Below are 84852 nucleotides of genomic sequence, written 5' to 3' on the forward strand. Positions count from 1 at the left end.
TGGATCCAGACGATCGCAGCCTGAGCATTCATGTCTGTCATAGCCCGCAGCGCGAAGTGGAAGTGCTGCACGATCGCTTGCTGTCGATGCTGGAAGAGAATCAAGATCTCTCCCCGCGTGACATCATTGTGATGGTGTCTGACATTGACAGCTATAGCCCGTTTATTCAGGCCGTATTCGGCAGCGCCAGCGGCGATCGCTATGTGCCGTGGGCTATTTCTGACCGTCGGGCGCGCCAATCTCATCCGGCGTTACAGGCATTTATTACTTTGCTTTCGCTGCCTGACAGCCGATTCGTCAGTGAAGATGTTCTCGCCCTGTTGGATGTGCCTGTCCTGGCGGCTCGTTTTAATATCGATGAAGAGGGTCTGCGTTATCTGAGACTGTGGGTAAACGAGTCCGGCGTTCGCTGGGGCATGGACGACGATAACGTCCGTGAATGGGATCTACCCCCGACGGGCCAGCACACTTGGCGCTTTGGCCTGACGCGCATGCTGCTCGGCTACGCCATGGAAAGCAGTCAGGGCGAGTGGCAGTCAATTTTGCCGTATGATGAGTCCAGTGGATTAATCGCCGAACTTGTGGGTCATCTGGCGTCGTTGCTGATGAAACTGAACCAGTGGCGCCTGCGCCTGACGCAAGAGCGGGCTCTTTCTGACTGGTTGCCTGTCTGCCGTGAAATGCTCAACGATTTCTTCTTGCCGGATCCGGATACTGAAGCGGCACTGGCGCTGATTGAACAGCAGTGGCAGGGCATTATCGAGCAGGGTCTGGAATCTCACTATGGTGAAACCGTTCCGCTGTCTCTGCTGCGTGACGAGTTGGCGCAGCGCCTCGATCAGGAGCGTATCAGCCAGCGTTTCCTCGCAGGCCCGGTGAACATCTGTACTTTGATGCCAATGCGTTCTATTCCGTTCAAGGTGGTTTGCTTGCTGGGCATGAACGACGGCATTTATCCACGCGCACTTGCGCCATTGGGCTTTGATTTGATGAGTCAGAAACCGGTACGGGGCGATCGTAGCCGCCGGGATGATGACCGCTATCTGTTCCTGGAAGCGTTGATGTCCGCCGAGCAAAAACTGTATATCAGCTATATCGGCCGGTCTATTCAGGATAACAGCGAGCGCTATCCGTCAGTGCTGGTGCAGGAGCTGGTCGATTATATCGGCCAAAGCCACTGCCTGCCTGGCGACGAAATGCTCAACTGCGATGCAAGCGAGCAGAGGGTGAAAACCCATATTCTCCATCAGCACAGTCGAATGCCGTTTGATGCCGTCAACTTCATGCTGGGCGAGAAGCAAAGCTACGCCCGCGAATGGCTAAAAGCGGCGAGCCTGGAAGGTGAAGCACAAAGCGAATTTATCCAGCCTTTACCGCCAGTGTCTATCGAGACGCTGCCTTTCGAACAGCTCCAGCGTTTCTGGCAGCACCCTGTACGGGCGTTTTTCCAGATGCGCTTGCAGGTGAATTTCCGCATTGAAGAGAACGAAATTCCTGAAACGGAGCCGTTTACCCTCGAAGGTCTGTCACGCTATCAGCTAAATCAGCAACTGGTGAATACGCTGGTGGAAGAGCAGGACGCCGGCCTGATGTTCCGTCGTTTTCGTGCCGGGGGCGAGCTGCCGTACGGTGCTTTTGGTGAAATTGCCTGGGACGATCAGTGCCAGGAGATGCAAGCGCTGGCCGACCGGGTCAGTGCCCAAAGAAAGTCCGGGAAAAGTCTGGAAATTGATCTGCACTGTGACGGGATCAATATCACTGGCTGGCTCCCGCAGGTACAGTCAGACGGCCTGCTGCGCTGGCGTCCGTCCTTACAGAATGTCTCGCAGGGAATGCAACTTTGGCTAGAGCATCTTGTCTACTGCGCCAGTGGCGGAGAAGGTGAAAGCCGCCTGTTGCTGCGTAAAGAAGGTGAGTGGCGCTTCCCTCCGCTGGCCGCGCAGGAGGCAATGCAATATTTATCCGAGCTGGTGGCTGGATACCGTGAAGGTCTGTCTCAGCCACTACTGTTCCTCCCTGAAAGTGGAGGGGCGTGGCTGAAAGCCTGTTATGACAGCGAAAATAATGTCATTTTATGGGATGAACAAATACAACAGAAAGCGCGCAGTAAGTTCATGCAAGCCTGGGAAGGCAGTATGGTGATTCGCGGTGAAGGGGCCGATGTTTGGTACCAGCGCCTGTGGCGAACCCTTGAACCTGAAAGCGTTGAAGCGATTATTACGCAAGCAGAACGTTACCTGCAGCCTGTTTTTCGTTTCCATCAGTCATAGTCGCTGTATAAAAATTGCGCAGATATCGGGATTCCATTATCATGCGCAACGTGTCACGGACTGATGTTTATACTCGTCATACTTCAAGCTGCATGTGCGTTGGCTACACCTGCTCACCCCAGTCACTTACCTGAGTAAGCTCCCGGGGACTCATAGGTTTGCCGTCTTCCTGCAACTTGAATTATTTAGAGTTTACAAGTGAGGCTGCCATTCAGAGCAGCACAGAAGTTTGTTAATGATGAGGTCCGTGAATGCCCCGCAGCACTTGGTTGAATGTCGTATTTATCGTTTTGTTCGCCTTCTGGGCGCCTATGAGTCAGGCCGACAATGGATGGCAACCGATAAAGGAAACCATCCGCAAAAGCGAGAAAGACCCCCGTCAGTATCAAGCGATTAAGCTTGATAACGGGATGGTTGTGCTATTGGTTTCCGACCCACAGGCGGTGAAGTCGCTGTCTGCGCTGGTGGTGCCAATTGGCTCGCTGGAAGATCCGGATTCCCATCCAGGGCTGGCTCATTTCCTCGAACATATGACGCTGATGGGGTCCAAAAAATACCCGCAGCCGGATAGCCTCGCTGAATATCTCAAAATGCACGGCGGCAGCCACAATGCCAGCACCGCACCTTATCGCACCGCGTTTTATCTCGAAGTAGAAAACGATGCGCTGGAAGGCGCGGTCGATCGCCTGGCAGATGCCATTGCCGAACCACTTCTTGATAAGAAATACGCCGACAGAGAACGAAACGCCGTTAACTCTGAGCTGACCATGGCCCGCAGCCGTGACGGTATGCGTATGGCACAGGTGAGCGCCGAAACCATCAACCCGGCGCACCCAGGAGCCCGTTTCTCCGGTGGTAACCTTGAAACTCTGAGCGACAAACCTGGCAGCCCGGTGCTCGATGCGCTGCTGTCGTTCCGCGATAAATACTACTCCGCCAATCTGATGAAAGCGGTTATCTACAGCAATAAGCAGCTGCCAGAACTGGAAAAAATGGCCGCAGAAACCTGGGGCCGCGTACCGAACAAAAACATCACCCGTCCGGAGATTACCGTTCCGGTGGTGACCGATGCGCAGAAAGGCATCATCATTCACTACACGCCAGCGGTGCCTCGCAAGGTGCTGCGCGTCGAATTTCGTATTGATAACAATACTGCGCAATTCCGCAGTAAAACCGATGAGCTCATTACCTATTTGATGGGGAATCGTAGCCCGGGAACGCTGTCCGACTGGCTGCAAAAGCAGGGGCTGGTCGAAGGCATTCGCGCCGATTCAGACCCGGTGGTGAACGGCAACAGTGGCGTACTGGCAATCTCCGCCACCCTGACGGATAAAGGCCTTGCGCATCGTGATCAGGTTGTCGCCGCCATTTTCAGCTACCTCAATCTGTTGCGTGAGAAAGGCGTGGATAAGCATTACTTTGATGAACTGGCTCACGTGCTGGATCTCGATTTCCGCTATCCGTCGATCAACCGTGATATGGATTATGTCGAATGGTTGGCGGACACCATGATCCGCGTGCCGGTCGAGCACACGCTTGATGCGGTCAATATTGCAGACCAGTACGACGCAAAAGCTATCGAGGATCGTCTGGCGATGATGACGCCGCAAAACGCGCGCATCTGGTATATCAGCCCGAACGAGCCGCACAATAAAACCGCCTACTTTGTCGATGCGCCGTATCAGGTCGATAAAATTAGCGGGCAGACCTTCAGTGAATGGCAGCAGGAATCCGCCAAAATTGCGTTGCAGTTACCGACGCTCAATCCGTATATCCCGGACGACTTCACGCTGATTAAGTCTGAGAAGGTCGCCGACAAGCCACAGCTGATTGTCGATGAGCCGGAGCTGCGGGTGGTGTACACCCCGAGCCGCTATTTTGCCAGCGAGCCGAAAGCCGATGTCACCCTGGTGCTGCGTAACCCGAATGCCATGCAAACTGCCCGTAATCAGGTGATTTTCGCTCTGAATGATTATCTGGCGGGTATCGCGCTTGACCAGCTCAGCAACCAGGCCGCAGTGGGTGGCATAAGCTTCTCAACCGGCGCCAATAATGGCCTGATGGTTAACGCCAATGGTTATACCCAGCGTTTGCCGCAGCTGTTTGATGCCCTGTTGCAGGGCTATTTCAGCTATCAGCCAACCGAAGAACAGCTGGAACAGGCCAAATCCTGGTATGCGCAGATGCTGGATTCCGCCGAGAAAGGTAAAGCCTTCGATCAGGCGATTATGCCGGTGCAGATGCTGTCTCAGGTGCCTTACTTCCAGCGCGAAGAGCGCCGTAGTTTGCTGCCGTCCATCACGCTGAAGGACGTGCTGAGCTGGCGTGATGCGCTGAAAGCAGGTGCGCGGCCAGAGTTTCTTATCGTTGGTAACATGACGGCCGATAACTCTGTTTCGCTTGCCCGCGAGGTGCATAAGCAGCTCAACGCACACGGTGCTGAGTGGTGTCGTAACAAAGACATCGTGGTAGAGAAAAAGCAGAACGCCATCTTTGAAAAACCGGGTAGCACCAGTGATTCCGCGCTTGCTGCGGTGTTCACGCCACCAAAAGCGGATGAGTTCAGCAGCTCTGCCGCCAGCGCTATGCTGGGGCAAATTATTCAGCCGTGGTTCTACAACCAACTGCGTACGGAAGAGCAGTTAGGCTACGCGGTGTTTGCTTTCCCGATGAACATCGGCCGTCAATGGGGCGTCGGTTTCCTGTTGCAGAGCAGCGACAAACAGCCCGGCTTCCTGTGGGAGCGTTTCAAAGCCTTCTTCCCGACTGCCGAAGCGAAGCTGCGAGCCATGAAGCCAGAAGAGTTTGCGCAAATCCAGCAGTCGGTGATTGCCCAAATGCAGCAGCCGCCGCAAACGCTGGGTGAAGAGGCTTCAAAGCTCAGCAAAGATTTCGATCGCGGTAATATGAGTTTTGATTCACGTGATAAAGTAGTGGCTCAGATAAAACTGCTGACGCCGCAAAAACTTGCTGACTTCTTCCATCAGACGGTGGTGGAGCCGCAGGGCATGGCGCTTCTTTCTCAGGTCTCCGGTAGCCAGAACGGGAAAACAGAATTTGTTCACCCGAAAGGCTGGAAGGTCTGGAAGAGCGTTAGCGCGTTGCAGCAATCCATGCCGCTGATGAGAGAGAACGAATGACCGAGACCGCCGAGTCCCTAAATCCCCTGCGCTTGCCGTTAACTGGTGAGCGCCTGATTGAAGCCTCAGCGGGCACCGGAAAAACGTATACCATCGCCGCACTCTATCTGCGGCTGTTGCTTGGACTGGGCGGTGAAGCCGCCTTCGTTCGTGCTGTCGATGTCGAAGAGCTGCTGGTGGTGACCTTCACCGAAGCCGCCACTGAAGAATTGCGTGGCCGCATTCGCAGCAACATCCACGAACTGCGCATTGCCTGCCTGCGTAACCGCACCGATAACCCGCTTTATGCCAGCCTGCTTGCCGAAATTCCTGACACTCAACAGGCGGCGGATGTGCTGTTGCTGGCTGAACGACAGATGGACGAAGCAGCGGTGTTTACCATTCACGGTTTCTGTCAGCGCATGTTGAGCCTCAACGCGTTTGAGTCGGGCATGTTGTTCGAACAGCAGCTGATTGAAGATGAATCCCGTTTGCGCTTCCAGGCTTGTGCCGACTTCTGGCGGCGCCACTGTTACCCGCTTCCTCGTGAGGTGGCCGAGGCCATTCATGCCAGCTGGAAAGGGCCGCAGGATCTGCTGAAATCGATCGATCGCTATCTTCAGGGCGAAGCCCCGCAGCTCAAAAAAACGCCATCGGATCAAACACTGATAGCTCGCCATCAGCAGATTGTGGCGCAGCTGAGCGCACTGAAAGCGCAATGGCAGACGGCGGTCGGGGAAATCGCCGATATTATCGAAAATTCCGATATCAACAGAAGCAAGTTCAACCGCGGTAATCAGGGTAGATGGATAGAGAAGATTAGCGCGTGGTCCGAGGCGGAAAATACCGGCTATCAGCTACCCGACTCGCTGGAAAAATTTGCCCAATCGTTCCTGATTTCACGCACCAAACCGGGCGGGAATCCGCCGCTGCATCCGCTGTTCGACACCATTGAAGCGCTGTTGGCGGCACCGCCGTCGCTCAATGATTTGGTCATCTCACGGGCGATGGTTGAAATACGTGAAGCCGTGGCGCGGGAGAAACAGCGTCGCGGCGAGCTGGGCTTTGACGACATGCTGAGCCGGCTGGACGATGCGTTGCAAGGCGAAAGCGGCGACGCGCTGGCGGCCGCTATTCGTCAGCGTTTCCCGGTGGCGATGATCGACGAATTCCAGGATACCGATCCGCAGCAGTACCGCATTTTTCGTCGAATCTGGCGGCAGCAACCTGATACTGCGCTACTGCTGATTGGTGACCCTAAACAGGCAATTTACGCGTTTCGCGGCGCGGATATTTTTACCTACATGCGCGCGCGAGGCGATGTGGCCGCCCATTACACCCTCGACACCAACTGGCGTTCGGCTCCGGGTGTGGTAGAAAGCGTCAATCGTCTTTTTGGCCTGACCGATAACCCCTTCATGTTCCGAGATATTCCCTTTTTACCGGTGAAGCCAGCGCCCAAAAATCAGGGGCTGCGCTTTGAGATGAACGGGGAAGACCAGCCATCAATGAGCTTCTGGCTGATGCCCGGCAACAACGTCAGCGCCGGGGATTATCAGGCGTTTATGGCGCAGATGTGCGCCGGGCAAATACGCGACTGGCTGAGTGCCGGTCAGCGTGGTGATGCGCTGCTGTGGCGCGGCGAAACATCGCGTCCTGTTCAGGCCTCAGACATTACCGTCCTGGTGCGTAACCGACAGGAAGCGGCGCTGGTGCGTGATGCGTTGAATGCGCTGGGCATTCCATCGGTGTATTTATCCAACCGCGACAGCGTATTTGAAACACCGGAAGCACAGGAGCTGTTGTGGCTATTGCAGGCAGTGCTGGCCCCGGAAAGGGAAAGTAGCCTGCGCACCGCGCTTGCCAGCTCACTATTTGGTCTGAATGCGCAGGACATTGAGCGCCTGAATCTAGATGAGCTTGCCTGGGATGCGCTGGTGGAAGAGTTCAGTGAGTATCGCCAGCTCTGGCAAAAGCGGGGCGTGATGGCGATGCTGCGTGCGCTGATGGCGGCGCGTAATATCGCGGAAAATTTACTGGTGACTCATGGCGGTGAACGCCGTCTGACCGATATTCTGCACCTCAGTGAACTGTTGCAGGAAGCCGCCGGGCAACTCGAAAGTGAACATGCGCTGATGCGCTGGTTGGGGCAGCAGATTGGCGGCCCGGACAGCGGATCTTCGAGCCAGCAAATGCGTCTTGAAAGCGACAAACACCTGGTGCAAATCGTCACGGTGCATAAATCGAAAGGGCTGGAGTATTCGCTGGTCTGGTTGCCGTTTATCGCCCGCTATCGCAAACAGGATCAGGCGTTTTACCATGACCGGACTTCCTTTGCGGCGGTGCTCGATTTGCACGATGGTGAGGAGAGCCTGGAACTCGCCGAAGCTGAGCGTCTGGCGGAGGATTTACGCCTGCTGTACGTGGCGCTGACGCGTGCGATTTGGCACTGCAGTTTAGGCATTGCACCGCTCAGCCCGCGTCGCAGCGATAAAGCCACCGACACTGAATTGCACCAAAGTGCGCTGGGCCGCCTGGTTCAAAAAGGTGAAGCCAAAGACGCCGCGGGCCTTGAAGCCTGTCTGCGTGAACTCTGTAACGAACACATTGCCCTGCATACCCCGACGCTCCCGGAAGGGGGACGCTGGCAGGCGATTACGCCTGAAATGCCGGAGCTGCGTGCCAGAGAGATGCAGCGGCGCATCGTCGACGACTGGCGAGTCACCAGCTATTCCGGTCTTCAACAGAGAGGGCACAGCGTGGCGCAGGATCTGCTGCCGCGTCTGGATATCGACGCCGCGGGCGTGGCTGACGTTTCTGACGAACCGGAGCTGACGCCCCATCACTTCCCGCGCGGGGCATCGCCGGGCACCTTCCTGCATAGCCTGTTTGAAGAAATCGATTTTACGCAGCCGGTCGATGAACTGTGGATGCAGGAACAGCTTGAGCGCAACGGCTTTGAGACCAAATGGGCGCCGATATTAACGCATTGGCTGACCACCGTGCTGCAAACGCCGCTCCCCGGCGCAGACATTTCCCTGAACCAGCTCACGGCCAAAAATAAGCAGGTTGAGATGGAGTTCTATCTGCCGATTGAACAACTGCTGATGCCGCAGGAACTGGATGCGTTAATCCGTCAGCATGACCCGCTTTCAGTGGGCTGCCCGCCGCTCGACTTTCGACAGGTGAACGGCATGCTGAAAGGCTTTATCGACTTGGTGTTCCGTCATGATGGACGTTATTACCTACTCGACTACAAATCCAACTGGCTCGGCGAAAACAGCGAGGCTTACACCCAAGCCGCGATGGCGCAGGCGATGCAGTCGCACCGCTACGACCTGCAATATCAACTTTATAGCCTCGCGCTGCACCGTTATCTGCGCCATCGGCTGTCGGATTATGATTTTGACTCTCACTTCGGCGGCGTGATTTATCTGTTCCTGCGCGGCGTGGACGGCGGCGAAGGCGGTCAGGGGATCTTTACTACCCGGCCCGATCGCGCCCTGATCGATGGACTGGATGCGCTGTTTGCGGGCGATGCACAGGAGGTGATGTGATGACCATGGAAGCTCTGTTGATGGAAGCGGCACAGCAAAAACTACTGCGTCATTTGGACGTACAGTTTGCGTTGATGGTCGCTGAGCACGACACGCCGGGCGTGATACTGGCTGCGGCGTTGCTCAGTCGTGATGCCGGAGACGGTCACGTATGCCTGCCGCTTTCGCGTTTCCATGCTGATGAACAGGCCACCGGGCGAGCACAGGCACTCTGGCAGCAGCTGTTTGCTCTGGCTGGTCCCGTGAATGACATTGAAACACAGCTGCTGGCCTCTCCGGCTGTCAGTGATGGCGCGCAAGCGACGCCGTTAGTGCTGTGCGGCGGCCGCCTGTATCTCAATCGCCTGTGGCGCAATGAACTCACGATTGCCCGCTTTTTCAGTCAGACCGAACCGCAAGCGTCCGGAGATGATGCGCTGCTGGGCACCACGCTCGCGGCATTATTTCCCCCAACGGATGAGGTCGACTGGCAGAAAGTCGCCGCGGCTGTGGCGCTGACTCGCCGGATCTCGGTGATCTCTGGCGGCCCCGGCACCGGGAAAACCACCACCGTGGCGAAACTGCTGGCGGCTTTGATCCAGACTAATACCCAACCGAAATGCCGTATCTGCCTGGCCGCCCCAACCGGTAAAGCCGCTGCGCGTCTGACGGAGTCGCTGGGCTCTGCCCTGCGGCAGCTGTCGTTAACCGATGAACAGAAAAAACTGCTACCTGCGGAAGCGGGCACGCTGCATCGCCTGTTAGGCGCGCAGCCGGGCAGCCAGCGCCTGCGTTATCACGCGGGAAACCCGCTGCATTTGGACGTGCTGGTGGTGGATGAAGCGTCGATGATTGACCTGCCAATGATGGCACGGTTAATTGCGGCCCTCCCGGTACACGCCCGAGTGATTTTTCTTGGCGACCGTGACCAGCTGGCGTCGGTGGAAGCCGGCGCCGTGCTGGGTGATATCTGTGCCTGGGTGAACGTCGGGTACACGCCGATGCGCGCGCAAGAGCTGAGTCGACTGACCGGTACCTCTGTACCCGCAGGCGAAGGCACTGAGGCGGGTGCGTTGCGTGACAGCCTGTGCCTACTGCAAAAAAGTTACCGTTTTGGTAGTGATTCCGGCATTGGCCAGCTGGCGCGCGCGGTGAATAACGGCGACGCGAAAGCGATGAAGCAGGTCTTCGCGCAAGACTTTTCTGATATCGCCTTAAAACCGCTGCGCACCACGGAGGAGTACGAATCCATGCTGGATGAGGCTGGCGCGGGTTATGCAGATTATCTGTCGCTGCTAAAAGCGCGCGCGGAGCCTGCTGATATCCTGGCTGCCTTTTCGCAGTATCAGGTTCTCTGTGCGCTCCGTGAAGGGCCGTACGGCGTGAGCGGGGTGAATGAACAGCTTGAACAAATGTTGGCCCGTAAACGGCGCATCCATCTGTCGCGACACTCGCGTTGGTATGAAGGGCGCCCGGTGATGATTGCCCGCAACGACAGTGCGCTGGGGCTTTTCAATGGTGATTTAGGGATTGCGCTCGACCGGGGAACCGGGTTGCGCGTGTGGTTCCCGATGCCGGATGGCAGCATTAAATCCGTGCAGCCGAGCCGTTTGCCGGAGCATGATACCGCGTGGGCCATGACGGTACATAAATCGCAAGGCTCGGAATTCAATCATGCAGCGCTGATTTTACCGTCTCAAAGCGTGCCGTTGGTGACGCGAGAGCTAGTATATACGGCGATCACACGTGCCAAACAGCAGCTTTCACTGTACGCCGACCCGGCACTGCTGGCACAGGCAATCACCGTCAGAATCGAACGACGCAGCGGGCTGGCGGCGCTATTCGCGCAGTTGGGATAAGCTTTTTTATCTATTACCCAAAATACGTCGAGTTACATCAATACGGTCAACAAAGATGCAGCTCGACGTATGAATGGATATCAGGTCAGATCGGCCATTAACACTTTCGATTTGCGCTGATAGTTGTACATTTCTTTTTTACTTTCCGGCAGCAAATCCACTTCCACAGGCATAAACCCGCGTTCCTGGAACCAGTGAATGCTGCGGGTCGTCAGCACAAACAGTTTGCTGAGGCCCATCTGTCTGGCCTGCGCAGCAATGCGCTCTAGCAGCACTTCTCCGCGCGATGAGCTGCGGTAATCCGGATGTACCGCCACGCAGGCCATTTCGCCAATGCGTTCTTCCGGGAATGGATACAGCGCAGCACAGGCGATGGTGGTGTTATCGCGCTGAATCACGGTGAACTTGTCGATTTCCATTTCCAGCTGCTCGCGAGAGCGGCGCACCAGAATCCCCTGTTGTTCCAGCGGCTCGATAAGTTCGAGGATCCCACCGATGTCATTGATGGTGGCGCGGCGAATTTGTTCGGCGCTTTCCATCACGATTTGGGTGCCGATACCGTCGCGGGAGAACAGCTCTTGTAACAGCGCGCCGTTTTCCTGGTAGCTGAGAAGATGGCAACGGCGCACGCCGCTGCGGCAGGCTTTCACTGCGCCACGCAGGAAACGCACGGTGCCAGAGTAATACTCGCCGTCGTTTTCCAGCGTTTCAACACGCGCCTGTGCCTCATTCGGGAACAGCTCGGAAATGATTTCACCCTGGGAATTCAGCACACCCTGTGAAGAGCAGAAGCCAATCATCTTTTCCGCTTTGAGCTTAATGGCGAGTTGGGTGGCAATCTCTTCTGATGTCAGGTTGAAGCTTTCCCCGGTCACGGAGACGGCCACTGGCCCCATCAGCACGATGGCTCCGCTGTCGAGCTGACGGTGAATAGCTTCTTCGTCTATGCGGCGAATGCGACCGCTGTGGCAATAATCAATGCCGTCATCGACGCCCAGCGGCTGCGCGATAATGAAGTTTCCGCTTACCACATTGATGTGCGCGCCCTGTAAAGGCGTGTTATTGAGACTCATCGACAGCCGGGCAGTTATATCGAGTTGTAACATTCCGGCAGCCTGTTTCACCATGTCTAGTGTTTTGGCGTCAGTCACGCGAGTCTTTTTGTGATATATCGGCTCGTGATGATGGTCCGCCAGGTTGGCGTCAATTTGCGGACGCGCGCCATACACCAGCACCAGGCGAATCCCCAGACTGTGAAGAAGGCCTATGTCATTGACGATACTTGAGAAATTCTCATGCTCAATGGCTTCTCCACCGAGCATAATGACAAACGTTTTGCCGCGATGGGCGTTAATGTAGGGAACAGAATGACGAAATCCCTCAACCAGTTCGGTTCTACGTTCCTTCACCACAGTACAACCTCGATGCATGATTATTCGTAATTATTGTATTTTTATTCTGTTTTGCATCTCAGTGCAAGTATCAATTTCAAAGAATGTCCTCAATAAGTCAGTTAGAAATTAGAACGAATCAGGATTGTTTACCCTTTTATAGATGACAGTTTATGCGGGTTTAGTTAAAGTTTTCGGTCAAACCAGCCGTATAAATTGCTAAATTGATTTTTTGCTTGGGAGAGGCATGTCTGGAAGTGAGTCAGGATTAACACGTCGTCGCTTATTAAAAGGGGCAGGGGCAATGTGGTTGCTCAGCGTGAGCCAGGTGGGTCTGGCCGCTGAAAGTCGAGTGGTGGCGGTGCGCGTCTGGCCTTCGTCCACCTATACCCGCGTGACGATAGAATCCAGCCATGAGCTGAAATATAAGCAGTTTGCGCTTAGCAACCCTGAGCGGGTGGTAGTCGATCTCGAAGGCGTGAATCTCAACTCGGTGCTCAAAGGCATGAGTGCGCAGATCCGCGATGACGATCCGTATATCAAATCTGCGCGCGTCGGGCAGTTCGATCCGCAAACCGTGCGCATGGTGTTTGAGCTTAAGCAAAACGTCAAACCTCAACTGTTTGGCCTGGCTGCGGTCGCGGGCTTTAAAGAACGTCTGGTGATGGATCTTTACCCGTCCACGGCGACGGAAGTGCAGGATCCTCTGTTGGCGCTGCTGGAAGATTACAACAAAGGCGACTTGGATAAACAGGTTCCGCCAGCCCAGAGTGGCCCACAGCCGGGTAAAGCAGGGCGCGACAGGCCGATTGTTATTATGCTCGATCCAGGTCATGGCGGTGAAGACTCCGGCGCAGTGGGGAAATATCACACCCGCGAGAAAGACGTGGTGCTGCAAATCGCCCGTCGCCTGAAGGCGCTTATCGAGAAAGAAGGCAACATGAAAGCGTATATGACGCGTAATGAAGACGTGTTCATTCCACTGAAAGTGCGCGTGGCCAAGGCACAGAAACAGCGCGCCGACCTGTTTGTCTCGATTCATGCAGATGCGTTTACCAGTCGCCAGCCGAGCGGTTCATCGGTGTTTGCACTCTCGACCAAAGGGGCCACCAGTACCGCGGCAAAATATCTGGCAAAAACTCAGAACGCCTCGGATCTCATCGGGGGTGTCAGTAAAAGCGGCGATCGCTACGTCGATCACACCATGTTCGACATGGTGCAGTCTCTGACCATTAACGACAGCCTGAAATTTGGTAAAGCGGTACTGGGTAAACTCGGCAAAGTGAACAACTTGCATAAAAATGGGGTTGAGCAGGCCGGGTTTGCCGTACTGAAAGCACCGGATATCCCATCGATTCTGGTTGAGACCGCGTTTATCAGTAATGTCGAAGAAGAGCGTAAGCTTAAAACTGCAACCTTCCAGCAGGAAGTGGCGGAGTCGATTCTGGCTGGGATCAAAGCATACTTTGCTGATGGGGCGACGCTCGCGCGACGTGGGTAAGTTCATCAGGAAAGAAGAGAGTGGCGCCGGAAGGCGTCATTTTTTTAGCTTTTGGGTGGGATTGCTGAATTTTAGAGACAAAAAAACACCCGTTAAGGTGCTTAATATTTCATGAAGTGGTTGCGGGAGCCAGATTTGAACTGACGACCTTCGGGTTATGAGCCCGACGAGCTACCAGGCTGCTCCATCCCGCGTCCGGTTGTTTACCCTCAAATCAGGTAAACCTTCTACTTCATATTATGTGTTGGTTGCGGGAGCCAGATTTGAACTGACGACCTTCGGGTTATGAGCCCGACGAGCTACCAGGCTGCTCCATCCCGCGTCCGATTGTTCACCCTCAAATCAGGTAAACCTTCTACTTCATATTATATGTTGGTTGCGGGAGCCAGATTTGAACTGACGACCTTCGGGTTATGAGCCCGACGAGCTACCAGGCTGCTCCATCCCGCGTCCGATTGTTCACCCTTCCATCAGGTAAACCTTTCTACATACTTTTTATATATCTTAATTGGTTGCGGGAGCCAGATTTGAACTGACGACCTTCGGGTTATGAGCCCGACGAGCTACCAGGCTGCTCCATCCCGCGTCCGTGGAAGCGCACTATACGCTGGTCGCGTTTTGATGCAATCCTTTTTTGCAGAAATCATGAAGAGAGTATAAAAACGCTACAGGTAGCGTATTTTTTGCTCAAAATGGGTCGTGTGGCACGTTATCACATTTCAATAGCCCTGGCGGTTTGTTATCTTCATCACGCATTCAGCAGATGAAAGAAGATGAGAGACCATGAAAGGACGTTGGACAAAAATTCTGGCAACAGGTGCGCTGATGACGATGCTCGCGGCCTGTTCCTCCAAACCGACCGATCGCGGTCAACAATATAAGGACGGAACGTTCAACCAGCCTTTTTCCCTGGTGAACCAGCCGGATGCCGTTGGCGCACCGATTAACGCCGGTGACTTCTCCCAGCAGGTTAACGAGATACGTAATGCATCGCCGCGCCTTTATGGTAGCCAGAGTGGTGTGTTCTCAGCTATTCAGCAATGGCTGCAAGCCGGGGGCGATACCCGCACCCTGAAACAGTATGGTCTGGACACCTGGCAGATGCAGGGCGCAGATAACTACGGCAACGTGCAATTCACCGGCTATTACACGCCAGTCGTAGAAGCACGCCACACGCGTCAGGGTGAGTTCCAGTATCCGATTTACCGGATGCCGCCGAAACGCGGCCGTCTGCCGTCCCGCGCGGAAATCTACGCGGGTGCGCTGAGCGACAACTATATAATCGCCTACAGCAACTCCCTGATGGATAACTTCATCATGGACGTGCAGGGCAGCGGATACATTGATTATGGTGATGGCTCCCCGCTTAACTTCTTTAGCTATTCCGGTAAAAACGGCTGGCCGTATCGCAGCATCGGTAAAGTGCTTATCGACCGCGGTGAAGTGAAGAGAGAAGATATGTCGATGCAGGCCATCCGTCACTGGGGCGAAACCCACAGCGAAGCGGAAGTGCGTTCTTTATTAGAAGCGAACCCGTCGTTCGTATTCTTTAAACCGCAGTCCTTCGCGCCGGTGAAAGGGGCGAGCGCGGTCCCGCTGATCGGCCGCGCGTCCGTCGCATCGGATCGCAGTGTTATCCCACCGGGAACCACCTTGCTCGCCGAAGTGCCACAGCTGGATAATAACGGTAAGTTTAACGGGCACTATGAACTGCGCCTGATGGTGGCGTTGGATGTTGGTGGCGCAATTAAAGGTCAGCACTTCGACATCTATCAGGGTATTGGCGCAGACGCCGGCCATCGTGCTGGCTGGTACAACCATTACGGTCGCGTTTGGGTGCTGCGTGGCGCACCAGGTGCCGGGAACGGTAATGTCTTTAGCGGTTAACAAGTAGTTTGAGGTTTTATGTCAGTGGTTCTTAGCGATGCCTGGCGCCAGCGTTTTGGCGGCACGGCACGTTTATATGGTGAAAAAGCGCTGCAGGTGTTTGCCGAAGCGCACGTGTGCGTCGTTGGTATCGGCGGCGTAGGCTCGTGGGCGGCGGAAGCGCTGGCGCGTACCGGTATCGGCGCGATGACACTGATTGATATGGACGACGTTTGCGTCACCAATACCAATCGGCAGATCCACGCGCTCGGCGGCAACGTCGGGCTCGCTAAAGCCGAGGTGATGGCAGAGCGTATTCGTCAGATCAACCCGGAATGCCGCGTCACCGTCGTCGATGATTTTGTGACGCCGGATAACGTTGCTGAATATATGGGCGTGGGCTTTAGCTACGTGATTGACGCCATCGACAGCGTGCGTCCAAAAGCGGCGCTGATCTCATACTGTCGTCGCTACAAAGTGCCGCTGGTCACAACCGGCGGGGCAGGCGGGCAAATCGATCCGACCCAGATCCAGGTCGCCGATCTGGCGAAAACGATTCAGGATCCGCTGGCTGCAAAACTGCGCGAGCGTCTGAAAAGTGATTTCGGCGTGGTGAAGAACGGCAAGGGCAAGCTGGGCGTAGACTGCGTGTTTTCTACTGAAGCGCTGGTGTATCCGCAATCTGATGGGTCTGTGTGTGCGATGAAAAGTACAGCTGAAGGGCCGAAGAGAATGGATTGCGCCTCCGGCTTTGGTGCGGCGACGATGGTGACCGCAACGTTCGGATTCGTCGCGGTGTCCCATGCGCTGAAGAAAATGTTAGCGAAGGCGGAACGCCAAAGTTAATCCGATCGCGCGGCGTTGAGTACTGCGTCGCGCAGCGCGTTTAGCCCCTGATTGCGGGACGCACTGAGCTGGGCGCGCAGTCCTAGCTCATCGAAAAACGTCAGCGGATCGCACTCCAGCAGTTGATCAACGCTTTTGCCTTCAATGGCCGTCAACAGCACGGCTAATAATCCCCGAACGATCCTGCCTTCGCTGTCGCCATAAAAATGCAGGATGCCCTGCGGCAGACGCGTGTGGCCGAGCCAGACACGGTTTTCACATCCGACAATTTCTTCAGCTGTAGCCTTCAATTCATCCGGCAGAGCAGGAAGCTGTCTCCCGAGCAGGATCAGCTGACGGTATTTGTCTTCCCACTGGTTCAGCGGGACAAAAATCTGACGCAATGTCTCTTGCGTGACGGTTGTGCCGAACGGGTGTCCGGCGAGAGCGGGGTTTGTCATTTAATCCACCAGTAAATCAAGAGCGCGGTCAACGGCGTTCACCAGCGCATGAACATCTTCCTGCGTATTATACGGTGCAAATGAAGCGCGCAGAGTGCCGCTGACGCCTAACGCCGCCAGTAACGGTTGGGCGCAGTGCTGTCCGGCGCGCAGGGCGATGCCGTACTCCGCCAATAATGTCACCATGTCGCTGTGATGCACGCCGTCGAAATCGAACGCCAGTAGGCTGGAATCCTGACAGCGGAATGAGCGAAAGCCGGGGCGGCGCGAGAGTTCTTCTTCGGCAAGCGTCGCCAGCCCGCGACTCCAGCTTTCCGCCTGCACAATATCGATTTCATTCAGCCATTCCAGTGCGGCGCTGAGTCCAATGACGCCAGCGACGTTGGGTGTTCCTGCCTCGAGACGATACGGCACCGGCTGGGTTTTGAATCCGTCGAAAGTGACTTCGGTGATCATTTTGCCGCCGCCGAGCCATGGCGTCATGTCGTCCAGCAATGCCTGTTTACCGTACAGTGCGCCGATGCCGGTCGGGCCATACAGCTTGTGACCGGAAAAAGCATAGAAGTCGATATCCAGCGCCTGAACGTCAGCCGGGAAATGCACCACTCCCTGGGCGCCATCAACCATAACCACCATGCTAGCGGCGTGAGCCAGTTGGATTGCGCGCGCAAGATCCGGACAGCCGCCGGTGACGTTGGACATCTGGCCCAGAGCCAGAATGCGGCTTCGGGAGGTGATTAATGAGGGAAGCTGTTCTACGTCCGGCAGGTGGTCTGCGCCCAGCGGCAGCTTAATGACCTGCGCGCCGGTTTGTTCCGCCACCATCAGCCACGGAACGAGATTCGCATGGTGTTCAGCCTCGCTGACAATAATTTCATCGCCAGGTTTGAGGCGTGGACGGGCGTAACATTGCGCGACCATGTTGATGGCCTCGGTAGTGCCGCGAGTCCAGACAATGTTTTTGCCATCAGGAGCGTTAATCAGCGCGGCGACCTGCGTGCGGGCCTCCTCATAGCGCGCAGTCAGTTTTTGCGCGGCGGCAAACTGGCTACGGTGTACGTTGCCTGCGCTCAGGCTGTAAAACTGCTGGCTGGCGTCAATAACGGTCTGCGGTTTTAGCGCGGTGGCGGCGCTGTCGAGATACACCCCGGCATCGCTCAGTGCCGGAAACTGGGCGCGAAACTGCGCCGGGTTGAATGCGTTCATGGTTTTCCTCATTCCAGTTCTGGGGATCGTCGCGCATATTTCGCGGCAGGGCAAGGACAGGAATAACCCTCGGAATTCTCCGGTATTTGTGGCGAAGTGCTGACAGTGCGTTATGCTGAATTATGTTAGGCGATTGTTTTAGCCTGTTAATTGAAGCTTTGAATCCAGCATTAAACGCTAAAGGAGAAAAACATGAATAAGACTGCCGCAATCATTTCTGCCTGTATGCTGACGTTTGCCCTGAGTGCCTGTTCTGGTCCCAACTATGTGATGCATACCAATGATGGTCGTACCATTATCGCTGATGGTAAGCCGCAAACGGACAATGATACCGGGATGATTTCGTATGAAGATGCGAACGGTAACAAGCAGCAAATCAACCGTACCGACGTGAAAGAAATGGTCGAGATGGATAACTAACGCTTGAATTTAAAGCAAAAAAAAGCACCGCAATATGGCGGTGCTACATTAATCACTATGGACAGACAGGGTAAATGTACAGGAAGTGAAAAGGGGGTAGTCTCGCTACCGAGGTCTGAACTCCAGACCAATTGCAAACACAACAACACAACATCACAACCGTAAGCCAAAAGCCCATCAGAACACGCATTCCGAAAAAAGCTTCTCGTTCCGGCTCAGGAAGTGCCGCCACTATAGGTATTTGCTGGTAGAAGCTCAACGGACAAATTATAATGGCTCAGATAAAAAAAACTAATGGGTTACATGATGTAATCTGATTGTTAAAACTAGTTAACATCTAAGCTAAAACAACCATGTCGAAGCGTTTACCACCTCTGAATGCATTACGTGTATTTGATGCCGCCGCCCGCCATCTCAGCTTCACTCGCGCTGCCGATGAGCTCTTTGTGACTCAGGCCGCAGTAAGCCATCAGATCAAGTCACTCGAGGATTTCCTGGGATTGAAACTCTTTCGCCGCCGCAATCGTTCGCTTTTGCTGACCGAAGAAGGGCAGAGCTATTTCCAGGATATCAAAGAGATCTTTTCGCAATTAACCGAAGCAACGCGTAAACTGCAGGCCCGCAGTGCCAAAGGCGCATTGACGGTCAGTATGTTGCCAAGTTTTGCCATTCAATGGCTGGTGCCGAGACTGGCAAGCTTTAACTCAGCTTATCCGGGAATCGACGTCAGGATCCAGGCTGTGGACCGTCAGGAAGACAAGCTGGCGGACGACGTCGACGTGGCGATTTTTTATGGGCGCGGTAACTGGCCCGGTCTGCGTGTCGAAAAATTGTATGCAGAATACCTGCTCCCCGTCTGTTCGCCGTTGTTACTCACCGGTGAGAAGGCGTTGAAGACGCCTGCGGATCTGGCGCAACATACGCTATTGCATGATGCTTCTCGTCGTGATTGGCAAACGTATACTCGCCAGTTAGGCTTAAATCATATCAACGTTCAACAGGGACCGATTTTCAGCCACAGCGCGATGGTGCTGCAGGCGGCTATCCATGGACAAGGGATCGCACTGGCCAACAATGTGATGGCGCAGTCCGAAATTGAGGCGGGCCGTTTGGTCTGCCCGTTTAATGATGTGCTGGTCAGCAAGAACGCGTTTTACCTGGTTTGCCATGACAGCCAGGCGGAATTGGGTAAAATAGCCGCATTCCGCCAGTGGATACTGGCGAAGGCGGCAAGCGAGCAAGAAAAATTCCGCTTCCGTTACGAACAATAAATGAATTTAGGGTAATGACATGACCAGTCGCTTCATGCTGATTTTTGCCGCTATCAGTGGCTTCGTTTTTGTTGCCTTGGGTGCGTTCGGCGCACATGTTTTAAGTAAATCGCTCGGCGTAGTTGAAATGGGCTGGATCCAGACCGGTCTCGAATATCAGGCGTTCCATACCCTGGCGATTTTCGGTCTGGCGGTCGCTATGCAACGCCGGATCAGTATTTGGTTCTACTGGAGCAGCGTATTTATGGCGCTGGGAACCGTATTTTTCAGCGGCAGCCTGTATTGTCTGGCGCTGTCGCATTTACGCCTGTGGGCATTTGTTACTCCGGTAGGCGGCGTATGCTTCCTCGCCGGTTGGGTGCTGATGCTCATTGGTGCTATTCGTTTAAAGCGTAAAGGTATCGCGCATGAATAAGGTTGTCCTCTACAGCCGTCAGGGTTTTGAGAAAGAGTGCGCAGCAGAGATTTCTGACAAGGCGTCTCGCCTTGGCGTATTTGGTTTTGCCCGAGTTAAAGAGAACTCGGGCTATGTGATTTTTGAGTGCTACCAGCCGGATGATGCGGAGAAATTGATCCGTGAATTGCCGTTCAGCTCACTGATTTTCGCCCGTCAGATGTTTGTGGCCTGCGAACTGCTGACTGACCTTCCGCCGGAGGACCGCATCACTCCGGTGGTCGGGATGCTGATGGGCGTGGTTGAGAAAGGTGGCGATCTGCGTGTTGAAGTTGCTGATACCAACGAAAGCAAAGAGCTGATGAAGTTCTGCCGCAAGTTCACTGTGCCGCTGCGTTCGGCGCTGCGTGAAGTGAACGTGCTTGCGAGCTATGACACGCCTAAGCGCCCGGTGGTGCATGTATTCTTTATCGCGCCGGGCTGCTGCTATGTCGGTTACTCGCTGACGACAAACAACTCCCCGTTCTATATGGGCATTCCGCGTTTGCGTTTTCCTTCCGATGCGCCGAGCCGTTCTACGCTCAAGCTGGAAGAAGCGTTCCACGTCTTCATTCCTGCGGATGAGTGGGAAGAACGACTGGGCAACGGCATGTATGCGGTGGACTTAGGGGCGTGCCCAGGCGGCTGGACCTATCAGCTGGTGAAACGCAATATGTGGGTATCGTCCGTGGATAACGGCCCGATTGCGCAAAGCTTGATGGACACCGGACAGGTGACCTGGCTGCGTGAAGACGGTTTCCGCTATCGCCCAACCCGCAGCAACATTTCGTGGATGGTGTGCGATATGGTTGAGAAACCGGCAAAGGTTGCCGCGCTGATGGCGCAGTGGCTGGTCAATGGCTGGTGTCGTGAAACCATTTTCAACCTGAAGCTGCCGATGAAAAAGCGTTACGAAGAAGTGTCGCAGAACCTGGCATACATTCAGGCTCAGCTCGATGAGCACGGAATCAATGCGCAGATTCAGGCGCGCCAGTTATACCACGACCGCGAAGAAGTGACGGTTCACATACGTCGTCTTTGGGCCTCCGTGGGTGGGCGTCGCGACGAGCGTTAAGATATTCGTTCTATGCTATAACCCTCACCCTAACCCTCTCCCTAAAAGGAGAGGGGACCGATCGATACTGCCATCGGAGCCGGGGTGAGGGGACATTACTTCACCAACCGCAGCTGCTGCAAATTCCCATCTAACTGAATATCCGTCTGTAGCCTTGCAATGTCGCGACAGATAAACGCCATCTCCTGATGTTCACCCAGCTTTTTACGCCACTTCTCCGGCACGTCATCCAGATGCTGATAAATCGCTTCGAGCGTTGGAAATTGTGCCAGCAGTTCGGTGGCGCTTTTCGGGCCAATACCCGCCACGCCCGGCACTTTTGAACTGCTGATCCCGGCGAGCCCCCAATAGTCCGGGAGCTGTTGCGGCGTAACGCCAAACTCCTGGGCAATAAACGGTGCGTCGAGCCAGCGTTTCTGGAAGTAATCACGAATGCGAATGGTGGGCGAAAGTAGCTGGCAGTAGCCTTTGTCCGTTGACACAATGGTGGCCTGATGTCCCGCGCCGGCGACTTTCACGGCAAGCGTCGCGGCGAGATCGTCGGCTTCATTGCCGGCAGAGCCCCAGCACCGCACGCCGTGCTGCTCAAAGACACTGCGAATGTTGTCCATTTCCGCATGCAAATCTTCCGGCATCGGTGAGCGTCCGGCTTTGTAATCCGGCAAACGTTGATGGCGCCAGCTCTGGTTGCGGGCTTCGTCGTCAAACACCGCGACGGCGTGCGTCGGCTGGCTGTGTAGGAGCAACTGCTGCAGCGCATGCAGGCAGGTATCCGCGCAGGGTGAACCCTGAACTGCATGAATACGGCGAATGAGATTCAGTGCGTCGACAATAAGCAGATGAACGGCCACGGTTACCCTCCTTGATAGCAATGCGCGTAGGGTAACACCGTGAAGATAATGAGGCTATGTAACGGCGGGAATTCGGGAAGACGCCTCGCAAAACGAGGCGTCTGATGCGCGTTTAATCGCAGGTAACAATCTTCATCGCCAGACCGCCGCGAGAGGTTTCGCGGTATTTGGCGTTCATGTCTTTACCGGTTTCGTACATGGTTTCGATGACTTTATCGAGGCACACGCGCGGCTCGCTGGTACGGCGCAGCGCCATACGCGCGGCGTTGACCGCTTTCACCGAGGCAATCGCATTACGTTCGATACACGGCACCTGAACCTGACCAGCGACCGGATCGCAGGTTAAACCGAGGTTATGCTCCATGCCGATTTCAGCCGCGATGCACACCTGCGTCGGGCTTCCGCCCAGCAGTTCCGCCAGGCCAGCCGCTGCCATTGAACAGGCCACGCCGACTTCGCCCTGACAGCCCACTTCCGCCCCGGAAATAGAGGCATTCATCTTGTAAAGTGAGCCAATCGCGCTGGTCACCAGCATGTAGCGCGCCAGCGAATTCGCATTCACTTCACGGATAAACTTGTCGTAGTACGCCAGAACCGCCGGAACAATCCCGCAGGCGCCGTTCGTTGGCGCAGTCACGACGCGGCCACCGGCGGCGTTCTCTTCGTTTACCGCCAGCGCAAACATGTTGATCCAGTCCACCACCGCCATTGGGTCACTGGTGGTTTTGTCCTGGCTCACTAACATCCTGCGCAATGCGGCGGCGCGGCGCGGCACGCGCAGTTTACCTGGCAGCACGCCTTCAGTAGTGATACCGCGTTCAATGCCGCTGCGCATTACGTCCCACACCGCATTAAAGTGCTGCTCAAGCTCTTCTTTACTGTGTAGAGCCAGTTCGTTTTGCATCATCAGGCCGGACAGCGACAGGCCGCTTTCCTGGCAATGGCGCTGCAAATCGGCGGCGTTTTTGTAGGGATAAGGAACCGAGACCGGCGCGCTGTTGCTCTGGCCGAAATGGTCTTCATCAACGATAAAACCTCCGCCGATGGAGTAATACGTCTGTTTGTAAACGATATTTTCGCCGCTCAGCGCGGTAATGCGCATACCGTTCTCATGCAGGGAAAGATTGTCAGCATGGAAGTTCATGCACTGGTCTACCGGGAACTCGACTTCGTGTTCACCGTTCGCCAGTAGCAGTCTGCCATGCGTGTTCACATCCTGAATGAATGATGGGATTGCATCGATATCAACGGTGTCCGGTAGGTTACCCGCCAGGCCCATGATAATGGCGATATCGGTGTGGTGGCCCTTCCCGGTCAGGGAGAGCGAACCGTAGACATCCACCACCACGCGGGTGATGTCGGTCAGGATCTCGCGTGAAATGAGGTCATCCGTGAATTGTTTACCCGCTTTCATTGGCCCCACGGTGTGGGAACTGGAAGGACCAATGCCGATTTTGAAAATATCGAATACGCTGATCATGATGCGTCCATTGCTAGAAAGAAAAGCGCCGCCCGTAGGCGGCGCGGGGATTAACCGAACAGGGAGTAGAAAATCGCGGAAATGGCGATGAGGCCGATGATGATTACAAACACATTGCTGACGTGGCCGCTGTATTTGCGCATCGCAGGGACTTTCTGGATAGCGTACATCGGCATCAGGAACAGGATCATCGCGATAATCGGACCGCCCAGGGTCTCAATCATACCAAGGATGCTTGGGTTCAGCGTCGCAACAATCCAGGTCGTGACCAACATGAACACCGCAGTCATCTTGTTCAGACGGCTTACTTCAATGGTTTTACCGCGGCTACGCAGAGATTTAATCACCATGCCGTTAAAGCCTTCACGTGCGCCAAGATAGTGGCCCAGGAAGGATTTGGTGATGGCGATGATGGCGATAATCGGTGCCATCCAGGCAATCAGCGGAGCGTTAAAGTGGTTTGCCAGGTAAGACAGAATCGAGATGTTCTGTTCTTTCGCGGAAGCCAGGTCCACCGGAGACAGGCTCAGCACGCAGCTGAACACGAAGAACATTACGGTCAGAACCATCATGATGTGCGCGAAGGCCAGAATTTTGGAGCACTTCTTCTCAGCATCGTCGCCGTACTCTTCGCGTTTTGCCACAGCAAAAGAAGAGATGATCGGGGAGTGGTTAAAGGAGAACACCATTACCGGGATTGCCAGCCACAGAGTCATCCACAGGCCTTTGCCGGTTGTTTCGCTGCTCAAAGACAGCGTTTCCAGCGCAGCGCCGTTCCATTGTGGGATCAGGTAGCACGCCAGCACCATCAGCGCGATAACAAACGGGAACACCAGAATGCTCATCGCTTTAACGATCATCTGCTCGCCGAAGCGCACGATGGTCATCATGCCAATAATCAGAATCAGAGACAGAATGGCACGCGGTGGCGGCGTCATTCCCAGCTGGTGGGTCATGAAGCTTTCAACAGTGTTAGTGATAGCCACACTGTAAACCAACAGGATTGGGTAGATAGCGAAGAAGTACAGCAAGGTAATCAGTTTACCTGCGCCGATACCAAAGTGTTCTTCAACTACTTCGGTGATGTCTTCGCCAGGGTTTTTACCAGACAACACGAAGCGAGTCAGGCCACGGTGAGCGAAATAGGTCATTGGGAAGGCAAGAATTGCCATGATGATCAACGGGATCATACCGCCGACACCGGCGTTGATCGGCAGGAACAGAACGCCCGCACCGATAGCCGTGCCGTAAAGGCCCAGCATCCACATCGTATCCGTCTTACGCCATCCGGTACGACTTTCTGTCGACACTATGGTGCTGGTTTGAATGGTTTCCATCTATATCTCCTGGAGGAAGCAATTTGTCAGTTTTTAGTCAAATCCAATGAAAAAGTTACTGACGGTAAAATAAATTAGTGTGAAACGGGGTTTTCTTATGATTTTTGCCCGTGATTGTTTGCGGCCGGAAAGATACATTTAAGTTATCAATCTATCAGTGATCTCGATCCCAATTGCAATAAAACACTTCAGTAAAGAAGGTTATTAGACCATCCGGCTGCTTTTTTTAATAAAACGGGGATTTATGGGCGCGAAGGCTATCATTGGCAGTATGAAGCAGGAATATTCAGTATCACTAAAACGTATCTTTTGCTGAAAAAAGTGACGTAAGCAGAGATTTAGCGTGCAATAACATAATTTAAATGAATATCTGTCGGTTGCATTGGGTACGCAATCGTTTGGCATTGGAAGGGAAAGAAGGGCGGTTATGCGCCGCCCTGGTGTCAGGAAGAGGGGATCAGGAACAGATTTCGTAGCAGGGAATGTAGGCTGAGCCTGGTAGTTTCATACGATGCTGCGCGACGAAGCTTTGCAGCAGGTTATCCATCCGGCGCATCATTTCGCCGTCACCGTGGATTTTGTACGGCCCGAACTGTTCAATCGCTCGAATGCCCACTTCTTTCACGTTACCCGCCACAATGCCCGAGAAGGCACGGCGCAGGTCAGCCGCCAGCACTTCTACCGGTTGGTCCGGATAAAGTTTCAGATTCGCCATGTTTTCATGCGTCGGTTCGAACGGCTGTTGCAGATCCGGCGCGATACGGATTGACCAGTTGAAGCTGTATGCATCTCCGGTGTCGCGGCGATTCTCTTTTACTAGCGGCATCGCTTTTTTCATCTGACGTGCCACTTCGGCGGCGTCATCCACAATAATGCGGTAATGGCGGCGGGCCGCTTCACCGAGCGTATGCACAATGAAATCGTCCAGCACGCGGAAGTAGTCCTCACTTTCTTTCGGTCCGGTGAGGATAAGCGGCAGAACCTGATTTTTGTTGGCCGGGTTCATCAGGATCCCCAGTAGGTACAGCAGCTCTTCTGCGGTGCCCACGCCGCCTGGGAAGATGATTATCCCATGGGCAAGACGCACGAATGCTTCCAGACGCTTTTCGATATCCGGCATGATGATCAGTTCGTTCACCAGCGGGTTCGGCGGTTCAGCGGCGATGATCGACGGTTCGGTCATGCCGATAAAGCGGCCTTCTCTGTAACGCTGCTGCGCATGGCCAACGGCGGCGCCTTTCATTGGTGCTTCCATTGCACCCGGGCCGCAGCCGGTACAGATGTTCAGTTCGCGCAGGCCAAGCTGAGTGCCGACGCGGCGAGCATAGAGATATTCGTTTTCATTGATGGAGTGACCGCCCCAGCACACCACCATACTCGGTGCTTCACCGACGTGCAGCGCCCGGGCATTACGCAGGATCGAGAACACCAGATTGGTAATGTGGGTCGAACTTTCCAGGTCGAGGTTCGGGAAGCGGACGGTGTTATGGATTTGTCCGTAAACAAACAGAATATCGCGTAAGACGGCAAACAGGTTCGCCTGCAGGGAGCGGATGATGCGCCCGTCAACGAAGGCATCTTCCGGCGGATTAATCAGTTCCAGTTTTACACCGCGCTCGCGGCGCAGCACGTTGATTTCAAAACTTTCAAAGCGGGACAGCAGTTCTTTGCTGTTGTCGGTCAGACTGCCTGAGTTGAGCACTGCCAGTGAACAGTTGCGGAACAACTGATACAAATCGCTGCTGGCGTTGCTTTTCAGCATATCGACTTCCAGCTGCGACAGCATATCCATTGAGCCAAGCGGGCTAATATGTGTAATCAAGTTAACTCCTTACGGGACGAATGACGTCTTCCCTAATGATTACAATAGCCTTGCCGATTAGATTTTAACAAGGAAAAGCGCGACCGAAGCCGCGCTTTATTTTGAAATTATTTATGTTACTGGCGAACCAGGCGACCGATGGCCGGGGCGAAATCGGTATTGCTACGCCACGGGTTGATGTCGAGTCCGCCGCGACGCGTGTAACGCGCGTATACGCTGAGGGTTTCAGGTTGGCAGAAGCGCTGAATGTCATTGAAGATACGCTCGACGCACTGCTCGTGAAACTCATTGTGATGGCGGAAAGAGACCAGGTAACGCAGCAGATTTTCTCGGTTGATTTGAGGCCCACGATACTGGATTTGCACCGAACCCCAGTCTGGCTGATGGGTAATCAGGCAGTTTGATTTCAGCAGATGGCTGACCAATGTCTCTTCTACCACTTTCCCGCAGGCAGCATCCTGCAGGTAATCGGCGCTGAATTCGTAGCTGTCGATTTCGATGTCCTGTTCGTCAATGCAAGCACCGTGGAAATGGGCAATCGGCTGACCTTCCATTTCATCTATACGGTATAACGCGACGGTCACATCGCCCTGGGCGCAATGGCGCAGGTCGCACTCCAGCGTGGCGCGAACCTCTTCCCAGTTGGCGAATCGGGTCTGGTTGAAGCTATTCAGATACAGCTTAAAGCTTTTGGATTCCACCAGATTGATGCTGGTGTCGCTCAGCTCAACGTGGCCGACGGCAACCTGCGGTAATCCTTTTGCATTCAGCCAGGAAAGCTCGTACAGCGTCCAGATATCGCCACCGTGGAAAGGCAGGTTACCGGCGTGCAGACCGAGCGGATCGCGGTTTAAGCTGCGTGGTACCGGTTGCAGCAGGCTGGCGTCATAAATATCGCGATAATCAGTTGATTTACCGAGCGTCAGGCCAGACAGCGCCTGGTGGTTTTCATAAGAAGACATGTTTCACCGTCACAAAGCAGGTAGACTATGGATTGAGTTTATCCTGGTTGACCTGGAGAGAGAAAGCAGTGGATCAGCAGACCGCGAGAGCCTTACAGGCATTTACCCAACGTTATTGCGACGCATGGCAGCAGCGGCATGGCACGCAGCCGCGAAGCGAAGAGTTGCATGGCGTTCCTTCACCCTGTGTGACGACCACCGATGATGACGCGGTCTTCTGGCAGCCTCAGCCGTTCAACCTTGAACCGACTCTGGAAGCGGTTGAAAGGGCGATGGACATTGTGGTACAACAGCCGCTTCAAACTTATTATACCAGCCAGTTTGCCGGTGACATGCCCGCATTGTTCGGCGAGCGCAAGCTTACGTTGCTGCAGGTCTGGAGTCCGGATGATTTTCAGCGAGTGCAGGAAAACCTGATTGGTCACCTGGTCACGCAGAAACGCCTGAAGCTTCCACCAACGTTGTTTATTGGCACGCTCGACAGCGAACTGGATGTGGTTTCCGTCTGTAATCTCACGGGCGAAGTGGTCCTTGAGACCCTTGGCACCCGTAATCGCACCACGCTTTCTGCGTCTGTCGCGAGTTTCCTCACCCATCTTGAGCCTCTTTTGTAATCCATATGCCTGGTGTCCTTGTGAGACATCTCTTACAAACCTTGTGAGAGATCGCCAGCGTGTAAGCCTGTTATTGCCGTTTCGCATGAATACTTTTCTATTCTTATCAAAGAGTTATCGTGAAGAACCTTAGCTTTCATATGAAAATAGACAGGTGAGTTGTCTTATAAGAGTCTTGTAAGACGAAGCGTAATAGGGGATTCTATGTACGTCGACAGGGAGTCGCTAAACGAAACGAACATCAGGATGATGACGTTTCAGCGGGATACACCAGGATGGTGCTGCAAGGATAGGCTTCTGGATCGAAGCGAAAGGATTACGCAGGATGCGTTAAAGGACACCTCCAGGATGGAGAAAGAGAACCGGTCAGGACGCCCGGCGGATCAAGAAGATCAGGACAAACTTACGGATAAGTCAAATCGCATCGGGGTGGTGCGAGCAGGATGCAATAGTTTATGGATGAACAGGTCAGGAGACCATAGGAAAAGTTTTCACGGATGAGCAGGGAGCAACAAAGGTAGCTGGACTGCTGCGAAACGAACCGGGAGCACTGTGCAAACAGTGCTCCCTTTTTTTATTTCCTCGCCACCGATGATATCCTGCGCCACAGATTTTCATTTCGACGTATTTTCCGAGGTTTCCATGACCCATCACGACCACGTTCGCCAGCGCCTGAATGCGATTGAAGCGCAGCTGCGCGAGCATCAGCACTGGCAGGACACCGCGCCTGACGCCAGCGTTTTCGAAAGTACACAGCCTTTCTGCATGGATACGCTGGAGCCACTGGAGTGGCTGCAATGGGTACTGCTTCCACGCATGCACCAGCTGATTGACAATCAGCAGCCGCTGCCGCAGAGCTTCGCCGTTGCGCCCTATTACGAAATTGCCATGGATGCGAGCCATCCTTTCCGCGGCATCATCCTGCCGGAGCTTGAGCAGCTTGATACCCTATTTGCAGGCGTGGACGACTGATGATCGAGATCCTCTATCAGGACGAATGGCTGGTCGCCGTTAATAAACCGTCAGGGTGGTTAGTTCACCGCAGCTGGCTCGATCGCGATGAAAAAGTGGTGGTTATGCAAACCGTGCGTGACCAGATTGGTCAGCATGTTTTTACCGTTCATCGTCTCGACAGACCAACGTCCGGCGTGCTGCTGATGGGGTTATCGAGTGAGGCGGGACGTCGTCTTTCACAGCAGTTTGAGCAACATCAAATTCAGAAACGCTACCACGCCATCGTGCGCGGCTGGCTGATGGAAGAGGAATTGCTCGACTACCCGCTGGTGGAAGAACTGGACAAAATCGCGGATAAATTTGCCCGTGATGACAAAGAAGCCCAGCCTGCGGTGACGCACTATCGCGGTCTGGCTACGGTTGAAATGCCGGTGTCGACCGGGCGTTACCCGACCACGCGCTACGGTCTGGTTGAGCTGGAACCGAAAACTGGCCGTAAGCATCAGCTGCGTCGCCACATGAGCCATCTGCGTCACCCGATCCTCGGTGACAGTAAGCACGGCGATTTGCGCCAGAACCGAAGTGCGGCGGAAAACTTCGGCTGCGATCGCTTAATGCTGCACGCCAGCGAACTGCACCTCACGCACCCGTTTACCGGCGAGCCTCTGGTTATCCGGGCGAGCCTCGATGATGTCTGGATGCAAGCAATGTCACATTTCGGCTGGCGTGGACTTCTCCCCGACGTTGAAAGGGTTGAGTTTACGCCGGACAACGGTCAGGATGACCTCATAACTGAATGATTCAGGGAGAAAAGTAATGGCGGATGTAGGCATTTTTGTCGGCACCATGTACGGAAACGCGCTGCTGGTGGCGGAAGAAGCCCAGACGATCCTCGCGGCTCAGGGCCACAAAGCACAGGTATTTGAAGATCCTGAAGTCAGCGACTGGGAATCCTACCAAGGGAAATATGCGCTGGTGGTCACTTCTACCACCGGCCAGGGCGACCTGCCGGACAGCATTGTGCCGCTGTATCAGGGCATTCTCGATATGTACCAGCCGCATCTGCGCTACGGTATTATCGCTCTCGGCGACAGTACCTACTCGCATTTCTGCGGCGGCGGCAAACGCTTCGATGCGTTGTTGCAAGATCAGGGCGCACAGCGTATCGGCGAAATGCTGATGATCGACGCCAGTGAAGATCCTGAACCCGAAACGGTCTCCAACCCGTGGGTTGAACACTGGGCGACGCTGCTCAGCTGATCCGTTTGCCCTTCAGCCGAAGGGCAAAACCCTCCTCCCATTCCTGAATCCGTGAACCATCCCCCATTCTCCTGGGCATAAGCCTGAAAACACCTTTTATCCACTCCGGAATGCTGTGTTTATGCACGGTGAACCATCGTTGACGCGTTTTTATACTTCTCCTGTCGGTGAATAAAACGTGGCGTGCCACAGAGCAACGTCGCCATAAAAACAAATGTCATTCTGATTACCCTACAGGTTACGTTGTTCAGAATGAGGGAAGCCTCAGGAGCACAACAATGAGTTCACTAAGTCACGCCACGGCGGCCGCTGAAAAGCGGACCAACGCGCGCTACTGGATTGTGGTGATGCTGTTTATCGTCACCTCGTTCAACTATGGCGACCGCGCTACGCTCTCGATTGCCGGGTCAGAAATGGCCAAAGATATTGGCCTGAATCCGGTGGGTATGGGCTACGTTTTCTCCGCATTTTCATGGGCTTATGTGATTGGACAAATCCCTGGCGGCTGGCTACTCGATCGCTTTGGTTCTAAGCGCGTCTACTTCTGGTCGATCTTCACCTGGTCGATGTTCACCCTGTTACAGGGCTTTGTCGATATCTTCCACGGTTTTGGCATCATCGTCGCGCTGTTCACGTTGCGCTTTATGGTGGGTCTGGCCGAAGCGCCGTCTTTCCCCGGCAACAGTCGCATTGTTGCCGCGTGGTTCCCGGCGCAGGAAAGGGGCACGGCGGTCGCCATATTCAACTCCGCGCAGTACTTTGCAACGGTAATCTTCGCACCAATCATGGGCTGGCTGACGCATGAAGTGGGCTGGTCGCACGTATTCTTCTTCATGGGGGGGCTGGGGATCGTCATCAGCTTCCTGTGGCTGAAAATGATCCACGAACCCAACCAGCATCCTGGCGTGAACCAAAAAGAACTGGATTACATCGCTGAAGGCGGGGCGCTGATCAATATGGATCAGAAGAAGACGGCGAAGCAAGTGCCGATGCGTGAGAAGTGGGCGCAGGTAAAACAACTGGTCGGTTCGCGCATGATGATCGGCGTATACCTTGGGCAGTACTGCATCAATGCGCTGACTTACTTTTTCATCACCTGGTTCCCGGTGTATCTGGTGCAGGCGCGTGGCATGTCGATTCTGAAAGCGGGATTTGTGGCATCCATCCCGGCGGTATGCGGCTTTGTAGGCGGCGTGCTGGGCGGGATCATATCCGACTGGCTGATGCGTAAAACGGGTTCGCTCAACGTGGCACGTAAAACGCCGATCGTACTCGGTATGCTGCTGTCGATGACCATGGTGTTCTGTAACTACGTCGATGCGGAATGGATGATCATCGGCTTTATGGCGATGGCATTCTTCGGCAAAGGCATCGGCGCGTTGGGCTGGGCGGTCATGGCCGATACCGCGCCGAAAGAAATTAGCGGTCTCAGCGGCGGCCTGTTCAACATGTTCGGCAATATCTCCGGCATCGTCACCCCGATTGCCATCGGCTATATCGTGGCAACCACCGGCTCGTTTAACTGGGCGCTGATTTATGTCGGCATTCACGCGCTGATTGCGGTCCTGAGCTATCTGGTACTGGTCGGAGATATCAAACGCATTGAGCTGAAACCGGCAACGGAGCGTGTATCATGAATACTCAGGCAAGCCCTGTCATTACTGACATGAAGGTGATCCCGGTGGCAGCGCAGGACAGTATGCTGCTGAACATTGGCGGCGCGCATCATGCTTACTTCACCCGTAACATCGTGGTGCTGACCGATAACGCCGGGCATACCGGCGTCGGTGAAGCGCCCGGCGGGGAAGTGATTTACCAGACGCTGCTAGATGCCATCCCGCAGGTGGTGGGGCAGGAAGTTGCGCGGATGAATCGTGTGGTACAGCAGGTCCATAAAGGAAATCAGGCCGCCGATTTTGATACCTTCGCGAAAGGTGCCTGGACCTTCGAACTCAAGGTTAATGCGGTGGCGGCGCTTGAAGCGGCGTTACTGGATTTACTTGGCCAGGCGCTGAATGTGCCGGTATGCGAATTACTGGGACCGGGCAAACAGCGCGATGCGGTCACGGTGCTGGGCTATCTGTTCTACGTGGGCGACCGTAACAAAACCGATTTGCCTTACTCTGAAGGGCGGCGAGATGGTCACGACTGGTATCACTTGCGCCATCAGCAGGCGCTTTCCTCGAGTGCCGTGGTCAGGCTGGCTGAGGCCGCACAGGACCGTTACGGTTTCAAAGATTTCAAACTGAAAGGCGGCGTTTTGCCCGGTGAACAGGAAATCGACGCCGCGCGAATGCTGAAGAAACGTTTCCCGGACGCGCGCATCACAGTCGACCCAAATGGCGCATGGCTGCTTGATGAAGCTATCGCCCTGTGCAAAGACCTACAGAATGTACTGACCTACGCGGAAGATCCGTGCGGCGCGGAGCAGGGCTTTTCTGGGCGAGAAGTGATGGCGGAGTTTCGTCGTGCGACTGGCCTGCCAGTTGCGACCAACATGATTGCCACTAACTGGCGCGAAATGGGCCATGCTGTGATGCTCAACGCGGTGGATATCCCGCTGGCTGACCCGCATTTCTGGACGCTCTCCGGCGCGGTGCGCGTGGCGCAGCTCTGTGATGACTGGGGTCTGACCTGGGGCTGCCATTCGAATAACCATTTCGATATTTCACTGGCGATGTTTACCCACGTCGGCGCGGCGGCCCCAGGCAAACCGACGGCCATTGATACACACTGGATCTGGCAGGAAGGCGATGCCAGACTCACCCAAAACCCGTTGCAAATTGAGAACGGAAAAATCACGGTGCCGGAAGCCCCTGGGCTCGGCGTCACGCTCGACTGGGCGCAGATGGAAAAGGCGCATGAAGCTTACAAACGGCTGCCCGGCGGTGCGCGTAATGACGCGGTGCCCATGCAGTACCTGATCCCCGGCTGGACATTCGATCGCAAGCGCCCTGTTTTCGGTCGTACTCAATAAAAGGATTGCACGATGACGATTCAACATTCAACGCCAGTGGTGACCTCCATGCAGGTGATCCCGGTTGCCGGACACGACAGCATGCTGATGAATCTGAGCGGTGCCCACGCGCCGTTCTTCACCCGCAATATTGTGATGATTAAAGACAACGCCGGGCATACCGGCGTGGGCGAAATCCCCGGTGGCGAAAAGATCCGTAAAACCCTGGAAGACGCGGCGGCGCTGGTGGTGGGGAAAACCCTCGGCGAATACAAAAATGTGCTGACTGCGGTGCGTAATGCCTTTGCCGATCGCGATTCAGGCGGCCGTGGTCTGCAAACCTTCGATCTGCGCACCACCATTCACGTGGTGACGGGCATTGAAGCGGCGATGCTCGACTTGCTCGGCCAGCATCTGGGCGTAAACGTTGCCTCGCTGTTGGGCGACGGTCAGCAGCGCGATGAAGTCGAAATGCTGGGCTATCTGTTCTTTGTCGGCGACCGCAAACGCACGCCACTGGCTTATCAGAGCCAGCCGGATGACAAATGTGACTGGTATCGCGTACGCCACGACGAAGCGATGACCCCGGATGCGGTGGTGCGTTTGGCGGAAGCCGCGTATGAAAAATACGGTTTCAACGACTTCAAGCTCAAAGGTGGCGTATTAAGCGGTGAAGACGAAGCAGAAGCGGTGACGGCTCTGGCAAAACGCTTCCCGCAGGCGCGCGTGACGCTTGATCCAAATGGTGCGTGGTCACTGGATGAAGCCATCAACATTGGTAAGCAGCTGCGCAACGTACTGGCGTATGCGGAAGATCCGTGCGGTGCAGAACAGGGATTCTCAGGCCGGGAAGTAATGGCCGAATTTCGTCGCGCTACTGGGCTGCCGACCGCCACCAACATGATTGCCACCGACTGGCGGCAGATGGGCCACACACTATCGTTGCAGTCGGTGGATATTCCGCTGGCGGACCCGCACTTCTGGACCATGCAGGGGTCGGTGCGCGTGGCGCAAATGTGCCACGAATTTGGTCTCACCTGGGGCTCGCACTCCAACAACCATTTCGACATTTCGCTGGCGATGTTCACCCATGTTGCGGCGGCCGCACCGGGCAACGTCACCGCCATTGATACCCACTGGATCTGGCAGGAAGGGAATCAGCGTCTGACGAAGCAGCCGTTTGAAATCATAGGCGGCATGGTGCAGGTGCCGTCGACACCGGGGCTGGGCGTCGAACTGGATATGGACCGCGTGATGCAGGCCCACGAGCTGTATCAGAAGCACGGGCTCGGCGCGCGCGATGACGCGATGGGAATGCAGTATTTGATCCCTGACTGGACGTTTGATAACAAGCGCCCGTGCATGGTGCGATAATAAAACTGATGCCGTCACCCGTAAGGACAGCCTATGAAAATCGTGATTGCCCCTGATTCGTACAAGGAGAGCCTGAACGCGCTGGAGGTTGCCAGTGCGATTGAGACGGGCTTCAGAGAGATTTTCCCTACGGCGGAGTACGTGAAAATTCCGCTCGCTGACGGCGGGGAAGGTACCGTGGAAGCGATGGTGGCGGCCACACAAGGGCGTGTGATTACGGTCAACGTGACCGGCCCGCTGGGTTTTCCGGTGCAAGCGTTCTATGGAATCTCCGGCGATGAACAGTCGGCGTTTATCGAAATGGCGGCCGCCAGCGGTCTGGAAAGCGTACCGGTGGAAAAGCGTAACCCGCTGAAAACGACCTCATGGGGAACCGGAGAACTGATTCGTCATGCGCTGGATGCGGGCGTAACGCAGATAATCATTGGCATTGGCGGCAGCGCCACCAATGACGGCGGTGCAGGCATGGTACAGGCGCTGGGAGCAAAACTGCTAACGCGTGACGAGCAGCAGATCCCGCCCGGTGGAGAAGGCCTGGAGCAGCTTGAGCGGATTGATATCAGCGGTCTGGACCCGCGTCTGGCGAGTTGCAGGATTGAAGTCGCCTGTGACGTAACCAACCCACTGACCGGTAAAGAGGGGGCGACGGCGGTATTTGGTCCGCAAAAAGGGGCGACGGAAGCGATGATCTCGCGTTTGGATGACGCCCTAATGCGTTTCGCCACGCTTATCGAACGTGATTTAGATATTCAGGTACTCAATCTGGAAGGCGGCGGTGCGGCGGGGGGAATGGGCGCGGGGCTGTTCGCTTTTTGTGGGGCGACGTTACGACCGGGAATTGAAATCGTGACCGACGCGCTGCATCTGGCTGAAATATTGAAAGATGCGGATTGGGTTATCACCGGCGAAGGGCGGATCGACAGCCAGACCGTACACGGTAAAGTACCCGTCGGCGTCGCGCGAGTGGCGAAGCGCTTTAATATTCCGGTGATTGCTATTGCCGGGAGTTTGACGGATGACGCAGAAGTTGTGCATCAGCACGGTCTGGATGCGGTGTTCAGCGTTATCTACAGCATTTGTACGCTGGAGGATGCGCTGGCGAACGCACGGGAGAATGTGCGGCGCACGGCGCGCAATGTGGCGGCGGTGTTGGAGATCGGCAGACGGTTTCCCCCCTCACCCTAACTCTCTCCTTCAGGGTGAGGGCATCAGCGTACTCCGTCACCCCAAAATCAATTTCGCTTCCCTTGCCACGTTATCCATTTCATCCAGCAGCTCAAGAAACTCCGGCTCCAGTTCGTCTGGCGGAACGCCATTGCGCAGCTGGCCTTCTATCAAATGGCAAAGATTCTTTAAACGCGGCACGCCGCTATAACCACAGCTGCCATGCAGTTTGTGAATCGCGTCCACCAAATCCTCCGGCTTCTCACCCACCAGCTGTTCTTCCACTTTGTTGCGGATTTCTGGCAGGAAATCGATCAGCATATGCAGCATGTCACGCGCCAGATTTTGCTTATTGGCCGCCTGACGCAGCGCAAGCGACCAGTCGAGGGTGGTATTCAGATTCACCGGCGGGTGTGGCTCGCTCACTTCAGGCTGCGTAATGCTCAGCCCTGGCTTATAGCGCAGCAGCAGGTTTCGCAGTTTGCTCTCTTCGATAGGCTTCGCCAGATAGTCGTTCATCCCGGCACTCAGGAGCTTCTCCTTTTGCCCGGCCATGGCATGGGCAGTCACCGCAATCACGGGTGTTTGCTGCTGATGTGGCAGTTGGTGAATCAGTTCGCAGGCGCGAATACCATCCATATCCGGCATCTGGATATCCATCAGAATCAGGTCGAACTGCATCTGTTTGGCGCGGTTAATCGCCTCCTGACCGCTGTCGCACAGCTCAACGTTTTGCACCTGATCTTCCAGCAGCGCGCCGATTAGCTTTAAATTCGCCGGATTATCATCCACCGCCATTACCGTCATACCCAGTCGCGCGGCCTGATTATTGGGAACAGCCAGGGTCTGATTCACGCGACAGTATTCCGTCAGCGCAGGCAGCAAACGGGTGGAGGTTAGCGGTTTCAGCAGACAAGCCGCCGCACCGTTTTGTTTGAGCTGTTCGGCATTCACCTGCGCGTGGCACGGTAGCGCCAGCAGCAGGAAGTCGGTCATGCGATGGGCCTGTCCGAGTTTGTCTGCGTGCATGCTTAAATCACGCATCGATACCGGCACCGCAATCAGCAGAATATCGTAACGGTCTTCCGGCAGCGCCGAGAAGGTCGGGCTGTACACCACCTCCAGCGGCGTAGTCGCCAGAATATCCAGGGTGCACTGTGCGGCGGAGGCGTTTGCTTCGACATAGGCCAGACGTTTACCCGTCAGGCAGGCGGTTGTCAGGCTTTCGGATACTACGTTCGGATTGAGATCCAGATTGATGTGGAACCAGAAAGTTGAACCGCGATTTGGCTGGCTGTGGAAGGAAATATCGCCACCCATTTCTTTCACTAAACGCTGGGTGATCACCAGGCCCAGGCCGGTCCCACCGTGGCGCCGCGAAATGCTGGCATCCGCTTGCCGGAAAGCCTGGAACAGACGCGACTGATCGCGCTCAGGAATACCGATACCGGTGTCGCGGATCTGCACTTCAATTTGCACTTTGGTGTTGCTCAGCGCGCGTTTTTCTACCAGCACGTCAATGTTGCCGTTTTCGGTAAATTTAATTGCGTTTCCGACCAGATTGGTAATGACTTGTTGCAGTCGCAGCGGGTCACCAATGACGTTATCCGGCACGTCGTTTTTGATGTTCAGCGTCAGCTCAAGCCCTTTATCATGCGCTGAATGGGCGAGCAGCGTCACCACTTCATCCAGCGAATTGCGCAACGGGAACGGAATGCTTTCCAGAACCAGCTTACCGGCTTCCAGTTTAGAGAAGTCCAGCACATCGTTGATGATGGCCAGCAGGTTGTTCGCCGAGCGTTCAATGGTATTGAGGTGGTCGCGCTGGGTCGAATTTAGGTCGGTTTTGAGCGTCAGTCGGGTAAACCCAATCACACCGTTGAGCGGGGTGCGCAGCTCGTGTGACATGTTGGCGAGGAATTCAGATTTAATACGTGCTGCTTCCTGGGCGCGTTTCTTCGCCAAATCCAGCTCGACGTTCTGAATTTCCATCTGCTCAAGGGTTTCCCGTAGATCGGACGTGGCCTGGTCGACGTTGTGCTGCATCTCTTCGTGATAGGCCGCCAGCGACATCGCCATCGAGTTGATGCCGTTCTTGAGCATATCCAGTTCGCCGAGCATGAAGCCTTCGACACGACTGTCGAGCTGGCCACGACGAATGCGGTCAACGGTATTCACCATGTTGCGAATCGGGCCGGTGACGTCGCGCATCAGACGCCAGCCGAAAATCAGCGCAATGCCGATACAAAACAGCATCATTACACTGGAGATGAAAATCTCTTTGTATTGTTGCAGCCGCACGGACCGCAGATCGAGTTCCAGCGCTACGTAGCCGAGCGTATTGACCGGCGTTTTGGCTTCCGAAGTTGGCGATTCATCCAGGGAATAACGTTCGGACACAATTGGCGTACGCAAGATCATCGTATCACCACTGCGCGATACGCTGAGGCGGTTCGGTATCAGTGCGCCTTTCGGCAGCTGCAGCTCACTCGGGTCAAGATGGTAGTTGGACGTGACGAACAGCCTGTTGTGCTCGTCATACACCGAAATTGCCCGCACGATGTCAGAATGGCGGCGATGTAAGACGCTAATGAGCTGTCCTATTGATTCACGGTTTTGTAAGTTCATGCCATATTCACTGGAGACCGCGAGCGGTTCAATGATGCTGGCCCCGGCGTCTTCCAGCTGACGCTGCAGATCATGGTAGCGGTGAACGACAAAGAAGATGCTGAGCAGCAAACCGATCAAGACGGTCGGGGCCAGGATCAGGATCATCATGCGCGCACGCAGGCTGTAGTTGGTCATGGAGGTCCGTTATGGGAGAATCAGGGTTAATATACTTCGTGTGAGAAAAATCTCTGAATGGCGCAATTCTACTCTGCAAAACGCCGCGTGACGACGCGCGAGATCATAACCGTGACGGTGAGCGACCTTGACCCTTTCGGTCAGGGGGTGGCGCACCATAACGGTAAAACGATGTTTATCAATGGCTTGTTGCCTGGTGAGGGTGCAGAAATTCGCATCACCGAAGATAAAAAACAGTATGCGCGCGGACAGGTAAAACGTCGATTGAACGACAGCCCGGAACGCGAAAAGCCGCGCTGTCCGCATTTTGGCGTATGCGGTGGCTGCCAGCAGCAACATGCCAGTGTGGCGCTGCAGCAGCGTAGCAAGCAGGCGGCACTGGCGCGCATGATGAAACATGACGTGGACGACGTACTCTCGGCGACGCCGTGGGGCTATCGCCGTCGTGCACGTCTGAGCGTGAATTATCAACCGAAGAGCCAGCATTTGCAGATGGGTTTTCGTAAGGCAGGCTCGAACGATATCGTCGAGGTCACGCAATGCCCTGTGCTGGTGCCCACTCTTGAGGCACTTCTGCCTGCGGTGCGCGACTGTCTGGCGTCGCTTTCGGGTGTTCGTCATTTAGGGCATGTGGAGCTGGTGCAGGCTGATAACGGTCCGCTGATGGTATTACGCCATACCGCACCACTTTCGGCGGCGGATAACGCAAAACTGGAACAGTTTTCGCATTCACACCAGCTGGCCCTGTGGCTGGCACCACAAAGTGATAGCGTTGAACAAGTTAATGGCGAATTGCCTTGGTACAGTTCAGAAGGGCTACGCTTAACGTTCAGTCCGCGCGATTTTATTCAGGTCAACGACGGCGTGAATCAGCGGATGGTAGAAACGGCGCTGGCGTGGCTTGATGTTCAGCCGCAGGACCGCGTTTTGGATCTGTTTTGCGGGATGGGTAACTTTACGCTGCCGCTGGCAAAACGCGCTGCAAGCGTGGTGGGCGTGGAAGGTGTGCCCGCGCTGGTTGCGAAAGGCCAGCAGAACGCAGAACAGAATAATCTGCACAATGTGACCTTCTTCCACGAAAATCTTGAAGAGGATGTCACTCTGCAGGCCTGGGCGAAAAATGGTTTTGACAAAATTTTACTCGATCCTGCGCGCGCGGGCGCACCGGGCGTGATGCAGCATGTCGTAAAATTAGCCCCCGATCGAGTGGTATATGTATCCTGTAACCCGGCAACGCTGGCGCGTGATAGCGAAGTGTTGCTGGCGGCGGGCTATCAAATTCAGCGTCTGGCAATGCTGGACATGTTCCCGCACACTGGGCACCTGGAGTCGATGGTGCTGTTCGAGCACAAATAATGAATCAAGGCTTGTCGAATCCGACAGGCCCGGTCCGAAGAGCCTATCCCGGTAGGCGTAATTGTTGTAGCCAGTTTGGACACGGGCAGCGCGAAAAAACCTGAGCGTACACGTAGTACGTGAAGATTTTGAGCACTGCTCAGGGCCAAAATGGCAAATAAAATAGCCTAATGGGATAGGCTCTAAAGGAGAGGACAATGGTTGCGGTACGCAGTGCACATCTCAATAAAGCTGGTGAGTTTGATCCGGTTAAATGGATAGCAAGCCTGGGAATATCCAGCCAGCAGTCGTGTGAGCGCTTAGCCGAAACATGGACCTATTGTCGCGAACAAACCCTGGGTCATCCTGACGCCGAACTGCTGCTGTGGCGTGGCGTAGAGATGGTCGAAATCCTCTCCATGCTGAATATGGATATTGATTCACTGCGGGCGGCGCTGTTGTTCCCGCTGGTGGTGAGTGATGTGGTCAGCGAAGAAAAGCTGGAGGAAAGCGCCGGTAAATCTATCGTCACGCTTATCCACGGCGTGCGCGACATGGCCGCTATTCGCCAGCTGAAAGCCACCCACAACGATTCCGTCTCCTCTGAGCAGGTCGATAACGTTCGTCGGATGCTGTTGGCGATGGTCGACGATTTCCGCTGCGTGGTCATCAAGCTCGCCGAGCGTATTGCTCACCTGCGGGAAGTGAAGGATGCGCCGGAAGATGAACGCGTGCTGGCAGCGAAGGAATGTACCAACATCTATGCCCCGCTAGCTAACCGTCTTGGTATTGGTCAGCTTAAGTGGGAGCTGGAAGATTACTGCTTCCGCTATCTGCATCCTGAAGAATACAAACGCATAGCTAAACTGCTGCACGAACGTCGTATCGATCGCGAACACTACATTGACGAGTTTGTCGGTACCTTGCGCACCTCCATCAAGGAGGAGGGCGTGAAGGCCGAAGTGTATGGTCGACCAAAACACATCTACAGCATCTGGCGCAAAATGCAGAAGAAGCAGCTGGCGTTTGATGAGCTGTTCGACGTGCGTGCGGTGCGTATCGTCGCCGAACGTTTGCAGGATTGCTACGCGGCGCTTGGCATCGTCCACACCCATTTCCGTCATTTACCGGACGAATTCGACGATTATGTCGCCAACCCGAAACCGAATGGTTATCAGTCCATTCACACCGTGGTGTTAGGCCCCGGGGGGAAAACGGTTGAGATTCAAATCCGTACGCGCCAGATGCACGAAGAGTCTGAGCTTGGCGTGGCAGCGCACTGGAAATACAAAGAGGGCGCGGCGTCCAGCGGCGCGCGCGGTCACGAAGACCGCATTGCCTGGCTGCGTAAGCTGATTGCGTGGCAGGAAGAAATGGCCGATTCGGGCGAAATGCTCGACGAACTGCGCAGCCAGGTGTTCGACGATCGGGTGTATGTGTTTACCCCGAAAGGTGACGTGGTTGACCTGCCCGCAGGATCTACGCCGCTTGACTTTGCCTACCACATCCACAGCGATGTGGGACACCGCTGCATCGGGGCGAAAATCAGCGGTCGCATCGTGCCATTTACCTATCAGCTGCAAATGGGCGATCAGATTGAAATCATCACCCAGAAGCAACCGAACCCAAGCCGCGATTGGCTGAACCCAAACCTGGGCTACGTCACGACCAGCCGCGGACGTTCAAAAATTCACGCCTGGTTCCGCAAACAGGACCGCGATAAAAACATCCTCGCCGGACGTCAGATCCTCGACGACGAACTGGCGCATCTCGGGATCAGCCTGAAGGAAGCAGAAAAGCAACTGCTGCCGCGCTACAACTTCAACGATCTCGATGAGCTGCTGGCGGCTATTGGCGGCGGCGATATTCGTCTCAACCAGATGGCGAACTTCCTGCAGTCGCAGTTTAACAAGCCGAGTGCCGCCGAACAGGATGCTGCCGCGCTGAAGCAATTGCAGCAGAAAACCTACAACCCGCATAGCCGTAAAAAAGATGATGGCCGCGTAGTGGTAGAAGGCGTCGGCAATCTGATGCATCACATTGCGCGCTGCTGCCAGCCCATTCCTGGCGACGAGATTGTTGGCTTCATCACCCAGGGGCGCGGGATTTCCGTGCACCGCGCCGACTGCGATCAGCTGGTGGAGCTGCAATCCCACGCGCCGGAGCGCATCGTTGATGCGGTCTGGGGGGAAAGCTATTCCTCAGGCTATTCGCTGGTGGTGCGCGTACAGGCGAACGACCGCAGTGGCCTGCTGCGCGATATCACTACCATCCTCGCCAACGAGAAGGTCAACGTACTGGGCGTGGCAAGCCGCAGCGATACCAAACAGCAGCTCGCCACCATCGACATGACCATCGAAATCTACAACCTGCAGGTGCTGGGCCGCGTGCTCGGTAAATTGAACCAGGTGCCGGACGTGATCGACGCGCGTCGTTTGCACGGCGGTTAATTTTCTCCGCAATCTGCGCCGCCGGACATCATACGAAAATGTTCGGCGGCGCATTGCTTGCCGGACCTACTTTTCAAGGACTTACCATGACTCAAATCGACCGCCTGCTCGGCATTATGAAACGTCTGCGTGACCCGGAATCCGGCTGTCCGTGGGACAAAGAGCAGACTTTCGCCACCATCGCGCCTTACACCCTCGAAGAAACCTACGAAGTGCTGGATGCCATCAGCCGTGAAGATTTTGACGATCTGCGCGGTGAGCTCGGCGACCTGCTGTTCCAGGTCGTGTTTTATGCGCAAATGGCACAGGAAGAAGGACGTTTTGATTTCAACGATATCTGTGCGGGAATCAGCGACAAGCTAGAGCGCCGTCATCCACACATTTTTGCGGATGCCACCGCCGCGAACAGCACTGAAGTGCTGACGCGTTGGGAACAAATCAAAACCGCCGAGCGTGCGGAGAAATCGCAGCATTCAGCTCTCGACGACATTCCGCACAGCCTGCCGGCGCTGATGCGTTCCCATAAAATCCAGAAACGTGTATCGACGGTCGGTTTTGACTGGACAACGCTGGGCCCGGTACTCGACAAAGTCTATGAAGAAATCGACGAAGTGATGCATGAAGCTAAACAGGCTGTGGTCGACGAAGCAAAGGTCGAAGAGGAAATGGGCGACCTGCTATTTGCTACGGTCAATTTATCGCGCCATTTAGGGGTCAAAGCCGAAGTTGCGCTGCAAAAAGCGAACCTCAAATTTGAGCGTCGTTTCCGCGAAGTGGAAAGGATTGTTGCCGAGCGAGGCCTTGAAATGACCGGGATCGACCTGGAAGCGATGGAAAGTGTATGGCAAGAGGTAAAACGGCAGGAATCTGATCTCTAACAGTTTTTTGCGAACAAGCACTATTTGTGTGATGTTTAAAATGACAAGCGCTTGATTTACGTCAAAAACATTTACCCAAAAGGGGCTATTTTCTCACTCCTTATGTTTGTCTGAGCCTGGAATGGAGACGGAGAATGAATGTTTGTGGCACTCGCCGTGTTCGGGTATACTACTTTCCCGTCTTGGTTATTCCATCATTCCAACCTAACTTCTCAGGTTCAGCATGACAACGAACTATATTTTTGTGACCGGCGGGGTCGTATCCTCTCTGGGTAAAGGCATTGCAGCCGCATCCCTCGCAGCCATTCTAGAAGCCCGTGGCCTTAACGTGACCATGATGAAACTGGATCCGTATATCAACGTCGATCCAGGGACCATGAGTCCTATCCAACACGGGGAAGTGTTCGTTACTGAAGACGGCGCTGAAACCGACCTGGACCTGGGCCACTACGAGCGTTTCATTCGCACTAAAATGACGCGTCGTAACAACTTCACTACTGGCCGTATTTACTCTGACGTTCTGCGTAAAGAGCGCCGGGGTGATTATCTGGGCGCGACCGTCCAGGTTATCCCGCACATCACCAACGCAATTAAAGAGCGCGTCATCGCCGGGGCCGAAGGCCACGATGTGGTGCTGGTGGAAGTCGGTGGTACCGTAGGTGATATCGAATCACTGCCGTTCCTCGAAGCGATTCGCCAGCTGGCGGTTGAAGTAGGCCGTGAAAACACGCTGTTTATGCACCTGACCCTGGTGCCATACATGGCCGCTGCGGGTGAAGTGAAAACCAAACCAACTCAGCATTCTGTAAAAGAGCTGCTCTCCATCGGTATTCAGCCGGATATTCTGATTTGTCGCTCCGATCGTGCCGTTCCTGCCAACGAACGTGCGAAAATCGCTTTGTTCTGTAACGTTCCAGAAAAGGCTGTTATTTCACTGAAAGACGTCGATTCCATTTATAAAATTCCGGGCCTGTTGAAATCGCAAGGTCTGGACGATTATATTTGTAAACGATTCAGCTTGAACTGTCCGGAAGCTAATCTGTCAGAATGGGAACAGGTTATCTACGAAGAAGCTAACCCGGCAGGCGAAGTGACTATCGGTATGGTCGGCAAGTACATTGAACTGCCTGACGCCTATAAGTCAGTAATCGAAGCGCTGAAACACGGTGGCCTGAAAAACCGCGTGACCGTCAACATTAAGCTTATCGATTCGCAAGATGTTGAAACACGTGGTGTCGAAATTCTGAAAGGCCTTGATGCTATTCTGATCCCAGGCGGCTTCGGCTACCGTGGTGTTGAAGGCAAAATCGCCACCGCACGCTTTGCGCGTGAAAACAATATTCCTTATCTGGGCATTTGCCTGGGTATGCAGGTTGCGTTGATCGAGTTCGCTCGTAACGTAGTCGGGATGGTAAACGCCAACTCAACGGAATTTGTGCCAGACTGTAAGTACCCGGTTGTGGCCCTTATCACCGAATGGCGTGATGAAAACGGGAATGTCGAAGTGCGTACTGAGAAAAGCGATCTCGGCGGCACAATGCGTCTGGGGGCTCAGGCCTGCCAGCTCAGCGACGACAGCCTGGTTCGCAAGATGTACGGCGATGAGACCATCACCGAGCGTCACCGTCACCGCTATGAAGTCAACAATATGCTGTTGAAACAGATTGAAGCTGCGGGCCTGCGTATTGCAGGCCGTTCCGGGGATGATCAGTTGGTCGAGATCATCGAGGTTCCGAACCATCCATGGTTCGTTGCCTGTCAGTTCCATCCGGAGTTTACTTCTACGCCGCGTGATGGGCATCCGCTGTTTGCAGGCTTCGTGAAAGCCGCTAGCGAATACCAGAAGCGTCAGGCGAAGTAAAAAAGTTAGAACGGCAGCGCCCCTGATTTGGGGCGTTGTTTGTCTGGAGTTTTAGTTTAACTTGTACTGAGGAAAACCTAATGTCCAAAATCGTTAAAGTCATCGGTCGTGAAATCATCGACTCCCGTGGTAACCCGACTGTTGAAGCCGAAGTACACCTGGAAGGTGGTTTCGTCGGTATGGCAGCTGCGCCATCAGGTGCATCTACTGGTTCCCGCGAAGCTCTGGAGCTGCGCGATGGCGACAAATCCCGTTACATGGGTAAAGGCGTACTGAAAGCTGTTGGTGCTGTAAACGGCCCAATCGCTCAGGCTATCCTTGGCAAAGATGCCAAAGATCAGGCTGGCATCGACAAGGTCATGATCGATCTGGACGGTACTGAAAACAAATCTAACTTCGGCGCTAACGCGATCCTGGCTGTGTCTCTGGCTAACGCCAAAGCTGCTGCAGCATCTAAAGGTCAGCCGCTGTTCGAACACATCGCTGAGCTGAACGGTACCCCAGGCAAATACTCCATGCCGGTTCCGATGATGAACATCATCAACGGTGGTGAGCACGCAGACAACAACGTTGATATTCAGGAATTCATGATTCAGCCAGTTGGCGCGAAATCCCTGAAAGAAGCCGTTCGTATGGGTTCTGAAGTGTTCCATAACCTGGCTAAAGTACTGAAAGCCAAAGGTATGAGCACTGCAGTGGGTGACGAAGGTGGCTATGCGCCAAACCTGGGTTCCAACGCTGAAGCACTGGCTGTAATCGCTGAAGCAGTTAAAGCAGCGGGCTACGAGCTGGGTAAAGACATCACTCTGGCGATGGACTGTGCTGCTTCTGAATTCTACAAAGACGGTAAATACGTTCTGGCTGGCGAAGGCAACAAAGCTTTCACCTCCGAAGAATTCACCCACTTCCTGGAAGATCTGACCAAGCAGTATCCGATCGTTTCCATCGAAGATGGTCTGGACGAATCTGATTGGGATGGTTTCGCATACCAGACCAAAGTGCTGGGCGACAAAATCCAGCTGGTGGGTGACGATCTGTTCGTAACCAACACCAAGATCCTGAAAGAAGGCATCGACAAAGGTATCGTTAACTCCATCCTGATCAAATTCAACCAGATCGGTTCCCTGACCGAAACTCTGGCTGCAATCAAGATGGCTAAAGACGCTGGCTACACTGCTGTTATCTCTCACCGTTCCGGTGAAACTGAAGATGCAACCATCGCTGACCTGGCGGTAGGTACTGCTGCAGGCCAGATCAAAACCGGTTCTATGAGCCGTTCTGACCGCGTTGCTAAATACAACCAGCTGATTCGTATCGAAGAAGCACTGGGTGAAAAAGCACCGTACAACGGTCTGAAAGAGATCAAAGGTCAGTAAGTCTGACTTTCGCTCTTAATAAAAACCCGCTTCGGCGGGTTTTTTTGTTTTAAGCGGCTGACGTTATTTGAAATCGACCGCCATCTGCTGCGGGATTGTCATTCCCTGCGTGGTCTGGAGGCGGCGGGCGATATAGTCGGTAAAACGCGGTGGCTTAGGCATACCAAGGCTCAGCATAAAGTGCACGTTGAGCATCACAAACGCGCCACGCAGCCGCTTGTCTCGCCCTGATGGCCTAAATCTGCGATACTTATTCTTTACTCCCTTCACAGAGATGACTATGCAGTACCCGATTAACGAAATGTTCCAGACCCTGCAAGGCGAGGGTTACTTCACCGGCGTTCCAGCCATTTTTATTCGACTGCAGGGATGCCCGGTTGGCTGTGCGTGGTGTGATACCAAACATACCTGGGACATGCTGGAAGATCGGGAAGTGTCTCTGTTCAGCATTCTGGCGAAAACCAAAGAGAGCGACAAATGGGGCGCCGGTACGCCGGAAGACTTGCTGACCGCTATCACCCGTCAGGGTTGGACCGCGCGTCACGTGGTGATCACCGGCGGCGAGCCGTGCATTCACGATTTAACGCCGCTGACTTCGCTGCTCGAGCACAATGGCTACAGCTGCCAGATTGAAACCAGCGGCACCCATGAAGTGCGTTGTTCACACGCCACCTGGGTGACCGTGTCGCCGAAGGTGAATATGCGTGGTGGCTATGAAGTGTTGTCGCAGGCGCTGCAACGCGCTGATGAGATTAAACACCCGGTAGGTCGTGTGCGCGACATCGAAGCGCTGGACGATCTGCTGGAGACGCTGAGTGACGACAAGCAGCGCGTTATCGCATTGCAGCCGATCAGCCAAAAAGATGACGCGACGCGTCTGTGCATTGAAACCTGTATTGCCCGCAACTGGCGTTTGTCTATGCAGACGCACAAGTACCTGAACATCGCCTGATAAAAACGCCGGGTTTGCCCGGCGCTTTTTCCTTCCTTACGCGTTCGACCAACTCTGAATAGCATCGACCTTATCCAGCTCGCCATGGAACACTGCGTACGATTTTTTCAGAATAGGATCGGTGTACTGAGTCAGTTCCTTAAAGATGCCTTTATTCATCGCTTCGTAACGTGCGGCGTGCGCGGCTACCGGCGTAAACACATCTTTGACCCGCACCATATTGTCGACCGCCTGCTGATAAGACGAATACAACCCCAGACCCACCGCCGTATTGATAGTCGCTCCGAGGCTGGCGCAGCCGTTAATCACGTTGCGTTTGGTTGGCAGGTTAAAGACGTCAGCAAAAATCTGCATAAACAAATCGCTGTTTGAGCCGCCGCCGGTGATGATCACCTGCTTCGCCACATGCTGGCGTTCGTGACACATATTGTCGTAGTTGTTTTTCAGCGTCAGGGCGATGCTTTCCAGAATCGAGCGGTAAATCCACGCGTAATCCATGGTGGCGTTAAAGCCAATCATGATCCCGCGTTTGTACGGCTCCCACGGGTTGGTCAGCCAGTCGAGCACGGTCATCAGGCCGTCGCAGCCCGGTGGCACGTGGCTGGCTTTTTGATTGAGTAAATCTTCCGGCGAAATACCCTGTGAATGGGCATCCTGAATCAGCGAGTCACCGAGCATGTCGCGCAGCCAGCTCACCGTCCACATCCCTTTGCGAATGCCATAACCCTCATACAGCAGGGTTTCCGGAATCGACGACATAATCGGCCAGTACGCCTGCGGGTCTTTTGGTAGCGCTTTACCGTTCATCATCAGCGCGATATAGGTACCCAATGAAATCACCGCAGTTTCATCATCGAGCAGGCCCGCGCCGAGTGCTTCGACCGCTTTATCGCTGGTGCTGCACACCACCGGAAGACCCTGCGGGAAGCCGGTCAGCCTTGCGGCTTCGGCGGTGATGTGGCCCAGAACCGTACCCGGCATTTGCACGTCAAACAGCATCTCACGTGGGATATTAAATTTCTCAAATACCGCCTTGTCGTCGCTCCAGCCCCAGGTTTTATAATCCACCGGCCACTGGCCAAAGTAGTTGGCGATGTTGTCCTTGCGTTCACCGGTTAAGCGGTGCGAGAGATAGCCGGAAAACGAAGTCACATAGGCCACGTCTTTCTGCGTGTGCTCATAGGGACGCGTTACGCGCGCATCCTGCCAGCTAATCAGCGGGGCGGCTGGCGTGCCATCGGCTTTTAACAACGCGCGACAGCAGCGAATCGAGCCGAGACCAATGCCAACAATCTCTTCGGGCTTACCGGCAAACTGGCGCATCAAATCTTTTCCAGCTGCGCACAGTGAGGTCCAGAGGTCGTCGTCAGGATGCTCGACGGTATTAGCATCCGGAGTAAACATCGGTTGCAGCAGGCCTTTGCCTTCGCACACCACGTTTCCCTTGAGGTCATACATCACCACCTTGGTGCTCTGACTCCCGCCATCAATTCCAATGATGTATTGCTTAGACATTGTCCTTCTCCTTTAACATTGCCACCGTCACTCGCCAGCCATTTCGGTTGCCAGCGACGGTACGTTTTCGGACTCACGACTCACGGCACGGATTTTCCTGAACAACAGGAAAGTGAAGACGATAACCAGACAGACCGCGGTCAGGCCCATCAGCCACATATTACGATAGGCCTCGGCGGCGGGCAGGGTATCCTGCCAATGACCGACGATAGGGTAAACAAAGACGTCCGGCAGGAAGCCGACCACCGAGCAAATTCCGACGGTAGTGCCCATAATGAACGTCGGCGTTTTGGCTTCTCCTGGGCAGGCGAAATAGAGTCCACGCGAGGCGTAACAGGTAAAGGCCAGCAGCAAAATAAGGCCAATTCCGACTGCCACCGACTGCGGATGGGTGTTGGTTGCCAGCAATGCCAGTAGCGTCAGGGCGCTAACCACTGACAGGATCTGGATAACGCGCGTCGGTGATTTCACCCGGCTGTAGGTGGTGATAATCCCGCCCAACGGGCCGCAAAATGCACGGAAGATTTTATTGATGACGATCCCCATATAACTCGCCGCTACCAGTGTCATGCCGTACATTTCGGTGAGGTAGTTGGTGGAGTAGCTGAGGATCGCGTAGATGGTATAGACACCGAAGATTATCATGCTGCAATACCAGGTCGTGCTGATGCGCAGCACGGAAAGGATATCGCTGAGTTGGAAGGCTTTTTTCTGCGTTTCTGTTGCAGAAACTCCCTTTTCCACGCCGTCAGTGACGAAGAACCAGCACAGGATCCCCAGCAGAATATAGACCACGCTGTAAATCAGAATCACCGTCTTCAGGCTGTTTGGGTCATCTGCCGCAAAGCGAGAAAAGGCCCACATCGTGAACACTGCCAGCGACATCACGCCGACGCCGCGCAGGCCTTCCATCCAGCCCATGATCTTGCCTTGTTCACTGCTGTCGCCGAGCATCGACGCGGCTTTGATCGACACCGACCACAGCATCAAAATAGTGGTAATAGCGAACGCTACCTGTATCAGCAGCATCATCCACAGCGGCGGGTAGGTCGCCATCACCAGGCCAAGCAGGCCGGTGATAATCATCGCTGAGGTAATCATTTTTCGGTGTGAAAATTTATCGGCAATAATCCCGCTTGGGGCATAAAGAATAATTGCGGTTATTCCGAAAGTACTCATTATTAGTCCGATTTCTGTATTGCTAAATCCCATGAATTTTGCCATGGGTATTTGATAGATATAGCGTAAATAGGCCAGATCAAAACTTACACCACCGCTAAAACTAATAATGGTAAGCGTTATCCAACGGCGCCAGGATGATTGTTGCATAGCACTCTCTCGTATGATTAAGGCTTGTTAGCTGGATGAAAAAAAGACAAAAAAAAAGAGAAAAGTAAGCCGCCCTTTCAGGTGGATTACTTTTCTCATGGTCTCTAGTAATTGGCATAACAAATAACATGGACACGCCGATGCGAGTGTGAGAATAATCACGCTTCTCACTATTTATTATTTTATCAGGTGAATGCCATCTCTGTGATTTTCGTCACGTTTGTACCTTAAAGGCTGTGCTAAAAATCATCTCCAGTTACCAGAGAATATGAGAAAGGTGACTTCCCTCCAGTCGGGGGGAAGTCACCTTTCTTTTTTTTTGCCTAAAGGATTGTGGAGCCAAATATGTCTATTGAGTCGCTTAACGCATTTTCCATGGATTTCTTCTCCCTGAAGGGAAAAACCGCTATCGTCACCGGCGGCAACAGCGGACTGGGTCAGGCATTCGCCATGGCACTGGCAAAAGCTGGCGCAAATTTGTTTATTCCAAGCTTCATTAAGGACAACGGTGAAACCCGCGAACTGATTGAACAGCAGGGTGTGCAGGTTGAGTTTATGCAGGTGGATATCACCGCTGAAGGCGCACCGCGCAAGATTATCGCCGCCTGTTGCGAACGCTTTGGCACAGTAGACATTCTGGTGAACAATGCCGGGATCTGTAAGCTGAACAAAGTACTGGATTTTGGCCGTGCCGACTGGGACCCGATGATCGACGTCAACCTGACGGCGGCATTTGAATTAAGCCATGAAGCGGCAAAAATCATGATCCCGCAAAAGCACGGGAAAATTATTAATATCTGTTCATTATTTTCTTATTTGGGTGGCCAATGGTCGCCTGCTTATTCTGCAACCAAACATGCGCTGGCGGGCTTCACTAAAGCCTATTGCGATGAATTGGGTCAATACAATATTCAGGTGAACGGTATCGCGCCGGGTTATTACGCCACGGAAATAACGACCGCAACCCGCAGTAATCCCGAAACGAATCAGCGTGTATTAGATCATATTCCTGCCAATCGTTGGGGAGATACCCAGGATTTAATGGGCGCAATGGTTTATCTGTCCAGTCGCGCATCTGATTACGTCAATGGGCATTTATTAGTCGTCGATGGTGGATATCTGGTCCGCTAATTTATCAGCAAAGATTAACGAAATTGTCCTGCTTAATTAGGTGGTTTCTGCTGTTTCTTTACGTTTAAATCAGAAAGGAAATGCTATGTCTTTATCCCGCGAAGCAATTGTTGAACAGGTCAAAGAGATCGTTGGCCCTGAGCGAGTGGTCACCGACGAGAACGTGCTGAAGAAAAACAGCGTCGATCGTTTCAGAAAATATGCCGATATCCACGATGTGTTCACGCTGCCCCTGCCTGCGGCGGTGGTTAAACTGGGTTCAACCCAGCAGGTGTCGCAGGTACTGTCGTTTATGAATCAGCATAAGATCAACGGCGTACCACGCACTGGGGCTTCCGCGACGGAAGGCGGACTGGAAACGGTGGTCAAAAATTCGCTGGTGCTCGACGGTTCCGGGATGAACAAAATCATCGATATTGATATCGAAAACATGCAGGCTACCGCGCAGTGTGGCGTACCGCTGGAAGCGCTGGAAAACGCCCTCCGCGCCAAAGGCTATACCACCGGTCACTCACCGCAATCCAAGCCACTGGCGCAAATGGGCGGCCTGGTGGCGACCCGCAGTATCGGCCAGTTTTCCACGCTATACGGGGCGATTGAAGACATGGTGGTCGGGCTCGAAGCAGTACTGCCGGATGGCACCATCACCCGCATCAAAAACGTGCCGCGCCGTGCAGCCGGGCCAGACATTCGTCACATCATCATCGGGAACGAAGGTGCACTGTGTTACATCACCGAAGTGACGGTGAAAATCTTCAAATTCACGCCAGAAAACAATCTGTTCTACGGTTATATTCTTGATGAGATGAAAACCGGCTTTGAGATCCTCCGCGAAGTGATGGTGGAAGGATATCGTCCGTCGATTGCCCGTCTGTATGACGCCGAGGATGGTACTCAGCATTTCACCCATTTTGCCGAAGGCAAATGCGTGATGATCTTCATGGCCGAAGGTAACCCGCGTATGGCGCACGCGACCGGGGAAGGTATCGCCGAGATTGTGGCCCGCTATCCGCAGTGCACCCGCGTAGACAGTAAACTCATCGAAAACTGGTTCAATCACCTCAACTGGGGTCCGGAGAAAGTCGCCGCTGAACGCCTGCAGATCCTGAAAACCGGCAACATGGGCTTCACCACTGAAGTCTCCGGCGACTGGAGTAGCATCAACCAGATTTACGCACGCGTTATCCAGCGTATCCGCAGCGAGTTCCCGCACGCGGAGGACATCACCATGCTCGGTGGTCACTCGTCTCACAGCTACATCAACGGCACCAACATGTACTTCGTGTACGACTACAACGTGGTGGACTGCAAGCCAGAAGACGAAATCGACAAGTACCACAACCCGCTAAACAAAATCATCTGTGAAGAGACCATCCGCCTTGGCGGTTCGATGGTGCATCATCACGGGATCGGTAAACACCGCGTGCACTGGAGTAAAGCGGAGCACGGCACCGCATGGACACTGCTGGAAGGGCTGAAAAAACAGTTCGATCCGAACGGCATCATGAATACCGGAACTATCTATCCGATTGAAAAATAACGGCTATGACGGCTTCTCCTCTGGGGGAGCCGTTCTTTTCCTGAAGGGGGAGCCATGAGCGCGTCACCCGTACGTATGGACGATCTGCCGCTAACCCGCTTTCACTGGCGTATTGCCGGGCTGACATTTGGGGCTCACCTGACCGACGGCTACGTGCTGGGCGTCATTGGCTACGCGATTATCCCGCTTCAAACACAAATGAATCTGACGCCGCTGCTGGAAGGGCTGATCGGCGGTTCTGCGCTGTTCGGGCTGTTTCTCGGTAGTCTGATCCTCGGTTGGGTTTCCGATCACATTGGCCGCCAGCGGATTTTCACTTTCAGCTTTTTGTTGATCACCCTCGCGTCTTTCCTCCAGTTTTTCGTGACTTCGCCGGAACAGCTGATTTTCCTGCGGGTGCTGATTGGCTTCGGCCTCGGCGGAGACTACTCCGTCGGCCACACCCTACTGGCAGAATTCTCGCCGAAGCGCTATCGCGGCATGCTGCTCGGCGCATTCAGCGTGGTGTGGACCATTGGTTATGTGATGGCGAGCGTGGCGGGTCATGCGTGGATCAACAGCGAACCCGAAGCCTGGCGCTGGTTGTTGGCCTCTGCGGCGTTACCCGCGCTGGCGATAACTTTACTGCGCATGGGCACGCCAGAATCCCCACGCTGGTTGATGCGGCAGGGCCGAATCGGCGAGGCACATGCGGTAGTGCGGCGTTTTCTGGGGGCGAACGTCCTGCCCGGCGATGAAATCGCCAGCGTCACCACTCGTCATATCAGCACGCTTTTTTCTGCGCGCTACTGGCGGCGAACGACGTTTAACAGTCTGTTCTTCATCTGCCTGGTCGTGCCGTGGTTCATGATTTACACCTGGCTACCGACCATCTCCCAGACTATCGGCCTGGAAGATGCGTTAACCGCCAGCCTGATCCTCAACGGTCTGCTGATTGTGGGCGCGCTGTTTGGCCTGGTTCTGACCTGGTTGCTGTCCCGGCGCCAGTTTTTAATCAGCAGTTTCCTGCTGTTGGCGGCCACGTTGACGGCGCTGGCCTTCACTCCCGCCAGTAATACCACGCTGATTTTGTTGTTGTTTGTTCTGTTCAGCACCACGATTTCTGCGGCGAGTAATCTGGTGGGGATTTTGCCCGCCGAAAGTTTTCCGACCGACATCCGTTCGTTGGGCGTCGGGTTTGCCACGGCGATGAGTCGTCTGGGCGCGGCGATTGCGACCGGACTGTTGCCCATGGCGCTGCTTTCCTGGGGAATGCGCCACACACTTCTGGTGCTGGTTGTCGTGCTGTTAGTGGGTTTTGTTGTTTCGCTACTATGGGCGCCAGAAACCAAAAATCTCACGCTGGTGGAGGCGGCCGACCAGCCGTCAAAGCCTCAGGAAGCGGTGAATGAACATTCTGTTGGCGTTTAAAGCGGAGCCAGATTTGTCGATGCTGGCGGAAGCCGACTGGCAGGCTGCGGCCCGTGGCATCCTTGGGCCCGATCCATCGCTGATGCGACTGATCATGGGCAATGACGAACAGGGCGCGGCGGAATTAATGCTGCAGGTGCGGGATGTCAATCCCGCGCTGACGCTGAATGCCGTCACGCTGGGAGATGAACGCGCATTGCCTGCGCTGCGTCATCTGGCGGCCCTCGGGTTTACCCGACAAACGTTGCTGTTCAGTAAAGAGGATGCGCGTTTTAATCCGGCGTTTGTTGCTGCGCAGCTGGCGATGCTGGTCAGAGAGCAAAACGTAAAGCTGGTACTGCTCGGCAGCCAAAGTAGTGAAGGGCAGAACGGGCAGACGGCGTGGTTGCTGGCGGAAATACTTGGCTGGCCGTGTATTTCGTCAGTATGCGGGCTGAATGTCGACGGTGACGGTTGGATGGTCGAAAGTGAAAACGTGCAGCAGCGCAGCCGCTGGCGCGTTCAGCAGCCCGCGGTGCTGCGAGTCCAGAACCGCGGTCAGATGGCGTGGCGGGTACCGGGAATGCGGGCGCGGCTGGCGGCGACCAAAGCGGAAATTGAACAACGCCAATGCGAACCGGGAGTCGCGACGGCGCTTTCCTGTCTGGCGCTGGAACGTAACATTGTCCGTCGCAGCGGTATTATTATTGATGAGGCCACGCCGCAGGCCGCCGTACAGCGTCTGTGGCGTGAATACCTGGCTGAAAGGATGATACCGTGAGTATCGCGCTAGTGTTACTGACGCCAGAAGATGAAGGCGCGATGGCATTTTTTTTGGCGCAAAACGCGCTGTCGGCGCAGGTTATCTGGCGGGTAAAGGGGGCGACGATTTCAGCTGAATCGCTGTTGCCTGCGCTGGCGTCTGCGTTTCACTCTGCACCTGTCGAAACCGTTATCTTCCCGGCTTCTGTTCAGGGCGATGAATTGGCCACCCGGCTGGCATGGCGCCTGGGTGGAAGCGCGGTTTGTCAGGCGATAAGTTGGGACGCTGCAACACGCTGCGTTCAGAAGGCGGTGTACGGCAATGCGCTGACGGCAACTCTGCGCCCTGAAGGTATTCCGGTGTGCTTGTCGCTGTCGCCGGTCCTTACGCGACAAAACGCGATGCTGCCTGCATATCTTCCGATAAACGATATTCTTCCCGTCGCTGTCGAAGGCGGATTACCGCAGCCGGAAATTCTCAATAAACTGGCACACCCGCTTCAGACCGCCAGCGTCGTGCTGGCGACCGGGCAGGGGGCCACGGATGAGGCATGTGCAAAACTGGCCACCGCACTCAACGCCGAGCCGGGTTTTAGCCGTCAGAGGGTGATGGCCGGAGGCTGCGATGAACAACGGATGTTAGGTATTTCTGGGCAACGCGTTGCGCCCAATGTCTGCCTGGTTGCCGGCGCGTCCGGTGCCTCGGCGTTTATGGCAGGCGTGGCGCAAAGTCGGTTTATCGTGGCAATCAATACCGATGCCGCAGCGCCGGTTTTTGCCGCTGCGGATGTCGGGATTGTGGGTGATGCGCAGATCGTTTTGCAGGCGCTGGTGGAATGCGTTAGCCAGGCTTAGTTCAAGGTTTTCGCCAGTTTCCACACGTCGGTATTGGTGGTGGAAAGCGCCAGCACGCCTGCGGCAATCGCATTGCGGGCATCTTCTTCATCGCACACCAGGCCCCCGGCAATCAGCGGCTGGCGCACTTTTTCCGTGACCCAGTTCAGCACTTTGGGCATACAGCCGGGCAGAATTTCGATGCAGTCGGCATTCGACTGTGCCACCTGTTTATCAATGTTGTGGAATGAAATTGAATCGACGATAAACAGGCGATGAATGCAAAAGTAGCCTTCCGCGCGGGCTGCTTTCAGCATATTCGGTTTGGTGCTGATAATGCCATCGGCCTGCGTCACCAGTTTCAGAAACTGAATAACCACTTCTTTATTCGATGCGCCTTCCAGTAAATCGACGTGGATAAACGCCATTTTCCCGGCCTGCTTTATCTTTTGTACGATGCCGGTGATGGTGCAGATGTTGCCGTAAAGCACTGAGATAAACTGGCAGTCGGAGGCGATGGCCAGCTGCAGACTGGCGTTATCTTTGACCGCGGCGATAACCGGGTTTTGTCTCAGCAGGTGAAGTAGTGGCACGCAAAATCCTTAGATGAATTAGCCAAAACGCAGGGTAATGCCAGCGCCCGAAGGTGGATAGCGCCACGATTGCAGAATGTCGCTGCCTGCGATAAGCCGACAGCAGCCACATTCCAGGCAGTTCTCAAAATGCACTTTTACCCTGCCATTTGCGTCGCGTTGAAACAACCCGGCAGGGCAAACTTTTTCCAGCAGCGCAGCCTGCTCATCGCTGAGCAATTGCCGGAGCTCAATATGTGCGTCGTCGGCAGGATGATAGCCATTCCGGGCCAGGCTTTCGTTTACAGGCATCTCAGGCTCCTCATGATATCTGCGCTCAGGCGCGCATAACCGAAGCGTCGCCCATGATGCAGCAAAATGCGCCACAGCGGCGGATTCACGCTGGCCTCGGCCCGTGTAAGATCGGTCATCACCGCATGAACGAATTCAGGCCATTGGTGATACCCACTTTCTCGCTGCAATAGTGCGGGAACGTCGCGGTAGCGCTGAAGCAGCGGCCATAGCGCGTTACGCTGCAGCGCGCTATCGAACAACGTTTGCAGCGGTTTCTCTGGCTGCTGAAAATGTGCGGTCAGGGCCTGGCTTGCCGCCGTCGCGCTAAGGACGGCGGTATCCATACCCCGGACCGTCACGCCGGTATTAATGCAGGTGCGCAGGGCATCACCGACCAGCAACCAGCCTTCTCCGGCCCGCTGCAACGGCACGCTGTTCAGACCGCCTTCCGGAACCAGATGCGCCGCGTACTCCAGCGTTTCAGCACCACGAATCAGCGGGCGAATCATCGGGTGCAGTTTCAGTTTGGCCAGCAGCGAAGAGGCCGTTCCCGGGCCGTTTTGCAGTGAGGCCAGCGGCGCAACAATACCCAACGACAGCGACTGTTGCTGGGTATAAAGGAATGCTCCGGCCGGTCTGGTGCCACACATGTGCCCGCTGAACAGCCAGGCCGCGCCTTCGTCATCTTCAAGATGGAAGCGTTCCTGCAACCGCGATTTGTCGAGCGATAGCGTTTCTTTAATGCCCAGCGCCATGTTTTCCAGAGTCGGGCGCGGAGTGAGATTGTGCTGTTCAGCCAGTAAGCTGTTGGCACCTTCGGCCAGCACCACCACTTTTGCCCGCAACACTTCGCTCTCGCACCGCACGCCTCTGATGTGGCCCTTTTCGCGATGCAAAGCGTCCACCGTGACACCGCAGAGCAGTTGCACACCCGCCGCTTCAGCCTGAGCTGCAAGCCACGGATCGAATCGTGCACGTAATACGCTCCACGACGGGCTCAGCGGATGTTGACTGCTCAAGGTGGTGCCGCTGGTGGCGGTCAATAACGAAAAATGTTCGTGAGTGATGCGCCGCTCAAGCGGAGCCGAAAGATGAAAATCAGGAAGGATATTGTCGAGCGCGTAGCTGTAGAGCCTGCCGCCAGAGAGGTTTTTGCTGCCGGGTTGTTCGCCGCGTTCGACAAGCAGAACCGATAATCCCGCACGCGCACAGAGCAGGGCGCAGGTCGAACCTGCTATCCCTGCGCCAATGATAATAAGATCAAAATCTTCCGCCACCCTGCGCTCCTTTTCCTGAGAACGCATAACCCTAACATGGCGGAATTAAACAGAATCAGACCCCTGCCGCAAAGGCAGAAATCACTCGCCGCGATAGACGCAGCCAGCAGTACAGGTTTCTTTGATGGTGATGGCGCTCAGCAGCGGAACGAGCGGCTTCATCTGATCCCAAATCCACTTGGCCAGCACTTCGCTGGTCGGGTTTTCGAGGCCCGGGATATCGTTCAGATAATAGTGATCGAGGCGATCGTAGGTCGGTTTGAACGCCGCTTTCAGTTCGGAAAAATCCATGATCCAGCCCGTGTGCGGATCCACCTCGCCGGTAATTTCCAGACGGACCATAAAGGAGTGTCCGTGCAGGCGACCGCACTTGTGGCCTTCCGGCACATGCGGCAGGTGGTGAGCAGCTTCAAACATGAAATCTTTAAACAGGGTGGTGGACATCGTTAACTCTCGAAAATGCGGAAAAAACCGGCGAATCTTACAGCAAAGTACCTTTTTTCGCATTAACTAAAACCGCCATTAACGGTGAGGGCGTAAGTGGGGGACGAAGGCCGCTGAAAAACACTTATAAATCATAATATTAATTAACCTGTTTTGCCGATAGTTATGACAACTAAAAGCGGTTAGTCCATTTGGTTATTTATTATTTCCAACCCTTATTTAGTGGTTATTATTGCCACCGTTACCCTTGACCAGAATCGAACTCTCTTTTCTGTTTTTGCATGTAAAACAGCTTTGCTACTGGAACATAACGACGCATGACGACACAGGCCCCACCTTCCGCTTTGCTTCCGCTGAACCCGGAGCAACTGGCACGCCTGCAGGCGGCCACCACCGATCTTTCACCGACCCAGCTTGCCTGGGTTTCTGGTTATTTCTGGGGCATGCTCAATCAGCAGCCGGGCAGCGTGATGACCGCCGCGCCTGCCGCCGTTGAAGCGCCAGCCATTACCCTGATTTCTGCATCGCAAACCGGCAACGCCAGGCGCGTGGCTGAACAGCTGCGTGACGATCTGCTGGCAGCAAAACTGAACGTAAAGCTGGTGAACGCGGGCGACTATAAATTCAAACAAATCGCCCAGGAAAAACTGCTGGTTGTGGTGACGTCCACGCAAGGCGAAGGCGAACCGCCGGAAGAGGCCGTGGCGCTGCACAAATTCCTGTTCTCGAAAAAAGCGCCGAAGCTTAACGGCACCGCCTTTGCGGTATTTGGCCTCGGCGACACATCCTACGAATTCTTCTGCCAGTCGGGTAAAGACGTTGACAGCAAGCTGGCCGAACTGGGTGGTGAACGCCTGCTGGATCGCGTCGATACCGACGTGGAATATCAACCCGCGGCAGCGGAGTGGCGTGAACGCATCGTCGAGGTGCTGAAAGCACGTGCGCCGAAAGAGACGCCAGCCCAGGCTGTCGCTTCGGCAACCGGCGTGGTGAATGACATACACTCCAGCCCGTATACTAAAGAAGCGCCGCTGACCGCGTCTCTTGCCGTAAACCAGAAAATCACCGGTCGTGATTCTGAAAAAGACGTGCGCCATATTGAAATCGATCTGGCAGATTCCGGTCTGCGTTATCAGCCGGGTGATGCGCTCGGTGTCTGGTATCAGAACGATCCGGCGCTGGTGAAAGAGCTGGCAGAGTTGGTGTGGCTGAAAGGTGATGAGCCCGTGACCGTCAACGGCCAGACTTTGCCATTGAGCGAAGCGCTGGAATGGCACACTGAGCTGACGGTAAACACCGCCAATATCGTGGAAAACTACGCCACTCTGACCCGCAGCGAATCACTGCTGCCGCTGGTGGGCGACAAAGCCAAACTGCAGCATTACGCCGCGACCACGCCGATTGTCGATATGGTGCGTTTCTCGCCAGCCCAGCTGGACGCTGACGCCTTAATCGGTCTGCTGCGTCCGCTGACGCCACGTCTGTACTCCATTGCCTCGTCGCAGGCCGAAGTCGAAACCGAAGTGCACATCACCGTCGGTGCCGTGCGCTTTGATATCGAAGGCCGCGCGCGTACCGGTGGCGCATCCGGCTTCCTCGCCGACCGCGTAGAAGAAGACGGGGAAATCCGCGTTTTCATCGAGCATAACGACAATTTCCGCCTGCCCGCGAACCCGGAAACGCCGGTTATCATGATTGGTCCTGGCACTGGCATCGCGCCGTTCCGCGCCTTCATGCAGCAGCGTGCGGTGGACGGTGCGGAAGGTAAAAACTGGCTGTTCTTCGGCAACCCACATTTCACCGACGACTTCCTGTATCAGGTGGAATGGCAACGCTATGTTAAAGAAGGCGTCCTGACTAAAATCGACCTGGCCTGGTCCCGGGATCAAAAAGAAAAAGTCTATGTCCAGGACAAACTGCGCGAACAGGGCGCAGAGCTGTGGCGCTGGATTAATGACGGTGCCCACATTTATGTCTGCGGCGACGCCAATCGCATGGCGAAAGACGTTGAGCAGGCTTTGCTGGAAGTGATTGCCGAGTTCGGTGCGATGGATACCGAAACGGCAGATGAATATTTAAGTGAGCTGCGCGTTGAGCGCCGTTATCAGCGAGATGTCTACTAATGAGCGAAAAACATCCCGGCCCTTTAGTGGTCGAAGGTAAGCTGTCCGACGCCGAGCGTCTGAAGAAAGAGAGCAATTATCTGCGCGGTACCATCGCGGAAGATTTGCATGAAGGCCTGACGGGCGGCTTCAACGGCGATAACTTTCTGCTGATCCGCTTTCACGGCATGTATCAGCAGGATGACCGCGATATTCGTGCCGAACGCGCTGAGCAAAAACTCGAGCCGCGCCATGCGATGATGCTGCGCTGCCGCCTGCCAGGGGGGATTATCACCACCAGACAGTGGCAGTCGATCGACACGTTCGCCGAAAACAACACGATTTACGGCAGCATCCGTTTGACCAACCGCCAGACGTTCCAGTTTCACGGCATTCTGAAAAAGAACGTCAAACCGGCGCACCAGATGCTGCACGAAGTGGGCTTAGACGCGCTGGCGACCGCCAATGACGTTAACCGTAACGTGCTCTGCACCTCGAACCCGATTGAGTCTGAACTGCACGCGGAAGCGTACGAGTGGGCGAAAAAACTGTCAGAACACCTGCTGCCGCGCACCCGTGCGTACGCCGAAATCTGGCACGACCAGGAAAAAGTCGCGACCACTGACGAAGAGCCGATCCTCGGTGAAACGTATCTGCCGCGTAAATTCAAAACCACGGTGGTTATTCCGCCGCAGAATGACGTCGACCTGCACGCCAACGACCTGAACTTTGTCGCAGTGGCAGAAAACGGCAAACTGGTGGGCTTTAACCTGCTGGTGGGCGGTGGATTGTCTATCGATCACGGTAACAAGAAAACCTACGCCCGCACCGCGAGCGAATTTGGTTTCCTGCCGCTTGAGCACACGCTGGCGGTAGCCGAAGCGGTGTTGACAACGCAGCGTGACTGGGGTAACCGTACCGACAGGAAAAACGCCAAAACCAAATACACCCTGGAGCGCGTTGGCGTTGAGGTGTTCAAAGCAGAAGTGGAACGTCGCGCGGGCATGACCTTCGCGCCGATTCGTCCGTACGAATTTACCGGCCGCGGCGACCGCATCGGTTGGGTAAAAGGCATCGACAAGAAATGGCACCTGACGCTGTTTATTGAGAATGGCCGTATTTTGGATTACCCGGACCGTCCGCTGAAAACGGGTCTGCTGGAGATTGCTAAGATCCATAAAGGCGATTTCCGTCTGACCGCCAACCAGAACCTGATTGTGGCGGGCGTACCGGAAAGCGAAAAAGCGAAGATTGAGAAACTCGCGCAGGAACACGGTTTGATGGACGCGGTGAAACCGCAGCGTGAAAACTCTATGGCCTGCGTGTCGTTCCCAACCTGTCCGCTGGCGATGGCCGAAGCCGAACGCTTCCTGCCGTCATTCGTCGACAAAGTGGAAGCAGTGATGGAACGTCACGGTGTAGGCGATGAGCATATCGTCCTGCGAGTTACCGGCTGCCCGAATGGCTGTGGTCGTGCTCTGCTGGCTGAACTGGGTCTGGTGGGTAAAGCGCCTGGACGTTACAACCTGCATCTTGGCGGCAACCGCATGGGGACGCGGATCCCCCGGATGTATCGCGAGAACATCACCGAATCGGAAATTCTCGATTCGATTGATGAGCTGGTAGGGCGCTGGTCCAAAGAACGCGAAGCCGACGAAGGCTTTGGTGATTTCACCGTGCGTGCAGGGATCATCCGTCCGGTTCTCGATCCGGCCCGGGATTTCTGGGAATAACGTTTTAATGCCCGGTGGCACTGTGCTTACCGGGTTTACCGGTTTTGTAGGCCGGGCAAACACAGTGTCGCCCGGCAAAACAGGCAAATGAGGTGTCTATGTCCATACTCAATCTGAATGCGCTTAACGCACTGCCAAAAGTCGAGCGTGTGCTCGCGCTGGCGGAAACCAACGGTCAGCTGGAGAAACTGAGCGCGGAAGAGCGCGTGGCCTGGGCGCTGGAAAATCTGCCGGGTGAATACGTACTCTCGTCGAGCTTTGGTATCCAGGCGGCGGTAAGCCTGCATCTGGTGAATCAGTTGCGCCCGGATATCCCGGTTATCCTCACGGACACCGGTTATCTGTTCCCGGAAACTTACCAGTTTATCGATGAGTTGACCGATAAGCTCAAACTCAACCTCAAGATTTACCGTGCAGAACAAAGCCCGGCGTGGCAGGAAGCTCGCTATGGCAAGCTGTGGGAGCAGGGCGTTGAGGGCATCGAGAAATACAACGAAATCAATAAAGTCGAGCCGATGAATCGTGCTCTGGAAGAGTTGAACGGTCAAACCTGGTTTGCAGGCCTGCGCCGAGAACAGTCCGGCAGTCGGGCAAATTTACCGGTGCTGGCTATTCAGCGTGGGGTGTTTAAAATTCTGCCGATTATCGACTGGGATAACCGCACGGTTTACCAGTACCTGCAAAAACATGGCCTGAAATATCATCCGCTGTGGGATGAGGGCTACCTCTCCGTCGGTGACACCCATACCTCCCGTAAATGGGAGCCGGGCATGGCAGAAGAAGAAACGCGCTTCTTTGGCCTGAAACGGGAATGTGGATTGCACGAAGGGTAATAAAGAACCGATGGCAGCGATGCCACCGGATAATCAGATTACGCTTTGCCTGCTTTCCCCGCCTTCGCCAGTTCCTTCACCAGCGGTAGCAAGATTTTTACGACGTCGCGGCCGCGGCGCTCGATGCGGCCAGGCAGCGCTTTGTCGATGTATTGCAGGTTGTCGAGACGCACGTTATGCCAGCTGGTGCCATCCGGGAAGGAGCGGGATTTCGCCCGCTGCTGAAAACCATCTTTTTTGCCGAGTGACCAGTTGGTAGCTTCGACGGAAAGGACCGGGATCCCCGCGTTATCAAACACCTCTGCGTCGTTACAGCAACCCGTGCCTTTCGGATAGTTGGCGTTCAGACCCGGATTGATAGCCGCCTGAATGCCGTGGTTGCGGGCGATGCTGAGTGCGCGATCTCGGGTCAGTTTACGCACCGAGGCTGGTGTTGATTTTCCACTATTGAAATAGAGTTTGTCGCCCACCACCAGATTATCGAGGTTGATAACCAGAAGCGTGTTTTTCCTTTCTGCGGTACTCATGCGCTGCAGCAGGTTGTCTGCGCCCAGTTTGCCTTCCTCTTCACCGCTGGTGGCGATAAAGCGGATGCTGTACTCGGTAGGAATATTTTTTAAACGTTCCGCCAGTTCCAGCATTACGCCCACGCCCATCGCGTTATCGTCGATGCCTTGCAGCGTCAGGCCGCCGAGATTATTTTCGACATCCGCATCACTGTGCGGCGCGTAAGTGTCGAGATGCGCCATGACGATAATTTGCTGGCTGGCTTTGCCTTCATGCGCGGCGATAACCGTGCTGCCGGTGATTTTGTGCCAGTTTTGGCGCTTATCTTTAGGGGTGTAAAGATAGCGGCTGTTAAAGGTGCGAATATCGCTTTCATAACCCATCTGCGCAAACTGCTGGCGCACGTAATCCGCTGAGAGCATTTCAGCCGGGCTGCCGGTCATGCGACCGGGAAAATAAGTGGCGATATAACGGGCTTGCTGGTTGGCAATGGCGCCGGTGGGCGTCGTTGCGGCAAAGGCAGACGCCGTAAAGCATGCGCCTAACGCCAGAGGAACAAGGCGGCGGCACAAGGCGGAAAACATAGTGTGTCCTTACAATGGGGATCAAATAATCACGGCATAGTATGAAACTGTGACCGGGCTAACACAATTTCAAATCTTCCTAAAGTGGCGAAATATCGCGCGTTAAGCACTTTTTGGCATTTGTATTTTCGGGTTGTTATTCCATTGCGGAACTACTCATTCCTTTTCGTAATTTCATTTGCTCAGAGCCTCCCCCTATAGTCCCCCTATGTTGAATGTGAATGAGTTGTAGCGCCGTGGACTATTTGCCTCTTTTTGCTTCCCTGAAAAACCGTCCGGTTCTGGTTATCGGCGGGGGCGATATTGCTGCCCGAAAAATCCTGCTGTTACGGCGGGCCGAGGCAAATGTGCGCGTCGTCGCGCAACAACTCTCCCCTGAACTGGCCGAACTGGCCAATCAGCAGTCTATTGAATGGCTGGCGACCGAGTTCGACGACGCGCAGATAGACCCGGTGTTTTTGGTGATTGCCGCTACTGATGACAGCGAACTTAACCAGCGAGTCTTTGAGGCGGCGAATGCCCGTCAGCGCCTGGTGAACGTGGTTGATAATCAGCCGCTGTGCTCCTTTGTGTTCCCGTCAATCGTCGATCGCTCTCCACTGTTGGTGGCGATTTCCTCCAGCGGAACGGCGCCTGTGCTGGCGCGTCTGCTGCGCGAAAAAATCGAAGCATTGTTGCCGACTAACCTCGGGCGTATGGCGCAGGCAGCGAGCTACTGGCGACATCATATTCAAACGCGTTTGCACACCACGGCCGAACGCCGTCGTTTTTGGGAACGCGTGTTTACCGGACGTTTTGCCAGCCTGATGGTAGCGGGCAATGAAGCCGCGGCCCAGCAGGCGCTAGAAGATGAGCTGAATCAGCCTGAACGCCAGATCGGTGAAATCGTGCTGGTGGGGGCAGGACCGGGCGATGCTGGCCTGCTGACGCTACGCGGTTTGCAGGTTCTCCAGCAGGCCGACGTGGTGTTTTATGATCATCTGGTCAGTGAAGGCGTGCGTGAGCTGGTGCGCCGCGACGCGGAGTTGATTTGCGTAGGCAAGCGGGCGGGCACCCATAGCGTGCCTCAGCATGAAACCAACCGTTTGTTGGTGGAAGCGGCGCTGGCAGGCAAAAACGTGGTGCGCTTGAAAGGCGGTGACCCGTTTATTTTTGGTCGCGGCGGCGAAGAATTACAGGCCGCAGCTGAAGCGGGCATACCTTTCCAGGTGGTACCGGGCGTGACCGCCGCGGCAGGCGCCACGGCCTACGCGGGTATTCCGCTAACCCATCGCGATTACGCCCAAAGCGTGACCTTTGTTACCGGACATTACAAAGCCGACAGCACCCCGTTTGACTGGGCGCACCTGGCGCAAAGTCGTCAGACCCTGGCGATTTACATGGGCACCATGAAGGCCGCCGAGATAAGCCAACAGCTCATCGCCCACGGTCGTGACAGTCAGACCCCGGTGGCCGTTATCAGCTGCGGTACGCGCGCTGATCAGCAGGTGACCGTCGGCACATTACAACAACTCGAAAGCCTCGCGAAAGACGCCCCGATGCCAGCGCTGCTGGTGGTGGGTGAGGTGGTGCAGTTGCATCATCAGCTCGCCTGGTTTCAACACACAACAGACACTGAGGGGTTTAACTCTTCAGTGGTGAATCTGGCTTAGATCTGGCCTTATAAGGAACGGTTATGGACCATAAACGACTCACTCACCTGCGGCAGCTGGAAGCGGAAAGCATCCACATTATCCGCGAAGTGGCGGCTGAATTTTCCAATCCGGTGATGATGTATTCCATCGGTAAAGATTCCAGCGTGATGCTGCATCTGGCGCGTAAAGCCTTTTATCCGGGCACGCTGCCGTTCCCGCTGCTACACGTGGACACCGGCTGGAAATTCCGTGAGATGTACGAGTTCCGTGACCGGACCGCTAAAGCCTACGGCTGCGAACTGCTGGTGCATAAAAATCCGGAAGGCGTGGCGATGGGCATTAACCCGTTCGTTCACGGCAGCGCTAAACACACCGACATCATGAAAACCGAAGGCCTAAAACAGGCGCTGAACAAATACGGTTTTGACGCCGCGTTCGGTGGGGCCCGTCGTGATGAAGAGAAATCCCGCGCCAAAGAGCGTATTTACTCTTTCCGCGATCGTTTCCACCGCTGGGATCCGAAAAACCAGCGTCCGGAACTGTGGCACAACTACAACGGCCAGATTAATAAAGGCGAAAGTATCCGCGTATTCCCGCTCTCCAACTGGACCGAGCTGGATATCTGGCAGTACATCTATCTGGAAAATATTGAAATCGTTCCGTTGTATCTGGCGGCTCCTCGCCCGGTACTGGAGCGCGATGGCATGCTGATGATGATCGACGACGATCGTATTAATCTTCAGCCTGGCGAAGAGATCAAACAGCAGATGGTGCGTTTCCGTACCCTCGGCTGCTGGCCGCTGACCGGTGCGGTGGAATCGAACGCGCAGACATTACCAGAAATTATTGAAGAGATGCTGGTGTCCACTACCAGTGAACGACAAGGCCGCATGATCGACCGCGACCAGGCAGGCTCCATGGAGCTGAAGAAACGCCAGGGTTATTTCTAAGGAGCCGCCATGAACACAACGATTGCACAACAAATTGCCGACGAAGGCGGCGTGGAAGCGTATCTGCACGCCCAGCAACACAAGAGCCTGCTGCGTTTCCTGACCTGCGGCAGCGTGGATGACGGCAAAAGCACCCTGATTGGTCGCCTGTTGCACGATACCCGCCAGATTTACGAAGATCAGCTGTCTTCACTGCACAATGACAGTAAGCGTCATGGTACGCAGGGTGAGAAACTCGACCTGGCGCTGCTGGTGGATGGCTTGCAGGCCGAGCGTGAGCAGGGCATCACCATTGACGTGGCGTACCGTTATTTCTCCACTGAGAAGCGCAAATTTATTATTGCCGACACGCCGGGCCACGAGCAGTACACCCGCAACATGGCGACCGGTGCATCTACCTGTGATCTGGCGATCCTGCTGATGGACGCGCGAAAAGGCGTGCTCGATCAGACCCGTCGTCATAGCTTTATTGCCACGCTACTGGGCATTAAGCATCTGGTGGTGGCGGTGAACAAAATGGATATCGTCAACTACAGCGAAGAGACGTTTAACGAAATTCGTGAAGCTTATCTGACGTTTGCCGGGCAGTTGCCGGGTGAGCTGGATATCCGTTTTGTGCCATTGTCTGCCCTTGAAGGTGACAACGTTGCCAGCCAGAGTGCAAACATGCCGTGGTACAGCGGCCCAACGCTGCTGGAAGTGCTGGAAACGGTTGAGATCAAGCGCACGGTTGAAAGCCAGCCGCTGCGTTTCCCGGTGCAGTACGTGAACCGACCAAACCTTGATTTCCGTGGCTACGCGGGCACCCTGGCGTCCGGCACGGTCAGCGTCGGTCAGCGCGTGAAAGTTCTGCCATCGGGCGTGGAATCTGCCGTTGCGCGAATTGTGACCTTTGACGGTGACTTGCCGGAAGCCGCTGCGGGTGAAGCCATCACCCTGGTGTTGAAGGATGAAATTGATATCAGCCGCGGTGATCTGCTGGTCGACGTGAACGAAACGCTGCCTGCGGTGCAGAGCGCCAGCGTGGACGTGGTATGGATGGCGGAACAGCCGCTCCAGCCGGGCCAGAGCTATGAAATTAAAATTGCCGGGAAGAAAACGCGTGTGCGTATCAACCGGGTTCAGTATCAGGTGGATATCAACAACTTGACCCAGCGTGAGGTGGAGAATCTGCCGCTGAACGGGATCGGGCTGGTGGATGTCACCTTTGACGAACCGCTGGTGCTCGACAAATATCAGCATAATCCGGTGACGGGCGGGCTTATCTTCATCGATCGTCTGACTAACGTGACCGTCGGTGCAGGTATGGTGCGCGAGCCGCAGCAGGAAACGGCCGTTGCGGGCAGCAGCGATTTTAGTGCCTTTGAACTCGAACTGAATGCGCTGGTGCGCAAACACTTCCCACACTGGGGCGCACGCGACCTGCTGGGAGGCAAGTAATGGCGCAGCATGACGAAAACGTCGTCTGGCACCCGCATCCTGTAACGCAAGAGCAGCGCGAACAACTCCACGGTCACCGTGGGGTTGTGCTGTGGTTTACCGGGCTTTCGGGCTCGGGTAAATCGACGGTAGCGGGCGCTCTGGAAGAGGCGCTGCATCAGCATGGCGTCAGCACCTATTTGCTGGATGGCGATAACGTTCGCCACGGCCTGTGCAGCGATTTGGGCTTCAGCGATGACGAACGCAAAGAGAATATTCGTCGGGTAGGTGAAGTGGCGAACCTGATGGTAGATGCGGGTCTGGTGGTGTTGACGGCCTTTATTTCGCCGCACCGTGCTGAAAGGCAGATGGTGCGTGACAGGGTCGGCGCTGGTCGGTTTGTGGAAGTGTTCGTCGACACGCCGCTGTCGGTGTGTGAAACCCGCGACCCGAAGGGGCTGTATAAAAAAGCCCGCGCGGGTGAACTGCGCAATTTCACCGGTATTGATTCGGTTTACGAAGCGCCGGAAAAGGCCGAAATTCATCTTGATGGCGAACAATTGGTAACAAATTTGGTTAACCAATTATTAGACCTGCTGAGACAGGGCGATATTATCAGATCCTGAGACCAGGCCGGTCTTCCGGCTAGTCAGGAAACAGGATTTGATATGCGCAATACCCAGAACATTACCATTACTCGTACAGAGCCCATGAGTATCGAAACCGAAGAGACCACCTGGTCTTTATCCGGTGCGGTCGTGGGTTTTGTTGCATGGCTATTGGCGCTGGGCATTCCTTTTTTGTTTTACGGCAGCAACACGCTGTTCTTCTTCCTCTACACCTGGCCTTTCTTCCTGGCGCTGCTGCCCGTCTCCGTCGTTATCGGCATTGCGCTGCATTCGCTGATGAACGGCAAACTCCTCTACAGTATTGTGGTGACACTGATAACAGTCGCGGCGCTATTTGGCCTGCTGTTCCTGTGGCTGCTGGGTTAGTCGTGGGCGGAAGTACGTTCGTTTCTATTGAGGCCTACGACTCAACGGGCAAAATGTGGTACATTCCCCGCGATATGCGGCATCGTCCGCAGGCCAGGGTAGAGCACTCCGGCAAGTTATGGGATGATGATGCCGTTTTTCAGGGGGCAGGATGGGTAAATTAACGCTGCTGTTGCTGGCATTGCTGGTCTGGCTACAGTACTCGCTGTGGTTCGGCAAGAACGGTCTTCATGACTACAGTCGCGTCAACGATGACGTGGCGGCTCAGCAGGCAACAAACGGCAAACTTAAAGCGCGCAACGATCAGCTTTTCGCCGAAATTGACGATCTCAACGGCGGTCAGGAAGCTATCGAAGAACGCGCTCGCAACGAACTCAGCATGACTCGACCGGGCGAAACATTTTATCGTCTGGTGCCGGATGCGTCTAAACGCAATCAAGGGCAGAATCAGGGGTCGCGGCAGAACAATCAATAAACTCAAGCCAGGATAATCGCATGGCAGCCACTTTTCCGGGCGTTTGCGCCGTGGTGCCGGCAGCCGGATTTGGCCGCCGTATGCAAACGGAATGCCCGAAGCAATATCTCTCAATCGGTAACAAAACGATTCTCGAACACGCGGTCGCCGCTTTGCTGGCGCACCCGCGGGTTGAACGCGTCATTATCGCCATCAGCGACGGTGACGCCCGCTTTCAGCAGCTCCCGCTCGCTAACCATCCACAAATCACCGTCGTTGAAGGTGGCGCCGAGCGTGCCGATTCCGTGCTGGCTGGCCTGAAAGAGGCTGGTGAAGCGCAGTGGGTGCTGGTGCACGATGCGGCGCGGCCGTGTTTGCATCAGGATGATTTAGCGAACCTGATGGCGCTAAGCGAAACCAGCCGCGTGGGGGGGATTTTGGCAGCACCGGTGCGGGATACCATGAAGCGCGCCGAGCCGGGTAAAACGGCGATTGCCCATACCGTTGACCGAAACGACCTCTGGCACGCACTGACGCCGCAATTCTTCCCGCGCGAACTCCTTTTTGACTGCCTGACGCGGGCGCTCAACGAAGGCGCGACGGTGACCGATGAAGCATCGGCGCTGGAATATTGTGGCTTCCATCCACAGCTTGTTGCCGGACGGGCTGATAATATCAAAGTGACTCGCCCGGAAGACCTGGCGTTGGCAGAATTTTACCTCACTCATTGCGGATTTCAGGAGCAGGCATAATGCGAATTGGACACGGTTTTGACGTACATGCTTTCGGTGGCGTTGGCCCGATTATCATTGGCGGCGTGCGCGTGCCTTACGAAAAAGGCCTGCTGGCTCACTCCGATGGCGACGTCGCGCTGCATGCGTTGACGGACGCTCTGCTCGGAGCAGCGGCGATGGGCGACATCGGCAAACTGTTCCCGGACACCGATCCGGCCTTCAAAGGCGCAGACAGCCGCGAACTGCTGCGTGAAGCCTGGCGTCGTATTCAGGCCAAAGGCTACACGCTCGGCAACGTCGACGTGACTATCATCGCGCAGGCACCAAAAATGCTGCCGCACATCCCACAGATGCGCGTATTTATCGCGGAAGATTTGGGCTGTCACATGGATGACGTCAATGTGAAAGCCACCACCACCGAAAAGCTCGGCTTTACCGGTCGTGGGGAAGGCATTGCCTGCGAGGCCGTGGCACTGCTGCACAAGGCTCGCCCATGATAATGTTTAATGAGCTGACTTACCTGCACGGTAAACCGCAGGGGCAAGGGCTACTGAAAGCCAATCCGGAAGATTTTCTGGTGGTCGAAGATCTGGGCTTTTCACCGGACGATGAAGGTGAACAGCTGTTGGTTCGCATCCTGAAAAACGGCTGCAATACCCGTTTTGTGGCCGATGCGCTGGCGAAATTCCTCAAAGTGCACGCCCGTGAAGTGAGTTTTGCCGGGCAAAAGGATAAACACGCCGTTACCGAACAGTGGCTTTGCGTCCGTTTGCCGGGCAAAGAGATGCCGGATTTAAGCAAATTTGAACTGGAAGGCTGCCAGGTACTGGAGTACGCGCGCCATAAACGCAAGCTGCGCCTCGGGGCGCTGAAAGGTAACGCATTTACCCTGGTACTGCGTGAAGTCAGCGATCGCGAGGACGCGGAAGCACGTCTGCAAGCCATTACCGAAAAGGGCGTGCCGAACTATTTTGGCGCGCAGCGTTTCGGTCTTGGCGGCAGTAATCTGCTTGGCGCGCTGCGCTGGGCACAGAACGATTCGCCGGTGCGAGATCGTAATAAACGCAGTTTTTGGTTGTCTGCAGCCCGCAGTGCGTTGTTTAATCAGCTGGTGAGTGAACGTTTAAAAAAAACGGACTTTAATCAAGTTGTTGACGGCGATGCGCTACAATTAGCGGGACGCGGCAGCTGGTTTGTGGCAACGGATGAAGAGATGCCCGAGCTTCAGTCCCGCGTTGATCATCGTGAGCTCATGATTACTGCATCGCTGCCGGGCAGCGGTGACTGGGGAACGCAGCGTGCGGCCCTGGAATTTGAACAGCAGACGCTGGCGGAAGAAACGCAGCTGCAGTCGTTATTGCTGCGCGAAAAAGTCGAGGCTGCGCGCCGCGCAATGCTTCTCTACCCGCAACAGATGAGCTGGAACTGGTGGGATGACGTTACCGTCGAGGTACGTTTCTGGCTGCCTGCAGGCAGTTTTGCCACCAGTGTTGTAAGGGAACTTATCAACACAACAGGTGATTATGCGAATATTGCTGAGTAACGATGACGGGATCTACGCGCCGGGGATCCAAACCCTGGCGAAGGCCTTGCGCGAGTTTGCCGAGGTTCAGGTTGTTGCACCCGATCGTAACCGCAGTGGGGCGTCTAATTCTCTGACCCTGGAATCTTCTCTCCGTACTTTCACTCTGGAAAATGGCGACATCTCCGTGCAGATGGGAACTCCAACGGATTGTGTTTTCCTCGGCGTGAATACCCTGATGCGTCCACGTCCCGATGTGGTCGTTTCCGGCATTAACGCCGGGCCAAACCTGGGTGATGACGTGATTTACTCCGGCACGGTAGCTGCGGCGATGGAAGGCCGTCATCTCGGTTTTCCTGCGCTCGCCGTTTCGTTGAATGGGCATAAGCATTACGACACCGCAGCGGCGGTGACCTGTTCCATTCTGAGAGCGCTTGCTCGTGAGCCGTTGCGCACCGGACGTATCCTTAATATCAACGTGCCGGACCTTCCACTTTCGGAGATCAAAGGTATCCGCGTGACACGCTGCGGCAGTCGTCATCCGGCCGATACCGTTATCCCGCAGGAAGATCCGCGCGGTAACACACTTTACTGGATTGGGCCGCCGGGCGATAAATGTGACGCCGGACCGGATACGGATTTTGCCGCGGTGGATGAAGGTTACGTTTCTGTCACGCCGTTGCACGTTGATTTGACTGCTCACAGCGCGCAGGAGGTTGTCTCCGGCTGGCTGGAACGTGTAGGAGTCGGTGTGCAATGGTAAGCAAACGCGTGCAAAGCCTTCTCAATCAACTGCGAAACCAGGGCATTCTGGACGAGCATGTGCTCGATGCCATTGCTCAGGTGCCGCGCGAAAAATTTATTGATGAAGCCTTTGAACACAAGGCGTGGGAAAACGTCGCATTGCCCATCGGTCAGGGGCAAACCATCTCGCAGCCGTACATGGTGGCGCGAATGACCGAGCTGCTTGAACTGACGCCGGAGTCACGGGTGCTGGAAATCGGCACCGGTTCTGGCTATCAGACCGCTATCCTTGCGCATCTGGTGCACCACGTCTGTTCCGTTGAGCGAATCAAAAGCCTGCAATGGCATGCGCGACGTCGTCTCAAGCAGCTTGATTTACATAATGTTTCAACTCGCCACGGTGATGGATGGCAAGGATGGCATGCAAGAGCGCCATTTGATGCCATTATTGTCACGGCAGCGCCGCAGGAAATTCCGGCGGCACTCATGTCGCAGCTGGATGAGGGCGGCATTCTCGTTTTACCCGTGGGTGAGGAACACCAGGTTCTTAAACGTGTTCGTCGGCGGGGAGACGAATTTATCATCGATACTGTGGAAGCGGTTCGCTTTGTGCCTTTGGTCAAAGGTGAACTGGCGTAATACAGGAGTTTTCCTGTTTCTTTCGACGCGTCTTTTGGCGTAGTGTGAGCACACTTTTTTTGTGTGATTTACCGTCGCCTTTCACGGTTTTTAAGTCACTGGCAGTTAACATATTCCTGGGGGATAAATGAGCGCGGGAAGCCCAAAATTCACCGTTAGTCGCGTTGCGGCTTTATCACTGGTTTCACTTTGGCTGGCAGGATGCACGACGACCAGCAATGCGCCTGCTCCGGTCAGTTCCGTGGGCGGTTCGTCGTCCAGTACCGATTCCGGAATGTTAATTACGCCACAGTCGTCCATGAGCAGCGCGCCTCAGACGGCTCCGCAACCGCAGCCGGTACAAACCGCGCCGGTAACTGCGCCGGTTCAGACCGCACCTGCTCAGCCGCAAATTCAAAGCGCTCAGCCAGTGGCTTCACAGCAGCCGGTGCAGGTTGTTGACGGACATATTGTCTACAACCGCAAATACGGTGACATTCCAAAAGGCAGCTACGCCGGTGGCAGCACCTATACCGTGAAGCGCGGCGACACTCTGTTCTATATTGCGTGGGTTACCGGGAACGATTTCCGCGACCTGGCGCAGCGTAACAATGTCGCTGCACCGTACGGTTTGAATGTAGGTCAGGTTCTGCAGGTGGGTAATGCTTCCGGGGAGCCAATCACCGGGAATAACGCTGTAGCGCAGGCGAGCGAGCAGGCCAGCACCGCTTCGACTGGGTTAACCTCAAAACCTGCACAAAATTCCTCCGCAGTGGTTGCGTCTCAACAGACAATTACGTATTCTGAGGATTCAGGTGAACAAAGTGCTAACAAAATGTTGCCTAACAACCAGCCTGCGACTACGGTCACAGCGCCTGTTACGGCACCCGTTGCGAGCACTGCCCAACCGACTGCAAGCAGTACGTCTACCAGTTCGCCGATCTCCTCCTGGCGCTGGCCGACTGACGGCAAAATCATCGAAAACTTTAGTGGCGGCGACGGCGGCAACAAAGGTATCGATATTGCAGGCAGTAAAGGACAGGCTATCGTCGCGACCGGAGATGGACGCGTCGTCTATGCCGGTAACGCACTGCGCGGTTACGGTAATCTTATTATCATCAAACACAACGATGATTACCTGAGCGCCTACGCCCATAACGATACAATGCTGGTCCGGGAACAACAAGAAGTGAAGGCGGGGCAGAAAATCGCTACCATGGGTAGCACCGGAACCAGTTCAACACGCTTGCATTTTGAAATTCGTTACAAGGGGAAATCCGTCAACCCGCTGCAGTATTTGCCGCAGCGATAATTTGGCGAAACAACCGTAAGGTGTGTTTCGTCCAGGGATCACGGGTAGGAGCCACCTTATGAGTCAGAATACGCTGAAAGTTCATGATTTAAATGAAGACGCGGAATTTGATGAGAACGGAGCAGAGACTTTCGATGAGAAAGTCTTAGTAGAAGAGGAACCCAGTGAAAACGAAGTGGCTGAGGAAGAGCTGTTATCGCAGGGGGCTACACAGCGTGTGTTGGATGCGACTCAGCTTTACCTTGGGGAGATTGGTTACTCTCCACTGTTAACAGCCGAAGAGGAAGTCTATTTCGCACGACGTGCGTTGCGTGGTGACGTCGCGTCCCGCCGCCGGATGATTGAAAGTAACTTACGTCTGGTGGTTAAAATTGCTCGCCGTTACAGCAATCGTGGTCTGGCTTTGCTGGACTTGATTGAAGAGGGCAATCTGGGGCTGATTCGTGCTGTCGAAAAATTCGACCCTGAGCGCGGATTCCGTTTCTCGACCTATGCAACCTGGTGGATTCGTCAGACCATTGAACGGGCAATCATGAACCAAACCCGTACGATTCGTCTGCCAATCCATATCGTCAAAGAGCTCAACGTTTATCTGCGTACCGCGCGTGAGTTATCCCACAAGTTGGATCACGAGCCGAGTGCAGAAGAGATTGCTGAGCAGCTGGACAGACCGGTTGATGACGTAAGCCGTATGCTGCGTCTCAACGAGCGCATCACCTCAGTCGACACCCCACTTGGTGGCGATTCTGAAAAAGCGCTGCTGGACATCCTGGCCGATGAAAAAGATAACGGCCCTGAAGACACCACGCAGGACGATGACATGAAACAAAGCATCGTCAAATGGCTGTTCGAACTGAATGCCAAACAGCGTGAAGTGCTGGCACGTCGATTCGGTTTACTGGGGTATGAAGCGGCAACGCTGGAAGATGTCGGTCGTGAGATTGGCCTGACTCGTGAACGCGTTCGTCAGATTCAGGTGGAAGGTCTGCGTCGCCTGCGTGAAATTCTGCAGGGACAAGGTCTGAACATCGAAGCGCTGTTCCGCGAATAACACAGCCCGCGAGAAAATCAGTTTCTATCCAGAAAGGTCCGTCATTAAGACGGGCCTTTTTCTTTTCTGTCTCGCTATACCTGCGCAGTCTCATGCAGGTGACGCCAGATTATTTTCTCTCCCTGACGTTGAAATATCACCGTCGACCAGCGCGTGGTGGTTGCTTGCCCTGGCAGGGTTTGCTTTTCTGTATAACGCAGCGCAGCACCTTCTGACCATTCAGCCAACAGCTCAATATTCTCGACCACAATTTTCAGCCCTGCACGTGCGCCACATTGTGTCTGGAAAAAGTTGCACAGTGTGGCGTGATCGAAGCTCACACCGCTCGGTGCTACCATCGTAAAGTCACGGCTAAAGCGGGATAGAAGCGTATCCTGGTCGCCTTCCCCTTGGCCAAGACAGTTTTCGATAGCGATATGGGCATCAATGATTTCTGAGATATAGGGATTCATTGTTATTCCTTTTGCAGATGAAGCGCGATGTTATTAAGAAAAAAGCCGAAAGTATGATGCTTTCGGCTTTGATTTTTCTTGTTCACGTTGATGGATTACACCAGACTTTTCAGACGGTAAATCCACTCCAACGCCTGGCGCGGAGAGAGTGAATCCGGGTCGAGATTCTCCAGCGCGTCAACGGCAGGCGACGTTTCTTCCGGCACTGAAAGCAGTGACATCTGCGTGCCGTCGACCTGAGTCGCACCCGCATTTGGAGAGAGGCTTTCCAGCTCGCGCAGTTTCTGCCGCGCACGCTTAATCACGTCTTTCGGCACGCCAGCCAGTGCGGCAACCGCCAGGCCATAGCTCTTACTGGCCGCACCGTCCTGCACGCTGTGCATAAAGGCGATGGTGTCGCCGTGCTCCAGTGCGTCGAGATGGACGTTAGCTACGCCTTCCATTTTCTCCGGCAGTTGCGTTAGCTCGAAGTAATGGGTGGCAAACAGCGTCATGGCTTTGATGCGATTGGCCAGACTTTCGGCACACGCCCACGCCAGTGACAGCCCGTCGTAGGTCGAGGTGCCGCGGCCAATTTCATCCATTAGCACCAGACTTTGCTCGGTGGCGTTATGCAGAATATTGGCGGTTTCTGTCATTTCAACCATGAACGTCGAGCGACCACTGGCCAGATCGTCCGCCGCGCCAACGCGAGTGAAGATCCGGTCGATCGGGCCTATTTCTACCTTCTGTGCCGGAACGTAGCTGCCAATGTACGCCAGCAGTGCAATCAGTGCAGTCTGGCGCATATAGGTACTTTTACCGCCCATGTTTGGACCGGTAATGATCAGCATTCGACGCTGAGGAGACAACGTCAGGGGGTTGGCAATAAACGGCTCATTCAGCACCTGCTCGACAACCGGATGACGACCTTCGGTGATGCGAATGCCTGGCTTATCGGTGAAGGTTGGGCAGGTGTAATTCAGAGTATATGCACGCTCGGCCAGGTTTACCAACACGTCGAGTTCAGCCAGCGCCGCGGCACTCTGTTGTAGGTCCGCCAGATGCGGCAGCAGCAGGTCGAACAGCTCGTCGTACATCTGTTTTTCGAGCGCCAGGGCTTTGCCTTTCGATGTCAGAACTTTGTCTTCGTACACTTTCAGTTCTGGAATGATGTAGCGTTCAGCGTTTTTCAGCGTCTGGCGGCGAACGTAATGGATAGGTGCCATATGACTTTGGCCGCGGCTGATTTGGATGTAGTAACCATGCACGGCGTTGTACCCGACTTTCAGGGTATCAAGGCCCAGACGTTCACGCTCGCGGATCTCAAGCTTATCAAGATAGTCGGTTGCGCCATCGGCCAGTGCGCGCCACTCGTCGAGCTCGGCGTTATAACCCGGCGCAATTACGCCGCCGTCGCGGACCAGCACCGGTGGGGCATCGATGATTGCCTGTTCAAGCAGTTCGCGCAGTTCGGTAAATTCACCCATCGTTTCGCGCAGTTTTTGCACGGGTGCGCTGTCGACGTTCGCAAGCTGTTCGCGTAGTTCAGGAAGCTGCTGGAAGGCGTGGCGCATTCTCGCGAGATCACGCGGACGTGCAGTGCGTAATGCCAGGCGAGCCAGAATACGTTCCAGATCGCCAACCTGACGCAGCACCGGCTGCAGTTCATCGCAGCGATCCTGCAATGCCCCTAAAGTTTGCTGACGTTCGGTCAATACCTGCGTATCGCGCACCGGCATATGCAGCCAGCGCTTCAGCATGCGGCTACCCATCGGCGTGACGGTACGGTCGAGTACCGCTGCCAGTGTGTTTTCGATACCGCCTGCCAGGTTCTGGGTTATCTCCAGATTGCGGCGGGTGGCCGCATCCATAATGATGCTGTCCTGCTGGCGTTCCATGGTGATGGATCGAATGTGCGGCAGGGATGTGCGCTGCGTATCTTTGACGTATTGCAGCAAACAGCCCGCAGCACACAGGCCACGTGGTGCATTTTCCACACCAAAACCGACCAGGTCACGGGTGCCAAATTGCAAATTCAGCTGCTGGCGCGCGGTGTCAATTTCGAACTCCCACAGCGGGCGACGGCGAAGGCCACGACGCCCTTCAATCAGCGCCGTTTCGGCAAAATCTTCGGCGTACAGCAACTCGGCTGGGTTGGTACGCTGCAGTTCGGCGGCCATCGTTTCACGGTCTGCTGGTTCACTCAGGCGAAAACGCCCGGAACTGATATCCATTGTGGCGAAGCCGTAGCCTTTTGCGTCCTGCCAGATAGCAGCCAGCAGATTATCCTGACGCTCCTGCAACAGCGCTTCATCGCTGATGGTACCCGGTGTCACGATGCGCACAACTTTACGCTCTACGGGACCTTTGCTGGTAGCCGGGTCGCCAACCTGCTCGCAGATGGCGGCAGATTCACCCAGATTAACAAGCTTTGCGAGATAGTTTTCGACAGCGTGGTACGGAACGCCCGCCATCGGGATCGGCTCACCCGCTGAAGCACCGCGCTTGGTTAGCGAAATATCAAGCAGCTGCGAAGCGCGTTTGGCGTCGTCATAAAACAACTCGTAAAAATCGCCCATACGGTAAAACAGCAGAATTTCCGGATGCTGAGCTTTCAGCTTCAGGTACTGCTGCATCATTGGCGTGTGATTGCCTAAGTCATCCATTGTTTTCATTTGCCTTTGATTGTAATGCTGTTTGTTTTTAATGAGTTGGTGTCTTTTGTTGTTCTCTTTTTACTTCACGTGATCTCATTAGATTTCATTCAATCCCACAATTAAGTGTAGGTCAAAGTGTAGCTTTCTGAGCAGTAGATTGATAAAGTATGGCTGGCTATAGCCACAACCTACATTTATAGTTCATGAGTACATAGAACATGATAACGGAGTCTTTATGGCAGGAAAACAAGAGGGGAAGCCTCTGGCGTTTAAAACGATAGAAACGATGAAACCTGGTGACAAAGATAAAGCCGATGTTGGTGAAAACCGTGGTTTACGAGTGTCTTGTGGGGCAACTGGAATGAAGACTTTTTTCTATCGTTACACCAGTCCTCTTACGGGCAAACTTACTCAGGTTAAAATCGGTAATTTTCCACAGACATCACTTGCTGCAGCCCGTCTGAAACTCAACGAACTAAAACTTATTCGCCAGGGAGGCAGGTGTCCGGCAACTGAGCTCAAACAAGAAAAGCAGCAGCAAGCCAAAGATGCTGAAGAAAAGAAGATCCCCGAATTGACTGTTCAAGGGTTGGTTGAGCTGTATCTAACCGAGCGCATTGAAGATCGTAAAACGAAAGAGGGGAAGATTATCTCTGGTGCCAGAAAGCAGAAAGGGCAGGCTGAGGTAAGGCGTACCCTTTATGGTGATGCAGTAAAGAGTTTAGGAACAAAGAATGCCGCAGAGATTACCCGTAAAGATGTCATAGATTTGATTAATGGTATTGTAGCCCGAGGCGCAACAGTACAGGCTGGCAATGTGCTGAGGGAGTTATCACTTGCTTATGAGTTTGCAATTGGTTTAGGGCGCTTTGATGCTGCCTTCGCTAATCCAGCCCTGTTAGCCAAATCCAGTTTACGCCAGACTCGAATTAAGCTTACTAATGGTCGTGGCACTCGCTTTCTTAGCGATGCGGAGTTGGCAAAATTCCTCAAATGGCTACCAGGTTCAGCATACTCACTAACGATAAAAAACGTTCTGCGTATTACCCTCTGGACGGGGTGTCGAACCGGTGAAGTCTGCAATATGGCATGGAAGGATGTTGACCTCGATAAGGGAACAATACATCTACGTGAAACTAAAACAGGCGTTGAACGCTATGTTCAGTTGTCTACCCAGGCTATCGATTTCCTAAAAATTCTGCGTCTTAATTCAGATGTTTATCTCTTTCCCTCATCTCGAACGAAGTTACCAATACAGCAAAAGTACCTGACTGAAAATGCCTGGCGTATGCGCGAGGCAGGGCAGATGCTAGATATCCCGAGCTGGACTCCACATGATTTGAGGAGGACCGTTCGTACTGGATTATCACGTTTGCAATGTCCTAATGAAGTAGCCGAGGCCATCCTGGGACATACTCGTGGAGGTGTCGAAGGAATATACAATCTGTATAAGTATGATCGCGAGTGTAAGTATTGGCTCCAGAAATGGGCAGATTATTTGGGGTGTTTATAATGTTGAATTTTAAATGGTTTAACTGAGCGTATCCCATGACAATATACATTTCCTGTCCTCACGACGAGGCCTGTTCGACAACTTCCGGACTGATGTTGACTAAGTGGCTGTGGCGGTTGGTCAGTTATAGAGCACTTCAACGTAATCGAATATATTCGCGACCTTGGCCCAAAATCAGTTCAGCGTCCTTGGCAGTATCTCACTAAAAAGAGAGATGTCTTGCCTGATATATACAACAAGCGCCAGGCGTTTCTTGTCCTCGTTTTCGACCTGTTTATAAGAAAACCGATGGGCTTTCCGGAAAGCCCAACTCACTTGGATGGCAAGGACTCTGTACTGTTACTCCCGAATATGGCTGCGGGTTAAGCAACATCCCACCACTGCATTCTTATGCAGCGACAGTGTTGAGAAAATAAGCACCAGAGTTTACTATCTCAGATATCAATAAATTATAATGATGCACCGACGTTGAAGACTGGCATTGACCCCGGTGAGGGGTTCAAAAGGAAATGGCTGTACAAAATGGCAATAAAAAATCAACCAGATGAAGACAAGCGATACTTAAGAGCATCCTCCTACGATGTGGCACGAGCGGCAGGCGTAGCGCAATCGACTGTTTCCAGATGCTTTAAGCAAGATAGCAATATTTCGGAATCCACTCGCTCTCGAGTACTCAAGATTGCAGCCGATCTGGGCTATACCCCGAACAGTCTCGCGCGTTCTTTAATTACACAACGTTCACATATGGTCGGAGTATTTTGCTCCGAGTTTACGTTATGCAACAACCCCGAACTGGTAAATGCGATTTCCAGCGCTCTGAAACATTCCGGTATTAGCATGTTACTTATGATTGTTGAGAACGATAGTTCTATAGAAGCTACGCTACCAGAAGCCCTTGCCTATCCTCTTGACGGCCTTATTTCATGTGTCTTCATGACCGAAGAGCAAATTCAGTTGTTTGGTAAACGTAGAGTACCCATTGTCTTCTTTAATCGGAATATTCGCTCAAAAGGAATAGACTGTATTTTAACCGACCAGGCCGAAGGGGCAGCATTGATGGCATCAAAACTCCATGCGTCAGGCCATCGTCGAATTTTATGTGTCGGAGGGCCATCTGATGCGCCAGAAGATTCAGTGGGCTATACCCGATTGAAAGGGTTTCTTGAAGCCATCAACAAACTTGGTGGTATAGAAATCACCTGTATCCACGCCGACTATTCTTACGAGAGCGGCCGAAAGCAATTTTTGTCATTTTTCGCTAAATCCGCTTTGCCTGATGCAATATTTTGTGTCAACGACCAACTCGCACTTGGTGTGATGGATGCTTGCCGCTATGATTGTGGCATAACAATTCCCAAGGATGTATCAGTCGCAGGATTCGATAATGTTTCAGATGCTGGTCGACCGGTCTATAATCTGACGACGATACATCAACAAATAGTCCCGATGGCGACACGGGCGGTTGATTTGATTTTAAGGCGAATTGCGCAACCAGAATTACCGGAAGAAACCGTCCTTTTTCGTGGCATACTAATCGAGCGAACTTCAGCATAGGAATAATGGGCACCTTAACAAAAGGTTCCCATTATTTCTATGTGTGAACATTGTTCTTAATATCAGCTGTTATTGAACTTAATTGCTTGTCTTATCAATAAAAGTAACTGGCTGTTATCAGCTTAATTGCTGTGGAAGCTGTGAGCTAATAATTAATTACCCACTGTGTCATTACGAATAATCTGAGCGATAATAGCAACTTCATCGAAGATTCGCCATTCGCGAATTATCTTTCCATTTCGAAACTCAAAATGACTGGCTCCAAAAACATTTATGGGAACATTATTGGTTGGCCCATAGACAGGAGAGCCAGAATATGTCCCTTTCAACAACCAAATAGTGGCTACTCGCAATCCTAAATCCTCTGAATCATGAATACATATATCTTTTACCTCCAGTTTTCCATCAGGAATAAATGATAGCAGTTCCATCGTTTCCATCTGATAAGCATTTACACCCATAACTCGACGCATTCGGACGGTCTGGCAAACAATATTATCTGCGCAATATTCGGTCACCTCGTCAAAAAATTTTTTATTCCACACGCGGTCGAATAGTGCCAGCACACTCTTACACTCTGCCCGACCAATATCTGGTCGAGGGCCTGATATTCCCTCCGTCAGGACATTATTAATCCTGCCGATCGAGGTAAAGGACGCGTTATCTGCATTTATTGGCGTTCCTAATACCGGTGATTTTTTCGCTAAATCAGAGGCAATTTTATATGGATCTAAACCAAGATTCTCAAGAACTGCAAATTCATCCCGAATAACCCACTCCTCTACGACTAGGTTATCTTTTACTAAACAATGAGCGACGCTACGGTTTACCCAATCTTTTCCTGTTGGTGGGCCGTATGTCCAGTATCCACTGTGCGTTGCATTATTTAGTACTCTGTGTGAAGAAATAAATCCATGTTCTCCGCGCTTTTCCCAAATGACATCATCATGACCGCCACCGCGATTAGGAAACGCCACCATCTTCTGCAACGAGTTGCTAATGACATTATCCATTCCATATGTTTCACCATAAGCTGTATGAACTTTTACATTTGGTGAATAGTGATCATGGATGTGACCGAGACCACGAGAAATCCATATTTTATCAGTCCAGCTGGTAATGTATTCTCGTGGGTTACGATAGGGAGCATAAGACGCTGGGTTGACTCTTGCTATTTCTTTATCAATAGTCATGGCTCTCTCGATATTAATTAGTATGAGGTATTTCAGATAATACGCTCGCCCTCATCAAAACTTAACGCCAAATAATTTAAGATAGTTCATGGCTCATTCATTAATAACATGTGGGCGCAGATTCTGACTCATGTCAAATGATATTATTTGAACGCTGAGGGCGCTATAAATTTATCATTAAGCATCATTAATTGTCTGACTGCTGTTACGAGCCCGGATGATTTGCGCCATGACCGCTATCTCATCATAGATTCGCCACTCACGCAGGATTTTTCCATCTCGCATCTCATAATGTGAGGTTCCGAGAATTGTTACCGGGCTATATGTTGGTGGACCATAAAGAGGTACACCACAATAAGTCGCCTTCATAACCCAGATAACAGCAATTCGCATTCCGAGGTCGGGTGACTCATTGACGACAATATCCCGAACTTCAATCTTCCCGTCAGGAAAAGCAGCAAGCATATTTATAATTTCACGTTGGTAACACTCAATTGTCTGTTCTCTGTGCATTCTGACGGTGTGAGAAACAATTTTTGGATCACAATACATGGAAGTGCGATTAAATAGCCTCTGGTTCCAAACCTCTTCAAACATGTTTTCGATTAATTCACATTCTTTCATATAGCGATTTGGTCGCTTGCCAGACACACCTTCTATCGCAGGATTGCTAATCTTACCCACAAATGCTCCACCAGAGCCTAAATCAAGTAATTTTCCGGTTACTGGTGACGCTGCGGCCAGTTCGGTTGCAACGACTTCGGGATCCAGACCAAGTGACTGAAGTACAGCATATTCATCCCGTACGAGCCACTCCTCCACAATTTTTCCATCACGTACCAGGCAGTGGGCGACCGTACGAGAAACCCAGTCACGACCCGTTGGCGGACCATATGTCCAGTAGCCGCTATGCGTGCCCGTCTTTAAAACCCGATGTGAGGATATAAAGCTATTTTCCCCACGTTGCTCCCATACGACATCTTCTCCTGTACCACCACCGCCATTTGGGAATGCGCTCATCTTCATGACGCTATTCTGGATCACATGCTCAATGTCGTAAGTCTCACCATAGGCAGAGTGAACCTTGATGTCATCAGCATAGTGTTCCCTAATTCGCCCAATACCGCGCTCGATCCAGATTTCATCCGTCCAGCTGAGAATATAATCCCGGGGGTCTCGATACGGAGCATAAGCAGTAGGTGAAAGATACTCGTCTAATAGCATAATCTGAACCTCAGTCTGTGAAATGATCGACAATCAAACGTATTGATGCTGTTTGTCTGACATCTAATTCCTGTAACAGCGCTTTTCCGGCCCTGCACATACCGCACTGTAGAAGAGAGCCTGCTGTAAACCCGCAGCAAGTGCTGTATATGCAGGATTACTGTCATCCGGTATCAACTAATAGCGCATACGAATGCACACTAGCACCACTTTTTGCCTTGTACAAGAACACGCGTATCAAACCCGAGAATAAAACTAACATTTCATTGACAATTACCCGGAGAGCCGGGGGGCAACAATGCCCCGTCTGTCTCTATAAATACAGGGCTGCTGT

At 54.2% G+C, this 84852-nt stretch carries 69 protein-coding genes, 4 tRNA genes and 1 pseudogene (1 of these 74 cut by a window edge); 48 read left to right on the forward strand and 26 right to left on the reverse strand.

What is annotated here, in order from left to right; translation table 11 throughout:
• From recC to recD, 4 genes are all read left to right on the forward strand, one after another.
• A protein-coding gene (gene recC / locus MUU46_RS03005) for an exodeoxyribonuclease V subunit gamma (protein ID WP_258964730.1) crosses the window boundary here: on the forward strand, positions 1-2270 show its 3' portion. 1099 nt of this gene lie to the left of the window's left edge; 2270 of the gene's 3369 nt are visible here — the last part of the coding sequence; its start codon lies beyond the left edge, outside the window; the stop codon is at positions 2268-2270.
• 251 nt (positions 2271-2521) lie between these two features.
• Positions 2522-5410 (forward strand): pitrilysin, encoded by a 2889-nt coding sequence (ptrA, locus tag MUU46_RS03010; RefSeq protein WP_258964731.1) that lies wholly within the window; start codon positions 2522-2524, stop codon positions 5408-5410.
• Positions 5407-8946, forward strand: a complete 3540-nt coding sequence (recB, locus tag MUU46_RS03015; RefSeq protein WP_258964732.1) for an exodeoxyribonuclease V subunit beta — start codon at positions 5407-5409, stop codon at positions 8944-8946. The genes ptrA and recB overlap by 4 nt, the downstream gene beginning before the upstream one ends.
• Positions 8946-10784 carry an exodeoxyribonuclease V subunit alpha gene (gene recD / locus MUU46_RS03020; RefSeq protein WP_258964733.1) on the forward strand — a complete coding sequence of 613 codons (1839 nt, stop codon included), beginning with the start codon at positions 8946-8948 and terminating at the stop codon, positions 10782-10784. Before recB ends, recD begins: the two co-directional genes overlap by 1 nt.
• An 80-nt stretch (positions 10785-10864) precedes the next feature.
• Here the strand turns inward: recD and argA are convergent, their stop codons facing one another.
• Positions 10865-12196 (reverse strand): amino-acid N-acetyltransferase, encoded by a 1332-nt coding sequence (gene argA / locus MUU46_RS03025; protein WP_159758360.1) that lies wholly within the window; start codon positions 12194-12196, stop codon positions 10865-10867.
• A gap of 226 nt (positions 12197-12422) precedes the next feature.
• Here argA and amiC point away from each other — a divergent pair, with 226 nt between their 5' ends.
• The gene (gene amiC / locus MUU46_RS03030; RefSeq protein WP_159758358.1) at positions 12423-13676 is read left to right on the forward strand and encodes an N-acetylmuramoyl-L-alanine amidase AmiC; all 1254 of its coding nucleotides are present in this window, start codon (positions 12423-12425) and stop codon (positions 13674-13676) included.
• Positions 13677-13793: 117 nt separating this feature from the next.
• Here the strand turns inward: amiC and MUU46_RS03035 are convergent.
• The 4 genes from MUU46_RS03035 to MUU46_RS03050 all read right to left on the reverse strand — a co-directional run bounded on the left by MUU46_RS03035 (position 13794) and on the right by MUU46_RS03050 (position 14262).
• Positions 13794-13870 (reverse strand) — tRNA-Met (locus tag MUU46_RS03035).
• 51 nt (positions 13871-13921) lie between these two features.
• Positions 13922-13998 (reverse strand) — tRNA-Met (locus MUU46_RS03040).
• A 51-nt stretch (positions 13999-14049) separates the two neighbouring features.
• Positions 14050-14126, reverse strand: a tRNA-Met gene (locus tag MUU46_RS03045).
• 59 nt (positions 14127-14185) lie between these two features.
• Positions 14186-14262, reverse strand: a tRNA-Met gene (locus MUU46_RS03050).
• Between the two features lie 197 nt (positions 14263-14459).
• Here MUU46_RS03050 and mltA point away from each other — a divergent pair.
• Together mltA and tcdA are read left to right on the forward strand one after the other, a co-directional pair.
• Positions 14460-15563: a murein transglycosylase A gene (gene mltA, locus MUU46_RS03055; RefSeq protein ID WP_159758356.1), complete on the forward strand. Its 1104-nt coding sequence runs from the start codon at positions 14460-14462 to the stop codon at positions 15561-15563.
• A gap of 18 nt (positions 15564-15581) precedes the next feature.
• Positions 15582-16388 carry a tRNA cyclic N6-threonylcarbamoyladenosine(37) synthase TcdA gene (gene tcdA / locus MUU46_RS03060; protein WP_258964734.1) on the forward strand — a complete coding sequence of 269 codons (807 nt, stop codon included), beginning with the start codon at positions 15582-15584 and terminating at the stop codon, positions 16386-16388.
• Here tcdA and csdE read toward each other — a convergent pair.
• On the reverse strand, positions 16385-16828 hold the full coding sequence (gene csdE / locus MUU46_RS03065) for a cysteine desulfurase sulfur acceptor subunit CsdE (protein WP_258964735.1): 444 nt from the start codon (positions 16826-16828) through the stop codon (positions 16385-16387). The two genes, tcdA and csdE, sit on opposite strands and share 4 nt — an antisense overlap.
• Positions 16829-18034, reverse strand: a complete 1206-nt coding sequence (gene csdA, locus MUU46_RS03070) for a cysteine desulfurase CsdA (protein WP_258964736.1) — start codon at positions 18032-18034, stop codon at positions 16829-16831.
• Positions 18035-18226: 192 nt separating this feature from the next.
• Here csdA and MUU46_RS03075 point away from each other — a divergent pair, with 192 nt between their 5' ends.
• The 4 genes from MUU46_RS03075 (at position 18227) to rlmM (ending at position 21233) form a co-directional block, all read left to right on the forward strand.
• Complete coding sequence (locus MUU46_RS03075) at positions 18227-18454, forward strand: YgdI/YgdR family lipoprotein (protein ID WP_159758348.1); 228 nt, start codon at positions 18227-18229, stop codon at positions 18452-18454.
• 353 nt (positions 18455-18807) lie between these two features.
• Positions 18808-19725: a glycine cleavage system transcriptional regulator GcvA gene (gcvA, locus tag MUU46_RS03080; RefSeq protein WP_125352118.1), complete on the forward strand. Its 918-nt coding sequence runs from the start codon at positions 18808-18810 to the stop codon at positions 19723-19725.
• 19 nt (positions 19726-19744) lie between these two features.
• Positions 19745-20140, forward strand: a complete 396-nt coding sequence (locus MUU46_RS03085) for a DUF423 domain-containing protein (protein ID WP_159758346.1) — start codon at positions 19745-19747, stop codon at positions 20138-20140.
• Complete coding sequence (rlmM, locus tag MUU46_RS03090; protein ID WP_159758344.1) at positions 20133-21233, forward strand: 23S rRNA (cytidine(2498)-2'-O)-methyltransferase RlmM; 1101 nt, start codon at positions 20133-20135, stop codon at positions 21231-21233. The genes MUU46_RS03085 and rlmM overlap by 8 nt, the downstream gene beginning before the upstream one ends.
• A gap of 95 nt (positions 21234-21328) precedes the next feature.
• Here the strand turns inward: rlmM and xni are convergent, their stop codons facing one another.
• The 5 genes from xni to queF form a co-directional block, all read right to left on the reverse strand.
• Entirely contained in the window at positions 21329-22084 is a 756-nt protein-coding gene (gene xni, locus MUU46_RS03095) for a flap endonuclease Xni (protein ID WP_258964737.1), read from the reverse strand.
• A 112-nt stretch (positions 22085-22196) separates the two neighbouring features.
• Entirely contained in the window at positions 22197-23564 is a 1368-nt protein-coding gene (locus MUU46_RS03100) for an L-serine ammonia-lyase (RefSeq protein ID WP_258964738.1), read from the reverse strand.
• Between the two features lie 50 nt (positions 23565-23614).
• Entirely contained in the window at positions 23615-24901 is a 1287-nt protein-coding gene (locus MUU46_RS03105; protein ID WP_258964739.1) for an HAAAP family serine/threonine permease, read from the reverse strand.
• Positions 24902-25358: 457 nt separating this feature from the next.
• Positions 25359-26723 (reverse strand): nucleotide 5'-monophosphate nucleosidase PpnN, encoded by a 1365-nt coding sequence (ppnN, locus tag MUU46_RS03110; protein ID WP_159758336.1) that lies wholly within the window; start codon positions 26721-26723, stop codon positions 25359-25361.
• A 116-nt stretch (positions 26724-26839) separates the two neighbouring features.
• Positions 26840-27685 carry an NADPH-dependent 7-cyano-7-deazaguanine reductase QueF gene (gene queF / locus MUU46_RS03115; protein ID WP_258964740.1) on the reverse strand — a complete coding sequence of 282 codons (846 nt, stop codon included), beginning with the start codon at positions 27683-27685 and terminating at the stop codon, positions 26840-26842.
• 68 nt (positions 27686-27753) lie between these two features.
• On the opposite strand from queF, the gene syd reads away from it, so the two are divergent.
• The 8 genes from syd to MUU46_RS03155 all read left to right on the forward strand — a co-directional run bounded on the left by syd (position 27754) and on the right by MUU46_RS03155 (position 36028).
• On the forward strand, positions 27754-28299 hold the full coding sequence (syd, locus tag MUU46_RS03120) for a SecY-interacting protein (RefSeq protein WP_159758332.1): 546 nt from the start codon (positions 27754-27756) through the stop codon (positions 28297-28299).
• A 642-nt stretch (positions 28300-28941) separates the two neighbouring features.
• Positions 28942-29271 (forward strand): YqcC family protein, encoded by a 330-nt coding sequence (locus MUU46_RS03125; protein WP_159758330.1) that lies wholly within the window; start codon positions 28942-28944, stop codon positions 29269-29271.
• Complete coding sequence (gene truC / locus MUU46_RS03130) at positions 29271-30053, forward strand: tRNA pseudouridine(65) synthase TruC (protein ID WP_159758328.1); 783 nt, start codon at positions 29271-29273, stop codon at positions 30051-30053. Before MUU46_RS03125 ends, truC begins: the two co-directional genes overlap by 1 nt.
• Before the next feature lie 16 nt (positions 30054-30069).
• The gene (locus tag MUU46_RS03135) at positions 30070-30513 is read left to right on the forward strand and encodes a flavodoxin (RefSeq protein ID WP_258964741.1); all 444 of its coding nucleotides are present in this window, start codon (positions 30070-30072) and stop codon (positions 30511-30513) included.
• Between the two features lie 278 nt (positions 30514-30791).
• Positions 30792-32150 (forward strand): MFS transporter, encoded by a 1359-nt coding sequence (locus MUU46_RS03140; protein WP_159758324.1) that lies wholly within the window; start codon positions 30792-30794, stop codon positions 32148-32150.
• Positions 32147-33490 carry an enolase C-terminal domain-like protein gene (locus MUU46_RS03145; protein ID WP_258964742.1) on the forward strand — a complete coding sequence of 448 codons (1344 nt, stop codon included), beginning with the start codon at positions 32147-32149 and terminating at the stop codon, positions 33488-33490. Before MUU46_RS03140 ends, MUU46_RS03145 begins: the two co-directional genes overlap by 4 nt.
• A 12-nt stretch (positions 33491-33502) precedes the next feature.
• Positions 33503-34843 carry a glucarate dehydratase gene (gene gudD, locus MUU46_RS03150; protein ID WP_159758320.1) on the forward strand — a complete coding sequence of 447 codons (1341 nt, stop codon included), beginning with the start codon at positions 33503-33505 and terminating at the stop codon, positions 34841-34843.
• Positions 34844-34876: 33 nt separating this feature from the next.
• Positions 34877-36028, forward strand: a complete 1152-nt coding sequence (locus tag MUU46_RS03155) for a glycerate kinase (protein WP_159758318.1) — start codon at positions 34877-34879, stop codon at positions 36026-36028.
• Positions 36029-36064: 36 nt separating this feature from the next.
• Here the strand turns inward: MUU46_RS03155 and barA are convergent, their stop codons facing one another.
• Positions 36065-38812, reverse strand: coding sequence for a two-component sensor histidine kinase BarA (gene barA, locus MUU46_RS03160; RefSeq protein ID WP_258964743.1), 2748 nt, complete (start codon positions 38810-38812; stop codon positions 36065-36067).
• A gap of 57 nt (positions 38813-38869) precedes the next feature.
• Between barA and rlmD the strand changes: the two genes are divergently transcribed.
• From rlmD to eno, 5 genes are all read left to right on the forward strand, one after another.
• Positions 38870-40168 carry a 23S rRNA (uracil(1939)-C(5))-methyltransferase RlmD gene (rlmD, locus tag MUU46_RS03165; RefSeq protein ID WP_258964744.1) on the forward strand — a complete coding sequence of 433 codons (1299 nt, stop codon included), beginning with the start codon at positions 38870-38872 and terminating at the stop codon, positions 40166-40168.
• A 197-nt stretch (positions 40169-40365) separates the two neighbouring features.
• Positions 40366-42597, forward strand: coding sequence for a GTP diphosphokinase (gene relA / locus MUU46_RS03170; protein WP_159758312.1), 2232 nt, complete (start codon positions 40366-40368; stop codon positions 42595-42597).
• 86 nt (positions 42598-42683) lie between these two features.
• Positions 42684-43475 (forward strand): nucleoside triphosphate pyrophosphohydrolase, encoded by a 792-nt coding sequence (gene mazG, locus MUU46_RS03175; RefSeq protein WP_159758310.1) that lies wholly within the window; start codon positions 42684-42686, stop codon positions 43473-43475.
• A gap of 223 nt (positions 43476-43698) precedes the next feature.
• Entirely contained in the window at positions 43699-45336 is a 1638-nt protein-coding gene (pyrG, locus tag MUU46_RS03180) for a glutamine hydrolyzing CTP synthase (protein WP_258964745.1), read from the forward strand.
• Positions 45337-45416: 80 nt separating this feature from the next.
• Positions 45417-46712, forward strand: coding sequence for a phosphopyruvate hydratase (gene eno / locus MUU46_RS03185; protein WP_159758306.1), 1296 nt, complete (start codon positions 45417-45419; stop codon positions 46710-46712).
• A gap of 63 nt (positions 46713-46775) precedes the next feature.
• On the opposite strand, the pseudogene MUU46_RS03190 reads toward eno, so the two are convergent.
• Positions 46776-46928 (reverse strand): annotated as a pseudogene (locus MUU46_RS03190) (NAD(P)H-binding protein); the annotation flags it as partial.
• A gap of 64 nt (positions 46929-46992) precedes the next feature.
• On the opposite strand from MUU46_RS03190, the gene queE reads away from it, so the two are divergent.
• Positions 46993-47664 (forward strand): 7-carboxy-7-deazaguanine synthase QueE, encoded by a 672-nt coding sequence (gene queE, locus MUU46_RS03195; RefSeq protein WP_258964746.1) that lies wholly within the window; start codon positions 46993-46995, stop codon positions 47662-47664.
• A 36-nt stretch (positions 47665-47700) separates the two neighbouring features.
• Here the strand turns inward: queE and MUU46_RS03200 are convergent, their stop codons facing one another.
• Together MUU46_RS03200 and MUU46_RS03205 are read right to left on the reverse strand one after the other, a co-directional pair.
• Complete coding sequence (locus MUU46_RS03200; protein ID WP_258964747.1) at positions 47701-49179, reverse strand: FGGY-family carbohydrate kinase; 1479 nt, start codon at positions 49177-49179, stop codon at positions 47701-47703.
• A gap of 27 nt (positions 49180-49206) precedes the next feature.
• The gene (locus MUU46_RS03205; protein ID WP_258964748.1) at positions 49207-50508 is read right to left on the reverse strand and encodes an MFS transporter; all 1302 of its coding nucleotides are present in this window, start codon (positions 50506-50508) and stop codon (positions 49207-49209) included.
• 345 nt (positions 50509-50853) lie between these two features.
• Here MUU46_RS03205 and MUU46_RS03210 point away from each other — a divergent pair, with 345 nt between their 5' ends.
• The 5 genes from MUU46_RS03210 to MUU46_RS03230 all read left to right on the forward strand — a co-directional run bounded on the left by MUU46_RS03210 (position 50854) and on the right by MUU46_RS03230 (position 56185).
• Positions 50854-51639: an SDR family oxidoreductase gene (locus tag MUU46_RS03210; RefSeq protein WP_159758298.1), complete on the forward strand. Its 786-nt coding sequence runs from the start codon at positions 50854-50856 to the stop codon at positions 51637-51639.
• 85 nt (positions 51640-51724) lie between these two features.
• Positions 51725-53179, forward strand: coding sequence for an FAD-binding oxidoreductase (locus MUU46_RS03215; protein ID WP_258964749.1), 1455 nt, complete (start codon positions 51725-51727; stop codon positions 53177-53179).
• 54 nt (positions 53180-53233) lie between these two features.
• On the forward strand, positions 53234-54589 hold the full coding sequence (locus MUU46_RS03220; protein WP_258964750.1) for an MFS transporter: 1356 nt from the start codon (positions 53234-53236) through the stop codon (positions 54587-54589).
• Positions 54567-55349 (forward strand): adenine nucleotide alpha hydrolase family protein, encoded by a 783-nt coding sequence (locus tag MUU46_RS03225; protein WP_258964751.1) that lies wholly within the window; start codon positions 54567-54569, stop codon positions 55347-55349. The genes MUU46_RS03220 and MUU46_RS03225 overlap by 23 nt, the downstream gene beginning before the upstream one ends.
• Positions 55346-56185 (forward strand): FAD-binding protein, encoded by an 840-nt coding sequence (locus MUU46_RS03230; protein ID WP_258964752.1) that lies wholly within the window; start codon positions 55346-55348, stop codon positions 56183-56185. The genes MUU46_RS03225 and MUU46_RS03230 overlap by 4 nt, the downstream gene beginning before the upstream one ends.
• Here MUU46_RS03230 and MUU46_RS03235 read toward each other — a convergent pair.
• The 4 genes from MUU46_RS03235 to queD all read right to left on the reverse strand — a co-directional run bounded on the left by MUU46_RS03235 (position 56182) and on the right by queD (position 58751).
• Positions 56182-56757: a glycerol-3-phosphate responsive antiterminator gene (locus MUU46_RS03235; RefSeq protein ID WP_159758288.1), complete on the reverse strand. Its 576-nt coding sequence runs from the start codon at positions 56755-56757 to the stop codon at positions 56182-56184. The two genes, MUU46_RS03230 and MUU46_RS03235, sit on opposite strands and share 4 nt — an antisense overlap.
• An 18-nt stretch (positions 56758-56775) precedes the next feature.
• The gene (locus MUU46_RS03240; RefSeq protein WP_258964753.1) at positions 56776-57048 is read right to left on the reverse strand and encodes a ferredoxin family protein; all 273 of its coding nucleotides are present in this window, start codon (positions 57046-57048) and stop codon (positions 56776-56778) included.
• On the reverse strand, positions 57039-58307 hold the full coding sequence (locus MUU46_RS03245; RefSeq protein WP_258964754.1) for an FAD-dependent oxidoreductase: 1269 nt from the start codon (positions 58305-58307) through the stop codon (positions 57039-57041). The genes MUU46_RS03240 and MUU46_RS03245 overlap by 10 nt, the downstream gene beginning before the upstream one ends.
• A gap of 81 nt (positions 58308-58388) precedes the next feature.
• Positions 58389-58751 (reverse strand): 6-carboxytetrahydropterin synthase QueD, encoded by a 363-nt coding sequence (gene queD, locus MUU46_RS03250; RefSeq protein WP_258964755.1) that lies wholly within the window; start codon positions 58749-58751, stop codon positions 58389-58391.
• Between the two features lie 317 nt (positions 58752-59068).
• Here queD and cysJ point away from each other — a divergent pair, with 317 nt between their 5' ends.
• The 3 genes from cysJ (at position 59069) to cysH (ending at position 63419) form a co-directional block, all read left to right on the forward strand.
• On the forward strand, positions 59069-60874 hold the full coding sequence (gene cysJ / locus MUU46_RS03255; RefSeq protein ID WP_258964756.1) for an NADPH-dependent assimilatory sulfite reductase flavoprotein subunit: 1806 nt from the start codon (positions 59069-59071) through the stop codon (positions 60872-60874).
• On the forward strand, positions 60874-62586 hold the full coding sequence (cysI, locus tag MUU46_RS03260) for an assimilatory sulfite reductase (NADPH) hemoprotein subunit (RefSeq protein WP_258964757.1): 1713 nt from the start codon (positions 60874-60876) through the stop codon (positions 62584-62586). Before cysJ ends, cysI begins: the two co-directional genes overlap by 1 nt.
• 98 nt (positions 62587-62684) lie before the next feature.
• Complete coding sequence (cysH, locus tag MUU46_RS03265) at positions 62685-63419, forward strand: phosphoadenosine phosphosulfate reductase (protein WP_159758276.1); 735 nt, start codon at positions 62685-62687, stop codon at positions 63417-63419.
• 38 nt (positions 63420-63457) lie between these two features.
• On the opposite strand, the gene MUU46_RS03270 is transcribed toward cysH, so the two are convergent.
• The gene (locus tag MUU46_RS03270; RefSeq protein WP_258964758.1) at positions 63458-64510 is read right to left on the reverse strand and encodes an aminopeptidase; all 1053 of its coding nucleotides are present in this window, start codon (positions 64508-64510) and stop codon (positions 63458-63460) included.
• A gap of 236 nt (positions 64511-64746) precedes the next feature.
• On the opposite strand from MUU46_RS03270, the gene cysG reads away from it, so the two are divergent.
• The 11 genes from cysG to MUU46_RS03325 all read left to right on the forward strand — a co-directional run bounded on the left by cysG (position 64747) and on the right by MUU46_RS03325 (position 73601).
• Complete coding sequence (cysG, locus tag MUU46_RS03275) at positions 64747-66162, forward strand: siroheme synthase CysG (protein ID WP_509908877.1); 1416 nt, start codon at positions 64747-64749, stop codon at positions 66160-66162.
• 23 nt (positions 66163-66185) lie between these two features.
• On the forward strand, positions 66186-67094 hold the full coding sequence (cysD, locus tag MUU46_RS03280; RefSeq protein ID WP_258964759.1) for a sulfate adenylyltransferase subunit CysD: 909 nt from the start codon (positions 66186-66188) through the stop codon (positions 67092-67094).
• A gap of 9 nt (positions 67095-67103) precedes the next feature.
• A complete protein-coding gene (cysN, locus tag MUU46_RS03285) occupies positions 67104-68534 on the forward strand; it encodes a sulfate adenylyltransferase subunit CysN (RefSeq protein ID WP_159758270.1) in 1431 nt (476 codons plus the stop codon).
• Positions 68534-69139: an adenylyl-sulfate kinase gene (gene cysC, locus MUU46_RS03290; RefSeq protein ID WP_159758268.1), complete on the forward strand. Its 606-nt coding sequence runs from the start codon at positions 68534-68536 to the stop codon at positions 69137-69139. Before cysN ends, cysC begins: the two co-directional genes overlap by 1 nt.
• A gap of 42 nt (positions 69140-69181) precedes the next feature.
• Entirely contained in the window at positions 69182-69508 is a 327-nt protein-coding gene (locus MUU46_RS03295) for a DUF3561 family protein (RefSeq protein WP_159758266.1), read from the forward strand.
• A 151-nt stretch (positions 69509-69659) separates the two neighbouring features.
• Positions 69660-69983, forward strand: a complete 324-nt coding sequence (gene ftsB, locus MUU46_RS03300; RefSeq protein ID WP_159758264.1) for a cell division protein FtsB — start codon at positions 69660-69662, stop codon at positions 69981-69983.
• Positions 69984-70003: 20 nt separating this feature from the next.
• A complete protein-coding gene (ispD, locus tag MUU46_RS03305) occupies positions 70004-70714 on the forward strand; it encodes a 2-C-methyl-D-erythritol 4-phosphate cytidylyltransferase (RefSeq protein ID WP_258964760.1) in 711 nt (236 codons plus the stop codon).
• Entirely contained in the window at positions 70714-71193 is a 480-nt protein-coding gene (ispF, locus tag MUU46_RS03310; protein WP_110511406.1) for a 2-C-methyl-D-erythritol 2,4-cyclodiphosphate synthase, read from the forward strand. The genes ispD and ispF overlap by 1 nt, the downstream gene beginning before the upstream one ends.
• Positions 71190-72239 (forward strand): tRNA pseudouridine(13) synthase TruD, encoded by a 1050-nt coding sequence (gene truD / locus MUU46_RS03315; protein WP_258964761.1) that lies wholly within the window; start codon positions 71190-71192, stop codon positions 72237-72239. The genes ispF and truD overlap by 4 nt, the downstream gene beginning before the upstream one ends.
• A complete protein-coding gene (gene surE / locus MUU46_RS03320) occupies positions 72220-72981 on the forward strand; it encodes a 5'/3'-nucleotidase SurE (protein WP_159758258.1) in 762 nt (253 codons plus the stop codon). Before truD ends, surE begins: the two co-directional genes overlap by 20 nt.
• Positions 72975-73601, forward strand: coding sequence for a protein-L-isoaspartate(D-aspartate) O-methyltransferase (locus MUU46_RS03325; RefSeq protein WP_159758256.1), 627 nt, complete (start codon positions 72975-72977; stop codon positions 73599-73601). Before surE ends, MUU46_RS03325 begins: the two co-directional genes overlap by 7 nt.
• 105 nt (positions 73602-73706) lie before the next feature.
• Here MUU46_RS03325 and MUU46_RS03330 read toward each other — a convergent pair whose 3' ends face one another.
• Positions 73707-73838: a peptidase gene (locus tag MUU46_RS03330; protein WP_246316661.1), complete on the reverse strand. Its 132-nt coding sequence runs from the start codon at positions 73836-73838 to the stop codon at positions 73707-73709.
• Here MUU46_RS03330 and nlpD point away from each other — a divergent pair.
• The gene (gene nlpD, locus MUU46_RS03335) at positions 73780-74892 is read left to right on the forward strand and encodes a murein hydrolase activator NlpD (RefSeq protein ID WP_258964765.1); all 1113 of its coding nucleotides are present in this window, start codon (positions 73780-73782) and stop codon (positions 74890-74892) included. The genes MUU46_RS03330 and nlpD overlap by 59 nt on opposite strands.
• 58 nt (positions 74893-74950) lie before the next feature.
• Entirely contained in the window at positions 74951-75943 is a 993-nt protein-coding gene (gene rpoS, locus MUU46_RS03340; protein ID WP_159758252.1) for an RNA polymerase sigma factor RpoS, read from the forward strand.
• A gap of 74 nt (positions 75944-76017) precedes the next feature.
• Here rpoS and MUU46_RS03345 read toward each other — a convergent pair whose 3' ends face one another.
• Positions 76018-76395, reverse strand: coding sequence for a DUF4440 domain-containing protein (locus MUU46_RS03345; RefSeq protein WP_159758250.1), 378 nt, complete (start codon positions 76393-76395; stop codon positions 76018-76020).
• A 95-nt stretch (positions 76396-76490) separates the two neighbouring features.
• The gene (gene mutS, locus MUU46_RS03350; RefSeq protein WP_258964762.1) at positions 76491-79052 is read right to left on the reverse strand and encodes a DNA mismatch repair protein MutS; all 2562 of its coding nucleotides are present in this window, start codon (positions 79050-79052) and stop codon (positions 76491-76493) included.
• 217 nt (positions 79053-79269) lie between these two features.
• Here mutS and MUU46_RS03355 point away from each other — a divergent pair, with 217 nt between their 5' ends.
• Entirely contained in the window at positions 79270-80547 is a 1278-nt protein-coding gene (locus MUU46_RS03355; protein WP_159773675.1) for a tyrosine-type recombinase/integrase, read from the forward strand.
• 522 nt (positions 80548-81069) lie between these two features.
• Positions 81070-82101: a LacI family DNA-binding transcriptional regulator gene (locus MUU46_RS03360; RefSeq protein ID WP_159773673.1), complete on the forward strand. Its 1032-nt coding sequence runs from the start codon at positions 81070-81072 to the stop codon at positions 82099-82101.
• A 152-nt stretch (positions 82102-82253) separates the two neighbouring features.
• On the opposite strand, the gene MUU46_RS03365 is transcribed toward MUU46_RS03360, so the two are convergent.
• Both MUU46_RS03365 and MUU46_RS03370 read right to left on the reverse strand, forming a co-directional pair.
• Positions 82254-83294, reverse strand: coding sequence for a nuclear transport factor 2 family protein (locus MUU46_RS03365; protein WP_159773671.1), 1041 nt, complete (start codon positions 83292-83294; stop codon positions 82254-82256).
• 177 nt (positions 83295-83471) lie between these two features.
• Entirely contained in the window at positions 83472-84518 is a 1047-nt protein-coding gene (locus MUU46_RS03370; protein WP_159773669.1) for an ester cyclase, read from the reverse strand.
• Positions 84519-84852: the final 334 nt, after the last annotated feature.

The sequence above is a fragment of the Scandinavium tedordense genome, from assembly GCF_024764965.1.
GTDB classification, from domain to species: Bacteria; Pseudomonadota; Gammaproteobacteria; order Enterobacterales; family Enterobacteriaceae; genus Scandinavium; species Scandinavium tedordense.

Coding starts and splice junctions, on each gene's coding strand:
- ptrA (WP_258964731.1), top strand. CDS start 2,522: ATGCCCCGCAGCACTTGGTTGAATGTCGTATTTATCGTTTTGTTCGCC.
- recB (WP_258964732.1), top strand. CDS start 5,407: ATGACCGAGACCGCCGAGTCCCTAAATCCCCTGCGCTTGCCGTTAACT.
- recD (WP_258964733.1), top strand. CDS start 8,946: ATGACCATGGAAGCTCTGTTGATGGAAGCGGCACAGCAAAAACTACTG.
- amiC (WP_159758358.1), top strand. CDS start 12,423: ATGTCTGGAAGTGAGTCAGGATTAACACGTCGTCGCTTATTAAAAGGG.
- mltA (WP_159758356.1), top strand. CDS start 14,460: ATGAAAGGACGTTGGACAAAAATTCTGGCAACAGGTGCGCTGATGACG.
- tcdA (WP_258964734.1), top strand. CDS start 15,582: ATGTCAGTGGTTCTTAGCGATGCCTGGCGCCAGCGTTTTGGCGGCACG.
- csdE (WP_258964735.1), bottom strand. CDS start 16,828: ATGACAAACCCCGCTCTCGCCGGACACCCGTTCGGCACAACCGTCACG.
- csdA (WP_258964736.1), bottom strand. CDS start 18,034: ATGAACGCATTCAACCCGGCGCAGTTTCGCGCCCAGTTTCCGGCACTG.
- MUU46_RS03075 (WP_159758348.1), top strand. CDS start 18,227: ATGAATAAGACTGCCGCAATCATTTCTGCCTGTATGCTGACGTTTGCC.
- gcvA (WP_125352118.1), top strand. CDS start 18,808: ATGTCGAAGCGTTTACCACCTCTGAATGCATTACGTGTATTTGATGCC.
- MUU46_RS03085 (WP_159758346.1), top strand. CDS start 19,745: ATGACCAGTCGCTTCATGCTGATTTTTGCCGCTATCAGTGGCTTCGTT.
- rlmM (WP_159758344.1), top strand. CDS start 20,133: ATGAATAAGGTTGTCCTCTACAGCCGTCAGGGTTTTGAGAAAGAGTGC.
- MUU46_RS03100 (WP_258964738.1), bottom strand. CDS start 23,564: ATGATCAGCGTATTCGATATTTTCAAAATCGGCATTGGTCCTTCCAGT.
- MUU46_RS03105 (WP_258964739.1), bottom strand. CDS start 24,901: ATGGAAACCATTCAAACCAGCACCATAGTGTCGACAGAAAGTCGTACC.
- queF (WP_258964740.1), bottom strand. CDS start 27,685: ATGTCTTCTTATGAAAACCACCAGGCGCTGTCTGGCCTGACGCTCGGT.
- MUU46_RS03125 (WP_159758330.1), top strand. CDS start 28,942: ATGACCCATCACGACCACGTTCGCCAGCGCCTGAATGCGATTGAAGCG.
- truC (WP_159758328.1), top strand. CDS start 29,271: ATGATCGAGATCCTCTATCAGGACGAATGGCTGGTCGCCGTTAATAAA.
- MUU46_RS03135 (WP_258964741.1), top strand. CDS start 30,070: ATGGCGGATGTAGGCATTTTTGTCGGCACCATGTACGGAAACGCGCTG.
- MUU46_RS03140 (WP_159758324.1), top strand. CDS start 30,792: ATGAGTTCACTAAGTCACGCCACGGCGGCCGCTGAAAAGCGGACCAAC.
- MUU46_RS03145 (WP_258964742.1), top strand. CDS start 32,147: ATGAATACTCAGGCAAGCCCTGTCATTACTGACATGAAGGTGATCCCG.
- gudD (WP_159758320.1), top strand. CDS start 33,503: ATGACGATTCAACATTCAACGCCAGTGGTGACCTCCATGCAGGTGATC.
- MUU46_RS03155 (WP_159758318.1), top strand. CDS start 34,877: ATGAAAATCGTGATTGCCCCTGATTCGTACAAGGAGAGCCTGAACGCG.
- barA (WP_258964743.1), bottom strand. CDS start 38,812: ATGACCAACTACAGCCTGCGTGCGCGCATGATGATCCTGATCCTGGCC.
- rlmD (WP_258964744.1), top strand. CDS start 38,870: ATGGCGCAATTCTACTCTGCAAAACGCCGCGTGACGACGCGCGAGATC.
- relA (WP_159758312.1), top strand. CDS start 40,366: ATGGTTGCGGTACGCAGTGCACATCTCAATAAAGCTGGTGAGTTTGAT.
- mazG (WP_159758310.1), top strand. CDS start 42,684: ATGACTCAAATCGACCGCCTGCTCGGCATTATGAAACGTCTGCGTGAC.
- pyrG (WP_258964745.1), top strand. CDS start 43,699: ATGACAACGAACTATATTTTTGTGACCGGCGGGGTCGTATCCTCTCTG.
- eno (WP_159758306.1), top strand. CDS start 45,417: ATGTCCAAAATCGTTAAAGTCATCGGTCGTGAAATCATCGACTCCCGT.
- queE (WP_258964746.1), top strand. CDS start 46,993: ATGCAGTACCCGATTAACGAAATGTTCCAGACCCTGCAAGGCGAGGGT.
- MUU46_RS03200 (WP_258964747.1), bottom strand. CDS start 49,179: ATGTCTAAGCAATACATCATTGGAATTGATGGCGGGAGTCAGAGCACC.
- MUU46_RS03205 (WP_258964748.1), bottom strand. CDS start 50,508: ATGCAACAATCATCCTGGCGCCGTTGGATAACGCTTACCATTATTAGT.
- MUU46_RS03210 (WP_159758298.1), top strand. CDS start 50,854: ATGTCTATTGAGTCGCTTAACGCATTTTCCATGGATTTCTTCTCCCTG.
- MUU46_RS03215 (WP_258964749.1), top strand. CDS start 51,725: ATGTCTTTATCCCGCGAAGCAATTGTTGAACAGGTCAAAGAGATCGTT.
- MUU46_RS03220 (WP_258964750.1), top strand. CDS start 53,234: ATGAGCGCGTCACCCGTACGTATGGACGATCTGCCGCTAACCCGCTTT.
- MUU46_RS03225 (WP_258964751.1), top strand. CDS start 54,567: ATGAACATTCTGTTGGCGTTTAAAGCGGAGCCAGATTTGTCGATGCTG.
- MUU46_RS03240 (WP_258964753.1), bottom strand. CDS start 57,048: ATGCCTGTAAACGAAAGCCTGGCCCGGAATGGCTATCATCCTGCCGAC.
- queD (WP_258964755.1), bottom strand. CDS start 58,751: ATGTCCACCACCCTGTTTAAAGATTTCATGTTTGAAGCTGCTCACCAC.
- cysJ (WP_258964756.1), top strand. CDS start 59,069: ATGACGACACAGGCCCCACCTTCCGCTTTGCTTCCGCTGAACCCGGAG.
- cysI (WP_258964757.1), top strand. CDS start 60,874: ATGAGCGAAAAACATCCCGGCCCTTTAGTGGTCGAAGGTAAGCTGTCC.
- cysH (WP_159758276.1), top strand. CDS start 62,685: ATGTCCATACTCAATCTGAATGCGCTTAACGCACTGCCAAAAGTCGAG.
- MUU46_RS03270 (WP_258964758.1), bottom strand. CDS start 64,510: ATGTTTTCCGCCTTGTGCCGCCGCCTTGTTCCTCTGGCGTTAGGCGCA.
- cysD (WP_258964759.1), top strand. CDS start 66,186: ATGGACCATAAACGACTCACTCACCTGCGGCAGCTGGAAGCGGAAAGC.
- cysN (WP_159758270.1), top strand. CDS start 67,104: ATGAACACAACGATTGCACAACAAATTGCCGACGAAGGCGGCGTGGAA.
- cysC (WP_159758268.1), top strand. CDS start 68,534: ATGGCGCAGCATGACGAAAACGTCGTCTGGCACCCGCATCCTGTAACG.
- MUU46_RS03295 (WP_159758266.1), top strand. CDS start 69,182: ATGCGCAATACCCAGAACATTACCATTACTCGTACAGAGCCCATGAGT.
- ftsB (WP_159758264.1), top strand. CDS start 69,660: ATGGGTAAATTAACGCTGCTGTTGCTGGCATTGCTGGTCTGGCTACAG.
- ispD (WP_258964760.1), top strand. CDS start 70,004: ATGGCAGCCACTTTTCCGGGCGTTTGCGCCGTGGTGCCGGCAGCCGGA.
- ispF (WP_110511406.1), top strand. CDS start 70,714: ATGCGAATTGGACACGGTTTTGACGTACATGCTTTCGGTGGCGTTGGC.
- truD (WP_258964761.1), top strand. CDS start 71,190: ATGATAATGTTTAATGAGCTGACTTACCTGCACGGTAAACCGCAGGGG.
- surE (WP_159758258.1), top strand. CDS start 72,220: ATGCGAATATTGCTGAGTAACGATGACGGGATCTACGCGCCGGGGATC.
- MUU46_RS03325 (WP_159758256.1), top strand. CDS start 72,975: ATGGTAAGCAAACGCGTGCAAAGCCTTCTCAATCAACTGCGAAACCAG.
- rpoS (WP_159758252.1), top strand. CDS start 74,951: ATGAGTCAGAATACGCTGAAAGTTCATGATTTAAATGAAGACGCGGAA.
- MUU46_RS03345 (WP_159758250.1), bottom strand. CDS start 76,395: ATGAATCCCTATATCTCAGAAATCATTGATGCCCATATCGCTATCGAA.
- mutS (WP_258964762.1), bottom strand. CDS start 79,052: ATGAAAACAATGGATGACTTAGGCAATCACACGCCAATGATGCAGCAG.
- MUU46_RS03355 (WP_159773675.1), top strand. CDS start 79,270: ATGGCAGGAAAACAAGAGGGGAAGCCTCTGGCGTTTAAAACGATAGAA.
- MUU46_RS03360 (WP_159773673.1), top strand. CDS start 81,070: ATGGCAATAAAAAATCAACCAGATGAAGACAAGCGATACTTAAGAGCA.
- MUU46_RS03365 (WP_159773671.1), bottom strand. CDS start 83,294: ATGACTATTGATAAAGAAATAGCAAGAGTCAACCCAGCGTCTTATGCT.
- MUU46_RS03370 (WP_159773669.1), bottom strand. CDS start 84,518: ATGCTATTAGACGAGTATCTTTCACCTACTGCTTATGCTCCGTATCGA.